This is a genomic window from Sulfolobus islandicus Y.N.15.51 (assembly GCF_000022485.1).
Classification (GTDB): Archaea; Thermoproteota; Thermoprotei_A; order Sulfolobales; family Sulfolobaceae; genus Saccharolobus; species Saccharolobus islandicus.
Window position 1 is genome coordinate 2256875 of record NC_012623.1, and the last position, 115343, is coordinate 2372217.

The window sequence follows — 115343 nt, forward strand, 5'->3', positions numbered from 1 at the left end:
TTTCAATATGAGGGAAGATTAATATTTTATTGTAATATAAAATAACTTATAGTTGAGAAAAAATGAATTTCAAACATACCCCATATTATTCTAGTTAACCCTAGCCTAGGGTTAACTAGAGAGTTTGACAAATTCCTCTTGCGGAACTTTTGCTAACACGGAAGTGTAAATCAAGGAATTGTAAATTATTCCAATAACGTAAACAAAAACCTCAACCATATCCTTGTTAATAGCGTAAGGTCTCCAATACCTCTTCAAGAAAATACCAAAGAATTCAACATAACGTCTAAAACTAGAAAAACCAATTATCCAAGTTGAGGGCATTCCCAAGAAACCCCTATCAACAACCTTATAACCACTCATACCAAAACCAACCTTATTATCGGGAAAGTTTGCAAACTCAACTTGAATTGCGTGAAGAATCATGGTTGGGGAAATAGCATATAAAACCTTGAAGCCGAAGAAACTCCTACCCCTCTTCTTCGCAAACTCACCCTTAAATCTACGATGAATCTTAGCCCTCATATAGTAGTAAATTAAGTTTGCTGCTTCCCTAAACTTTCCTTGTCTCAAGTTGAGTTCTAGCTTTTTCTTTAATGTCTCCTTGTTTCTCTTTCCGAAGGGTACTTCGATTATGTTGGAATCTATTGCCCAGAGTTTGTTAACTTTGCCGTATAAGGCACTACTTGGCAAGTAGTTTTCTAGTTTGCTTAGCTTTTCCTCAAGTTCTTTTGCGTATTCCTTGAATGCTTTCTTTATTTCTCCCCTAAGTTTCTTTGCCCTTCTGTGGTTTTCGGATTTTGACTTGCGTTCTCCTAGAAACCATCTTACTACAATGTCCGTGTAATAGTATGCTTCTACATCTCTGTAGGAGCATTGCCATATCATCATGACGATGAGTACTCTAAGTATGTATAGGTCTAGTGATGATAGTGCTTTTGAGGTGATTAGTATGTAGTGCATTTTCAAAAGAGTTTTATGCCTTGATGATAGTTTATCATAGGGGACCGGGAGATTGTAGTATTCTATCCAAGGTTTCATATCTCCCAATCCTTGTACTACGTCTTCCCGGTCCCCTTTAAGTATTACTCAAGATTTTACTCCAAGTGAAAATTCAAAATTTCTCAAGAGTTTATGCTTTCTTTTGAGTTATTATCTATAAACTTATACATAGATTTATTGAATTATTTACACTTGGGATGCTCTCTTGATTACCGCTAATTTTAACTTGCATGCTAATCATAGCACATATAATTTTCAGAGATTACATAAAAAGTTCTTGTCTCTTTAAGAAGCATAAGGTTATTTGTAGCTGCAGCTTATAGAATCGTGTAATTTATAAGCATCATGAAATATTATATCTAATTATAACTCATAAACTAAGGAGGCTAATAATTTTTCACTATTAGCAAGTAATATCTCTAAATTATAAATATTTCCCGGAACAAACGTTACTCCAGATAGAGCAAATTTTATATATATTCTATTTTCTCCCGCCATAACTGTTTTGGGATTGATTTGTAATGCTTGAAAATTGTAGCCCATAATTTGGGCTGAGATTATTTCAGAGGACTCTTTAGAATAAACGACTACGTTTGCATCTCCGTTGCTTTTTAAAATTCCGTAACCTATACTCTTGTCGCTAGGAACTATTAGTAGCTTTTCTTCCCTAGGGGCTTGAAGCATTTTTCTCATAACTTCATCAGAAGCAAAGTAGGAAATTATGTAACCTATGAAAGAGGTTATAGATATCATTATCAGAATTCCTGCAATTTTCTCTGTATTTACTTGAAATCTCTGTCCTATCTTATATATAGTATACCCTATCATTACGTCACCTATAAATACTAGGGAACCTCCTATATAAATTAAAATCGGTAAAATAGCACCGAATAGCAATGCTACTATGCCGATAATAAATATGTTAACTCCAGTTGTGCCTATGTATGTATTTATCGTTTTCGATAACTGGAAAAATCCAGTTCTCATTCTTGAAAATCCTATTAGCAATATGCCATATGCGACTAACTCAAATATTAAGACGAAAAAGCTATTAGCCAGTGAGTTTTCTCTCAATATAACTACTTCTGTTACCAAAGCTATAATTATTGCTAAAAAGTAATATAGTGAACCTGTTTTGATGTTTTTTAAAGCTTGAATACTTGATTCCATAGTTACAGTTTAATTTTAGGGTAAAAATAAGTGACTCATGAGGAAGTTGGTAGTATAGTCAATGAGATATAATATGTTTCTTGGACTAGGAAAAATACTTTAATCATTTTATGATTTAAGAATCGAAATATCCTACTAAATACTTTAATTTTCTCAGATGCTATGCTATTAAGTTTCTTAAATTCCAAACCGAATAACTAAGAATAAGTTTAACGTAGCTAAAAGATAAAATTTGATAGATATCTCATATTCTAACCATTAAGCTGTAAATTGTTTTCCTAATCTTCCAAACGTATATAAGAGTATCAATTTTAATAGCTTCACTTTATGAAGTCTAGTCAGCTTAATTAATTTGTAGCTCAGTGACTATACCATAATCTCGTGAGAGTGTCCGGAATGTAAAAAACTGAATTTTAATTTTTGAGAATAAATTGATTCTTAGCATTATCTTGGATTAAATTGTAGTAATACTTAAGTTATGGGAGGAGAGAGTAGTACCATGACACGTACACTAAGACGCATCCCAAACTTAGTGTACTATTCTCTCCCCCCAAGCGGTAGACCCAAAATCGTATTATGAAAAATAATTCTGACAGAATAATATCGATTCATGATAGATAACAGGATTTATATGAGTATTAAGAATTCAGTTGAAGAAAAGTTTAAGGTGAGGGAGATGTGGTATTACCACGTGAGTAAGTGAGATGGTAACACCCGGTCTCCCTCACCAAAATAACATTCAACAAATAGGATATAAATTACTTTCCATGCTGAACTTCAAGGGAAAGAAAGGGGAAGAGGTGGCGAGAACCCTCATCTCAGCGTGTTTATGGAACGATTCGGTGGAAAGCAAGTCGAGAGAGTGTCCCAAGTGCAAATAATTGAATAAATCTATGTAAAGGTTTATAGATAATAATTCAAAAGATATCGTGAATTATTGAGAAATTTTGAATTTTCGCTTGAAGCAAAAAGTCGCGTAATACTTAAAGGGAACCGGGACGATGTAGTATCGATTCACATGAAGCATTGGATAGAATACTACAACGGCCCGGTCCCCTATGAACATTTATCAGCAAGGCATAAAACACTTGTGAAAATGAACTACATGCTGATCACGTCTGAAGTGCTGTCGCGTCTCTCTGACCTCTTCATATTGAGAGCGTTAATAGTTATGATTGTGTGGACGTGCTCCTACAGGGACGTGCGGAGCTACTACGAGTCAGACGTGGTGGTAAGGTGGTTCCTAGGCGAGTACAAGTCTAAGTCGGAGATCCATAGGAGGGCAAAGAAATTTAGGGGAGAGGTAAAGACTCTGTTCAAGGAGTACGCCAAGGAGTTGGAGGGGAAGATGAGTAGACTTGCTGACTACTTACCTGGGGCTACTGGGTATAGTTGTGTGAGAAAATATGTAAGCAGAAGGTTAAAAGTCTTCATCAAGACTCACCTGGAACCTTGAAGCGTGGAGTTGTTTGAGATGATATGAGTAATGCCTTATCACCGACATGGGCCTGAACTTCCAACGCGAATTACTTTCATGGATCGAAACGTAGAGATAGACCTCCAAGGAGCGAAGAGAGGGAAAGTAACCTCCGAGCTCCTCCTCGAACCTAGCCAGGGTCGAGTTGAAACTCTCCGACGTGTTATTAGTGTAGAGGTAGTGTCTAATCTCCCTGGGGAAGTTGAGAAAGGAACAATACTTGTCAGCAGCGTCAAGAAGCCTCTTGGCTCGGGCTGGAGAAAAGGGTTGGACAAGTTGGCTGAGGGACAATATAGCCTTCCTTCCCTCCTCCACCTTCCTGGAGGACTTTAGATCCCTAACTCTAATCATTAGTTCCTCCTTGTCTGGGAGGACCCTCATGAGGTTCCTAACCATGTGTGTTATACAGAGCTGGTGTTGAGAGGAGGGAAAGAGCGTGGACACGACGCGATCGAGTCCAGAGAAGTCATCGCTCACGATTACGTCAACCCTGCTGACTCCCCTGCTTACGAGTCCGCTCAAGAAGGACTTCCAACCGTCCAAGTCCTCCCTATCCCTAACTTCGTAGTCCAAGACGAACTTATTCCCTTCTAAGTCAACTCCTATGGCAATGTAAATGGCTCTCTCCATGATCGACTCGCTGATTCTGACCTTTACGATTTTCACATCGATATAAAGGGCTAGGAGATCGTGAGGTAGTTCGCGGCTCTTGTATTCCTTGAGTTTGTTGGATATTCTCTCGGCAACCCGATTCATTACGATCTCACTATACGGTATTCCCTTGGCTGCTAACACGGCCTTGACTTGACTTGGAGTCATGCCTGATAGGCTGCTGGAGGAAGTCCTCGTAATCTGGGCTGGTCCTCTCGTACTTCTCCGGAAGGATCTTAGGTCTGAAGCCACCCTTTCTGGTTCTCGGTACTCTGAGTCTTAATACTCCGTCTCCGGTTCCCAGATATCTGAAGTAGGTCCCGTTCTTGTGGTCGTCCTCAACTTCTAGGTAGGCTTCCCTCTCTTCCATCATGGCCTCTTGCAAGATTATCTCCTCTATTTCCCTTAGGCTAACTCCTTCTTTGATTGCCTTTCTTATCTTTTCTCTTATTTCTTCCATTACCTTCATGGTATTACTCTCCCTTATGGTATTACCCCTTCCGGGGTTATTTTTACTTTTTGTCATTATTTTTCACCTTTTGCTACCACAACTATAACTGGTAGCCCCACTAATTCTTTTGTTTCCTGGTGATTTATTCAACCTAGAAAATTCTCTATTTAAACTACTAGAAGCACTTATTAATACAATAGATTTATTTTTAAGGAGGTGATTTTGGGTCTACCGAGAGAGGCGAGGCTTTTCGCCCCCTTAACCCCTTTTTTGTAACATTAAGGTAAGGGAGATGAGGGAGCTTCATTGGAGTTTGGAAAATTGAGATTTGCAAAAATCTTCGTGAATGAAATCTACTTTAATTATCTAATTAGAGCCAGAGTATTAAAATTAAATGATAAGCAACTATATAGTGATTAGATAGTTATGCCTCCTTAGCCAACGTTAAAATCAATTCCCTTAAATCGTCAAATCTCTTGTTAATTGCCTCAAACCTCTTATCTACATAATCCAATATTTCCTTCTTAGTCTTATCTACGTAATCTATTACCTCCTTTTTATTTTTCTCAGCATACTCCATAGCCTCCCTTTCTGCTTTTCTCAGCGTAATCTATAGCCTCTTTAGATTTCCTATCTATAATTTCCATAATACCTCTCCATTCGTTTCTAATATTTCTTAACTCTGTAAATACGTAATCCATATTCTTACTATTATAATAATTCATTAGAATTAAGTACTCCTGCTCACTCAACCTCTTTCCTTGACAACTCTTCTCTAGTAAAGTTTTAACGTAATTGCCTAATAATTCTCCCAAAGTCCTATACAATACGTCATCTGCCATATATAAAACCTCGAATTCCACAATCTAAACCTTCATCCAAAAAACCTCATAGTCTCCAGTGAATCTATCCAAATGAAGACCACCAATCTGAGTTTTATATTCATTTATAGCCCTAATCTTGACCTCTCTATACTTTCTAATATCAAACCTAACCTCTCTCCAATTAGCTTGCATAGAACCCCATATTAAGTAAAAGTAAGCCTTTGGATATAACTTCTCCATCACTTTACCTATTTTAGCGTGATCTGGATGACTATCGAAGGGTATCGGAGAAAGGACTACATCTTTATCATGTAAAAACTCTACTAACGCTTTTTCAACTTCCTTTTCAATAACCTTAGAGTCCTCGAAACTCAAGAATGTAATCTCATCTATACCTAAAATCTTACTAGCCCTTAATGCCTCTTGTCTCCTAATCTCAACCAACTCCATACTTCCTTTTAATTTCTCGTCTGGAGAACCGTATCTTCCGTCAGTTACTACAACGACACTTACCTTATAACCCCTTTCTTTAAAAATCTGAACAACCCCACCACAACACAAAGTCTCATCATCTGGATGGGGTGCAACGATCAAAACTTGCATGGGATTATCTCTTCGCAAAGGCTTTTATATCTTCCAATTCTGCTTCAGCAACCTTATCCCAAGAGGAATATTCCTCTGGAATTGGTACTACTTCTTCGCTCTTGAAATTTGATATTAAATCAGCCAAACCCTTCACGTCATCCTCCCTTGCCAAATGAACTCCTTTAACGTTTCCATATATTTCCTTCAGGGCTAAAGTATCATAGGCAAATACTGGAGTTCCAAGTGCTAAAGACTCGAGTGTAACAAGGGAGAAACTGTCGTAATGTGATGGGTAAACTGTAAACATAGCCTTTGCTACAGTATTGTAAAGTTCCTCTTTTTCCTTAAAGCCCACATATTCAACGTTTACGTCAAGTCTCTTAATTAAGGAAAGGAAATCATCCTTATCTCTCTCATCAACGAATTGACCAATAACATAGAGCTTAACGTCTCTCCTTAATTTTTTCCATATCAATGGAATTTCAAAAAGTCCCTTTTCCGGCATGAGTCTTGTAAAGTACACAGCGTAATCTTCCTTATCCCTTTCTCTCCTAAACTTCAGTAAATCCTCATCAAAGGCGTTGCCAGGATTCGTAACCCTATAGCTTAAGAGCTTATCTAAACTTGAATTTATTAAGGGAACCTTGCTCACAGAAATTGCGAAGTTCAAGTCACCTCTCTCTATCAATTCCTTCCACTTTACTTCTTCCCTCTTTGATTCTTCCATTGCTTCCTTAAACTTTTTAACCGCTCTACCAGTTATTCCCCTAAATTTTATTTTGAAAAGTGTTGTCATATCTCGATAAAATGGTTCCAATTGTAGTTGAACCCCTATAGGTGCTGAAGTTATTCTTCTAGCGAGCCTAACGTTTTCAGAGGAATTACTATAAACGACTGCAATATCATATCTTTTCGTTTTAAGTCCATTCAAGAATTCCTCAACGCCACTACTCTTTTCTAATAGTTCAAGAATGTAATCTGGAGTGGAATTTAAGCTCTCTAGTAGGGTGATTAAATCTTTCCTACATGAGTAAAGCCTAACGTTTCGTAAAGAGGGGATTATATCCACGTTAATATTCCTTGATAATCTCTTCATGATTTCAAGGTTCCTCTTATATCCACCTGTCTTCTCGTTAAGTCCAAAGTCAACAACCGCCAAAACGTTCATTATCTAATGATTACCGATATAGCCTTTTAAATTATTATAGATTATTGTCTTTAGCATTCAGATTGATAGGAAAATCTTTTAGTTTAATCTGAAGATAAAACGATAGAATACCCTAAACTTAAGATTATAAAATCCAAAAGAAGATAATGTAATTATGTACAAGAATCCATACGGCCTCGAGATTCATTTAATTAAAGGTGATATAACGGAAATGGAAGCTGATGCAATAGTCAATGCAGCTAATTCTTACCTTCAACATGGTGGAGGAGTAGCTTATGCAATAGTCAAAAAGGGAGGTTACGTAATTCAGAAAGAGAGTGACGAATACGTCGAAAAATATGGTCCGGTTCCAGTTGGAGAAGTTGCTGTAACTAGTGCGGGGAAGTTAAAATCTAAGTATGTTATTCATACAGTGGGCCCAAGATATGGAATTGAGGGAAAGGATAAGCTTGAATCCGCAATTTTCAAATCATTGTTAAAGGCTGATGAACTTTCGTTAACCTCAATAGCCTTACCTGCAATCTCAACTGGAATTTACGGCTATCCATATGAGATATGCGCTAGAGTTATGGCAAATATTCTAAAGAATTACAAAGCTAAGAGTTTAAGAAAAGTTATAGTCTGCCTTTACTCTCAAGATGCATATGACATTTTTAAGAAAGTTTTTGATTCAATTTTGAAAAGCTGACTCTTAATTTCCTAAATACTAATCCCATTTCCAGTTTCATATTGCTTCTTGGGCCAAGCTATAGATGCTATTAAGCCGTTAATATAGAGAATGTAGAAAAAATAGACAAACCTATTAAATCTAGTGGCAAGAAGCCATGTGAGGGCTGGAGTAAAACCAGAATAATATCCCTTAGTAGGGGAATATCATTAGATGCTATTAAAGAAATTCTAAATCCACCAGAAGAAGTACTAAAAGCTTGGGAAAAAGCATACAATTATTTGACTAAAATTCTAAGAGAAAAGGAACAGAAATAATATAATAAAATCGAAATATAATACTTTTAAGCTAATGCATTTTTTAACACGGGATCTGCTAAATCATATTCACTACTTTCCTTCTTTACAACATAACCCATCTTCTCAAGCTTATCCAAATACCTCTTCAACTCAGCGTCGTAAACTACCCTTTTCTTCTTATCCTCTAAATACCTCTTTAGCTCACTCCACCTACTATGACCCTTAGCAATTGCTTCTATAACAATAACGTAATCCTTCGAGAAGTGACTCAATTCCTCCATTGCAAGTTTACTCGCTATTTCCAATATCTCATCAACTATCTCCCTCTTTACTTCTCCAATCTTTACACACCTATAACCAAATTCCGTTAACCAACCAACAATACCGTCAAGTTTACTTACAGCATATTCCAAAACGCTTTCATTAGGTGAAATGTTAGCTTGTCTAAATCCCTCCCTCAAGAACTCCAACGATTTCTCGTTACTAAACCTCTTTAACCTAATCTCCTCAACATGCCTACCGTAAAGTGGCGATGAGGTGTCATCTATTTTCAAGAAGTCATATAATAATCCAATCTCACTTCCCGTGAGAATAAACGTAACGTTTTTACAGTAGTCATAACAATGGGCTAAAATTGAGAGGAATACGTTAGCTAACTTTCCCCTTAAATTCTGAGCCTCATCAAAGGCTATAATTACTTTTCCGCTTTCGTCAACTTTATCCATTATTTCTAAAAGGGATGGTCTATTCTTAGGATCCCATGACAACGATATATTTATACCAAAGAGGGAAATTCCCTTTACGTATTTTAAGACCTCAGCTACCCTTCTCTCCTTATTTAGCTGAGATAGTACATTTGAAAATATTGTGTAAAGTGATCTATAGGACGTTAAAGGATATCTAACATCGACTAATGCATAAGGTAACTTGCTCTCATTTAGAAACACTTTGAGAAGTGACGTTTTTCCAATTCTTCTTATTCCAGTGAGTAGGATTATTGACTCATCTTTGGACGATAATAGCTTTTTGAGTTCTTCTTCCCTATCGAATAAGTCCTCCTTAGTTTCTTTAGGTTTAAAGTCGAAGTAGATTACTAACACCCTATTAGTATACTAGCAGGGTGTTATTAAAATGTTTTCTAAATCTGGTAATGTTGAAACCTTTATCTCTCTATCTTAGATCAAGAAAATAAACGCTCCCTAGATAGAACTCTACTATGTTACTTCTATTATTTATTAAATTTATTTTGAAAATAGTTCTCTAAGACTCTTAATGAGATTATCAGCGGTAAGTTTAGGTATTAGAGTGTACTATGAGAATCATTTTAAAATGTGTAATATAAGTCTTTAAAATAAGATAATGTCTTATAAAATTAAGAAAATTCATTTTATATAATTATTTTTCACTATGATATATAGGTATTTGAAACATTTGAGCTAAATATATATAGTAACTAGAGTGTTAAGTATCATAATCTTATTTAATAGAAATATAAGTATTAACACTACTGCAATATATTAGTTATTACTATGATCGCTTGAACGAGTATGGTAATACGATTATTATTGTTATAAATAAATACCTGTCGATAGATTAGTGGAATAAGGCAATATGTTTATGAGATCTTAGTAGATTCATTAACTTCCGTGACTAAACTTTTGTAATCATTAATCTTAAAAACTTGACGTACTTGACCTTGTCATAATTTAAAGATGAAAATTATTCATCTAATTAAAAAAGTTTGATTAACTTAGATTATGTTATTCTTAGCTTCTTCTTCCCAGCAATACCCCTACAACTATGGCAGCAATTACTAATATTATTCCAACTCCTAATGAACCATAAACTACGGGACTAGTGCTTATAGTTATTACACTTACACTAGGTGGTGCGGGTGGTGCAGATACCGATGAGACTGGTGTTACAGTTGTTACAATCGACGTGGTCGTTGTTGTAGTTGAAGTTGTTGTGGTCGTTGTTGTAGTGGTAGATACAGTGGTAGTTGGTAGAACGTTGAATGTGTAGTAAGCTGTGTAGAAGTGAGGTACGTCAACATACTTGATTCCTCCACCCACACTGTTAGCACTGTAATTTAACATTAATGGTTCAATATATGTTGCATTAATGAATAGAACATAGGTTTGGCCTGGAGTCAGACTAACCGTATTTATGGTTACCTTATAGGTATTTCCACTTACATGAGAAATGGGTATACTCATAATTGGTCTTGGACTTTGCCCATAAATCCATATTTCAGCTACGCCAGTAGCGTTAGGTATCGATACTATTGGATTTGGAACTGTTGGCTTACCGTTAATATAGGTCGGTTCTGCAAGGACTTGAGTTATATTAAAGGTATAGGTATATGTAGTGCCAGCTGTTATATTTGCTATGAAGTTGGCTAGAGGATCCACTCTGAAGTATCCGTTGTATCTATAGAAGGTTGCTCCAGTACTCTTATTCCAATTGTACATATAATATGGCCCAGAACCTATTACTTGACCGTTGGATGATACTGAGTAAGTTCCTAAGCCTAACCATTGTGGAGGTATGTTTTCAAATATTGATGGTGGTACTATGTAGATGCCCGATAACTCATAAATTGACCATAAACTACTTGTATTGAAGTATATCTGTATTTCGTAGGGGTTGTCTGGAGGTCAAAGACAAAGAGTTGTTGTAGCTAGAGCATTATTATTAAAGCCTAAGTTTATCGTAGCAGATGAGCCAATTTCAATGCTTGATGCATCAACTAGAGGCCAAATTTTGGAGTTTATATTGAACGATAAGAATCAAAGGGTACAGCTTACTTATTTATAACCCATGATATCTCAATAGCCAGTTACGTTTCAGATAGAATCGGAGTAATGTATTTAGGAAAATTAGTTGAGATTGGATCCCCTGAAGAAGTGATAAGTGAACCACTACATCCCTATACGCAAGCACTATTACAAGCTGTTCCTGTCCCAGATCCAGATGTTGGTGTAAGGGAGCCTAATATCAAGGGTGAAATTCAAAGTCCTCTTGAATTACCAAAGGGATGCGTATTCTATAATAGATGCCCGTTCGCAAAAGATATTTGCAAGGAAAAACCCCCAGAGATAAAGAGGATAAAGGGAGATCATTATGTCGCATGCCATCTGTACTAACCTTACTTTTTCATTACTTTTCTCTCTTCTGTTTTTCTCCTTAACTTTTTCAGGTACTCAATTATTGGGATATCATGGAATTTTTAGCTCTCTATCAATAAATTTGAATGTGGAAGTTTCGGTTAAGAATTTATCTTATGGCGGGTATAACATTACTATTAAGGAGAGTGGAAGTTCCTATAATAATACCTTAGGAATTAAGGTTAATTACAATGGAGGATATTACTATATCGTAAATGCAACAAATAAGGAAATATCAATTACATATTATTTATCTAACTCATCAAACATAGGACTACTTGCCCCGTTCTACATACCGCATTTAAATAATGGAACTTTCACCTTTAATGAAAAAATAGTAAATTCAAGTAGCAAGGAAATTGAAAGTCAGTTATTAACCAATGTTAGCGTTAAGGAGAATCATAGCGTATTAATACTCAACTTTTCAGATTTGAACCTTACAGCTATCCCCACATACTATGTCAGCCAAAGGATAATTTACGTGAATAATTTCGTTAGCCAAATGCAGAGCAATTACACTAACTCGGGACAAATTTACCTTTATACTGACATATCTTTAGTCAAAAATGAAACGAATTCTGCCAGCTTAATTATACCAATTATAGTAGTAATTGTTATAGTAGCAACAAGCGGTGTTGGAATGTATAAGTTAAGGAAATCGTCAAGATAGTTAAAAAAGATAGTGCTTTGTTCAATATTTCAATTTTCTTAGATATTAAGGTCGTTAAGTTTTCTTAAATTCAAAATTAAGCGTTGATTTAAAAGTAGGTTCCACGTTAACTCAGATAAAAATTAAAGCAATCCACACAGGAAAAAGATAGAGAATTTGTAACTTCTTAAAATCTCTCTCCTAAAAACTCCATTAAACCTCTTATGCTTACCATTGTACCGGCTATAGCAAGTATCATGGATACTACCAAAACAGATAAGCTTTGAAATGAAGCTCCAATATAATCCAATCCGATTGCTCCGCTTAACATCGCAAGGCCAACCATTATCTTTAGTATTGACCTCATTCCATTTAACCTCCATCAATAAAGCCAACATGCCACGTTATGACCTGGAGAAATTTCCTTTAGCTCCGGTTCTTGTTCCTTGCACTTAGACATCGCAAATGGACATCTTGGGTAGAATACGCATCCCCTCTCCGGCCTAACTATGTCAACCTTAATTTTTATTTCCTTCATTTTGTCCCTTAGTGAAGGATCTATTCTAGGATATACCTCAATTAGCCCTTGTGTATACGGATGTAATGGGTTTTTAATAATCTCATTTGAACTTCCTAACTCTACTACCTTTCCTAAATATAACACTGCAATTCTATCAGATATTATTTTAGCTATTGGTAACTCGTGTGTTATAAACATAAATGAAAAACCTTTACTTTCTCTAGCATCTTTTATTATCTTCAAGATCTCTCCCTTTAATGAAGCATCTAACATTGTAGTAGGTTCGTCTGCAACAATGTATTTAGGGTTCACAACTATAGCTCTAGCTATACTTAGTCTCTGTCTTTGTCCACCAGATAACTGATATACCCTATTTTCCAATAGTTCTAGTGGAAGATCAACTAACCTCATTGCCTCCTCTATTTTTCTATCTATATCAATCTCTTTTTTGTACTTTAATGGCATCGCTAAAACATCATAAACTCTCATTATAGGATCTATAGATGAATAAGGATCTTGATATATCATTTGAACGTATTTGCTAATATCTTTCAACTTTGCCTTATTTACGTTAATTTCCCTTTTATCAACTCTAATATAAATATTGCCAGCCGTAGGTTTTTGGAGACCTATTGTCACTCTACCTAACGTAGTTTTACCAGAACCGCTTTCACCTACGACCCCCATAACTTCCTTTTCTTTTATACTTAACGTTACATTATCCAGCGCTTTAACTATATACTTCTTACTAAATATTCCACTCTTAGTGAAATACACTTTTAGGTTTTCTACTTTAACTATATAGTCACTAATAGAGCCAACATGCAACCTCATCACCATCTGAGAATGCTTTCATTTTAGGTTCTTCCTTAAAGCAAATATCCCTAGCGAACGGACATCGAGTATTGAATCTACAACCTACTGGTGGATTTGAGAGGTCTGGCATGGATCCCGGAATCCCCTTTATTATATCTTTATTTAATGTGGCAATTGATTCAACAAGTAGTGAAGTATAAGGATGTCTAGGTTTTTTGAATATAACTTCTGATGGCCCACTTTCCATAACTTTACCCGCGTATAGCATATAATCCCTATCCGAAATCTCTGAAAGTAAGGCGAGATCATGAGTTATGAAAATTATGGATAAGTTTAACTCTTTCCTTAATTTTTTCAATAGGTTGAGAATATGTTCTTGAACCATCACATCTAAAGCCGTTGTAGGTTCGTCCGCTATTAGAATCTCCGGATTTAAGGCTAGGGCCATTGCAATGAAAGCCCTTTGTTTTTGACCTCCAGAAAGTTCATGGGGGTACTTTTCGGCCAATTGTGGATCCATGTTAACCATTTTGAATAACTCCTCAACTCTCTTATCATAATCTCCAGTCCAACCATGAATACGTAAAACCTCAATTATTTGATCCCTTATCTTAAAAACAGGGGTGAACCCTGACATAGAGCCTTGGAATACCATTGCTATTTTCTTCCATCTATAATTTTTTCTAAATGTCTCTTCGTCCAGTTTTAGTATATTTTCACCTTTAAATAGTATCTCTCCACCCTCAATTTTTCCCGGAAAAGGTACAAGTCTCATTATGGCATAGCCTATCGTACTCTTTCCAGATCCGCTTTCTCCAGCGAGTCCAATAATTTCTCCCTTATCCAAATACAAGTTAACATCGTCAACAGTTTTTACAATACCCCTCTTCGTGTAAAAGTAAACCTTTAAATTTCTTACTTCTAATAACATCTTACCTCTCACCTAATGTAACTCTCTCTATTGCGAAACCTATTAGCACGAAAGGTATTGCGACGATAACAATCATCGCTCCAGGGAACACAACCCACCACCACCATCCGTTAACTTGTGCTTGATAAGTTTCTGCAGCATCTAAAATTCCTCCCCAAGTTACTATATTAGCTGGAGCTATTCCTAAAAAGGCTAACGTTTGGGCTAAAAGGATTCCTGCGGGGACACCTAAGGCCATATAAGCTACTGTTATTGGTATTAACCTAGGCATAAAGTGTGTAAAGAATACTCTATATGATGGTATTCCAAGTAATTTATCAGCCTCAACAAAACTATTTGACTTTATTGATAAAGCCATTGACCTAGCTATTATAGCGTAAAATGGCCAAGACAAGAATGCTATTAGGAGGGCTTCAATTTCCAGATTAGGTTCCGTTACAAATGAGACTGCAACTAAAAAGGGAAGAGCTGGCAATGCTAAGAATACTAAGGTAAGCCACTGTATTGCAGAATCCTTGTTCCCACCCAGATAACCAGAAATTCCTCCAACAAAAATTCCCACGAGTACAGCGACTAGTGAAGTTAATGCACCTATTTCTAACGCATTCGGCAATCCTAAAAGAACCCCTAAATCCAATGGTCTTCCGAAATAATCAGTTCCCATCAAACCATAGGAATTACCCAATAAGAGCAACCCTGACTTTGTAATGTTCATAGGCGAAGATGACACTATTTCTATCTTAATTACATACCTCCCTTGTTCAGTTGTTGTAAAATTGGATTTTGGAGAGTTAAATAGTGCTGATGATAATACAGTGCTATTAACTATATTTGGTGTCTTTCCAGTAATCGAAGATATATAATTCAAAATATCACCTCTAATACTTGTAAGGTCAAATGGCACATTAAATACTCCATTTGGAACGTTTACCTGTAAGGTATAACCGTCTGGTTTACTCCAATATATTACTTCCTCAATAGGGGTAATATTGGTTGAGACTATGAAATATACGTTATAGGCCGGTAAGACTTTAGACCAATTGAATTGATATGTTATTATTGCTACAAATATATTTTTTGCAGGTGAATATAGGGACATATTTATTGGTGATAACTCCTCCGTTGTGAAATACTTGTTTGGGTAAAAGATAGATAACCAAGCTGGAGGTACATGTTCCGGATACTGATTCCAAGATGCTGGATTATTCCAAGATGCGTAAACTTTTGCAGGAATAGATATGGCTATTCCAGTAAATATAAGTAAAATAATTAAAATTATAAGACCTACCAATCCGATTTTACTAGACAAAAAATCTCTAAGATAAGAGGAAAAACCTACATTTCTTTTACTCAATCTTATTCACCTACCTTTATTCTAGGATCCAATAATCCGTAAACTAATTCCCCTAAAAACAATCCAAGTAGCAACACAATTGTCAAAACGTAGGTTATCCCTAATATCACTGGTAAATCATTTAAGGTTATGGCAACATAAGTTAACAAACCTACCCCAGGCCATTCGAAAACAACCTCTGTGGTTAAACTACCTCCTAATGATCCAGCTAGTGCTAAAATAGCTTGTGTGGCAATTGATGGGGAGGCAGAGCGTAAGACATGTCTATACAATATTCTGGAATCTGGTAATCCTCTAGCCTTCGCTGTAATCACAAAATCTTCCTTCATAATTGATGTAACTAAACTTCTAACAATGTATGCGAATCCTCCGACGTTTACAATAAATATAGTAATCAATGGTAATGACATATGATATAAAACACTTATTCCATAATCAAATGGATTCTTTGGCGGTGGAACTGAGGTCATTCCTCCAGGTGGGAAAACTTTAACTGCATATGCTAAAGCAGCAATTAGGACAAAACCTAACCACCAAGTGGGAATACTAGAGTGTATTACAGCTATTATTGCGATTACCTTCTCCCAGAATTTAGATTTTGCAGAGAGTAAGCCAATTATAGTCCCAGCTACTATGAATACTATAGTAGCAGTAGTAAATAAGAGAATAGTATTGGGCAAATAATAAGCTATAATTGAACTAACCTCTCTAGAACCAGAAGGAGCTTGTAAAAAGTAAGCTGTACCGAAATCGAAACGCATCAAATTATACATTTGGATAAAATATTTATCGATAATTGGTTGGTTAAGCCCGTAAGCCGCAATTAAAGATTCCCTATACTTCTCTACTGCAATCTGAATTTGAGTAGAGTTTAGATTATGGGCATTTTTAAACAAAGTTTGAGAGAACTGTGCAACTTGAAAATTGATACTCTTAGCTATAACCTCCTGCAATATGGGAAAAGTAAAAATATAAAGAATGGTTAAAGTGGCTAGAAGAACTGAAAAATAAATAAGTACCTTTTTTATCATATATGTGGTAAAACCCATTATTACTCACTCTTTTATTATCTCCTTCTGAATAATAATACCGCTAAAGCTATTATTATAATTATTAGGACTACTATTACAGCAATATAGCCAATATTCGAGGCACTAGATACTACTGTACTGACTATAGTACTCACTACAGTGCTGATTACAGTACTAACTGATGTAGTCGTAGTTGTACTTGTTGTAGTTGTTGTACTTGTTGTAGTGCTCGTAGTAGTTGTTATGGATGGTAATACTACAAGAGTATATGTTACTGGATTTATTAATATTGAAGTATTACTGTACGCTGATACCGATAGTAGGTATGATCCAGGGGATAATGAAGATGGAACAGTAAAGGTAAATTGTCCACTAGAATTGGTCATTAATTGATATCCTGATATTATAGAGCCATTTGGATACAGTAATTCTATATTAACTACGGCATTTGGAGTAGGTATTGCTGTGGTACTTCCAGCAGGAGTTCCCATTACAGTACCAGTTAAGGTTTGACCAAGTGAAACTGTTGATGGGATGCTTAGTGAAACTGAATACATAGTCGGTAAGGCTAACGCATTAGATGGAGGAACCAAATGGAAGTAGGGATTCCTTATCAGTTTTGCGTAGGGTGGAGACGCACTCGGATTCCACGCTACCAAGATATATGGACCATCACCTATTAATCCATTTCCATAGGTCTTCATGAAGTTAATTGCCGCTTCATATCCAGCTTTTGCTTCTTGTGGAGTTACTAGAGTTATACCGCTTAAGTTCTCTACTATCTGTAAACTCTTAGGTATATATCCAGTAGCTGAGGCATTCTGTAACGCTGAAGTTATATATCCAATATCAGTTGGACTAACTAGATTCAGCCAATCAATTCCTTTGGACTGAGCTGCTGCCGTAGACCACGCAGCTTTACCTTGTGCAACAACATCTTTCATACCAACATACATTTGCCATGGGAAATAACCTCCGCCAGCTAACGCGTAACCTAGTGGATTGAAAGATCCAAATAAGCTAACTACAGCCTCAGTAGGATCGAAGAACCAATCATTGCCCCATATTTCTATAGCACTGGAGTTAATTATCTTAAATCCTTTAATAGTCTGTAGTGCTGGAGCATATACTGATGATGCAGTTGAGTCATAAATTGGATTACTAGAGTTTAAGGACATCTCGGATGCAACAATATATTCATATATTATGTCAGCAAGAGTTATATTTTGACCATCAGCCCATTTATCGTTATTGAACAGTGGGGCTAAGTTATATATTACAGCCATTTGCGCAGTAGTATTAGGAGATACCTTAGTTATTTGCTGCGTAGTTGGATTCCACCACAATGCATTTGAAGGTACTGATACTACAGCATGTGGAGTTATATTAACTATCTTGTAAGTATAAATGAAAGGTACTGGGTATCCCGAACCTGGTGCTGTTAAAGAGGACGGAGTGAATAAAGCGTTTCCTATTTCATCTGTATAGGAATCAGTGAAACCAGCACCGGGATTAGCCGAACCTTGACTTAAGTATCTAACACCTATTGTAACATTAGGATAGCTTCCATTCGTTATAGAATAATATGTCTGGAAGCTTAGTAGTGTACTTTGGGCAAAACTTGGATACACACCATTAATGTTAGATAGTGCGTATATTGGAGTTAGACTCATTCCTAGTCCTATTCTTACTGACATGTTAATACCTAACTCTACAATCTTATTATATATTTGGTAATATTCTTGGGCGCTAGTGAACTGACTTTGGGCTATTATCAATGATAGATTGTCAAGCTCATTAGCCTCTTTGAGTAATAATGAGGATTCATACCTAGTATCGTTATACGTACCCATACTTAAGCCGTAATATGAAGAAAATGGATCAGAAGCCCCTAAAGTACTGTAAAGTCCTAGTGCTAAACCAGAGTCATAATACCCATAAGTCCCACCCCAAGCTTCAATTAATATATTCCACGTAGTATTTGCAGGATCGCTACCGTATACTACAGAAATTTCCTTTTGTAAATTCCCTTGAATTTGTTGGACAGTAAAACCTAACTTCTGTAGTTGAGTTATAAAGTATTGGGCATATTCTCTCCTTACAGTGGCATCAGTTCTGACAAATACGTAAACTGTTATGGGTTTCCCATTATAATACCATTGTCCATTAATATATTTAGCACCATGAGCAGTTAGAACTTTATAAATGGTTTCATTTGCATAAGTGAAATTATAGTGAACATTAGCGTACTTAGATAGTGTTTGTTGGAGATGAATCACATCAGGTTCTCCAGCATATAGAGATATAGTTGGTATACCATAACCGTGTAGTATACTATCTACAAAATAGGTTCTATTTACTATATAGTTCAGTGCGAATCTAACTTCTTGGAATTGGAATGGGTTAAAACCAAAAGTAGTATTTAATGGATTTACCAGAATGTCATAATAAGTACTCGGTAGTAAGTAAGCTTTAGCCCCTGGAGGCAAACTTGTATATTCTGATGGAGGTACAGCGTAAGCATAAAAGGCTATTTGCCCATGCTCAAAAGCCAATATACCGTTGGCGTCATTACCGTTATATGAAATTATTGTTATTGCTGTAGAAGCAGGCGAGGAACTTGCAGATTGTGCTATGGCAAAAATGGGACTGATAGCAGTTGCAACTAGTATTAAGAGCGAAATTATTTTTTTGTCTTTTATACTTAACACACTATACACCGGATATATTTAGGAATGAGTAATATAAAAAATCTTTTGCATACAATGATTCAATCTTGATTATTTACTAATTAACATGATCTCACTCGACATTTTGACAATTTCCATATTAATATCATCTATTTCCCCTACTAACCTGTAGGGACCAATTCCCAAATCCCTAGTGAATATCCATACTTCTCTGCCCCTCACTGCCACCGCATTTTTAAATAATTTAGTATAACACGTTTCACCTTCATATATATTATCCCTAGTATAACATACTATGGCGAACTCCCTATAATTTTCCACTGCAAACTTTTTATCTAATCTTTTGCCTACGCTTTCATCATATACTTTAATTCTTATCTTCGTAATATCAGACTTGAAAACTTCCGATACTTGCCTTAAACTTTCATAATCTGGAATGGGGTCTCCTATTAAAACTCTGTCGACGAATTTGAACAAGTAATTGGCAGAATCGAATGGTTCTACATACCTTAAAACCTCTAATGTGGTTCTGAGATTAAACTTTGGATTAGAGATAAACGCACCGATCTCTATACCTCTTTCCTTAAATATCCTATTTTTCTCTATAAAGATCTCTTTAGATATCCCACTATACAAGACTGGGTAATAGTTGTGGCAAGCCTTAATCCTTTCAAGATTTGCATTTCTGGCAATAAAGTCTACCTCTTCCTCGCTTATCTCAAATGGGTTTAGCTCAACAGTCATTTGCTTACTCATTTCAACGATTTCCTCTTTACTAAATCCGTAGTCAGCCCTAACTCCCTTAAAGCCAATTTCCATAAACATTGATAAATTCCTAGGAGATGCGTTCAACTCTTTAAGAATTTGCGGGTTTATATCCACAAAGGCATAATAGTCCAATTTGTTAGCCTCTTTTAAGATCTCCTTGGCAACACTAAGCGCCTCATTTACCGGAGTCCTCCAATGGGTTCCGGGACCAATTCCCATGAATATTTCGGAAAATCCCAGATCTCTAACATTTTTCAATAAACTAATTTGCTCATCTTTTATCTCCTTCCAACCTGGGAAGATTGAGAAACCGATTCTTCTCTTAGTCATACTATATAAAAGGCTTTGAGGATAATATATTTGACATGGATCAAGTTGAGATTCGCACTCACACCGCCTTACATGTGGTCAAAGGAGCTGTGAGGAAAGTTTTGGGTGCCAAATGGACTGCAAGCACTTACGTTAATAGCAATCATGGGAGATTAACGGTAAAGTTTGAGAGGAAACCTAGCGATCAGGAAATGGATAAGGTCTTTGAATTGGCTAACGAGAAGGTTAGAAAAAACCTTCCAATAATAATTGAGGTTTTACCTAGGGAAGAAGCTGAAAGGAAATATGGAGATGAGATCTACGATCTCTTTCTTATTTCAGCTGAGGTTAGGGAGTTAAGCATTGTGGTAATACCAGATTGGAGTATTAATGCTTGCAATAAGCAACATACTAAGTTTACCTCTGAGATTGGAGAGATCATCAAGGACTATTGGAGATATAGGAATAGTAAACAGTTACTCGAGATTTCATTTGACATAAAGTGTTAAGAATGATAGGAAAAGTCCTTGAGCTTTTAAACTGTAAGGAGACTGAGAGGGAAATTAACAGAAGAAAATTTTCAATATGCGATGATGTTAACTTCATCTTGAATTTACCCATCGGTTATTTAAAAGATGTAATTTCACCACTTGAAAACTATTTATCAAAACATATGACTAATAACTTTTCAAGATTAACTCGCGTAGTTCCTAACGATTATGAGGATACACAACTACATTTCAGTAAATTCTTTTTAAACCTTTACAGTAGCGCAATTTCTGAAATCCCAAGATTTAACATCCTTACCTCACTAGTCATCTTAGATGAGTATCGAATGATGCCAGATAAGGCTTTAATTGCTGCAGCTGACGAATTGGCGAGGAATGGCATTAACGCAATTTTCTCTACTTCAACACCTTCGGTATTCTTTGAGGAGGAGATAGTAAGTAGATTTAGAAATAGAAGAGTGGTATCTATTTCAATAGTTAATGAATATGGGCAAGCGGTTGAGGGTAGGGATTGCGTGAAGAAAGGTGAGGGATATTATCAGTGTAGGGGTAGTTACGAAGTGATTGAATTAATTGAGGATTTTGACATTAGGGATTTAGATTATGAGATCATTAAAGGTGAAGAGGTATTTAAGGTAAAGGAACCATTTACGCTTTTCGTAAATTCTTGGGAAAAGGCGTTGAGATTATACAGAAAGTTAAGGGAGGAAAGAAATACTGAGGTATGTTTACTTAATAGTAGTGATGAATGCAAAGTGACTATTACACCTAAAATTATGCCTACTAGGTTTAACGTGGTGAGCGAAATTTCATCATTACCAACTATTGTAGCTAGAAGTGGAATTATTAACGATAAGGATAAGATCTACGTCTGGATTGATAGGGATAATTACGATACAGTGACTGAAAGTACTCTTAATCTACTTTCAAATATCAAAGTATGCTTAAAACATCCCTTTGGCTGTAATGGAAAGATGGGATATGCTAACAAGACGGTCTTAAAGCCTAACATTGATGAAAGGCTTATAAAAAGGCTAAGTGAAATAAGCCACTTAATGGATAGAAGGGAGTTCGAGAAGGTGACAGAACTCTTCAGTGATTTCGTAACAGTCGATCTATTTACTGATAAAGAGAAAATAACTACAGTACCTCCCGAGTTTGTATACGAGAACAAAAAGAAGATATTATACTACGGAAATAGCTGCGTTTACACGTACTTTACTGATGGAGAAAAATGCTCTAAGATAGTTTATAATTGGTTAGAAGGCGGAGGTGTTTCATGGCTTAAGAGGAATTTAGCAAGGGCTTATAAGAATTACGTTGAGGAAGAAGGAAAAAAGGAGGTATTTTTGGGATTAAAGGCTAAAGACGTGGGAGAATGGATTTAGAGAAGTTTAGGAGAGAGTATTATTACGTTGTCCCCATAATCGCCAATAGGATTAAGAAAGATGAGGAGAAAGTTAAAAAGTACATTGAGCTTGCTATAATCTTACAGAGCGCAATAGGAAATGAAGTATATACTGCATATTATCTTTACTACATATACGAGGAACTGGGTGATATTGATCTAGGAATTCCGATCGTTTTGGCAATTGTTAACCATAGAGATGTATGGAAGGCTAGAGCTCTCAGAAGTGTTACAGCGTATAATACGTTAAAGGTATTTGAGGTTAAAGATGATGTAAAGAGAATAATTGAAAATAAGTTAAGGGAAATTAACATTCCAATAAAAATCGTTATGAAAATATTAAATAATATTGAACCAATACAGATTAGAAAACTATTTAGCAATTTGTCTATAGTTCACCCAGAAGTGTATAGTCTGATTTTAGGTGTATTTACCTCGATTAAGCAGGGAAATGAGGGTTAGAATTCCTTTTTATAACCAAAACTAAAATTTAAGTATGGGAGGAATTTTCGCTTTCGTATGCAAGGATTCCATTGATGTTTCAATTATTAACAAGGGTTTAAAGAAGTTGATTTATAGGGGATATGATAGCGCTGGTATTGCTTACCTTGAAGACGATAGCTTAGTAATAAAGAAAATTTTAGGTAATATCTCAAAGAATGAGATAAGCGTTAGTGACAAGGCAAGAGTTGCAATAGGTCACACTAGATATGCGAGTAGGGGTTGGCCAACTTTGGAAAACGCTCACCCACTGACTGATTGTAATGGGAAGATAGCAGTTGTAATGGACGGTATTCTTGACGATTACGAAAAAATTAGGGAAGATCTGATTGCGAAGGGACATAAATTCGTCTCTACAACTGACGCTGAGGTGATTCCCCACTTACTTGAGAATTCAACAAACTATCTAAACTCATCATTAAACGTTATGAAAAGGGTAAAGGGCATTTACTCTCTGGTTTTTGTAACCATAGACATTGATAAAATATTCGCAATTAACTCTGGCCAACCCTTGATGATAGGTATCACACAAGAGTGTAAATACGTTTCTAGCGATTTACCCTCTTTGAGCGGTTTTGCTGAGAATGCGATAATAATGCCAGAAAATACTGTGGCAGTAATCTCTTGGAATGATGTGCAAGTGTATAATATTGAAGGTAATGAGGTAAAACCGGAAATTAAGAGAGTTAAATACAAGGAGGAGATAGCTGAAAAGGGTGGATTTCCACACTTCATGTTAAAGGAGATATACGATATCCCACAGGCCTTGATAAACTCATTTAACTCTTTAATGGAGAAGTACCTTTCCTTAGCCTCGATGATACTATATGGTGCTAAAAACGTTTATGTGATAGGTAATGGAACCAGTCTTCATGCTGGATTAATCTCCACTTACTATTTCTCAGAAATCGGTCTAAATGTTAACGTTGTAAGTGCAGCGGAATTTCCATATTATGCCTTGGAAAACGTAACTACTGGTTCAGTAATTATTGCCATAAGTCAAAGTGGAGAGACCAGTGATGTTATAAGGAGTGTTAAAATGGCCAAGCAGAGAGGAGCTGTGATATTAGGCATAACCAACTCCGTAGGTTCAAGATTGGCATTGGAGTCTAACGTATACCTACCAATAACCGCTGGACCAGAGATGGCTGTGCCTGCAACCAAAACTTTTACCTCGACTATTGTGGTACTTAAGGTACTTTCACTATATACTGGACTTCACTCCGGGAAAAATAGTAGGAGTGACATTAATTCATTAAAAACCGAGATCGAGGAATTGGCTAAACAGCTTGTTACGAGTTTACCGGAAATGGAGAAAGAGGCAGAGAAATTGTCTATTAAACTGGATAAGGAAAGCTTATACGTTTCAAGTAGTGGGATAAATTATCCCGTAGCATTGGAAGGAGCTTTGAAATTTAAGGAAGCTTCAATGACTCACGCAGAGGGTATGCAGTTGGGAGAGCTCTTGCATGGTCCAATCGTTCTCACTAATAAAGGTTATCCCGTGATTTTAATAAAACCTGCTGAGGCTGAGGATTTGTACAATAAGGTTGTTAAGTCAATAAGGGAAAGGAGGGATGTGATTATAACCATTTCTGAAGATGGTGATATGAAGAGTGTAAAGACAATTAGGGATTTGACTCCTATAAGCAATGTAATACCGTTACAGTTATTAGCTTATAAGCTGGGAGTTAAGAGGGGTTTCCCAATAGACACTCCTCCGGGACTAGTAAAGGCTGTCATAGTTTAAAAAGTAATAAATTATCCTTTTTCTATCTCTATTATATGACTATTGAAGTTGAGAACTTACAGAAGAAGTTTGACGATAAAGCAGTGCTTAAGGGTGTTAGTTTTACAGTTAGAAGAGGTTCGATTACAGGTTTTATTGGGCCAAATGGAGCTGGAAAGACAACTACAATAAAAATACTTGCTGGACTACTAAGAAAGGATGCAGGGAAAGTTAAAGTATTTGGAGAAGATCCTTGGGATAACCCAAAGGTTATAGAAATGATTTCAGTCATTTTCACCAACTTAATTCATCCTCAAGAGAACACGGTAGGAGAGTATTTGAGGGATCTAGGAAATATTTATGGAAAGAGGGAGATAATTAACTATCTAATTGACGAATTCAAGTTGACATCACACCTAAATAAGAAACTCTATCAATTGTCTTCAGGTTTGGCACAAAGAGTTCAATTGGTTGCCGCTTTGATAAAGGAGGCAGAGTTAATAATAGCTGATGAACCAACTGCAAATTTGGATCCCTCCTTTAGAATGGAATTCTATGAGATAGTAAAGAGGCTGAATAGGAAAAATGATGTGACGTTTTTCATTTCGTCCCATATTCTCTCCGAGCTTGAAAAAGTTATAACTGATGTAGTATTTATTAACGACGGAAGAATATCATACACTGGTAAGATGAACCAAGCCTTAAGTGGAGTTGGAGAGGAAGAGATTTACGTGATGGTAAATGATTCTGAAAGGGCCTTGAAGGTATTGGGAGGAATATTGGAGGGACCGTATATTAAGGTTAAAGGTAAACTAAGGGAAATAGTTGACAAGTTGGATGATAGTGGAATTGAGATTATAAGTATTAGGAGGTCTTCATTGGATGATGCGTTCAAGAAGTTTTCAAATATTTAGAGTTATATTCAAGGAGAGATATCGACAACCAACTCTTGAGTTAGTTATACCAACAATGTTAGTTTCAAACATCTTCATTACTGCATTTTACGCTAGGGGATTATTTAACACTTATGGTTTAGTACTAGCATTCATACCTTTAATAAGCGTTTCAGAAACCCTAGCCTTTGCCTTAGCTTTGAGGAATATCATTTTCGTTACTGGGGATCACATCTATAGGGGTTCCATCATATCCTTCATAATGATGCCTATAAAGAGAATTAGCTTGTTCTTCTTCACATATTTTTGCGATATCGTATTACCATATTTATTTTGGTTATTCACAACCGAACTTTACATTTTGCTTTCCGGAATTCCAGTTCCTCAATACTTAATTCTGGTCTACACTGTTGGTTACTTCTTTACTGAAAATATTATACTTTTAACGGCCCTCTCATTTAAGAGTGGAGGAATAGTGACCCTCCTATCCGGGACAATCTTGGGAATCTTATTCATCTTTGGAGGTATTGCGGGATATTATGGAATAATGACAAACTCACCACTGACACCAATAGCAACTATTTCGAATCCATACGTGTTTTTAATTTATGAAGCAATAACCCAAAAACAGGTAACTTACTTGAACGTTGGAATTTATAGTGAGGTTATAATATCATTGATACTTTTCTTCGTTTCATTACAAAAATTCAGGATAATGGAGGTGTAATGGGATGAAATTCGGACTTCTTACCACCATAGGTTTATCCCTATTAGTTCTATCCCTATTATCCATTAATTCACCAATTCACTCATACGTAAGCATTTCAAACCCATATTCCATTAAAATACCTAATATAGCATATGTTAATGCTAGGCTTCTCGAGAACAACAGTAATGTCACAGTTTACGCCAAGCTCGTTCACAATGGAAACGTAGAAAATATTGTTAAATTACCTTATTATTTAGAATTGACGCCAGGGATATGGGAGTTCTCCATATATAACGAGACGTTTCCAATAACTTTAACAAAAGTGATAAACGCCACTGTTGTTAATAAGTCAAACGGTATAGTATACGTTTATGAATATCAAAAAATAGAGAAATATCAAGAAATAGTGACAACTAAAAATGCCACCTATCCTATTGCTCTCGAAGTGACAATATACAAGGTTAACATACTTCAATACAAGACAATAGCGGAAATCCTTGGCGTACTCCTATTATTCATTGATATTATCTTATTGGCTTTTAGGTTTATTAGAGATAATCATAAATTATAGATGAAAGGATTTACTATTCATGATCATTTCCATAGCAGCCCATAGTGAAGAACCAAATTCCGAGCTAGCCGAAAAGGCTAGAAAGTTCGTAAGGTCAATTAAAGCATGTAATCCAATGTTGCTTTTAGGAGGATATTGGGGATTAATGAAAGTGGTAGTTGATGAGGCGTCAAAAGAGAACATGAAAACAGTCTTGATATTACCCATTGAGAGGGAAAATGTTATAATTCCTAGAGACGTAATTTCAATAAAATCTAGTTGTGAGTTTAGATGCAGATCCGTAATCCTTGTTAGGTCTGGTGATATACTAGTTTCATTGGGAGGAGGTGTTGGAACGGAAATAGAAATAATGATTGCTTACGCAATGGGAAAGCCAATATTTGCATTATCTAATACGGGGTTGAGCACTGACCAATTCGCTAAGGCATTTCCAGAATATATTGACGATAGAAAAGTCATTAAGATAAGGTATTTTGAGGATCCGGAGGAGATGGCTAAGGAGATTTGCAAGAGTGAGATGAAAAGTGTGAAGACTACTTTCGGCTAAGCTTTCGCAACTGATTCCATAACTCTTCATCGATAGGTATTCCATCAACGAGCCTTTTCGCTCTTACATTTAACCCGTGTTCACCAGGGAATTCAATTCCTAAAGTTTCCCTCAATTTCTCTATTTCCTCTCTATACCCTGCAAAGAACGAAGGATTAATACCTATTAATACTTCTCCCTTATTTGGAGGACTTTCAGTATTTAGCACACCTTTGACGTCAGATCCTAGGGCTGAGCCAGTCAGGAAACTCACTAGACTTTCTAAAACTAACATTAAGAAGAATCCTTTCATTCCACCAATTGGTAATAACCCTCCTCTTAACGCTCTTTCTGGATCTTCTGTAGGGTTACCATTCTCGTCAACTGCTAAACCCAAAGGGATTTTCTCCTTTCTTCTAAGGGCTTCTATTATTTTACCTCTTGAAGTTGCTGACAGTGCCATGTCTAGGACTATTGATGGTGGGATACTTATTGAAATTGGAGTAGTTGATAGCACTTTCCTTGAACTTCCTGGCATAACTACTGCAAGCTCTGCATTGCCAAACATTATTCCAACTAGTCCCCTCTTGCCTAATTTCTCAGTGTAATAACCTAAGAACCCAATGTGAGACGAATTCTTAACTGCTATTATCGAAATGGGATCACTCGTAAATTCCCTTTCAACTAACTTAGTCCACAACACAATACCTATACTTGCTTTAGCGTCTATCCACATACTATTTCCGCTTTGCCTTATGATTTCATATCTTAACCTTTTACTAATTGTTCCAAGTTCTATACCCTTAACTAGGGGAATTAATCTTTGAATACCGTGAGAAGAATGGCCTCTAAGTTCTGCCTCAACGAAGTGGTCAGCTATTACATCACTATCCTCTACCTCTCTTTCCTTAAGTATTTCAATAATTAACCCTCTTAACTCATCAGCTCTTACCTTTTTCATAAGCGAGATATTTTATGATAAGTCAAATTTAAGAGTAGTTGAGAAAGATTGTTCTGTATACGGTTAAGTATATATGCTTTCTTACATAATATTAAGACATGCCACATTTCCTGATTCATAACAAAAACGACAACGTTGGAGTTGCCATAACTGACATTAAAGCTGGGGAAGAGGTGGAAGGAGTATACATTGAGGACATGGCAAAAGGACCTAAGATTAATGCAATTAACAACATACCCTTAGGGCATAAGATAGCCTTAAGTAATCTCAAGCAAGGTGATACAGTGATAAAGTACGGTAGGCCAATAGGATCTGCTATAAAGGAGATTAAGATTGGAGAACACGTACACGTACATAATATAAAATCTAGCAGGTGGGGAAAATGGAGAAAAAGCCAGTAATAAAGGGTTACATTAGGGAAAACGGTAGCGTTGGAGTTAGAAATTACGTAACCGTAATACCGGTAGATGACCTATCTAATTCCGCTGCAATAGGAGTATCGAAACTAATTAGGGGTACTGTTGCAATTCCTCATCCATATGGTAGGTTACAATTTGGTAAAGACTTAGATTTACTCTTCCACGTTCTATCTGGGACTGGTGCAAACCCAAACGTAGCTGGAGCAATAGTTATTGGGATTGAGGAGAACTGGGCAAATAAGGTAGCTAATAAAATAGCTGAGACTGGAAAACCAGTCGAGGTTTTTCCTATTGAGGGAAATGGCGATTTGAGAGTAATTGAAAAGGCGAGTAGAAAGGCAAAGGAGATGGTTCAAGAGGCTAGTGAGAAACAGAGGACAGAAGTTGATCTATCCTCTTTAGTTATGAGTATTAAGTGTGGGGAGAGCGATACTACGTCTGGTTTGGCATCAAATCCAGCAACTGGGTATGCTGTTGATAAGCTGATTGATTACGGTGCAACAGTATTATTCGGAGAAACGTCAGAGTTAACTGGTGCTGAGGACATAGTTGCAAGTAGGATACCGGATCCAGTGTTAAGAGAGAAGTTCATGAAGATTTACAAAGAATACGTGGATTTCATTGAAAGTCAAGGAGTCGATTTATTGGGTTCTCAACCAACTGAGGGGAACATTAAGGGAGGATTGTCGACAATAGAGGAAAAAGCTTTAGGAAATATACAAAAGTTGGGTACTAAACCTATAACTTGCGTGCTAGATTATTTAGACCCATTAGAAAAGAATTCGTCTAGACTATGTTTCGTTAATACCTCATCTGCTGCAGCAGAGGCAGTTACATTGTTTGCAGCTAAGGGTTCTGTACTTCACTTGTTCACGACTGGTCAAGGGAATGTTGTTGGGCATCCAATAATTCCCGTTGTTAAGATTTCAGCAAATCCAAAGACTGTTGCGACAATGAGTGAGCATATTGACGTTGACGTTTCTGACTTACTTCAACTAAAGGTTAGTTTAAGGGAAGCTGGGGAGAGGATATTCAACTATACGATTAGGGTTGCAAATGGCAGGTTAACTTCAGCTGAGCTATTACAACACGATGAGTTCTCACCAATAAAGCTTTACATAAGTGCTTGAGGATGAAGGTAAAACCTTTTTCTTTATCTATACCCTTTAATACTAATCCTCCCTCTGATTGGAAGGATACGTGGGATGTGCAACTCTACGTTAAAGTTGAAGATGAAGAAGATTACGGTTGGGGAGAAACATTAGTAGCGGGGAGCGGAATTATAAACTCTTACCTTTCCATTATAAATGATATAGTAATACCAATTTTGTCTAAAGTAGAATTAACCGAACCAACAGACGTTAGGACTATTTTAGAGAAGATTCTTTTTAGTGCTGGAAATTGCGGAGTTGTTTCCGGGGCCATAAGCGCTGTGGAAATGGCATTATGGGGTTTAAAAGCTAGGAAAAGTAATGTGGAATTGACTAGACTAATTGGTGGTAAAGTTAGAGATTCAGTAAAAGTATACGCTAGTTTTCCCAGATTTGGTAAAATTGATTATATTATTATTGCAACTAGAAAATCTATAGAGAGAGGTTTTGATTTAGTTAAGCTTCATCAATCTCCTTCAAGTGTTATAGATGCGGTTAAAGCTATAAGAGGGAATTATAAGGAAGTTAAAATAGCGATTGACCTTAATTCTCCTTTTGATAATCTAGATAAGGCTAAGGAGTTCGTGGACAAGGTTCATAAGTATGAGATTGAATGGGTAGAGGAACCATTATGGCCTCCCAATGATTACGATTTACTTTCCAAGCTTACTGAATTTTCTCCCATACCTATTGCAGCCGGAGAGAATGAATACTCCTTATACGGTTTTAAGAAAATGATCGAAAGTGGTATAACGTATCTACAACCAGATATTGCTAAGATTGGAGGGGTAAGTAAATTTCTAGAAATATTAGATTTGGCATCAAAACATAAGGTGAGAGTATTGCCTCACGATAGGCCTGACGCTTCTCCACTGTCCTTGATATACACGTTAAATCTCGGACTAGTAAAGAGCCAAATAGAAATGGTGGAGTATACAATTGCGGACTTTCCCAACGACCTATTTTACTCCTTGCCAAAATTCAAAGATGGCTATATATATCCCTCAGAGAACCCTGAAGTTATAGAGGAAAACATAGAAAAATATGGTTATAAAAATAGGCTCAGAATATTACATTTCAGTGATCTAGAAAGTAAACTAACAAGGAAATAATCCGAAGAATTTACAAGAAAAGTGTGAAGAAAACCTATACAGTTTTATCTAATTTTGAAGAAATTTAGACATGACCGAGGAAAAGACAATTAAATGGTGATATATATTTGAGCTTAACACCAGTCGCTAATAGTTAGCGAGATTAAACCTCTTTAACCTTTTCCCACTTATATTCGTGTTTACTAGTGGCATAACTTATCCTCACTTTTAATTACTTTGGAAACCTGAATGGCCCAATTTACCCCATCATTGATGTATATAATTGGAATATTACGAACAAAAATCTATTAATTAATTTTTTAGTAAATATGCAAATATTTTTAAATGTTGGAAGAATATCTTTTTCGTTTACTGAGGTACTGATGAGTAATTCCTTCTTCCCTGAACAAATAATTCTTATAATTCCAACTTTGATAGTTGCCTCTTTAATATTCTATAGATATAAAAAGAAGATCTCCTATAAAAAGTTTTATGACAGTTATCATAAAATTAAGAAATATGAGCTTTTTATACTCAAGGGAATATTGCCATACCAATAATAAGTGCACCATGAGATAAGTACTTCATCTTTAATGCTCAAATTTTGAAATTTTGACTTTATAGATTATAAATGACACTAACCAAGCTGTTGCAAATGTACCAATTATTATCATCCCAATACTTGACCACCATCGATCACCATTTATTATTGTAATTAGTTCCCAAAAAGGTCCACTGAAGTTAAATTCTGCTTGAACTACTCCCAAAAATTCCAATGTCCCTATCAAATAAGCTACTAGTATTGATATAGTAGTCATTGTTAGGTTATACCATAATTTTCTAATTGGATTTCCACTAAAAGCCCAACCGTAAGCTCCGCTCATATAAAATCCATCTGTAGTGTCAATAAGACTCATCCCCGCTGTAAATAATAAAGGAAATACTAGAAGATTCCATAAGGGTAATTTTAAAAATATCCCTGCTGCAGCTGCAGAAATGGCTAAAAGTGCTGTTTCTGAAGCCGTATCGAATCCTAACCCAAACAGTACCCCTATTGGATACATGTAGTGCTGTTTATCTACTACTTTGAACAGCTTGCCGAAAAATCTACTCATAAATCCTCTCTTTAATAGGAGATCTTGTAGTTTCTTCTCATCCATATTCTTATTCATAGTATATTGATTATAGATTTGATAAATTTCTAATAAAATAACAAAGTTAAGAGATCCTATAATGTATAAAAATCCTCCACTTATAAGCGTACCGAGTACGCTACCCATGTTCTCAAGTATCGAAATATTGGAAACGATAAAACGGGTTGCAACTATTAAACTAACTGCTAATAATATAACTATTATTGAATGGCCTAACGAAAAGAACAACCCAGTAAATTGTGCTGGTTTCCCCTCTTGAATTAACTTTCTCGTTGAGTTGTCTATTGCTGCTAGATGATCTGGATCTATAGCATGTCTTAAACCGAAGAAATAAGCTAATACGCCAAGCGTAAAGAAGGTTCCCTTAATCTGTGATTCCGAAATATTAACGGGAGTATTCCCCACAACTCTTGCAGATACGAGTAACCAGTAAAAGAGAAATCCAGTTATAATTATTTCGCTTATATAAAATAGAACTACATTAACTAGAGATTCTTTACCGTTTGTCCCTACACTTTCATTTCAATCATTTTATGATCATTCATGATCGAGTGTAGGGACTTAGCCCTCAACCACCTTATAGGTGGGTCATGGGACTCCTTCGAGCCCAACGGCACGGGGCTCACATCTCCAGCTCTCCTCGCTAAGTTGTACAGTGCAACTACATCCCTATGCCACTTTTCCTTCCCCTTCTCACAAACACCAACCCTTGGGGCATCGCCCCCATCGGGTTGATAAACAATCTTCAACCCGTGAACTGGGCAAACAGTGGAAGTATAAGATGGGTTAACTAAGACCACGGGGACACCAAACTCCCTAGCCTTCTCTATGATGACGTTCTTCATTGAGGAAAATGCAGATCTATAAATCCTCAACCTAAGCTGTTTATCCTTAATATCCTTTATCATATGCTCCGGAGTTCTCCTTGGCAAGTCCTCTAAAACTATGACACTCCTACTTTCAAAAGCTTCAATAACGATCAGCTTAGCTAATTTCCTCCTAATGTCTACTTTCTTATCCCTCTCCCTCAGCCTCTTTAACTTCCTCCTCACTTCCCTATCCTTAGTTGACTTACCAGTGATTGTCAACTTCCTCCTATACTCATAGCCCAGAGTAATTTTCTTAGTGTTAGTCTCTAAAAGCATCGGTTTTCCATCAACTAATACAGAGACTGAATTCTCATTTAGATCAACTGGGATGAAACCCTTAGGTTCATAAGGTTTAACATCCTTCTTAAAAATGACGTAGAACTCTACAACATTTCCCTTCATCAGCCTAAACCTGGCCTCACTCGCAATCAACCAACCCTTATTATAATATCTCCAGAAGATCTTAGGGAAGGTTGGTGAAATGAGAATCCTACTCCTCTTTGTGGAAATCGAAATCGTGTCGAGGCTGAACTTCCACAGATGATCGTCGAGGTGAATAGTAACTCTCCTCACAGACGGTTTCTCAGTGTAACTTTTACCTCTCTTCTTCAACTTCTCAAAGCTATCCAACCTCTCGCTTGCATCCTCACAAGCTGTGTAGATGTAGTGTGAGGGTAAGTCCTTATGCTTCTCCCTCTCAGTCTTGTAAACTCCAGCTTTAATCCTGGTGAAGGAGGTAGTCTTATTTACGAGCCCATAATTTATTGCCTCCTCTAGAACCTCTCTGTACTCCTTCTCGACCTCCTTAAGTGCTGAGTATGTAGAATAGTCAACCTTAACCCTTAACTTCACTGTCCTCTCCACTTAACTCACCTATTAACTTTTTTACACCTTGAACTAGGAGTGTTTTCTTGTGACTCTTCATTCCGTAAATTTTCCCAGCGAATGAGGTAATGATGTAGATTAAGTCCTCAACTAGCTCTTGTGCGTCATCTTTGGGCTCCTCACCGAAAACTACTTCAATCTTAACTCCCATGGTTGAGAAGAACTCTTCAATGTACTCGAAACAGAACCTTGTTAACCTATCTTTGTGTGTTATTAATACGATGTCGACACTCCTTCCCTCAACAAGTTTGAATAACTTAAGTAATCCTTTTCTTTGTGTGTTTAACCCGCTTGCAATATCTTTCAGTACTTCAACTACCTTGTAACCTTTTGCCGTTGCGTAATTTGTTAGGTAGTTTATTTGTCTTTCCAAGTCTTCTCTCTGATCGGTAGAGGAGACCCTTGCATAAATTACAGCCCTCGTCTCTTCCCTCTTCTCTAAGTACTTCTTTATCTCGCTGTAAGGTATCCTGTACTTCCCTCCTTCAGTTGTTACTGCCCTTATTTTTCCTTCTCTAATCCACCGTAGGAGTGTTGAGTATGAGATGCTGAGCAGTTGGCAAGCCTCCTTAGGTCTCAGTAGTCTCTCCACAAAATTGGTTGATAATAAATAAATATAAAAAGATTTCTATTAACGTGAGAAAGGATTCAGCCCTAGACGGCATTCCTTTATTCCATTTGTCCATATAATCAGTCTTCCATTAAAATATTTAAACTTTACTACTAAATCCTTTAGTAATTCATACCAACGTAATTCATACTAATTCTTCAGTAAAAAATGTTTCTTTCATGTATACTTAAACTAACTCAAATGGAAACACTTATAAGTTTACTATAGAAACATTTCCATATGTCATTATCACAAATAGCTTACGAGAAAATTCTGGAATACATTATTACTGGCAAATATAAGCCCGGTAGCACTCTAAAAGAAGAGGAGCTTGCGTCATTACTTAAGATTAGTAGAACCCCAATTAGGGAAGCCTTAGTTAGGTTAGAAAAGGAGGGAGTAATAGTAAAAAATGGTAAATCATTCACCGTAATACCGTTAACTGAAAGTGATATTCTTCAACTCTACGAGGTTAGAATTAACCTGGAGTCTTTAGCAGCTAAACTAGCAGCAATAAGAGCTAGCCAAGATGAGATTAACAAGATCATAAACGTTTTAAACGAGATAAAGGTGTCAGTAAATGCTGATCCGTTAACCTTAGCCAACTTAAACGGTAACTTACATAGAACCATCGCCGAGGCGTCACACAACAAATACATTGTGGATATTTTGGATAGTATTAGATTAAAACTAAAAATTGTTAGGATAACCTTGTTTACCAGCTTCCAGAGAAGGGATGATGAGTTTAGGGAACATGAGAGTATAGTAATAGCAATAAAGAATCGCAGTCCAGATTTGGCTTATGATATGATGAGAATGCATGAGGAGAAAGTTTTAGAATACGTGAAGCAAAACATTCTACCAGTGTTGTTTAGATAAAATTTTATGCTCAATTCTCATTATTAACTTATGATAAGGAGATCCCAGTTATACGTTCCCGCAATTTCCGAAAAGATGATAAGAAAATCGATTGAACTAAAGGCTGATTCGATAATTTTCGATCTTGAAGATGCTGTACCTCCAGAGGATAAGGAAAGAGCAAGGGAATTGCTAATTAAACTTGTGAAGGAATTGGATTGGGGTAAGAGGGAGTTATGCGTTAGAGTTAACTCTTTACAGCTACTTGACTCCTATAAGGATATTACAAGAATTTCAAAGGACGATAAGATCACGTGTATTGTTATACCTAAGGCTGAAAACGATCTCTCATTTCTCCACAAGGCAACTGGGAAATACTTGATACCGTTAATAGAGACTGCAAAGGGTTTAGTTAAGATTGAGGATATAGTTAGGTCTGAAGGTGTTGTCGCTGTAAGTTATGGTGCTGCTGATCTTTCCTTATCCCTTGGTGGAGACTATAATTTCTATGAAAAGAACGAGTACGTGAAGACTTTAATTGTTAGTGTAGCTAGGGCTTACGATGTTGACGCCATAGATAAAGTTTACTTCGATTTGAAGAACCTAGATGGATTTAGAAGAGAATGTGAGGAAGCAAAGAAGTTGGGATACCTGGGAAAGCAAGTTATTCATCCTTCTCAGATTGACATTGCCAATGAGGTATTTTCCCCAAGCAAGGAGGAAATCGAGTGGGCTAAAAGGGTTATAGAAGCCTACGAGAAGGGAAAAAGAGAAGGTAAGGGTGCCATAAGGTTAGATGATAAATTAGTTGATTACGTGCATTATAAGATTGCTAAGAGGATAATTGAGTTCCAGAGCTAGCATCCCTATATACAACCCAAGTACCTAAGGCCTTTGCGCATAAATTACCGTTACCATCATATGCTGATATGTCAACTACTATTAGCCTTTTTCCCTCACTTATTATTCTAGCTTCTACTATAAATGGACCATCCTTCATTGGCTTCAAAAAGTTTATTTTGAGTTCCACTGTGACTCCATCCTTCACGTTTTCCAAAGTTCTCACGGCGTAGCTACCTGCATAGTCAACTGCTGAGAATATTATTCCACCGTGTAAAATCCCACCTATTCTAGTCAACTTTTCGTTGAAATTAAATTTTAGCCTTGCGTAACCTCTTTCAAGTTTCTCAAACTTGATTCCTATAAAATTGAAAATTTCCTCTTGTTTAAGCATTTCATTTACTTCGCTTGCCGATAACATGAGAATAAGTTTTCATTCATCATTAAAAAGTTTCTTACATCATGGCGTAAGGGTCATTGGACTATACTGTATAGTGGGTCAATTAGTGAATACTTTTCATTCTCCTTAAGTATTATTCTCTCATTGATCAACTGTTTCAATGCGTGATTAAACCCTAGACCCCAAATTCATCACCCCGAAAATAATTCAAGGGAGTTAAAAAGTGGATAAAATAATTTAACTAAATATTCTTGCAAAATAGTAATATTATCTTGCAAGAGCAAGATAGTTAGGAGTAAGCGGAAATCTTCCTTGCTCGTTGTCCCCTTGAGGAGCAAGTATAGTGTATAGATTAACATTGCTAGTACGAAGATGAACAGGCGGAATAGCCAATCCTTGATGAGGTAAAGATTAAGAAAGACTTAATCAACTTGTATGATGTTTCTATTGGCGTCCTAACCTTGTCATACCATTTCACAACAATACTCCTATTTACATCTAGGTTTGTCCCCTTTGCCAAGTACTCCTTTTCCCTACCATGATGCACTATTAGCCTAAATGTCGCTTTCTTACCATTTGACTTTACAGTATAATCTCCATCAAAATTCCTATGTATCCCAACCTTACCCACGGGTACTCCAATGATGAAGTTGACAAGTAGTTGATCACGTCTACTGAGTAGAAACCGGCATCTAGTGTTACTAATTCTATTTCTAGGCCCAATGCTAGTATTTGTTGTATTAGGCTTTCAACTATCTTTAGTCTAGTCATTCTACGCGCGTGAATGCTAGTGTTAGTGTTTTTCGCTTTACTCTTGTGGTTGTTGTTGCGTAATTCCACGCGTAGCCTTTTTCTGACCCTCCTAGTCCTTCTACGGGCGTTCAGTAATAAATCTTTCGCTCAAACTTCAAGCATAGTACTAGCTAACATTGCCACGTGGGTCCTTTCAACCCACGTGGCGATTCGGGGGAGGGCTTACTTATTTAGGCTCATAAGGCCTATTATTATACCAAACACTCCAAACAACCCTTGCCAACTTCCTAGCCAAAGCAACATACAACTTCCTACCTTTCAACCTATCCTTGTGTGTCTCATAAAACTTCAACAAAGTAGGGTTCCTAGAATAACTCCTCATTGCTAAAAAGTAGAACAAGCTACGCAAGTACTTATTACCCCTCTTGGAAATCCCCCTACTTACCACAGCCTTCCCGCTCCTCTCCACTACGGGATCTAAACCGCAATAAGCAACAAAGGACTCTGGTTTAGGAAAACGCTTAACATCACCAACAATACCAATAATAATACCAGCTGCAAGCTTCCCAACACCTGGTATCGTTAATAGGACGTGGTCTTGAGGGACTTGCCCTTCAATCATCCTCCTAACCTCCTTCAACCTCTCTTGAATCTCAAGGAGGTTTTTAGCCAAGATTTTGATCTCCTCAAGCACTATTGGCGTATATTCAAGTTGGTAGAGCTCTTCTCGTGTAAAATCTCCTTTCGCAAGTTTTTCCAACCTGTCCTTGCTTACCTTATCGTTATCGCTTACTAGGAATAATGCCCTCTTTAGCCTGTTCTTGTATTTCGTCTCTATGTCCTTTAGGAAGAGTGTTGTCATTTCCTTTAAGGGGTTGTAATCGTACTCCTTAGCCTTGTTAACCATGTTTTCTAATTTTTCTGCGTCGTAAAAATCTGTTTTCTTTCCCCTAAACTCCTTTTCCCTTGATAACACGTTTGGGCTGACTTGTAGTACTTTTATCCCTTTCTCCTTGAAGTATTGTGAAGGCCTTATTGCGTATACTCCGGTAGGCTCTAGGACTATTACGCAAGGTTTCATCTTGAGGATTTCCTCATAACCCTTCTTACTGTTCTCGTATCTTCTCACCCTCCCCCTGCTAGTTATTAAATGTTCTTTTGATATATCTATTCCTATTACCCCTACCTCTTTGTCACACCTATATTCGTGAATTTTATCATAATGTTCAGTCCGACGGTAGGGGTTAGTCACGCCCGTAGCCGAAGACTTTGCTTCAGAACTCACGTCGACCATGTTTCCCCAGTCGAGGAGAGTATTACTCTCCCCGACTAATAAACCTATATAGGTTTTCCCTTGTATTCTATTGATGTCCAGTCTATTGATATTTTTACACGTTTTCTTCCACCTAGTTCCTTAACGGAAATCGTTTTGATCACGTTTAGCATTTGGTCTATTACTTGTGGTTGTTCTTCCACGTAGTTTCTAACTGTTTGTGGTGATATGCCAAACTCTTTTGCCTTGTTTTCTACTGAATCTTTTGTTAGTGCTGCTGTTACAAGGCACTACATGCTGACGCCTCTAACAAACCTATGGGGATAACGAGTCTAGCGCGTCTCCCACGTCGAAGTCCTTGACATTAACTTCCTTACCCCTAGGAATCCTAAAACTCTTCTTGACAACTCCCTTGTAAACACCGTCCTTTATAACATGATAACAAATGCTTGCAAGCTTTCCGGCAAGAGCACAAGTAGCTTGAGTAACACTCTTCCCCCTAGCAATAAGCCTCTCATAATACCCTTTAAAAGGCTCAAGACCCCTAGCAACCTTGGCAACCAAGTAGAGAGCTCTACGCAAATACTTATTACCCCTAATCATACCGGAGTGAGACTCGCTATCACCACTCTGCTTAGTTTTGGGTGCAAAGCTTGCATAAGCCCTAGCAGCCTTAGAACTGGAAAAACGGGAAACATCACCGAACTCAGCGTAAATAGTTGCAGCACTAATCAAACCAATCCCGGGGATCTTACTCAACTCAATTACTGGTTTTGGAATCTTGGAAATTATCATATCCTCAACCTCCTTAATCATTTTCTCCAAGTTTTTTAACAGTTCAACTAATTGTTTTAACGCTAGTTTTTCCGCGTCGTTTAAGTTTCTCCCTAGTTTTTCTTTTAGTTCCTCCTTCTCTTCCTTGCTTAGTCCCTCCCCCTTTACTAGCTTTTCAAGTAGTTTTCTTCCCTTCTTGTCGAATGGTTGTATTTTATATCCCGCGAATTCTAATATTTTCCTTATCTCGTTCTTTACTTGTGTTGTCTTCTCTACTAAGCTTTCCCTATATCTCGTTAGTTCTCTTAGCTCCATTATTTCTCCTGTTGGTATGTATGATCCCTTGATTACTCCGGTCATGTGTGCTACTAGTAACCTTTGTGCGTCGAGTTTGTCTGTCTTTTTCCCTAGTATTTCTGTTAGGTGTAGTGGGTTTATTACTGTTACCTTGTATCCTTTTTCCGTTAGTTTTTCGTGTAGGTAGAAGTAATATATTCCAGTTGCCTCTATTATTCCTTCCTTATATTCTCCTAGGAATTTAATTAGTTCCTCTATTCCCTCGTTGTCGTGGTTGAATTCCTTTACCTCCTTGACGTATACTGCTGATTTTTCTTGTTCTACTACTAGTTCTCCCTTTGCTGCTGTTAGTTTGCTTTGTGAAATATCAATTGCGAAGGCCTTGTTTGTAACTTTTAATTCCATGCTTGTGTATTACGCGTTTCTCGAGATATTTTTTGTTCTCATAATACCTTGTTTTCTTTGCATAGTGTTAAGTGTTTCAGCCCCTAGAGTATTTTGTTACAACCTCCTACTCGGGGGTTTTTATCCCCTCTTGTTAGATCGTTCTAGGGGCTTCACAGCTAGCCTTGTAGATGGGGTTTTATCCCCATGTTTTCTATGAGCTTATGTTGTTTTTCTCCTTACTTGTTTATTTCCTTTTCTCTTGTAATACTTGGTTTTATTCGTTCTCTTGTTTTGCGTGGATTGCCCCGTAGGAGGAGGAGTGTTTTCTTGACTTCTTCTGCCCTTCTTCCCTTGAAGTTTATGATGGAAAATAATTTTTCCTCGATTTGCACACGTATTTTAGGGGAGATGTAGTCTGGTGTTGTCAAGTGTTTCTCCCCTAAAGTAATACCAGACTACATCTCCCTTAACTTTTTCTCTAATTACAAAATTTTCTGGGTTAGAAAAAATTATACAATGCAATTATTTTTGTAAAATGAATTTGGGGTCTAAGGTTACATTCTGTAGGGATTGAATAAAAAATATCGTCAGTAAGAACTGTAATATATTTTTTACTTTCTAATTTTATTTTCTTATCTAAATTTAACAAATCATAATTATTATAATCTAACAAAGAAACATCTTTAGAATTAACCGTAGAGTATATGTAATTTGCTAGGGAAGATTTTGCGGAGCGTAATGGACCTACTATACAGAGATTATTACCTTCAAGAATAATTGACTTCCCCCATTCAGCTAAATCTACGAAAAAGGGTTCTATATCAGCTATATTCACTTTATCTCCTAACGGTTTAATATCCTTTTGACTAATGATTTTCTCTGCACTAGCGGGCAGAAGTCTTAATGCGGAGTCAAGCCTGTAATATATTAATTCTTTCCACGTTTCACTTAACTCGCCCCATGCCTTTTTAAAATCTATATCCCTAGGTAAGACTAGTCCTAAAGCATAAGTTATGCTATCCTCTTTACTTATATCTATTTTAGGAAATGAGGAGTACAATCTCTTTACTCCTAACACAACCTCTAAGATCTTATCTAACTTACCTTGCTTATATAACTCGATTCCTTCATTTACTAATTTAGGTATGATTGTAAAATAATTTGGCATGGCAACAGTTGAGTACATTAAAATTTTAGATATTACCTTATCATCCTTTATACCATATTTATATATCCTCTTAATAGCATCTATATTCTTCATACTTACTGCATTTCCTCTAAAATCTAGACAAGGAGATTGAAGAGATAGTGTATTAACTATTGATACTTTACCTAATAAGAGGTCTATTATGTAAGTTCTTCCTTCTATTATACCCCTTCTAATTTCCTTATATTTTATTTTTCCACTCATTTAACTCATCAACACTGTTGAATTTTTTAGGCAATTCAATAAATTGTATTCCCTCATTTTTATACTTATTATAAAATTTATTTATCAGAGTAGTTTTGCCACTAAAAGGTAGACCTCCTATAAATACCTTATCTTTATCGCTAAGCATCTCTTCAATGTGCTTTGCTTTGAAAATTCTCCTCATTTAAAATTCATGTTTAAATATAGAATTAAAGCATTATGGTTAGGTAGTTTAAAGAGTTTTGCAACAAAAGACGATATAAAAAGATTATAAACTATTATTACAGGTTTAGGTGCAAGGTGGGGACTATTAAATGAAGAAGCTTTTAGGCAAGGCGTATATGAGATTATAAAGTCTGAGGGAATGGTTGTCAGTAAGGAGCTACTATACGATAAAAATGGGGAAGTTTATGGAGAGCCATCTGATGTCGAATATGATTTAATAGTAAAGGACGGGAACATAATAATGATAGAAATAACTTCAGCTATAAAAAGAGGAGATCTGCCTGTAATTAAGAAAAAGAAAGAATTTTACGAGAAAAACAGAAACGTTAAAATATCTAGAGTAATAGTTGTAACACCTTTTATACATGACAAATATCCAGGTAAACTAAAGGCAATGGGAAAAGATATGGAATAGATATAATTAATCCGTAGATTGTCACGCCCTTATGGAGATGATATCGTGACGAGAATTCAACATCTCTTCAACAAGTAAAGCTATGGGAAGCTCTGTTACTTTCAAAGGGTAAATATTAATGTTAACGAAATCATATCCTCTTTCATGTAGGTCATCTTCCACAGTAGAAAAAGCCTCGATAGTCTCGTAATCTTCAGCAATTCTCATGAATATAAATGATCGAATCCAGCTATTTATATCATTTTATAATTGTCGGAACTCGTTCTTAAAAACATAAGTTATTACCAAAGTGTAGGAAATTAAGAGAATTGACGCAGTTACAACTACTTCCTTCTGACCAACGATTAAACTTAAGTACGAAAGCGTTAAGTTTCCCAAAGTATTGAACGCGCTTCCTAAAGTTGCAATAAAACCGTTATATGATGCAATAGATTCCTTAGGTATTCTCATTTGGATTATCGGTGATATAAAGGAACCGTAAAGAGTAAGTAAAAGCCAGAATAACGCTATGTGAATTATTGAAAAATTGACCGGAGTAAACAATAGGGAAAAACAATACAACGGCAGTTACTAAACCCCTAAACAATAACACAACGGTGAGAATATTGCCTTCTTTATACTTCTCTGTGACGAAAAGAGAGATTCCGCTATACAATAGAGAAAGTGAGTAATAGATAGTGTAGTTGAGGAGGAATGAAGAGGTTTAGTAAAAGAAGATTAGGAAAACCGGCAAAATTCCGTTTATAAAATTACCTAATATTGTATCAATAAAGGAGAATAACACAATCCCTCTCCTTCTGGATAACGGAGAAGGTTAGAGAGAAAACTAACTTAGCATTTCCAGTCCCTTTAGGGTATTTTATGAAAAAGATTATATTGGTTAACATCCAAACTTTTACAAAAACTAGAAAAAATCTGGACAGAAACTAGCTCAATAAGTATGAGAGGAAAGTCTTTGCTATGAGAAAATTTTATTTTCTCATTTTGCCACTTATCTATAATGAAGATTAGGGTTAGTATTATAAGTTTAAAAGGAGGTGTAGGGAAGACAACAATAGCATTGAATACTGCATTATATCTTTCCAAGAGATATAATGTGTTATATATTGATAAGGATCTACTTTCCATGGGGTCTTTAATTTTAGGATTTAATGGTCTTGGTTTCCATAAAGCAATAGTAGAAGGTTTAGGCAACCAGCAATATGAGTATAAGGTTAATAACAACTTAACGTTATTTAAGTTATATAGTGAACCTGTAAATGAGAAAGAGTTACATGATAAGATGAAAGACATTGGTGAAAAAGCTAAAAAAGCTTACGTTGATGTTATATCGAAGGGCTATGATGTAATCATAGTAGATTACGGTAGAATTTTCAGAACTAATGATCCATTAGTGTATGACGAATACGAAATGTTTAAGAAAAATTTCCCTGACTATCTCATAGCTACAGTAGGAATTACTGACGCCATTAGGAATGATATTACAAATGTCGTAAAATATTTTTTAGATACAATAAATGGAACTAAAGCAAAACCCCTCGCTTTCGTAATTAACATGGTACCTCCGATAAGTGATATTCAGAAAGAAATTGGCCAAATGGCTAGAGAAATTAGTGAGATTGTAAAATGTGATACACTTATCATTCCCTTTAACGAGAAGTTGGTACAATATAGCAATATAGGAGAAGTGGAAGAAATGCAGAAGTTGGGAAAATTAATAGAGGGAATTTTATATTAGAGATAGCATTCATACTCATTAATAAAAATGTTGTCGACACTCGATAACCAATTAAAAGGGCTATATTACGTTAAAGGTAAGGACTTCGAAATAGATTTTTATGACGAAATTAACTCACGTCTGCTGCAAGTGACTTACGCTTCAGATAAGATCGAAGAGAGGGAGATAAGATCTCTTCTAAAGGCTGAGGAAATGTTAAGAACTAAGGAGTTAATAGTGATCACTTACGATATTGAGAGCGAAGAGGAAAGGGAGGGTAAGAAGATAAAACTCATCCCCTTATATAAGTTTTTATTGACCTGATTTAGGTAGTCTTCTTTATTTATTATTATGTTATTACTCTTCATCGACTCTATAGCTTTAAATTACCATGTATTAAAAAACACTGAAGTATTAATTAAGACAAATCATCATATACTTTTATGAGTGTATGTGTTCCCTTTTCTCCTAATCCTTTAGCTACTAGGGCATTATAAAGTTGTAGTGTTAGTGCTGTACCAGGTAAAGGTACATTTAACTTATTTGCCGTTTCCAATACGTACTTTAGGTCTTTCTTTAAGTGTGCAGCTCTAAATCCTGGTTCGTAATCTCCTTTCATCATTTTCGGCATATAGTATTGCACAGTAAAGGAGTTGGCAGCACCCGTGGATAGTACTGTGAATAGCTTTTCCATGTCTATTCCCGCCTTTTTAGCTAATGCCATTGCCTCTGCTACCGCTAACATGTTTATTCCAACAACTGTCTGATTTAATAGCTTGAGCATTTGCCCATTGCCTACTCCTCCTGCATGAACTATTGTCTTTCCCATGGCCTCAAATATGGGTTTAACCCTTTGAAAAATCTCATACTTTCCCCCAACCATTATCGTTAAGGTGCCTTCTCTTGCGCCTTTATCACCTCCAGTAACTGGGGCATCTAAGAACTCAATACCGTACTTGGCTAATCTCTCCGCGAAGTTTCTTGCGTATTCTGGTGAATTTGTACTCATATCAATAACGATTAAGCCTTGATGTACTCCTTGAATCACACCATTAGGTCCAAAGAGTACTTCCTCAACGTCTGGTGCATCGGTAACCATATCTATTACTACATCTGATTTCTCAGCTACTTCCTTTGGCGTATTTGCGATTGGTATGTCAAGTTTTGCGAAGAGTTCTGTCTTACTTTTCGTTCTGTTATAGACTATTAATGGGAATCCAGCTTTGTGTATCCTCATTGCCATGGACCCTCCCATTATGCCTAGTCCTATAAAACCAACTCTCATACTTGACTCCACCGCTTAATAATATTGGTAATAGTCTCTAAAGCTTTGTGGTTGAGAAAAGGTCTCTATTTATGTATTGTATTTAATAGATGTTGTTGTATTGCTTTGTTTAATGCTTCAACTTCCTTAGACGTTAGACTCATCGATTTTCCTTAAATTCGAAGAGAAGCGTTAAATTAAAAGTAAGTTTCACGTTAGTTTCGGTAAAATTGAAATAATTTATAAGGTAGAACCTAAATAGATAAGCCCTCCCCTCAATCACCACGTGGGTTGAAAGTGCCTACGTGGAAATGTTAGCTGAGACTGTGTTTCAAGTTCGATCGAAAGATTTATTACTTAGCTCCACACTCTGCTTTTAATTAAATATAAATATTGTTATATAAATGTCAAAGCAATCCTACCCAAAATAGTTTTCCTACACGTTTTAGGCCTAGTCTTTGTACACTCCAAAAATCCCTCCTCTTCCATTTCACTAACTTGTTTTGAAATAGTTGATAAAGTTTTTTGAAGCCTATCAGCCATTATGCTAATCTCAATGGAGTTCTCGAACTTAAACAGTTTCAAGATCTCAGCCTCACTATCAGTTAGCCTTCTAGGAATTTCCACTGGCAATTCGTACTTTTTGGACATATCCTCTGTATAATTGAAAACCCTAACGTTTAGCCCAAACCTTTTAGCTAGCATTGCGTAATAGTACAAGACGAAGTTAATTATCCTCATCCCACCAATCAAGTAAAACTCCAAGTTATTTTTACCAGATAATTCATTGGCAACTTCATAGAGGATTTCTGCGAAGTCCTTGTTAACGTCAACGTACTTCCACTTATACTTCACGTTTATAATATCTAGAAACTTCTTCACGTCATTTAATGCATTATCTGCTTGCTTCCTCCTAAAGTCGTCAATGTTAAACACTCCAATGAGAACTACCTCATCAATGTTATCCCTTCCCCTTTCCGTTATACTTCTAACTATGTACTCTGAGGTAAAGCCTAATCCAAATACTAGTGTATTCCCTTCCACAGATATATTATTTTATAATAAGTTATAAGTTTGACGAAATGTGAAAAATTAAGGCGTAGTATTTGCGCCATAACTTCTCTCTTTTGATTGTATAAAGTTGTTACTGTTGTTATAGTCTGTAACACTTTTACGTGACTACTCGTTATTTTTAATCATTTCTAATCCCCTTAATGCTATTAAGTAAGCCGATGCCATATGCCTATTAAAACCCTTATCCTCTCATTAATTCTCGCATCCTTCTCTTCCTCATAAGCTTGAACCAAATCTTGCATTGTTCAATTTGGAAATACCAGTCTATAAACTTTTCGGAATACTAACGGTGCCCAGAAGTATCGGATGGGGATTATTGGTTACACTTCCTATGATTATGATAATCTACTGTTTTTATCCAGATCATTACTTGTTATATGATATCATTCTAGACGGAATTTTAGTAGGCCCTTCTCACATGCTATTAGACGTATTCACAGAAAGGGAATTTATGTTAAGAGGAATGAGAAGTGGAAAAGATTTGCTCTAGCACACTTCTCCTATGATAATCCTGCATTAAAAGAGGTTAGAGATCATGATCAAGATAATAAGTGAGACCACAAGAGAATATGATGCTAGAAGAGTTGCATTTAGCACAGAAATCCCTAGGATATAAAAAAAACGTAACCGCAGGACTTGCACTTAATGTAAGGAAGTTTTTCCTTCTTCATAAGACTATAACGCTTCTACGTAACTACTAGTTATTTTATTACAGTATTATTTATTATTTTAATAATTATTGAATTTTATCTTAACTTTAAAGTAAATATTTAACGGGAAATTCCACAGCTGTTAATTTAAACCATAACTATCTATTAAGTTCATAAGAACCATATTACAACGCTATTAAGCTTTTTAACTGTAGTATCACCAGTTACTGTAGTGACTACAGTTGTTATTCGATCTTCACCCTAAGCAGAATAGAGAAGAATTATTCGGAAGGGACTATGAAATAGAATATGTTATAAACCAGATACTCTCGGGAAACTGGGTTATAATAGGCGGTCAAAGAGAAATAGGTAAAACTAGCCTAATGAAAGTTGTTATTAACGAGCTTAGAAAAAAGTATGGTTTTAAAGGGATTTATGTAAGTTTAAGGGGAGTTAGAAGCTTAAATTCTTTATTGAATTTAATAATTTTAGAATTAAACAAGAGTAAAACTCAGATAAATTTAAGAGTTAGTATTAATTTTGTAGTAGGTTCTGCGGGAATTGAGTTAAAGAGAAACGCTAAGGCAGCCAATAGTCTAATAGAATTATTTAATTCTATTCAAGAAGAATTTGTTATAGGAATTGATGAGGTTCAGGAAATATCTAAGGCTAGTAGGCAATTTTTGGATGTTTTAGGTAACGTTTTTTCAACAAACCCTAAAGTCAAGTTCATCTTTACTGGCTCTTATGTGGGTGTTACAAAGACTCTAATTAACCCATCTGCTTCATCTCCCCTTCATGGTAGGCCACCAGCTCTACTTAACCTTAAACCTTTTAATGAGGAGTTATCTAAGGGCTTTTTAAGGAAGGGAATGGAGGAACTTAACGTTAGATTTGATAAAGAAAATGAGGTTGTGAAAAAGTTAGATGGAATAGTAGGCTGGTTAACACTATTCGGCAATTTTTATGCTATAAGAAGGATGGACTTTAAAGAAGCCTTAAACTTAACGCTAGAAGAGGGAAAAAAGATAATGATAGAAGAATTTAATCATTTCTTAGAGAGCAAAACAAATAAGCAACTTTATCTTATAGTCATGGAAACTCTCAAGTTCGTAAATAGATGGAAAGACATAAAGAGAGGCGTTGAAATAAAGATGGGAAAAGTAGATGATAAGGAATTAAGCTTAGCTTTAGATGCTTTAATTAATGGTAATTTCGTAACTAGAGGAGAAAGGAGAGAGTATACAATCACAGATCCCATATTAAAGGATATCGATTTCGAAAAGCTTTCATCTCGAAATGCGTTTATTTAAGTTAAGATGCGCTTAAACTCTATTTAGCTTATTTTTCTAAACTAGGGACTACTTCAAAATAATGAAAGCCTAATCAATTCTAAGATTAACTCAGTTTTGTATAATAATAATGATAAAATCTCTTTTTATTTGTAATCTTAATAAAGTGTTTAGAAAAATAATTATAACTTTAATGAAACTTAACACTTCTGATCAAAGAATAATCACGTTTTTGTCTTTCTCTAAATAGTAGTAAATCTGATAGTTTTCTAGCTTTTTAATGGTAGCGATTTTAAACGGAAAAAAGGCTAATGATTTTTCGAAAACACTAACGTTAAGTTACTGTAAAGTACCCTAAGACAGTTTGGTTGAGATAGTCAACAGCTTCTACAGTATAAACCCCCGGTTGAAAGAATGTAAACTTTCCCCCAGATAATGAACTAATAGAGTTTGTTATCCAACACCCGTTAAGAGAAGCTGAAATTTCAGCATTTAACGTTGCTTGTACTCTTCCGTTGTATATTAATTGTACTTGGTCGCTCAACGGTAATAACTTATACTGTGTAACTGCATAAATAAGCGGGCAGAAATAGGTTCCCGGTTCATAAAGTGATAAGGGTTTAGCTAAAGATATATTAGAGGTGGTATAATATCCTTTGAACACTTTTAACCCTACAAGGACTTGAGAGCCACATGGATATGGAGACGGAAGAAGAACACTGCCATTACTCACATTTACGTAAATCGGTTTTGTTCCATTGTAAAATAGTTCTACTATAATTCCAACCCCTTCCCCTGGGCTTATTTTTGTTGTATTTAGCTTAAGATAAAGATGAAGGTCTCCAGATGAATATTGGGCTATACGTTCCTCATTAGAATGTGTTTTTATAAATAAATTAGAATATATAGTGTGGGCAAAAAACAAAAAAGTAAACATAGATGCTAAAACAATTGTAATTGCTAAAAATGGATATATCAACCTCATTAAGATCTCATCTACTGATGTCCATTTAAATCTATTCCAACTACTGATTAATAGTTACTTGAGATATTTTATAGAAAATATAAGAATGGTTTTGTTGATATGTAGTTTGAAATTTTTTACTTCATACTGCTAGAAATTACATAATAAAATTTAGAATATTTTTCTTCTCTTAAACGTCTTCTTAATATTATCCAGTTCTTAATAAGTACTATTCACTAGACCTGAAATCCTCTTTACATTTAAGATTAATGAAATTTTGAAAATCAGTAAAACTAATAAATTCTCCATATTAGATCTTAAGTTTGCCTCATTCAATTTACTAGTTCTACAAGGGCTTAACGATACTCATGATTAATTAATTTTTAATATTTTAATTTCTTATTTTCAAGGTAGTCTTAAACTTTGGGCGTTTTCCCATAAATGTTATCAGAGCTGCTTTTTGACTTATAAAGATTTGTGGAATATTGCTACACATGATTAAGGAACAAAACTTGTGGTGGATTTCTCCAGAGTTAATTAAAGAGAACAAATATTATAGAAAGTATCAAGAATCAAAAGTGAAGCTGGAGGTTACGCTTCCAGCGTCTCTTGAACCTTTATCTTTGAATTTCTTATTTGGCTCAAGGCAGGTAGGAAAGTGAGTCAATACTTTTGATAAAAACTGTTAGAGATAAGTTACAAACCTAAGTCTATACACTTTTTGTAACTAGCCTAGTTTTGATTACTTTTAATACCATTAATACAAGCTGAGGTTAATGGCTAAAATTAAGCCCTAACTCTATATTCCTAATTCTCTCTTAAGTTTATACGTATAATCTTCTAATAGTACCATATTTCATTTTTAGTGAATTTTTTAACTATTTCTTTTAGAGCTTTATTTAAGCCAAGTTATTATTTAGTTCGTAAATGGGAATAGCTATGAAACTCTCTTCTCTATTTCTGGATATGTTAAGATTAGATAATTTTTATTTATTACTAAATTTCCATAAAATAGTAAGTCCAGATCTATTGTCTTAGTAGCTTGTTTTGGGGCCTTATTGTTTCAACGCCGGTAATAATAGTATTAAGTATGGGTTACGGTGCGGATGGTCAAATCTTGACAGCGTCAATTTGGGAAATTTTAGTCGGTCCATTATACATTTTATTAGACGTATTCACAGAAAGGGAATTTATGTTAAGAGAAACGAGAAGTGGAGGAGATTCGCAAGGGATTAATAATCATCACGTCGTACTCACCCATCAAGCACTTGGCAAGATTAACGTGATAAACTCTAGTACTCTCAATACCTACTTTACAACCCTTAGACAAGGTCTGCCTTATCTTCTCAAATCCTTGCCTATTATTCGGTAACTCGTAAAATCCACCTTGAAAATACACTACTAGTTTGTCTTTTGTATATTATTTGGTGCTACTGGGGCCTCCAAATTTTATGTTTTATTCGGGCTTTAAGCCCAAGGAAGTCAACGGCCTACACCCCAGTCAGATCTGTGTAATATAGATCTACTAATATATTTTATATAAGAGGCATGGCATGTAATGCCTATATAGAACGCCACACTCGTTGGGGGGGGGGGGAAGAAGGGTTATGGCGTTAGGTGGAGGATTGAGTCCTTGTTCTCTGCTGTGAAGCGTACTTTTGGGGAATCCGTTATAGCGACAAGTTTTTTAGGGCAAGTGGTTGAGGCCAAGTTCTGGGCTTACGTGTGGATGGTTTATTTAACGAATTCTGTAGCCGGTAGGGCTCACGGTATTAGGGTATAAGCTTGAGAAGAATATTGAAATAAATATTAATTACTAAAAAATTCTCAGTGCAACATATCATGCTTATGAAATAAACTGAAGAGGTAAACAAAGCAATTTTCAAGTAAAAGTTTTTACTCCTGAAGCTTCTTAACCCTATATAAATTTATTACTGAACGTCCAATTTTTTGTAAGGGCTGGGTAGTTCACTAATACAAGTAATACTTAATATCTGCTAAAAATGATTTTTAAAGCTGGAACTGAATATTATAAATATGCCAATTATAGTCAGGAAGGTTCATAAAAAGGCTGATGGTAGCACTATTTGGATAAGAGTAGGAGAATCACCCCCAGTAATAAAAGATGGAAATGTAATTGATGGTGGGTTTTTTATAAGAATCGGTGACGATAAAAGTGATAAAATAATTAGATTATCTGACCAAGAAGCTTTAGATATAGCATATAGGATAATAGAGGCTTATAGGAGGCATGTTAGGATTTTCACCAAACTGGACGAGCTTTCATATGAACAGTATAAGAAAAGTAAGGAAGTTGTAAAAGATGAAGAAGAGGATGAAGAAGAAATTGAAAAGATAGAAGAGAAAAGGAATTTAACTCCGGACAAAATTGAGGCTGAATTGATAGATTATTTAACAGCTGCAGGAGGAGAAACAACCTTAGATAAGGTTAGAGAAGATTTAGGAGAAGAATATGCTGCATACTTAAGAACGATGAAAAATAAGGGAATAATAATTGAGGGAACTAGAGTTAAATTAGGTAAAAACTTTAAAAATACTTAGACGATGAGGGTTTCTTCTCATAAAGTTATCTTATTTTTGAATAATTATCTGTAAACTTATACATAGATTTATTCAATTATTTGCACTTGGGATGCTCTCTCAACTGTTTTTCGATAAATTCTCTAACTCCTTAAGTCATCCTCAGTGTAAATATCTTCAATATCAAATGGATGTTCACTAATTTCTACTTTAGGAAATTTGTCTTGAATACAACATACAAACATAAGTCTTAGCATTTTCCATGCCTTCTTTGCTTCTGCATTAGATGTAGTTACTAGTCTCACTTCATCAATGTTTTCTCCCTTTCTTACTTCTTGAACCCCATCGCGACGACTTGCTCCACGAGGGCCTTCACGATCTCTTCCTTAGTCATCCCCTTGACTTGAGTGACGAAGGCCAGTAGGAGCACTTTCCCATTAAACTTTGTCGTCGCAGTTGCGTAGTTCCAGGGGCTACCAGTTATAGTTGTGGTAGCAAAAGGTGAAAAATAATGACAAAAAGTAAAAATAACCCCGGAAGGGGTAATACCATAAGGGAGAGTAATACCATGAAGGTAATGGAAGAAATAAGAGAAAAGATAAGAAAGGCAATCAAAGAAGGAGTTAGCCTAAGGGAAATAGAGGAGATAATCTTGCAAGAGGCCATGATGGAAGAGAGGGAAGCCTACCTAGAAGTTGAGGACGACCACAAGAACGGGACCTACTTCAGATATCTGGGAACCGGAGACGGAGTATTAAGAGAGCATCCCAAGTGTAAATAATTCAATAAATCTATGTATAAGTTTATAGATAATAACTCAAAAGAAAGCATAAACTCTTGAGAAATTTTGAATTTTCACTTGGAGTAAAATCTTGAGTAATACTTAAAGGGGACCGGGAAGACGTAGTACAAGGATTGGGAGATATGAAACCTTGGATAGAATACTACAATCTCCCGGTCCCCTATGATAAACTATCATCAAGGCATAAAACTCTTTTGAAAATGCACTACATACTAATCACCTCAAAAGCACTATCATCACTAGACCTATACATACTTAGAGTACTCATCGTCATGATAATATGGCAATGCTCCTACAGAGATGTAGAAGCATACTATTACACGGACATTGTAGTAAGATGGTTTCTAGGAGAACGCAAGTCAAAATCCGAAAACCACAGAAGGGCAAAGAAACTTAGGGGAGAAATAAAGAAAGCATTCAAGGAATACGCAAAAGAACTTGAGGAAAAGCTAAGCAAACTAGAAAACTACTTGCCAAGTAGTGCCTTATACGGCAAAGTTAACAAACTCTGGGCAATAGATTCCAACATAATCGAAGTACCCTTCGGAAAGAGAAACAAGGAGACATTAAAGAAAAAGCTAGAACTCAACTTGAGACAAGGAAAGTTTAGGGAAGCAGCAAACTTAATTTACTACTATATGAGGGCTAAGATTCATCGTAGATTTAAGGGTGAGTTTGCGAAGAAGAGGGGTAGGAGTTTCTTCGGCTTCAAGGTTTTATATGCTATTTCCCCAACCATGATTCTTCACGCAATTCAAGTTGAGTTTGCAAACTTTCCCGATAATAAGGTTGGTTTTGGTATGAGTGGTTATAAGGTTGTTGATAGGGGTTTCTTGGGAATGCCCTCAACTTGGATAATTGGTTTTTCTAGTTTTAGACGTTATGTTGAATTCTTTGGTATTTTCTTGAAGAGGTATTGGAGACCTTACGCTATTAACAAGGATATGGTTGAGGTTTTTGTTTACGTTATTGGAATAATTTACAATTCCTTGATTTACACTTCCGTGTTAGCAAAAGTTCCGCAAGAGGAATTTGTCAAACTCTCTAGTTAACCCTAGGCTAGGGTTAACTAGAATAATATGGGGTATGTTTGAAATTCATTTTTTCTCAACTATAAGTTATTTTATATTACAATAAAATATTAATCTTCCCTCATATTGAAAGATATAATTGACTTCTATTCTCAACTAGTTATAATATTGTTTTTCTATCACATTATATTTATTGAATTATTTGCATTCTGGACACTCTCTTAAGACTGAGAGTACCGAGAACCAGAAAGGGTGGCTTCAGACCCAAGATCCTTCCGGAGAAGTACGAGAGGACCAGCCCAGATTACGAGGACTTCCTCCAGCAGCTCGTTCTATCAGGCATGACTCCAAGTCAAGTCAAGGCCGTGTTAGCAGCCAAGGGAATACCGTATAGTGAGATCGTAATGAATCGGGTTGCCGAGAGAATATCCAACAAACTCAAGGAATACAAGAGCCGCGAACTACCTCACGATCTCCTAGCCCTTTACATCGATGTGAAGATCGTAAAGGTCAGAATCAGCGAGTCGATCATGGAGAGAGCCATTTACATTGCCATAGGAGTTGACTTAGAAGGGAATAAGTTCGTCTTGGACTACGAAGTTAGGGATAGGGAGGACTTGGACGGTTGGAAGTCCTTCTTGAGCGGACTCGTAAGCAGGGGAGTCAGCAGGGTTGACGTAATCGTGAGCGATGACTTCTCTGGACTCGATCGCGTCGTGTCCACGCTCTTTCCCTCCTCTCAACACCAGCTCTGTATAACACACATGGTTAGGAACCTCATGAGGGTCCTCCCAGACAAGGAGGAACTAATGATTAGAGTTAGGGATCTAAAGTCCTCCAGGAAGGTGGAGGAGGGAAGGAAGGCTATATTGTCCCTCAGCCAACTTGTCCAACCCTTTTCTCCAGCCCGAGCCAAGAGGCTTCTTGACGCTGCTGACAAGTATTGTTCCTTTCTCAACTTCCCCAGGGAGATTAGACACTACCTCTACACTAATAACACGTCGGAGAGTTTCAACTCGACCCTGGCTAGGTTCGAGGAGGAGCTCGGAGGTTACTTTCCCTCTCTTCGCTCCTTGGAGGTCTATCTCTACGTTTCGATCCATGAAAGTAATTCGCGTTGGAAGTTCAGGCCCATGTCGGTGATAAGGCATTACTCATATCATCTCAAACAACTCCACGCTTCAAGGTTCCAGGTGAGTCTTGATGAAGACTTTTAACCTTCTGCTTACATATTTTCTCACACAACTATACCCAGTAGCCCCGTTCCAAGAGTTTCCCTCCTCCGAACTCCCGAGCCCTCCCACCGGTCTCCCGTACCAGGTCTTGGTTGTCCAGTCTATTGAGACGTCTATCTCCTTTACCCCCTTTAATATCTCCAAGGATATCTTCCTGGCGCTTTCCAAGAGTTTCTCAATAACTTCCATCCCTTGCTCCTCCACGTAATTCCTCACGGTCTGTGGAGACACGCCATACGCCCTCGACTTGCTTTCCACCGAATCGTTCCATAAACACGCTGCGATGAGGGTTCTCGCCACCTCTTCCCCTTTCTTTCCCTTGAAGTTCAGCATGGAAAGTAATTTATATCCTATTTGTTGTAAGTTGTTTTGGTGAGGGAGTACCGGTGTTACCATCTCACTTACTCACGTGGTAATACCACATCTCCCTCACCTTAAACCTTTCTTCAATTGAATTCTTTATACTCTTATAAATTTCTTTATCTTTTATAAATTCGATATTATCCTACCAGAAATATTTTTTCTAACATGATTTTGGGTCTACCGTACTAGGTAAAGAAAAGACTCTATTGCTCTCCATGGTGATGTACCTAAAGTAGCTACTAGTTTAACCATGTTATGAATTAAAAGTTAATTAAATATTTAATTTTACTGTTTTTTACCTCTACCTCTGAGGAATAGTACTAAACCAACTAGCAACACGATTACACCGATAATAGCTAGAAAGAAACCAAGGCCAGTATATAATGCAACGTTTACCAATGAAGACGCTAATTCTTGACTTAAAACGTATTTCACTGAAATCGGAGTAGTGAGGTTATTTACCATTATAGTATCGTATTTAGGACTTAATAACGCTATTACATATCCCTTTTCTGCAATTTGTGGTACTGATTGGTTCGTCCCATTTATTTCTTGTAATATCTTTAACACTTGTCCAGAGCTCGTATTGTAAAGCAATATAGACAACTTAGTGGGGACACCTAAATCTTGTGATGTCCCCGGTTGTAAAGTAGTTGGAGTTGCTTTACTTATTGAGTTAATCACTTTAATGAGTCCAGATGATGCTAAATATCCTCCAATAAAGAACAGTGCAATGCCTACTATTAGTATTATTACCCCTACTATCAGAACTGTTTTACCTATAGCCATAATTTAAAAAGTTAAAGGAAACTATTAAGTCTTTTCAAAAGTTATACCACGTCTAAAGGATTAGTGGACACGAACTCGATATTCTTTATAACGTATTTGCTAGCACTTACACTACCGAAACTCTTCAGCTCTTTATGAACCTCGAATATAACTATCGAAGGATCACCCAATTGATATAAGCTACCAGGATTTATTGCAATAGTATCGCCTATTTTATCCATTGAGGTACTTTCATGAACGTGACCGTGGAGTGAAATAAGCGGTTGGAATTCGGTAATTAAATCAAGTACTGCTTTTGAACCAACATGAGATTTCCTTAAACCAACCTTTGCGTTATCCAATTTAGTGTTTAAAGGAGGCATGTGAAAGTTCATAATTAATCTTTCCTTATCAGCATCCTTAAGTAGAGATTTACCCTTTATGTATAATTCAGAGTCTGGGATTTCCCTATATGAATTTCCTATTGGAGAACCATAACCTAATGAGACTATCTGAATTTCCTCCAGATTTATTACATTTTCATTGATCGGTTTACCCCCATAATTCTTAAGAATAGACTCAAGTTGTAGAATATCACCATGTGCTGAAGACCAAAATACCCTTTCTAAACGAAACACTTCATCTGCTATTTTAACCCATCTTGACATTTGCTCAGTTACTTTTTCACTAATTACTTTCTCCAGTTTACTCTTATCGCTCTTTATATCCTCAATTACCTCCTTCTTATCTATTACTATATATTTCCCAGACCTTAACGCATCTTCATTAAGGTTATTCAAATTAACCTTCTTCCCGTTTAGAAAATACTTTCCTCCAACGTCCTCTACAAACATTATCTCTTTAGCCATCAATCCCCCACTTACGATGAGAAAGTCGACTTTCCTAGCTTTTGCAATATTTAGTGACCTCTTAAATGAGTACTCTGACCCATGAACATCGGTAAAGAATCCTATCTTAAATTTAAAGACCATCTTATCTTAAATTTGTAATTACAAATTAAAAAATTAATAGTCCTTTTTCTCCTTCTTTTCCATTACTTCCAGCAAGTAAACCCACGCTAAAAAACAAGGATCCACTTGCTGTTTTTTCTTTCCCTCACTCACTTTGAAACCCTCCTTAGGAAGTTTTTAACTCTTTCCCATGCGTCTTCAGAGGCCTCTTTATTGTATGAACGTCCCCTATCGTTAAAGAACGCGTGATAAGCTCCGGGATAAATTTTGAGCTCTAAATCCTTCTTATACTTTATTACAGCGGAAATTAGATCTGGTAACCCAGCATCTATGGGTGGATCCTCTCCAGCATATAGACCTAATATTGGCCCCTTTATTTTCTGAATTGTCTCCAATGGCTGGGGATTCCTGCCATAGAAAACTATTGTCCCATCTAATGGTACTTCAGTTGCTAACTGAAATGCTAAACCCCCGCCCATACAGAAGCCCATACTAACTATCTTTTTAACACCTTGTGAGCTTACATACTCATAAGCCTTAATCGCGTCCTTTATCATCTGTTCCTCTGTCTTTTGTCTATTTAAAACCAATAACTCAGCTACTCTTTTGCCTTTTTCATCTAACGCTGACATTATTTGCTGATAAGAGTTTGGATCATTCCTCTTTTCTGGTGGTATATTCCATACTTTCATCATTACGTTCTGGATGTTCTCTTGATTCAGAACGTCCTCATTTCTAGTGTATAATTGTGGAGCAAGTGCCATGTAACCCTCGTTTGCCAACCTTCTTGAAATGTCTTTTATATTGTCGTTAAGACCCCATATTTCATGTATTACTATCACTGCCAATTTAGGATTTTCTGGAGAAGCTAGGAAAGCCCTTATTTTAGCACCCTCTGAATCGTAAGATATTTCCTTTTCCATATTTACCTTTACCGGCAAATGGTTTAAAAGTTAACTATCTATTTTTGTTAGATAAAAAAAAATAAGTAACTTTAAATTAAGCCGGAATATAGCAACAAATCATAAACCATTGCATATGCATTATACGTTCCAGGACCAGTGACGTAGTTCCATCCATAATGGGCTGGGAATGGATTATTTCCACTAGTTATTGGTATCCAAGCTACCTTACCTACAAAATTACCTAGTGGAGATTCTATTATACCTTGATATGAAATGTGATACAATGCAAAGTTGAGTGCACCTAATCTGGTACCCGCTAAGGAAACCATTGCAGCAGTCATAGGTGCTGCTCCACTAGTTCCATACCATACGAACAATTGACCGTTGAATACTAAAGGTAAACCGAAACCGAATTCTGGAATATTATAACCACCAGCAGATACGAATGCGATATCTGGATAAGTCCTAACTACAGTAGGAGTAAATGGAATCAGTGAAGTTATCTCGTAACTTTGTGCTGGATAAACTACGCTATTACCTCCAGTACTATAATCCCAGCCACTTATTTCCACAATACTGCCATTAGATGATGCATTAAGGAATACTCCACCAACTGACGTTACATAGGGATCTGACTCAGGGTACCATATAGTATTATATGTTCCTATATGGAAATTAGGAGGAGGATGATCACTTTCAAATCCCCAATCGCCAGAGGCCGCCAATACGGAAATTCCTTCTGCAGCTGCTTGCATCATTATATTATGAATCATATATAGCATTGCAGGGTAATAAGCTGCTAGGAAACTTTCTGGAACCGTTACAGAGATTGAAATAACATTAGGATTTATGTAGTTAACCATGTAATAGTACTCATAATAATAGTTTAGTAAATTGCCCACTAATTGAGGACCACCCACATAGCCGTTGCTGAAGACTATCGTAATGTCAGCTGCTGGTGCAAAGGCACCAGACCATTCTGCATCTAACTCGTTTTCGCCAGACTGACCTCCAGTAGTGACATTACCAAAATATATAACGTTTAAATGACCAGTTCTAGGTATACCATAAAGTTGCCAGAACAGATAGATATCTGATACATTTATAAAGGACTCAGGAACTCCCTCAATCGCGATGTTACTACCGTTGCCGTTGTAATCGTGTTCATAGGCCATGGTAAAGTTGAAATACTTCCCTATTGTCATTGGTGAAATTATGGCCTTTGAAACTAATCCACTTTGAGCTTTAACCATATCTAAATGCCACGCTTGTTTTATCACGTTAACTACCTTGGGATCTAGACTATCTATCCCAACTACTCCTAATACGTATTTTCCAACGTTGTATGGTAATGAGGGAGTTACATTATTAGAGTAGTAGTAAAATGGTCCAATATCCTTAATTCCTAGCAGACCAAACCAGTAGAGGTTCTTAAATGGATAGTAGTAAACGTTAATGTAAGTGTGAAATGCATTCTCTACGCTTCCCACGGTTCCATTAAATACTAGTATTAGACCATAATTGCCTAAAAATTCTAAGTTATAGGATTTTAGATAGCTTATTAGAGAATTCACATAGGATTTTGAAGGATAGTAGTACTCCCTAAACTGAGATGGAGTAAGCCATTTATGAAAGTGTGACGCTTGGAGGTAAGTTTCGTTAAGATATGATTGTAGAGAAGGTAAATTAGTGAAATTTAAGAGAACTGCTATGTATAGTGGTTGGATGGTGTTGAGAGGTTCTACAAATTCTGATCCTGGAACTATTGAGTATTGTGGAGAAGATGTTTGTATATAGTAATATTGTTCTTGACTTTGCGCTATAGTTGCTAGGAAAGTCGTAGTACTTAGAACTAATATCAGAAGTAACATTAACAACCTTTTTAACATTACATTTTCACTTTCCATAATATGCTTTATCAATCATTTAATATAAACTTTATTCATATTTCAATTATTGTTGATGAACAACATATATTGAATCCCAGAAGGACTTCTCGTAGTACTGAATAGTGTAAGCAATCCTTCTAAGTCTATCAACTTGGTAATCCTCAACTAATTTAACGATCCTATCCTCCAACTCCTTATAAGAACCTCTGAATGCATCAAAGAATCCCGTCTCCCTAATCCCAAATCTCTCCTTTATCATATCCCCAAATCTAGTTACAACATTAGCCCATACTGGTAAATTCACAATTCCAGCAAATAGGAACTCTGAGGGTTTCGCGTAATTAGCTAACCAGGATAAATAGTGAGTGTAGCTTATAGCTTGAGGTGATACATTATATAGTAATGGGTCCTTTACCTCAATTCCCAACTCATTCATCAGTTTTACTAACTCCTTCAAAGCAGCATAATCTCCATCCACTAATATCTTAAATATATCAAGCTCCTCCATATTGGTACTCTTGGATAGACCTATTGCTAATGACCTTAAATCGTGGTTTACAATGTACCATTGGTTTATAACGAAACTATTAACTACCTCCTTTCTCAACACCTTCTCCTTTAATAAGGGGTGATTGATTATTTGCCCATTTAATCCTTCTAACTCTTTTCTTATCTGTTCTAGTATATTCATAACTATAAATTACAAAGCTAGATTATAAATCATTTTATAAGTTGCTTATATCTAGCCATAATAAATTGCTCCTTCACAGCAGCTAGATAAATTTTTATGTTAGTTAGTTAACAAACAAGCAATGAGAAGAATAGACGTATATGATCTATTAATAGGAAAGGGTAATTATGTAGATGATATATCATATAAGGGAAGATATGCAGTATTTATCAGAAGTCCATACCCCCATGCGAGAATAGTTAATATCAATAAAGAAGATGCAGAAAGAAGAGGTGCACTAGTTCTAACTGGTAAAGATTTAGTATCTAGAAGGGTTGAATCTGGCGAAAGAGAAGGAGCTAGTTTAACAATTCCATTGATGGCGATAAATAAGGCATTATACGTTGGTCAACCAGTAGCTTTAGTTATTGCAAACGATCCTTATGAAGCTACGGATTTAGCAGAATTAGTTCAAGTTCATTATGAACCGTTAGAAGGTATAGGAAGCATCGAAAAAGCACTACAGAACAAAGTAGTAGTATTTGAGGATTTGAAGACAAACGTAGTAAGAGAACAAACCTTTGAGTTTGGAAAGATTAATACGCAAGGTAGGCACTTAGAATTAGATTTATACTGGTCTAGAAGTTCTGGAAATCCAATAGAACCTTATGGGGCAATTATAATTCCAACAGATGATGGATTGACCATAATTTCGAATCAGCAAGCAGGGAACGTAGTATCCAATGAAATCCAGAAGGCATTAGGAGTTAAAGTAATCCATAAGAACGCTAGGCAAGGAGGAAGTTTTGGTGAGAAGTTCTCTCTAGTCAGATATTTGACAGTATTAGGCTTTGCAGCGTTAAAGTTTAATGTACCAATAAAGTGGATTGAAACTAGAACTGAGCATTTGATGGCATCAAACGGAAGTGGACCAGAAAGGAAATTCAAAATTCACGCCTATTATTCCTCTGATGGAAGAGTAAATAGTTTAGATATCCACATATGGGAAGATGTTGGTGCCTCTAGAGACGCTGGCCAACCCTTTAAACCTTTAGGGTTCTTAACGGGACCATATAAGATTGGAGGTATAAGATATACTGGAACCTTAGTTGCCACAAATAAGAACCCAGCTGGAGCATTTAGAGGTGCTGGTACGCCACCTCATACATGGGCACTGGAAAGAACAATGGATGCTATAGCTGATGATTTAGGTATTAGTAAGGCTGAAGTGAGAAAAATTAATGCAATAGATATCTTTCCCTATGATACTGGATTTGCGTACTACGATTCTGGAAATCCGAAAGGCTTACTAGATTTAGCATTATCAAGAAATGACATCTTTGCATTGAGGAATAAGAACACTGGAGTAGGCTTAGCATTATCAACTGATCCCAGTACGCCTTCTGGTAGTGAGAGAGTGAAAATTAAGGTTAAGAATAACAAAGTTGTAATCGGTTTGGGATTCGGTCCAGAGGGTCAAGGCAACGAGCATTCAGCAGTAGTAATGGCTTCAAGACTATTAGGAATAAGCCCAGATGACGTTACATATGAGATTCTAGATAACACTGAATTACTAACATCCTTTGGACCTGGAGGAAGTAGAATGGCGATTTACACTTTTGGAGCAGTTTCTGGAGCGGTAGAAGAGTTAAAGGCTAGATTGAGGAGGAAGGCTGAAGTTATCCTAAACGATAAGGTCGTTGACTATAGGGATGGGTACTTTATAGGAGAAAATGGAGGAAAAGTTAGAATTACGTCACTTGAGGGAGAAGAGGTTGACTTCACTTACACATTGCAAGGTAAGTATAGATTCAATGCCTATCCATTCGCCTGTGATTTGGCAGTAGTTAGAATTGAGGACGGTAAGATAAAGCCAATAAAACACGTGGTTTACATTGACCCTGGAACTCCAATAGATGAGGATTTAGTAAAGGAACAAGTAATAGGAGGTACTGCAATTGGAATTTCTCTCGCGCTATACGAACGTTACGCATACGATGATAACGCTAACTTATTAACAACCAACTTAGCGGACTACGGAATGCCAACAGCTGCTGATTTACCAGAGATAGAGGTTAACATAGTTCCAACTCCTTCTCCCTCAACTCCTTATGGAGCTAAGGGAATAGGGGAAATTCCGGTTGGAATAGCTGCAGCTGCAGTCACTAGCGCTATTGAAGACGTTATAAAGAGAAGGATAAATAGAGTTCCAGTAAGCCTAGAAGGCCTTTTTGAATAAGCGCTTTAATTCATTTAAATTTATTTTTGAAACACGAAGAGGTAAACCTATGAATGTAATTTTCGATGTATTAAACGAGATCCATGGGTTTTTTGGTGCACTGTGGGCAGGAGCAGCACTACTTAACTTCTTAATTAGACCTCAGGAAAAGAGGCAATTTGAGAGGATAGGGAAATTCTTTCTGATAACGTCAATTATTACAATAATAACTGGGATAGTAATTTTTGCCTATATTTACCTAGCCCCTTATCAAGGGAATCTATTCCTAGTCGCTGCAATTCTACGTTCAAGTTTAGATATTAGGATAAGGGTCTTCCTAAACTTAGTAGGAGGAGCTTTTGGGTTATTGGCGTTTGGGGCAGGGATTGTTATAAGCAATAGGATAAGACTTATGATACGTTTTAAGGAGGGAGATACCAGGGTATTGGAATTAAGAAAGAGCGTAAGCAACTTATCTAAAATAAGCTTGATCTTCTTACTCCTCTCATTGGCAATGATGATACTAGCTGGTTCAATAGCACAAGTTATAACTTAGAAAGGAAGAAATTCATATTATGGCATTTGGTTATAGATTAGATAGGAACGCAGCAACCTTTAATTTATGGGCTCCCTATCAAAGAAACGTTAAGTTAAAGATACTAAATAAGGGAATTTATGAGATGGAAAGAGATGAGAAGGGATACTTCACCATTACGTTAAATAACGTGAAAGTTGGTGATAGATATAAGTATATTTTAGATGACGGTAGTGAAGTGCCAGATCCGGCTTCAAGGTATCAGCCAGAGGGAGTTCATGGCCATTCTGAAATTATTTCACTAGATTTTAAAGGGGATGATGAGAACGGTGTAAAGGTAAAAAGGGAAGATCTTATAATTTATGAACTTCATACAAGTACATTTACATCAGAAGGTACTTTTGAAGGAGTGATAAAGAAGCTGGACTACTTAAAAGAACTTGGAGTAACTGCAATAGAAATAATGCCTATTGCACAGTTTCCAGGGAAAAAGGATTGGGGTTATGATGGAGTTTACTTGTACGCTGTACAGAACTCTTATGGAGGACCAATTGGGTTTAGAAATCTAGTAAATGAGGCTCATAAACTCGGATTAGCGATAATATTAGACGTAGTTTATAACCACGTTGGGCCCGAAGGGAATTACATGGCCAAGTTAGGGCCCTATTTCTCAGAGAAATATAAAACACCTTGGGGTTTAGCATTTAATTTTGACGATGCTGGAAGTGATGAAGTTAGAAAGTTCATACTAGAAAATGTTGAATATTGGATAAATGAGTCTCACGTTGATGGATTCAGACTTGATGCTGTTCACGCTATTATTGACAATTCTCCAAAACACATCTTAGAGGATATTGCTGATGTAGTCCACAAATATGGTAAGATTGTAATAACTGAGAGTGATTTAAATGATCCTAGAGTTGTTAATCCTAAGGAGAAATGTGGATATAATACTGATGCCCAGTGGGTAGATGATTTCCATCATGCAATCCATGCATTCTTAACTGGTGAGAGGCAAGGTTATTACAGTGATTTCGGTAGTCTAGATGACATAGTTAAATCATATAAAGAAGTCTTCGTATATGATGGAAAGTACTCTAATTTTAGAAGAAAAACTCACGGAAAACCGATTGGTGATCTAGATGGTTGTAAGTTCGTAGTTTACATTCAAAATCACGATCAAGTTGGCAATAGGGGTGGAGGAGAGAGATTAATTAAACTAGTTGATAAGGAGAGTTATAAGATTGCTGCAGCACTCTACATGCTTTCACCATATATTCCGATGATCTTTATGGGAGAGGAATACGGTGAGGAAAATCCGTTTTACTACTTTTCCGACTTTTCTGATCCTAAATTAATACAAGGGGTCAGGGAGGGTAGAAAAAGAGATAATGGTCAAGAGACTGATCCACAGTCAGACTCCACATTTAACGCCTCTAAATTAAGCTGGAAGGTAAATGATGACATTTTTTCATTTTACAAGACTTTAATAAAAATAAGGAAAGAATACGGTCTAGCCTGTAATAGGAAATTGACCGTTGAAAATGGCAATCATTGGTTAACTGTGAAAGGAAATGGATATTTAGTAGTTTACGTGTTTTCCCAATCGATAATTGAAATGAAATATAGGGGGACTCTAGTTTTATCCTCCAATAACTCTTTCCCATCACAAATTGCAGAGAATAAGTATAAATTAGAAAAGGGATTTGCTTTATATAAACTTTAGGGCAAGAGAGTTTAAAAATTCCTATAAACGACTATACTTTAGATGATAAGTAAAAACAAAATTGATGAGGAAGAGAGAAGGAGAAGAGAAGAAGTTAAAAGGTTAGTAATACTCTTATCAATGTTAAGATAAAGGTTTTTTTAAACTCAAATAATAATAAATATCACTATGTCAGTATTCTTCAGAACTAGGGATAGACCTCTACGCCCTGGAGATCCATATCCATTAGGTTCAAATTGGATAGAAGATGAGGATGGAGTAAATTTTTCCTTATTCTCAGAGAATGCAGAAAAAGTTGAATTACTCCTTTATTCACAAACAAATCAAAAGTATCCAAAGGAGATAATAGAGGTTAAAAACAGAACGGGAGATCTTTGGCATATATTAGTCCCAGGGCTGAGACCCGGGCAACTTTACGCATACAAGGTTTATGGTCCGTATAAACCGGCGTTAGGATTGAGATTTAATCCTAATAAGGTTTTAATAGACCCTTACGCTAAAGCCATAAATGGTAATGTGATTTGGAACGATGCAGTATTTGGTTATAAGATAGGAGACCAAAATCAAGATTTAAGCTATGACGAGAGGGATTCCAGCGAATATGTACCTAAAAGTGTTGTGATTAACCCATACTTTGAATGGGACGATGAGGATTTCATTAAGAGGAATAAGGTTCCATTAAAGGATACAGTAATTTATGAAGTTCACGTAAAAGGATTTACAAAACTTAGATTGGATTTGCCGGAAAACATAAGGGGATCTTATGAAGGTTTAGCCTCAGAACAAATGATTAGCTATCTCAAAGATTTAGGGATTACTACTGTAGAATTAATGCCGGTTTTTCACTTCATTGATCAAAGATTTCTGATAGATAAGGGGCTAACAAATTACTGGGGATATGACCCAATAAACTTCTTCTCCCCGGAATGTAGATATTCCAGTAGCGGCTGTTTAGGAGAACAAGTATTCAGTTTCAAGAAAATGGTAAACGAATTACATAACGCAGGAATCGAGGTTATAATTGATGTAGTTTATAATCATACTGCTGAGGGAAATCATTTAGGACCAACGTTAAGTTTCAGAGGTATTGATAATATAGCATATTATATGCTCCAACCAGACAATAAAAGATATTATTTAGACTTTACCGGAACTGGCAACACGTTAAATCTTAGCCATCCAAGAGTTATCCAGATGGTCCTAGATAGCTTAAGATATTGGGTTACGGATATGCATGTAGATGGCTTTAGATTTGACTTAGCAGCCGCTTTAGCTAGGGAATTGTACAGCGTTAATATGTTAAATACGTTCTTCATTGCATTACAGCAAGATCCAATATTGTCACGAGTAAAACTAATAGCTGAGCCGTGGGATGTAGGACAAGGAGGATATCAAGTTGGGAATTTCCCACATCAATGGGCAGAATGGAATGGAAAATATAGGGATTCTATAAGGAGATTTTGGAGAGGAGAAGCGTTACCCTATAGCGAGATTGCTAACAGGCTATTAGGTTCACCAGACATCTACTTAGGTAATAATAAAACACCATTTGCCAGTATAAACTACGTAACTTCGCACGATGGTTTCACATTAGAAGATTTAGTTAGTTATAATCAAAAACACAATGAGGCGAATGGATTTAACAATCAAGATGGAATGAACGAGAACTACAGTTGGAATTGTGGTGCAGAAGGAACTATAAATGACCAAAACGTAATTATGTGCAGAGAGAAACAGAAAAGGAACTTCATGATAACGTTACTTATTAGCCAAGGAACTCCCATGATATTAGGAGGAGATGAGTTAAGTAGGACACAAAGAGGAAATAATAACGCGTTTTGCCAAGACAATGAGATAACTTGGTTTGATTGGAATTTAGATGAGAGAAAATCAAAATTTTTAGGGTTTGTTAAAAAAATGATCCAATTTTATAAAGCGCATCCGGTATTCAGAAGGGAAAGATATTTTCAAGGAAAGAAGTTATTCGGCATGCCATTAAAAGATGTAACATTTTACACTCCAGACGGTAAGGAGGTTGATGAGAAAACGTGGAATTCCCCAACGCAAACTGTTATCTTCGTGTTAGAGGGGAGCGTAATGGATGAGATTAACATCTACGGAGAGAGAATTGCAGATGATTCATTCTTAATAATACTTAACGCAAATCCCAATAACGTAAAAGTGAAGTTTCAAAAAGGTAAATGGGAACTAGTTGTTTGTTCTTATTTAAGAGAGATAAAACCAGAAGAAAGAATTGTAGAAGGCGAGAAGGAATTAGAAATTGAGGGAAGAACTGCATTAGTTTATAGGAGGATAGAACTATGATAACAGGCACATATAGGCTGCAACTAAATAATGGATTCACTTTTTATGATGTAATAGAAAATTTGGATTACTTTAAGGAATTAGGAGTATCACACCTATACCTATCTCCAATACTTAAGGCTAGACCAAGGAGTACTCACGGTTACGATGTAGTAGATCATAGCGAAATTAATGAGGAATTAGGAGGAGAAGAGGGATATTTTAGACTAGTTAAGGAGGCTAAGAGTAGAGGTTTAGGAATCATACAAGATATAGTACCAAATCACATGGCAGTACATCATACTAATTGGAGGCTTATGGATCTGTTAAAGAATTGGAAGAATAGTAAATATTATAACTATTTTGATCACTATGATGAAGATAAAATTGTCCTTTCAATTCTTGAGGACGAGTTAAATATCGTTATAGATAAGGGATTGATAAAAGTACAGAAGGATAAAATAGAGTATAGAGGACTTATATTACCGATAAACGATGAAGGAGTTGAGTTCTTGAAAAGAATTAATTGCTTTGACAATTCATGTTTAAAGAAAGAGGACATAAAGAGATTACTATTAATGCAATATTATCAGCTAACTTACTGGAAGAAAGGTTATCCAAATTATAGGAGATTTTTCGCAGTAAATGATTTGATAGCTGTTAGGGTAGAATTGGATGAAGTATTTAGAGAGTCCCATGAGATAATTGGCAAGCTACTTGTTGACGGTTTAAGAATTGACCACATAGATGGACTATATGACCCTAAAGAGTATTTGGATAAGCTAAGACAGTTAGTAGGAAATAACAAGATAATATACGTAGAGAAGATATTGTCAATCAACGAGAAATTAAGAGATGATTGGAAAGTAGATGGTACTACTGGATATGATTTCTTGAACTACGTTAATATGCTATTAGTAGATGGAAATAGTGAAGAGGAGTTAACTGAGTTTTATGAGAGTTTCATTGGAATAGAAATCAATATAGATGAGTTGATAACGCAAAGTAAAAGATTAGTCGCAAATCAGTTGTTTAAAGGCGATATTGAAAGGTTAAGCAAGTTACTAAACGTCGATTATGAATATCTGGTAGATTTTCTAGTATGTATAAAAAAGTATAGGACATATTTACCATTTGAGGATATTAGCACGATAAAGCAATGCGATAAGGAGGGAAGGTTAAGGAATGAAAAGGGAATCATGAGACTCCAACAATACATGCCAGCAATCTTCGCTAAGGGCTATGAGGATACTACCCTCTTCATCTACAATAGGTTAATCTCACTAAACGAGGTGGGGAGTGACCTAAGAAGATTCAGTATAAGCATCGAAGACTTTCATAACTTTAACCTAAGCAGAGTAAATAGTATATCAATGAACACTCTTTCCACTCATGATAGTAAATTCAGTGAAGACGTTAGAGCTAGAATATCAGTACTATCTGAGATACCAAAGGAGTGGAAGGAGAGGGTAGCATATTGGCATGATTTGTTAAAACCAAATATTGATAAAAACGATGAGTATAGATTTTATCAAACACTTGTGGGAAGTTATGAGGGATTTGATAATAGGGAGAGAATTAAGAACCACATGATTAAGGTCATAAGAGAAGCTAAGGTACATACAACATGGGAAAATCCAAATTCAGAGTATGAAAATAAAGTTTTGGACTTCATAGATGGCGCATTTGAGAGCAGTAGTTTTAGAAATGATTTTGAAAATTTTGAAAAGAGAATAGTTTATTTCGGTTATATGAAATCATTAGTTGCAACGACACTTAAGTTCCTTTCGCCAGGCGTACCAGATATTTATCAAGGAACTGAAGTTTGGAGATTCTTACTTACAGACCCAGATAACAGAATGCCGGTGAATTTCAAGAAACTAAGGGAATTATTAAATAATTTGACTGAAAAGAACTTAGAACTTTCAGATCCAAGAGTCAAAATGTTGTATGTTAAGAAACTGCTACAGCTTAGAAGAGAGTACTTACTAAACGATTATAAACCATTACCCTTTGGCTTCCAAAGGGGAAAAGTAACTGTTCTTTTCTCACCAATAGTAACTAGGGAGATTAAAGAGAAGATTAATATAAGGCAAAAAAGCGTGAATTGGATCAGAAATGAGGAAATTAGTAGTGGAGAGTACAATTTGAGTGAGTTAATTGGGGAGCATAAAGTTGTTATATTAACTGAAAAAAGTGGTTAAAGTTGTTTTAATGCTAACTCTATTGCCGTATCTAATTGTGTATCACTATTACTTGCATAATCCTCTGGCTTAATCTCAACAACTATGTCTGGATCTACTCCGTAATTCTCTATACCGAAACCTACATCCTCGAAGTTAACAGCAAACTCTGGTTGACTGATATAAGTATTATCAACTAATCTATATCTGGGTCTTATACCAACAACACCTCCCCAAGTTCTTCTACCAATAAGTACTCCTAGCTTGTACTTCTTGAACAAGAATGAAAAGATATCACCATCAGACCCAGCATGTTCATTAGTTATTCCCACTAAAACCTTAGGAGATGAGAAATACGGCATAGGTATTGGTTTTCCATTCCTAGGATGAACATAGCCAACCCTCTTTAAGAGTAGCTTCTCTAAGAGTAACCCTGAGATGAAACCACCCCTATTGAACCTAACGTCAACCACTAATCCTTCTCTGTGAAATTCGGACATGAACAATCTGTAAAACTCAGCGAACCCTTGATACATCATATCTGGTATGTGAATATACCCTAACCTACCCTTACTCTTCTCGTGAACGTATTCCCTATTCTTCTCAACCCAGTATCTATATATTAGAAACCTTTCATCTTTTAACACTTTAACCGTAACGCGTTTATTCTTACCGTCATTAGTTATTACGTCAAGAATTACTTGATCCTTATTTACTAGATGAGAGTAAATGTTGCCGTTAGCCTCTTCCCCATCAATAGCTTTTATACAATCTCCGACGTTCAATTGAACACCAGGATCCCTTAATGGGCTCCTCTCATTCTCATTAGTGGAATCCCCAACGTAAATTTTTGTAATCTTGTAACATTTATTGTTCTCGTTATATTCAAACTCTCCACCTAAACCACCAACTGATAACGGTTCTGGAGTATCGTAGTCGTAAGCTGTCTCATAGGAATGGGAAGTCCTAGTCTCACCTTGCATCTCTTGAATTATATCAGATAACTCGAACCTAGTACTTACCCTATCTAAAAGTCTCTCGTATTTGGGTAAGACTGAATCCCAATTCTTTAATCTCTCCTCATTCCAATAATTCTGCTTCATCAACTTCCACGTTTCCTTAAGCATTTGTCTCCATTCCTTTTCTGGCTCTACATAAACCTTGACTCTAGATAAATCTATTACCCCACCTTTCCTTCCAGCTGAGTTAAAATCTGGTTTAGCATTAACGTCAAATAATCTTAGATTATCCTTGAGCATTAAAAGTATTTTACTTTTATCGCTTGACAAGGAGAAGCTTGACACATTGTCTGCGTATAATTCCTTTGCCTTATTCTCTAGGTCATAAACTTCTAACCTACCAAATACATCTCCAGTCTGTGTCCTCAGCCCCCTTATTGGATAAGAGAATAGGAAGATCTTGTTGTTCTTAGCTCCAGCTATTTGAACGTAATTTTCCTCTTCAATCGGGAACGGAATTACTCTATCTTCAATTCCCTCGATTACGACGTTTTTATCGTTACTACTAGACTCATCTAATGGCTGGTTAAATGGGGAATAATAATTTCCTAGAACTACTAGGTATGGCTTAACAACCCTCTGGAAACTTAAATTAAATATTACCTTATCGTTAGTTGGGTCTAAATGCCTTGCAGCCAAAAAATATAAATATCTACCATCTGGGTCAAATGACGGTGAAAAGTCATACCCATAGGGAGTTGTTATCCTAACAATCTTCCCGTCAATGCGGGCAAGCTTTATTGATTGAGTGTAATAGCCTTCTGGAAAAGCGTAAGCAAACCACTCACCATTTGGATGCCAATCAAATTCTAAAATTAAGTCATATTCGCTCTTATCTATTAATCTGGCGTTATCACTATCAATCTCGTAAACCCATAACTCAAGCTTATTGTTAGATAATAATATCTTCTTACCATCTGGAGAAACCTTGACTCTCTCTATCCTAGCAAAATCCCTATTTATTACCTTCTCATTTCCATCCTTACCTAAAATCACCAATTTATCATCATCGTTTACTCCTATCACATCACCATTAGGCAAAGCTTGAATCTGCCTATATTTTACACCTTGTTTCTTGCCCAACTGAACTGCGGGGCCATCCCACGGCCTCATTAAAAATGCCTTACCCCTACTTGTTAATGCTATATAATTACCATTTACAACAGCCTCATTCATGTATTCTATCACACTAACGAATTTCGGTTGCCTCTTCTTCCTATCAGTAGGTAAGTCAATATCCAGTTTAGATAAGCTGTCCTTTTCTGGATCGTACAAATATATATCACCAGCGTTTTGAAAAACAATCCTCTTACCATCGCTATTTGCATTCCTACAATAGAAATCGGTGAAGTTGGTATGCCTCCTTAAATCCTTACCGTTCAAATCAACTGAATAAAGATTACCAACCCCTTCATGATTGGATAGAAAGTAAACCCTTTCTTTAACTATCATGGGCCAACTAACGTTACCATCTAAACTAACAAACTTCTCGAAGGTTTTACCACCATCACGGGAAATCCATAATTCACCCTTAGTTCCACCCTTATACCCTTTCCAATTTGGTAAATCTTGATAACCCCTTACAATTACTATTACATTATCCCTTTTTACAATATTGGATAACATGCCGAAAGGCAATTTCTCTGTCTCTCCGTTATTCACATCTGCCTTATACGCCTCATTCCATTGACCAAAAGGAGTGTGAAAGTCAGTTATTACAATAATCTCGTCCTCTGAAAGCCAATTAGCAACCCTACTATTCCTACTACCAAAATAAGTAACCCTCCTAGCTTGCCCATCTTCAACAACGTAAATATCTCCACCTTGCTTACCACTCTTAAGCCAAACAACAGTAAACGCAACTTTTCTACCACTTGGACTTATTTTAGGCCTTATGGAAACTCCTAAACCACTTGTTATCCTAAGCGGCTTCATGTCTTTTAAAGAAAGAAGCCAAACGTCATCGTCTGAAGTAAATGATATTAGATCCCCTCTAATGTCGGGATACATATAGTACGCTTTCATATGATAATGTATAACTTTAAGTATATAGTGTTTTCCACTGTTTAGTTAAATCTTTCAATTTCTTTAGATATTGAACTCATTAAATTTTTCTGGGATTCAGAATCTATCGTTGCATTAAAGGTAAGTTTAACATATCTAGATAAAAATTGAATCTATCCATAAAGCAGTTTTCCACAAAACTCTTTTACTCCAATTAGATCCTTTAGATTATGAGACCTTATGTAATAATATTTAGCACGTTATCAATAGATGGTAGACTCGCAACGAAAACTGGTTATAGCGAATTAAGTTGCCCTTATGATAAGCAAAGACAACATGAGATAAGAAGTGAGGTTGATGCAGTAATGGTAGGAGCTAATACGGTAAGAGTAGACAACCCATCATTAACTGTAAAGTATAGTAAAAATAGGAGAAACCCCATTAGAGTAGTGGTGACTAGAAGTTTCAATCTAGACCCTTCATATAAGATATTCACCACACCACCCTCAACAATAGTCTATACTTCTAATTACGAAAGTGAAAAAGTTGAGGAATTTAATAGGAAAGGAGTAATTGTTAGGAAATTTCTTCATTTAGATGACCTTTTAGAGGACTTATACAACAGCTTCAACGTTAAAAGACTAATGGTTGAAGGAGGTGGACATTTAATATGGTGGTTTATAAGAGACAATCTTTATGACGAAATTAGAATAACAATTTCTCCTAGAATTTTTGGAAATGGAGTCAGTTTTGCACAAGGAGATGGGTTTATTGGTGAGGATTCGCCTAGGCTCACGTTAATTGATGCCAAAATTTGCGAATGTAGGAACGAAGTCCATCTTACGTACCAGAAATACATGGCATAAAAAATATTTAGATCATATTATTAGCGATTATTCGAAAGTTTTCTCCTAATCTATTGTATGTTGAATACTCAATAGAACATAAATATTTTGGTGAAAAATATTGCAAAATCCTTTGATTAGAATTAATATCTGTCTTTCTACAAGCAATATAGGAGGTTCTTATTCAATATCAGTGCTAAGCTTAGGCAAAGGATTCACCAATGGAGTGTTGTTAAATTCGTGGAAATGTTAAAGGCTCAAGCAATAGACCTTGTTGAGTTTTCTGAGGCTTACACTTCCTCCATTAATCCCCTTGATGATAAGAAGTTGAAGAAGGATAAGCAGTTCAAGGAGATGATAGTCAAGGTTTTTAACCCCTACGTGATGACGGGCACTGCTCACGAGAGTGGGGGTATTAAAATATTCGAGGTGACTGCTAGATATTTGGAGAGTGATGAAGTTTTGTTAGAAAGGGATTCAATTGCTCCCCTTAATCTTGTAAAGAAGGTGGATGGGAGGGTAGTGGTGTTTTCCTCGACTAGCCCCAAGGAATTAAGGGTGAAGGTTTATGATCCCTTAAGGGGGCGTTCTATATAGGTGCTCGTGGTGGAATTAGAAGTAATTAAAAGTAAAGAGAAGTTACGCCACGGGTGAATACCTATTCATAGTTTAGTTTATATACTATTATTTCATAGTATATCTTAATGAAGTTACAAGTTAATGGTAATTACATTTACATAACACTTTGGGATAAACAAGCAAAGAAGCCTAGGAGATTTTATCTTGGGAGAAAAGAGGATTTTAAAAAATTGGAAGAATTGTTTCGAGTAGCTAGAGAATATAGAATAACTAAGCAAGAAATTACTGATTATTTAGAATATTATTTTGACAAGAGGATAAATTTAACTAAAATAGAATATGTCATTCTCTCCTTGAGTCTGGGTGTAGAGCTTTGGAAATTGAATGGAAATATAAGAATGCGTTTAGAATAGCAATTAAAGAGATAAGAAGGTTTTATCCAGAATTTGCTATAATAGGAAGATTTGCAAGAAACTTTTACGCTAATCCTGAAACTACCCTCGATATAGATTTTATAGCGAATTTAGATGATGTCGAAAGATTGGCAGAATTCATAGAACATATATCATCTCATTATGAAATATTTCCTAATGACGTAGGACATTGGCAATATAAGATAATTATTAAAGGTGTAAGGGTTGACCTTGTAAAACCACCTCAATATAAGTTCGATGACGAGGTAATATCGAGGAGAAGAATAGTAAGAATTGAAGGAGTGGGCGAGGTTCCAATATTATCTCCGGAAGATTTAGTAACTCTTTATGTAGTAGCGTCTATAAATAGGGGAGTTAAAGATCTGATTAAGGCTAAAGATATAATTATCTATTCTTTAGCAAAACACGACTTTAATGAAGATTATTTCCTGAGGAAATGTGAAGAAAATAGCGTAAAGGCGTTATGTTTGACTCTCCTCTCTAACTAATTACGGACTTACATTACATTTAACCCTAGACCCCAAATTCATCACCCCGAAAATAATTCAAGGGAGTTAAAAAGTGGATAAAATAATTTAACTAAATATTCTTGCAAAGTAGTAATATTATCTTGCAAGAGCAAGATAGTTAGGAGTAAGCGGAAGTCTTCCTTGCTCGTTGTCCCCTTGAGGAGCAAGTATAGTGTATAGATTAACATTGCTAGTACGAAGATGAACAAGCGGAATAGCCAACTCCTTGATGAGGTAAAGATTAAGAAAGACTTGATTAACTTGTATGATGTTTCTATTGGCGTCATAACCTTGTCATACCATTTCACAACAATACTCCTATTTACATCTAGATTTGTCCCCTTTGCCAAGTACTCCTTTTCCCTTATATAAAACATATTAGTCAGATCTTTGTAATATAGATCTAACTGGGGTGTAGGCCGTACTAACCCCTGGGAGTGAAGCTCGGTTGTTAGCTTGGCTACCTCCCAATTCGAACTGGAAGTTGGGCTTAAAGCCCGAATAAAACATAAGATTTGGAGGCCCCAGTTGCAGGAATAGATGTATCAAAAGACAAACTAGTCGTGTATTTCCAAGGTAAATTCTACGAGTTTACTAATGATAGGCAAGGTTTTGAGAGAGTAAAGCAAGTCTTGCAAAAGGGTTGTAAAGTCGGTATTGAGAGTAATGGAGTTTATCACATTAACTTGGCTAAATACTTGGGTAAGGAGTATGATGTTAGGGTTATTAATCTCTTAGTACTCAAGAAGTTTAAGGACTTTAGAGGTAAGAAGAGTGACAAGAATGATGCTAAAAAGCTTGCAGAACTAGTTGCTAATATGGGTAGTGAGTTAACAAAATGACGTAGTTTCACCACATGACGCAATAGTAATTTACAAGGAATTAGTTGAAAAGGAAAAGTTGCTCCCAAAAGAGAATTTATTAGGTCTAGTAACTGGTGGTTGCCCTCACACAGCAATTAGAGAAGACCCGTCACTCAATTTAAGAGTATTAGAAGTACTTCAGAATAAGGAGATTGACATGGTATTTATCGAAAGTGGTGGAGATAACGTAATGTCAACTTTCAGCCCGCTCTTAGCTGATTATACTATATTCATATTAGATACCTCTGCTGGCGATAAATATCCTGGAAAAGGTGGACTTGGAATTAGTGAAAGCGATTTGTTAGTAATAAATAAGATCGACCTAGCCCCTTATGTAAATGCAAACCTAGAAAATATGAGGGAAGATGCCGTTAAGGTCAGAAAGCACAAGCCAACAGTATTCGTGAGTCTAAAGACAATGGAAGGGATTGACGAGCTTATAAAAACCTTAGATAAGGAGTTAGGAATTTGAAAAGTCACTTAGTGATTAGAAATAATGTCGTACAGAGCAGTGGTGTTCTAGGCGCTATACAAATAGGAGATAAGATGATAGTACTAACTAACCCCTCAGAAGTATTGGCTAATAACGACGAGTTAACATTTGACATTAATGTAAGGGGAAAGATACTCACTGATCAAGCGTATACTAAGGTTTTGAGTAGCTCCAATGTGAAAATAAGTGTCAACATGGAGATGGAGGATTCCTCTTACTTCCCTCATCCCGTTCTATTCTACAATAATGCCAATTTTGAAATGGTCACTGAAATAAGGAGTAAAGGTAAGAATAGTGTTGTTGAAGCCTTCATTCTGGGTAGAAGAGGAAGTGGAGAGAAGTTCGTTAAGGGTAAGATTAACGCCATTACTAAGATATATTCTGAACACGGTTTGATAGCATATGATGTGTTTAGGGTAAACGATGAGGATTACCTCGACCTTATAGGTAATGATGCCTTGCTTACAGTTTATTATATTGAGGATGGCGAATTGGCATCGTTTACTAGGGAGATTTTGAGTTATAAAGATGTCTTTAAGGAGTGGAGTAAAATAACGGGAATATGGTTTTAACTTGAGTCTAAATCTTTTTGTCCCTCCGTTTAAATTACTAATAATAATGAGCATTGACATAAAGATTATAGAAGAGACGTTGAAAAGGGCAAATGAGATTATGGATTGGCATGTAGATCCATTAAGTAAGGAACCAGCTTATAAGATGTTAAAGGCTTCGATTAGAAAATTTCCTTATTGAGTGTATGATTCCATTAGAGCTTTTTAACCATGATAGTTTATTTTCTCTTAATGTTATTATGCCTTTAGTGATACATTAAGAGCTTTTTAATATATCTACTTTAACTACCAGTAAAATAAGGGAACTGTAAATGACAAATAAAAGATGATAAGAAATAATGAAAGGAACCCTTTTTAATTGATTAATAGATAGAAAGAATTGGGGAAGAAATATAATAGAAGAAATAAGAAATAAACTCTTACAAAAAGTGACATAAATATTGTTAAACAAACCATATCTACACTAGATAGATATGGGGAAGAAATAACTAAAAGAATGTACAATATACTCTTTACAAAATATCCAGAATTAAAAGAATTATTTAGAAATACATCGCCAGATCAACATAAGAAATTAGCCTAAAGTCCATACTATCCCGTTAAAGGAAGTGTATTAGTAAATATTAAATGAACTTGTCAATTGATGATAGTGCTTTTGACGTGGTTAGCATGTAGTAGTTCATTTTCAAAAGTGTTTTATGCCTCGATGATAAATTCGTTGTAGGTGACCGGACTGTTGTAGTACTCGATCTACGGTTCCATAAGCATGGGTACTACATGGTCCAGGCTCCCTTTGAGTATTACTCCACCTTTAAGTTGAAGAGAAAATTCAAAATTTGTCAGTAATTTATTTTTCTTTTGAATAATTATCCACAAACTTATACATAGATTTATTCAATTATTTCCGCTTGGGACATTCTCCTACGGTTGCAAACTCAAGTCTATTAAAGGCGAAGCACGTAGTGCCTCTCAACTAAGATTAAAACTTTACCACGCCTCAAAGAGGCGAAACTTGTTCTTCATTTTGTAACACCTCTCCTCTTTTAATCTGCGATACAGTCTTCAATCTATATCGACAGATTTATATTTGCCATAAACGTAAAATATATTATGAAAATGGTATACAGTTTAAGGATAGATAAAGAATTACGTGAGGAGATGGAAAAGTACGACATAAAGTGGAATGAAGAGATAGAGGGTTTCATAAGGAAAAGGCTTGAGGAATTGAAAAAAGAGGAGATTCTAAAGAGGATTAATGAGATCCTTTCAACCATGCCGGAAACTAATTCAAGTAGTGCGGAAATGGTGAGGGAAGATAGGGATAATAATTGATGCTTCAGTTATAGCAAAATACGTGACTAAGGAGAAGGGATGGAATAGAATTACGGAGTTACTAAAGGATAGTGAAACTCTAGATCTGGCGCTAGTAGAAGTTTCCAATGTTATTTGGAAGAAAGTGGTGTTAACAAACGAGATTACTCTACAGGATGCCAATAAGGCGATTATGATTATTAAGGAATATCTACCTCAATTGCTGACTGTAAATAAAAGCGTTAAACTCTTGGAAAGAGCTATAGATATCTCTATAAGGGAAAAACTGACTATATACGACTCGCTATATATTGCCTTAGCGGAAAGCAAGAGAAGTAAATTATTAACCAGCGATAAAAAGCAATATGAGGTTGCAAGAAAATACGTGGACTCGGAATTATTTTAGACTAAGACCTAAATTGTGCAGGAAAGAAAATTTTAACTGATAATATATGATAGTGTTACTTGATCTTACAAAGGTTTTGAAGACTATAGCTTTCACTAACGTTTATCACAAGATAAATAGGGTAATATATTCACCAGAAATATGTGTTTTGTTATTAATAAATAATAACAGTAAGAAGGGGAAGAAGTTTTCCCTGAAATATGGGAAAAGTGTATATATTTAGCTGACTTTCTCACCGCCCTGAAAGGGCGATGATCCCCCTTCCAGAGGGATCATCGTTCCCACCATCAATTCGGGTTTACATCTCTCATCTGGTGGGCAGACGAGAGGGCCAGAGACCCCCTCCCGTTTAAATTCATAACTGCAATAACATCACGATCATTCTCATAACCACATGAACACCTAAACCAACGATATCCTTTTTCTTCCATCCTTTTACCACACTTAGGACACGAAACAGAAGAATAGCTAGGGTTAACATACTGAACTAGAATACCGTGCTTTCTAGCTTGCCAAACAATCCAATATTGAATCCTACGATACTGCATCAGATACAACTTATCCCTAAACTCCTTAGGTAATCTATCTACGTTCTTGACAAGATTCTTGAGACTCTCTAGCTTGATGACGTTGGCACCAAAATCTTCAGCAATTTCAACAAACCCACTTCCCCACTTTTCTAGCGAAATCCTCCTAGCCTTTTGATTGAAAGAACGAATCCTATGAAGGATCCTCTTATTCTCCCTCCACCTCTTTGGGTACTTTCCTTGTAGGCTTTCAGCCAATGACTTCCAGTGATGAACCTCGTGCAAACGAGTTGAAATCCTAATATAATGTGTATTGTCCTTCCCTACAACTATCTCGCTCATGTTAATATCAACAGCAACACTTTCCTTTGGCTCAACATTCTCCAACGGTTTCTCAAAAACCACTTTTAGGAAAGCCTTCCCATCCTTAACCACTAGCCTCCTTCATCCTCTAGTTTACATACTCCCTCAAGTTCCTAGGATAACCTAGAATTGGTAGCCCTCCGACACCAGCAATCCTAACAGTCATTTTTTCGAAGTCCACATTATAACTTGCTTTAGGAGTTAGCCAAACTGTTGGCTTATATACTCTCGGAAACCTACCCTTTTTAGGATTATTGTACCAACCCTTGTACACTGAGAGGGCATCCCTATAACAATCCTCGGCAACCTTTGATGGTAGATTATATTCCTCTCTTAACCTCGTGTACAACTCCTCATGGACTTTTCCTAACACTTTCTTTTCATTAGGATTTGGAACATTTTCTTTCAACCAGAATAGGGTGAAGCGTATTGCCTTTACATAGTTATTAACAAGGGCTAGGAGGGAATGAGATAGGGCGATCTTCATAGAAACAGTAGCTCTGATCGCCTTAATCCTCCTATCCATTAAGGAAATTTAGAAAAAGAAGTATTTAAATATAAGGGGGCTATCCATCCCCGCTAGGGAGGCTTTCCTCCCCCTTAACCTCCAATTTTAGTAACAAACAGTGAAGCTAAAGTCTCAATTAATAACGGTTAGAGAAGCTTAGGTCTGGCGTGAACGAGAAAATTAAGTGAAAATAGGAAGTAGGCAAGGGAAAAAGATATTGTTTTTCCGCTCTTCTCTTTCTTTGTTAATCGTTACAGCTAGTCCAATTATTACAAGTGAGACTGTAACGCTTCTACGTAACTACTAGTTAGTTTTAATCAATTCTAAATATCGTTTTGATGTGAGTTTATGTTTATATATTATTACTAATGTGTTTTTTATTAATGATCTCCCAACTGATGACGGGCACTGCTCACGAGGTTCTTGGGGGTGATAAAAGTGTGGATGGGAGGGTAGTGGCGTTCAGTAATAAATCTTTCGCTCAAACTTCAAGCATAGTACTAGCTAACATTGCCACGTGGGTCCTTTCAACCCACGTGACGATTCGGGAGAGGGCTTACTTATTTAGGCTCATAAGGCCTATTATTATACCATACACTCCAAACAACCCTTGCCAACTTCCTAGCCAAAGCAACATACAACTTCCTACCTTTCAACCTATCCTTGTGTGTCTCATAAAACTTCAATAAGGTTGGATTCCTAGAATAATTCCTCACTGCCAAAAAGTAGAACAAGCTACGCAAGTACTTATTACCCCTCTTGGAAATCCCCCTACTTATTACAGCTCTTCCACTCCTCTCAACTACGGGATCTAAACCGCAATAAGCCACAAAGGACTCTGGTTTAGGAAAACGCTTAACATCACCAACAATACCAATAATAATACCAGCTGCAAGCTTCCCAACATCTGATATAGTCAATAGGACATGATCTTGAGGAACTTGCCCTTCAATCATCCTCCTAACCTCCTTCAACCTCTCTTGAATCTCAAGGAGGTTTTTAGCCAAGATTTTGATCTCCTCAAGCACTATTGGCGTGTATTCAAGTTGGTAGAGCTCTTCTCGTGTAAAATCTCCTTTCGCAAGTCTTTCCAACCTATCCTTGTTTACCTTATCGTTATCACCTACTAAGAATTATGCCCTCTTTAACCTATTCTTGTATTTCGTCTCTATGTCCTTTAGGAAGAGTGTTGTCATTTCCTTTAAGGGGTTGTAATCTTACTCCTTAGCCTTGTTAACCATGTTTTCTAATTTTTCTGCATCGTAAAAATCTGTTTTCTTTCCCCTAAGCTCTTTTTCTCCTGATAACACGTTTGGGCTGACTTGTAGTACTTTTATCCCTTTCTCCTTGAAGTATTGTGAAGGCCTTATTGCGTATACTCCGGTAGGCTCTAGGACTATTACGCAAGGTTTCATCTTGAGGATTTCCTCATAACCCTTCTTACTGTTCTCGTATCTTCTCACCCTCCCCCTGCTAGTTATTAAATGTTCTTTTGATATATCTATTCCTATTACCCCTACCTCTTTGTCACACCTATATTCGTGAATTTTATCACAATGTTCAGTCCGACGGTAGGGGTTAGTCACGCCCGTAGCCGAAGACTTTGCTTCAGAACTCACGTCGACCATGTTTCCCCAGTCGAGGAGAGTATTACTCTCCCCGACTAATAAACCTATATAGGCGTTTCCCTCGACCAGCCCCAATGATTTAAGGGTGACAGTGTATGATCCCTTAGGAGGGGTGCCCGTGGCGGAATTAGAAGTAATTAAAAGTTAAGGATAAGTTACGCCACAAGTAAACACTACATACTATCCCAAGAAGTTCATTATAGGATCAATGAGTCGCTCTGGAAAATACTGAAAGCATCTTATTCACTAATTGATATGAAAGTTTACTAATAAAAAGGTTTACCTTAATCGTATACTGTCCTAGCTTGTTCTCTTATGAACGAGAGGAGATAATATGGACCTCCAGCATTCCTTCCAGTCCAACCCGAATCCTTCCAACCTCCAAATGGCTGTACTCCCGGCATAGCTCCAGTGGTAGATCCAGCAGTTCTATTAGCATAGACAACTCCAGCTTCAATATGGTCAAACAAATATTGTATCTCCTTGGGATCATCAGAGAAGATACCTGCAGTCAAACCATAATCAACATCGTTGGCGAGTTTCACAGCTTGTTCAAGGCTTTTGACCTCCTTTACTAGTAAGATTGGTACGAATAGTTCAGTCTTCCACAATGGACTTGAGTATGGTAATTCCACAATTATCGTCGGCTCCACTAGATAGATCTTTTCATCATCAATTACCCTTCCTCCCACCAGTATTTTACCACCCTCTTCAACCGCTTGTTTAACATATCTTCTAAACTTCTCAATAGCCCCCTTATTTATTATTGGACCTAAAAAGGTCTCCCTCTTCCTCGGATCGCCTATTACAGTCTTCTCAACCTTTTCCTTTAGTCTCTTCAAGAACTCGTCATATATTGGACTCTCAACAAATACCCTAGAAGTCGCACTGCATTTTTGCCCTCCATACCCGAAAGCACCTTTAAAAGTACCTTCAATCGCCTTATTTAAATCGGCCTTTGCGGTAATTATTGTAGCATTCTTTCCGCCCAATTCGAGAACAGCTGGTCTTGGCTTCCTATTTATAAATGTCTTTAGCAATTTGTGTCCAACATCCCTAGAACCCGTAAATGCGAAACCGTCAACCTCATCCAAGGCTGGTGTTATAAGCTCTCCGGGTATTGTGACGTAATTTACTGCTTCAAGTGGGAATCCCGCTCTTCTCATAATGGTTACAAGCATATAGGCTGAAACGGGAGTATCTGATGACGGCTTCACTACTACTGTATTTCCAGTCAGTAGTGCTCCTAAAGTCATTGTTGCAGTGATGGCTAATGGAAAGTTGAATGGGGAAATTATTAACCAAGTACCATAAGGTCTCATTACCGAAAATGCTTTTTCATTCTTGTATATCCTACCTTCCATCTGTCTTATGTATCCCCTATTATCCTCCAAAAGCTTAGCGTAATAGAGAAAGTAATCAATGGTTTCGTCTACTTCTGCTATTGCTTCATATCTGTTTTTACCGTTTTCGTAAGTTACTATTGCGGCAAACTCAAACTTTCTTCTCCTTAACTCCTCAGCTGCTTTATATGCAAACTCTACCCTATCTTTCCAATCTGAGTATTGCCAGTAATCAAAGGATTCCCTAGCAATCTTTATTGCGTTACGTAAATTATTACCATCATCCTTTTGAGTAATTGCGAAAGTTAAACTTGTGTCAACTGGAGTTTTAACTATATACTTGGATGAAAGTTTGATTTCGTCCTTACCAATCAAGATAGGATACTCCTTTCCAAGTTCAATATGATCTAACGCTCTTTCATATTCCTTATGAAATTCCTCCTCCCTTCTCTCCTCTACATATCTTTGATAAGTTTTTTCATTTACAAATACCATGTGTAATATTTGATAGCTAGGGATATAAGACTATTCCACTCACATACTGACTAGGAAAAATATTTAATCTAATTTTTCTCGTTAAATATTAATGAAAAAAGCTGAGTTATTATTTAACGCATACAAGAGTAGGAAGGAGATAGAACCCTTTCCCCTAACTGAAGATGAGGCTAAGAAGGTTAAGGAGGAATTTATAGAGATTCTTATAAATAGCGAGGGTTTAGGCGGGTACAAATTATCTGGTTTCGGGGAAGGAGTATTGACAAAGCCAATGATAACCAGAGAAAATACGGTAGAATTGTGGTTTAGAAATCACAAGTTAGAAGTTGAGATAGTTACCCTAGTTGAAAACGGCGAAGTTAAAAGGACATTCCTAGGATTGGAAATTCCAGCTCCAAGGTTCACTACATGGGATCTCCCTTCACATTACATTGTTGCAGATAATATCTTTGCAGCTAGGTTGTATGTAGGACCAGAAATTGATCCTCCTTTCGGTTCATTTAAGCTTTATATAAACGATAAGTTCGTAGGAGAAGGTGAGCCAAAATATAAGCCAGAGGAAAAGGTTAAGGAGTACATGAAGGGTTACGTTTCCTTGGGAGTATTTATTGGCCCGACTAGCGTTAAAAAAGGAGATAAGATAAGGGTGGAGGGTAAGAAAAGTATAAGCGTAAGTCTAATATGATTTGGAAATAGTTTTTTAATCTATCATTGAGGAAGCAAAGAGATATGATTGTAAGCGTTACAGCTGAGCTTGGCTTGGACATTGGTCAAAATTTCGCTGGAGGCCTAGGTATTCTCGAAGGGGATAAATTTTACGCTGCATCTAGATTAAGTATTAACTATACAGTAATTACGCTATTTTACAGAAGAGGCTACGTTAACGGAGAGGAAAAACAAAAAGAACTATTATCTAATTTAAATAAGGAATGGGAAAGTGAAATTACCCTTGGAGGTCAAAGAATAAAGGTTGAATATTTGGCTTACACTTTAAATACTGCAAAAGCTATCTTTGCTAATCCATTACCCTAGACCCCAAATTCATCACCCCGAAAATAATTCAAGGGAGTTAAAAAGTGGATAAAATAATTTAACTAAATATTCTTGCAAAATAGTAATATTATCTTGCAAGAGCAAGATAGTTAGGAGTAAGCGGAAGTCTTCCTTGCTCGTTGTCCCCTTGAGGAGCAAGTATAGTGTATAGATTAACATTGCTAGTACGAAGATGAACAAGCGGAATAACCAACTCCTTGATGAGGTAAAGATTAAGAAAGACTTAATCAACTTGTATGATGTTTCTATTGGCGTCCTAACCTTGTCATACCATTTCACAACAATACTCCTATTTACGTCTAGGTTTGTCCCCTTTGCCAAGTACTCCTTTCCCCTACCATGATGTACTATTAGCCTAAATGTCGCTTTCTTACCATTTGACTTTACAGTATAATCTCCATCAAAATTCCTATGTATCCCTACCTTACCCACGGGTACTCCAATGATGAAGTTAAACCTTGACAAGTAGTTGATCACATCCACTGAATAGAAACCAGCATCTAGTGTTACTAATTCTATTTCTAGGCCCAATGCTAGTATTTGTTGTATTAGGCTTTCAACTATCTTTAGTCTAGTCATTCCTTTTTCTACGCGCGTGAATGCTAGTATTAGTGTTTTTCCCTTTACTCTTGTGGTTGCTGTTGCGTAATTCCACGCGTAGCCTTTTTCTGACCCGCCTAGTCCTTCTACGGGTTTTCCCTTGTATTCTATTGATGTCCAGTCTATTGATATTTTTACACGTTTTCTTCCACCTAGTTCCTTAGCGGAAATCGTTTTGATCACGTTTAGCATTTGGTCTATTACTTGTGGTTGTTCTTCCACGTAGTTTCTAACTGTTTGTGGTGATATGCCAAACTCTTTTGCCTTGTTTTCTACTGAATCTTTTGTTAGTGCTGCTGTTACAAGTGTTTTCTTGACTTCTTCTGCCTTTCTTCCCTTGAAGTTTATGATGGAAAATAATTTTTCCTCTATTTGTACTCGTATTTTAGGGGAGATGTAGTCTGGTGTTGTCAAGCGTTTCTCCCCTAAAGTAATACCAGACTACATCTCCCTTAACTTTTTCTCTAATTATAAAATTTTCTTGGTTAGAAAAAATTATACAATGCAATTATTTTTGTAAAATGAATTTGGGGTCTAAGGATTAAACACTAAGTTTAATGATCAACTTTACGTGGAGAATAGCGACGAGGAGAGGTTTTATAAATGTCTTCTATTAGCTAGGGTTGCGGAAAATTACATTAACGAAAGAATAGGATGGGATAAGGTAAAATACGTTGATATGCAAGAGGCTTGTCCAGCCTTCCTTCCACTCATAAGGTATTTCCCCAGTTATAGAATTATAATTCATACACCTGCACCTTGGGGCCATCCCACCTTTCCTTCATATTTGTTTAAAAAGGAGTTCGGTTATGAGTTTCCTCTAGATCACGTGGTGATGACAGATATTGGACTTTCATCGTCAATAGAAGGTATTGTAGTATCGAAAAAGATGTTAAAACATGTTGGTAGAACTTTTCCTCAACACATGTATAAAATAAGGGCAGTGACTAATGGAGTTGAAATTCCAAGATGGAGACATCCATTACTTAATGACGTTAAAGATCTGGACGACTTCATCAAAAAGAGGAAGGAAGTTAAAAGAGATATTATTAAGAAATTGGGAAAAGATACTGATAAACCTACCATAGCTTGGTTAAGGAGGATTACAGCGTATAAGAGACCAGATTTCATTTTAAGACTAATTGATGATTTAAAGGACGACGTTTTCTTTATAATAGGCGGATTAGCTCATCCTAAGGATTATTCTGCTGTGGAAATGGAGAGAAGATTAAAGGAAATTTCTGAAATGAAAAACAATGTTATCTTTGTAAGGGGTGCTGATGCAAATTTAATGAAACTCGCCATATGGGCCAGTGATATATGGACATTTACACCATTCTCCGGTTGGGAGGCCAGTGGTACTAGTTTCATGAAGGCAGGAATTAATGGAGTCCCATCTATAGCGTCTAGAGATGGTGCTGTCCCAGAGATAATAAGTGACGGCTATAATGGATGGCTTTTTGGTGAAGATAGGGAAACTCTCCTTCCATTGAACGTTTACGATGATAAAAAGGAGTATGAAGAGTTTCTCAAAAAGATCAAGTTAGCGTTAAGTCAATTTTACGAGGTGGGATATAACGCTTATAAGACGTTTCCGACCTATTGCGCCATGGATAGGCTCATGAAAGAGTACGGATATCCTTAAATCTTAAGTGCCATCTAAAGAAGCTCAACACTTGTGTATAAATATAAATGGTTGAATTATTAGCCAATAATGAGTTCTCTAATTGACAGCATTTGATGATGGGCTATTAAATGATTGATTATAACTTGTTAAAAGGAAAACATTTATACTCTTAAATACTATAAATATAACATGAAGGTTAGTTTAGATTTTTTAAACGATTTAGTTCATGGAGATTCAGTAAAAAAATTAGAATCTCTAAATAATTATCGATTAATTGAATTTTTAAGTAACGTAATTAAATTATGCGAACCGGATAGCGTATATCTTATAACAGGAAGAAATGAGGAGAAAGAGTATATAAGGAAAAAAGCTCTGGAAAGAGGGGAAGAGATTAAACTAAAGACTAGTGGGCATACCATACATTTTGATCACCCTTTAGATCAGGCTAGGGCCAGAGAAGATACGTTCATACTCACAGATTCAAAGATCCCCTATGTTAATACTATACCTAGGAATGAGGGCCTAAATGAGATTCTAGGTTTACTTAAGGGGTCAATGAGGGGTAGAGAAATGTATGTGGGATTTTATTCTCTAGGTCCTAGAAATTCTCCCTTCCAAATTTTAGCAGTCCAAGTGACTGATTCTCCATACGTTATTCATAGTGAAAATATATTATATAGAAATGCATTTGGAGATTTTAATAATAATAAGCAGTTTTTGAGATTTGTCCACTCAAAAGGAGAACTAGATATAAGAAAAAGGAGAATAATGATTGACCTAGCAGATAATACTGTTTATAGCATTAACACTACTTACGCCGGTAACAGTGTGGGCTTAAAGAAGTTAGCTTTAAGGTTAACTATAACTAAGGCAGCAGAAGAAGGCTGGCTCTCCGAACATATGGCTATAATAGGGTTCAATGGAGATAAGGGTATACATTACTTCACAGCATCATTTCCTTCTGGAAGTGGAAAGACTTCTACTTCCATGATTGGGAGTCTGATAAGCGATGACCTAGCGTTTATAAGGGAATTTGACGGTTTTCCTAAAGCAGTAAATCCAGAAATTGGAGTTTTCGGCATTATACAGGGTATAAATGCTAGGGACGATCCAATAATATGGGAAGTTCTCCACAAGTCTGGAGAAGTGATATTCTCTAATGTATTAATGACTGAAGATGGCGATGTATACTGGGAGGGGAGTGAATTGCCAAAACCCGAAAGGGGATATAACTATGAGGGGAAATGGATTAGGGAAAGCGGTAAGCCAGCCTCCCATCCGAACGCTAGATTCACAGTTCCTTTAACTTCATTCAAGAATTTAGATGGGAATTGGGATAATCCAAATGGTGTCGTTATAGATGGCATAATATTTGGCGTAAGAGACTACAGTACTCTTATTCCAGTTGTTGAAGCCTTTTCATGGTCTCATGGAGTTGCGACTATTGGAGCTTCAATGGAGTCTGCTAGAACCTCAGCTGTAATCGGGAAATCCGATGAGTTAGAGTTTAATCCAATGGCGATTTTAGACTTTATGCCTATCTCGCTCAGTAGGTATTTAAGAAACTATTTGAATTTCGGTAAAAGATTAAGGAGGAGTCCTAAAATATTTGGGTTTAACTATTTTCTAAAAGATGAAAATAATAAATTCTTGAATTCAAAAGAGGACAAGAGAATATGGGTTAGCTGGGCTGTAAAGAGAGTGGAGGAAACTACTGATGCGATCTATACGCCTATTGGCTTCATACCATTTTATGAAGATCTAAAAGCTCTATACAAAAGAGTTTTAGGAAGGGAGTACAGTAAGGAAGAATATGAAAAACAATTTAAAATAAAATTGAAAAGATACTTAGAGAAAACAGACCGTATAATTGGGATTTACCTTAAATTTGATGATATTCCCTCTGAGATTATTAGTGAGTTAGAAATGCAAAGAAAGAGAATTATTGATTATATTAGCAAATATGGTGATTCAGTATCCCCATTTAGATTAGAAAAAACTTGAATAGCTTTAAACTTGAGAGCTGTTTTATAAGATAAGTTAAGATTTTTATGGTATAAGTACTTGTCTTCCGACAGCTTTAAAATTCTCTAGATTATCAATCGCCTCATTTGCTTCTTCTAGTTTCATGGTCTTAGTTATCATTGGTTTAACTTTACCAGCCTCTGCTAATCTCATTATCCCCAAAAAGTCTGATTGGTTTCCAACTAAACTGCCTACGAATTGTATTTCTGACAAAGTTATTAATGGTGCGTGAAAATGCAAATCCGCTCCGAATAATCCCACCATTATGTACTTACCTTGTTTTGCCAAAGCTTTTGGATAAACTGAAAGCGTTTTCTCAGAGTTATTTAGGTCTATTACAGCGTCGATTCCCTTACCTTCGGTTATTCTCCTTATTTCCGCTAAGGGATCTTGAACTGACGCATTTATTACGTAATCGGCTCCAGCTCTCTTAGCAGTCTCTACTGCCTCCTCTCTCACATCTACACCTATTATCGTTGCACCACCGACAGCTTTAGCTATCTGTACCGCCATTGTTCCTAGACCGCCACCAGCCCCTACTACTACTAATGTCTTAGTTGGGTCTAATGATGCTTTTCTAACTGCCCTATATGTAGTTATTCCAGAACAAGTTAAAGGTGATGCTTCTACGGCATTAAGTCTTCTCAGCTTGTACATATATTTATAATGAGGTATTAACACATATTCTGCGTAAGCTCCATCAAAGTTAATTCCTAACCATCTAGGAGAATCGCACAAATGCTCTTCCCCTATTCTACAATAATAGCAATTTCCTTCTCCCTGCCAAGGGTTAACTGCAACTAGATCACCCTTAGAGTATCCAACAACTTCATCTCCCATTTCCTCTATTTTTCCTGCGATCTCGTGACCTAAAGTTACCGGCAATTTCACACCCAAATCTTCTACTATTCTTAAATTCCCAAATCTCCCTTGTCTCATGTGAACATCAGAATGACAAACTCCCGCAGCCTCTACCTTTATCAAAACTTGTGCTCCCTTAGGTTTAGGTATATCTATATCTTTTAAAACGAGAGGTTTTCCTATTTCTACTAATCTAACTGCTCTCATGCTATCACATAAAATATAAATATGTTTAACACATTATTAAGCATTATAATGTTATTTAACATAATAGCTTTAGTGATAATCATCTAACGTATTATGATATTAAGATTTATATAGATGAATCTAGTCAAAACTTCATCGTGTTCGTTTTCTATTTATGAATTCATTCATTCTCTTTTTTGCGGAATCCCCCAATGACATCAACGCCAACTCCATGACTGCATTTCTTATCTTCTCCTTATCGTTTTTCAACCAATACTTCATAGTCATAATAGAATTCGTATCAATACTTTTGATTTTCTCTAACTGTTTCTCAACTTCTGTATAAAGGTCTTCCCTTTTGACCACTATATCAACCAGCCCTATAGTTTTAGCCTCTTCAGCAGTTATTGAATCTCCAGTTAATGCTAGCCTAGTAATTGATCTACCCAATATTGAATAACCTACTGATATTGCCATTGGCGGAATTAATCCCAACTTTCCTTCTGGAATTGAAAAAGTAGCGTCGTTAACTGAAATTATCACATCACAGAAAAGGAGTATCTCGCAACCACCGCCATAAGCAAGCCCATTAACTGCACATAATAATGGCTTCTTTAAATCCACTAGACTTTCAATCGCGCTATATAAAGCGTTGAAGAAGTTTAGGGCATCTCTTTGATCCTTTAACTCTAACATGGCATTGATATCATCTCCTGCGGAGAAAGCTCTTCCATTGCCAGTTAAGACTATTGCTGAAATTGACTGATCGTCATTACAATCCCTCAAGTGTTTTGCTAAGAGACTCCAGCTTTCCTTATCTAGGGCATTTAACTTTTCTGGTCTATTTAATGTGATCCAACAAACGTCTTTTCTTCTTTCAGAGAGGATTTTTACCATAATATGATATTTAGCAAAGGATATCTTAAATGTTGAGCTTTCAAATTATACTGTGAAGATTTTAAAATTTGAGATTAAAATAAAATTGAATAGTGCGCTGCTATGATATTGAATCTTGGCTTACGATCTCCAAGCTAACCATACCTTTTTAAGGATAACACTTATATATAGAAAATCAAAAGTAAAAGGAACAAACAGACCAGCTAGAATGTTTACTAATGATACGCTATACTTGCGTTCAAAGTTATCGTTCAATAACGTACCAATTACAACACCCAGTGGATCACCATATAGAATATAAGTGAAGTACAACATAGAATATAAGTGAAGTACAACGCAGGATTAGTAAAACCGTGAGAGCTAATAAAGGTAAAGATGGGATCAGAAAATAACGCATAACCCGTAAAATAGCTTAAGAACCAAACGATAGTCATCATGAGGATTCCGAAATCCCAGCTTAACTTCATCTCCTTTTTGGCAATCCACATTGGAGATTCAGGCAGCCAAACCCTAGTAATTAACGCAATCAGAGAAACTAGAAGTCCGGCCAAGAAAAGTAATCTCCATTCGCCTCCTAAGACTACTGCAATAGGTCCCACAATCAACGTTGTTAAAAAGCCAGAGGCTGTAACTAACCCAACTGCCCTACCTCTCCTTTCAGCAGATACGGTTTCTGATATATAAGTTGGCACTACACTGATTTCTCCTTCTATTCCTAATCCTATAATGAATTCTGCTATGATTATCCATGAAAACGTTTGCGATAAAAAGCCGATTAGGGATCCTAATGATACAAGTCCCATGGAAGTCAATAGCCCAATTTTTCTTCCCTTGAATGATGATAGCAATCCGTTTATTACTCCACCAATTGCATATCCAATCATTTCAGCAGATAATGGTAAGTTAGCGATAACTGTAGAGACTTCAAACTGCTTTCTAGCGTAATTTATAATGTAAGGAACGTTGAATATATCCCAAAAGGTTAACGACATCCCGATTACCAAGACTACTAATTTCCAGTTCATACTTTTTTCTGAAAGTTTAAAGTTTATAAAACTTACAAACTATACTTGATACAATACCGTCGTTTGCAGTATTGGATTAAATGGCAAGCTAAAAAGCACGGCATGATTGTTGAGTTTGTTAATCCTAAGTACTCTTCTGTTTCATGTCCTAAGTGTGGTAAGAAGATGAAGGAAGTTGGTTATAGGTATTTCCTCTGTACAAAATGTGGTTATAAGAATGACAAGGATGTTATTGCAATGGTTAATTTAAATAGGAGGGGGTCTCTGACCCTCTCGTCTGCCCACCAGATGAGAGATGTAAACGCTAATCGATGGTGGGAACGATGATCCCTCTGTAACGGTAGACCCAAAATCGTATTATGAAAAATAATTCTGACAGAATAATATCGATTCATGATAGATAACAGGATTTATATGAGTATTAAGAATTCAATTGAAGAAAGGGTTTAAGGTGAGGGAGATGTGGTATTACCACGTGAGTAAGTGAGATGGTAACATCCGGTCTCCCTCACCAAAATAACATTCAACAAATAGGATATAAATTACTTTCCATGCTGAACTTCAAGGGAAAGAAAGGGGAAGAGGTGGCGAGAACCCTCATCTCAGCGTGTCTATGGAACGATTCGGTGGAAAGCAAGTCGAGGGCGTATGGCGTGTCCCCACAGACCGTGAGGAATTACGTGGAGGAGCAAGGGGTGGAAGTTATTGAGAAACTCTTGGAAAGCGCCAGGAAGATATCCTTGAAGGTACTGAAGGGAGTAAGGGAGATAGACGTCTCAATAGACTGGACAACCAAGACCTGGTACGGGAGACCGGTGGGAGGGCTCGGGAGTTCGGAGGAGGGAAACTCTTGGAACTACGCAACTGCGACGACAAAGTTTAATGGGAAAGTGCTCCTACTGGCCTTCGTCACTCAAGTCAAGGGGATGACTAAGGAAGAGATCGTGAAGGCCCTCGTGGAGCAAGTCGTCGCGATGGGGTTCAAGATAAGGTTGATAACTCTTGACGCTGGTTTCTATACTGTTGATGTGCTCAATTTCATTTCACAGTTTAAGTATATAGTTGCTGTGCCTGTTGGGGACGTTAAGGTTTATGAGGAGTTTGACGGGGATTACACAACTAATAGTAAGAGGCATAGGAGGGATGAGCAGGTCAAGTTCAGGCTTCTCGTGTACAGCAAGGAAAAAGTGAGGAGAAAGAAGAAGAGTCTTGTTTATTTTGCTAGGGCTACTAACCTAGACCTATCCAAGAGGGAAGTGTTGGATTTGTATAATAAGGTAAGGGGTCCCATAGAGACCTCTTATAGGAACATTAAGGCTTTTCTTCCATTCACCAGTTCCACCAAGTTTGTTTTCCGCACGTTGATCTTCGTGCTGGCCCTTGTACTCTACTCCTTATATACCATATTCAAGGGGGAGGTGGGGAGAGAGGAGTTTAGATTATTATTAATTCTTTTATTTCCTGATTTATTCAATCCAGAGAATTTTACATTTAATGTAATTGAAACACTTATTTACACTATAGATTTATTTTCAAGGAGGTGATTTTGGGTCTACCGGAATTGGAGGAGGCCAAGCTCACCGACGGGCTTTAAGCCCAAGAGGCGAAACGGCCTACACCCCAGTCAGATCTGTGTAATACAGATCTGACTAATATGTTTTATATAAGAAAGTCAGATAATTGCCAAAACCGAATAAAAGTCAGCAATACTACAGTTTCTAGAGATCTTAAGAAATTGATAACAATGGAATCATAGAGAAAAGAAATAATGAGTATAGAATTTCCGATCCAATCATTAGGTATGCCTTGCTGGAAGAGGGTATCTGATCATTTTTCTCTTAATAAAATAATCATAACTAAGGTGAATTAGGTTTTTATTAGTTAGTTCAAAAATTAATTTATGATTAGGGGAATAGATGGTGTAATTAAAGGAAGAAATACCATGGATGGCGCTGGGGTTAAACTTTACAGAGTGTTTGGCGGACCAGATACTGTGGATTTAACAGATCCTTTCCTATTACTGGACTTCTTCGGCTCAAATAAGGTTGAGGAGTACATTAATGGATTTCCTTGGCACCCGCATAGGGGAATTGAGACTGTAACGCTATTATTTGAGGGAAAAGTGGAACACCAAGATAGTTTAGGTAATAAGGGAACAATATATCCTGGCCAGGTCCAATGGATGACTGCTGGAAGTGGAATATTTCACCAAGAAATGCCAAAACCATTAGAGGGTACAGAGATTCCCAAGTATAATCAAGATCCATTCCTAGTAAGAGGATTACAGTTATGGATAAACCTACCATCTTACAAAAAGATGACACAGCCAGTATATAGGGATGTAAAAAGTGTTCCTAAAGAGAAGTTCGACTTCGGAGAAGTATCAGTCCTCGCGGGAGAGTTCGCTGGAATTGAGGGACCAGTTAAGGTGAAGAGTGATGTTGATCCGTCATACATTCACGTAAAATTGAACGGGGACATGAAGTTAAAGGTAAAAGAAGGATATACTGTATTAGCCTATGTGGTTGATGGTAGTGCCAGATTTGCACCCAATTCTCCAGGTATAGGAAAGGGAAATTTAGTAATCTTCACTAGGGAGGGGGATGAGATTAAAATTAGTGGAAATGCGAGCTTTATAGTATTATCCGGAAGACCTCTAAATGAGCCAGTAGCTTGGTATGGACCAATAGTTATGAATACTGAAGATCAAATAATTGAAGCGTTTGACGATTTGAGAAAAGGTACATTCATAAGACATAAAGAGATACTATATGAATAATATCATGCGTAATGCTTTGTTGATCTCTTCAATTTATTTCATAAGCATGATATGATGCACTGAGAATTTTTCAGTAATTAATATTTATTTCAACGTTATTCGCAAGCTCACACCCTAATACCCGGAGCTCTACCAACTAAAGAATTAGCCAAGTGGACCATCCATGCATAAGCCCAGAACTTGAGCTTAGCCTCAACCACTTGTCCTAAAAAACTTGTAGCCCTAACAGATTCCCCAAAAGTACGCTTCACAGCAGAGAATAAGGACTCAATCCTCCACCTAACACCGTAACCCCTCTCCTCCCTCCAACGATTATAACCCAACCTCTTGAACTCCCTTACAGCCTTTCTCCTAGCAGGATGACCGCGTCTAGTGGAGGCGTTCTCCCTAGGTGGAACAACAACCTCAACCCCAGTCTTGTAAACCTCATTAGCATCATAAGCTTTATCTCCATAAAACTTCTTGACCTTCTTTCCCTTATCTTGTAAATCCTTAACCGTCTTAACTGCAGTCTGAACCTCGTTGCTGGTTACTTCAGCGTTTATTACGTTGAATTGGTCCTTATCCATTACTATTTCGATCTTGAGGAATTTTGAGTCCTTGGTTTTTCCCCATTTTGCTATAATGTATTGTCCTCCCTTGTTTGTGCTTATTCCCGTTGCGTCTGCTATTACTTCAAGTTGGTCATTTGCCTCTGGGAATTTTATGTTCATGTTTCTTACTCTTTCCCATATTGTTGAGTAGTCTAGGCTTGTTGGGATGATTTTCAGTCTTTCTAATGCTCTCAATACTCCTTCTATGGCCCTATAAGGTAGGAACAAGTGCAGGAACGCTAGGAAGTCGTTGAACTCCTTTGGCGCCTTGTAGGTTTTCTTGGCATTCCTATTCTCTTCTGCTAGTAATTCCCACCAGTGTTGGAAGACGTAGAAGGGGAACATTAGCTCGTATCTAGTTATAACGTTCTCGTCGTACTTGCTCCAATCCCTCTTGTACTTACTCTTTCCCATGAGTAATACTCGGTATAATTATTTATAAATTTTTGTATAATTCTGAAGTAACCCACAAAGCACATGCGTAATACTTAATATTACTTTTTATGATTTTTTTAGAATCAATTACAGGATATTCTCTCAAAATTTAGGGGATATAATTGATATTATAAGATTAAAAAAGTTGATTTGATATTCGTAATGATGGGATTAAAGTTTTAGTGATCTTGAAATACAAGGTCTCTTAAAAAAAGTATAATGTAAAAGTTAAAGAATATGCAGAAAGTTATAGGAGTTGAACTAAATCTTGAAGTTCATAAAGGAAGAGTAGACAATATAGGAATTTCACATATAATAACGTGTACTATTCAATCTTAATAATGATGGAAATAAGTTAGTTTATAGTTCCAAATCTCACTATACATGATTTACTTTTTGAGGACTTTTGTTTAAGCTAGAAACATTTTAGGAGCATATATCAAGTATGCTATATTGAGTCCGTCCTTGAGATTAGGTTATATACCATGAGTATAAATTATATCCTAGATTAGCGACACCATTAGCATCATTAAAACTCTATTCTAACTTGTATCGCATCTAAATAGTATGTAATTATATATCAAAACTCCAGCCTTTTCTAGGTAAGATCTCATATTCTTTAAAATATATCTTCTTTATGTTAGACATGTTCACATGGACGTTGAGATAGGGATTAAAATTCATTATTACTTGGTCTTGAGCAGATTCAATATTCCATAAAAATGGCGAAGCATATAATGTCGTCACAGTATTATACAGCAATGCCATGCCATTAGTGTTTGTTTTATTTAGTTTAAAGAAATCTCTTACTCCAAGGCATAACTGGAGGGACGAACTTATCCTCTGGCTCAACAATAACCTCAACTAAAGAAGGAGTATTCTTTATAGCCCTCTTTAACGTATCAGATATCTCTTCATCATTGGTTATCCCATACGCGGATAGTCCATACCCTTCAGCGATCTTAACGTAATCTGGACTTGAAAAATCAGTTCCAACAATGTCCTTACCCCTAGCTTTCATTTCAGCCCTTATCCAACCGTAACTTCCATTATTAAAGATTATAATAACCACATTAGCATTGACTCTCCTTATGGTCTCTAGTTCACCAACTGAGAAACCGAAACTCCCATCTCCAGAAAGAGAGAAAATCAAAGAGTTAGGCCTTGCAAAATAAGCACCTACAGATGCTGGAATTGAATAGCCAAGACCACCTAGACCATAGTTAAAAATGAAATACCTACCAACTTTTTTGGCCTTGTAGAAAGCAGCAGTGTAGATTGCGCTAACTCCGGGATCAGCTATTAATACAGCCTCTTCAGGTGATAGACTCCAAAGTTCCTTTATGAAACGTAACGGGTTTACTGCTTCTCTCCTCTCCTTACTAAGCCTATCTTCGAATGCACTTCTATCTAAAATAATGTTCTTTTTACCAATTTTTCCACTACCTTTAATTTCCTTAATCAACTCCCTCAATGTTACTTTAGCATCCCCTATGAGGTTTATACTATCGTAATTATTCCCAGTCTCAGTCTCGCTAATGTCAATATGAATTACGGTTTTGCCTCTGGATGGTATAGTCCAGTTATAAGTATTTGCTGAATCCGTATTACTTCCTATGAGAATTACAAGGTCTGATTTATCTACGATACTGTTCGAAAAATTTGCACCGCCCCTACCGCCAACCACACCTATTGACAAGGGATGGGTTTCTGGAATACAACCCTTACCAGTTATTGTAGTCCCCACGAGAATTCCTAATAACTCAGCTAATTCAGTTACCTCATCCCACGCCATTGAGTAAAGTGCTCCTTGACCGCAAATTATTACTGGAAATTCACTCTTCAAAATTAAATCTACGGCTTTCCTTATCATTTCACGATCCGCTAAAGGTCTTTGAGATGGATATTTCGAGAACTCCTTTTGGGCTTTAAGTTCAACGTTGCCTTCTAATTCATCTTCTAAAACATCTAGGGGTATTCTAATGTGAACTGGTCCAGGTTTTCCACTAGTACTTAATCTGAATGCTCTCCTTATAGCATGAGGTAATTCCTCAACATTATACACTGTTATAGTTTCCTTAGTTATCGGTCTAAATAGGGAAGCTTGATCTAATGCGGTCAAATAATTCTCCTTCTCTCCGTATAACGGTGTATCAGTAGTTATTACTATTAACGGTGTAGATGACTTATACGCTTCAGCAACTCCAGGGAGCATATATATTGAACCAACACTTGGGCCTTCAACAACTCCAGGTTTATAAGTTAGCTTTGCGTATGTGTCAGCCATGTAAACTGCGTTTCTCTCATCTCTAGTGATTATGTGTAGTACTTCGCCTTCTTTAAGTTGATCATATAATGATATTGAGGATTCGCCCGGTAAACCAAATATGTGTTTAACGTCATAATCCTTTAACAGAGTCAAGAGAAGTTTTGAACCATTCATGAATATTAATGATTTCACACGCATAAAAAGTGTTTTGACACTTGAAGACCATGATTTATAAATATTTTAGATGAAAAGGGACGTTATTATCAATGAGAAATCAATATATCGTGTTTATCGTACCATTCCTTAAATCTCTTATATCTCTCCTCCACTGCTTTTTTCATGTATTCCCGTGGATCGAAATCCTCTAACCTGACCTTATTTATCGATACTATTTCCTCTATTTTAGTCTTATTAGCTAACGCATCCACTGCTTCTTTTCCATATATTTCCTCTAACATCAGCCTACCCGTTTCTGTTGCATAGCCTATATTCCATTCTTCGTTAAAATCACTCTTGACTTCCACGTTATAGTCTGGAAATGCCTTCATTAGTTTATACTTAACTTGAACTGCCATAAGATCTGCTAAGGTACACCCCTTATTAGCAGTGAAAATTAATCTAACAAAAACCCTATTGCCTTCAACTTTTATCTCTCTTACTAGTCCTAAGTCATATATATTTATTGGAATCTCTGGATCGTAAATTTGCCTTAAAATTTCCACAATCTTATCTTTCATAATCCTATTCCTCCAAGATATTCACTATGAGCCTTCTTGATCTGCTTTATAGTATTATCATATTCTCCTTTGAGCACATCCCTAAACCCTTCTGTAGCATTAAATGCCATCTCTTGCCAATCCTTTAGCCAAGGTTTGATAACGTCTTTTAAGCTTGGTTCCTTACTAAAAGCGTATTTGAACAGTTCTTGAGAGAGCATCCCAAGTGTAAATAATTCAATAAATCTATGTATAAGTTTATAGATAATAACTCAAAAGAAAGCATAAACTCTTGAGAAATTTTGAATTTTCACTTGGAGTAAAATCTTGAGTAATACTTAAAGGGGACCGGGAAGACGTAGTACAAGGATTGGGAGATATGAAACCTTGGATAGAATACTACAATCTCCCGGTCCCCTATGATAAACTATCATCAAGGCATAAAACTCTTTTGAAAATGCACTACATACTAATCACCTCAAAAGCACTATCATCACTAGACCTATACATACTTAGAGTACTCATCGTCATGATGATATGGCAATGCTCCTACAGAGATGTAGAAGCATACTATTACACGGACATTGTAGTAAGATGGTTTCTAGGAGAACGCAAGTCAAAATCCGAAAACCACAGAAGGGCAAAGAAACTTAGGGGAGAAATAAAGAAAGCATTCAAGGAATACGCAAAAGAACTTGAGGAAAAGCTAAGCAAACTAGAAAACTACTTGCCAAGTAGTGCCTTATACGGCAAAGTTAACAAACTCTGGGCAATAGATTCCAACATAATCGAAGTACCCTTCGGAAAGAGAAACAAGGAGACATTAAAGAAAAAGCTAGAACTCAACTTGAGACAAGGAAAGTTTAGGGAAGCAGCAAACTTAATTTACTACTATATGAGGGCTAAGATTCATCGTAGATTTAAGGGTGAGTTTGCGAAGAAGAGGGGTAGGAGTTTCTTCGGCTTCAAGGTTTTATATGCTATTTCCCCAACCATGATTCTTCACGCAATTCAAGTTGAGTTTGCAAACTTTCCCGATAATAAGGTTGGTTTTGGTATGAGTGGTTATAAGGTTGTTGATAGGGGTTTCTTGGGAATGCCCTCAACTTGGATAATTGGTTTTTCTAGTTTTAGACGTTATGTTGAATTCTTTGGTATTTTCTTGAAGAGGTATTGGAGACCTTACGCTATTAACAAGGATATGGTTGAGGTTTTTGTTTACGTTATTGGAATAATTTACAATTCCTTGATTTACACTTCCGTGTTAGCAAAAGTTCCGCAAGAGGAATTTGTCAAACTCTCTAGTTAACCCTAGGCTAGGGTTAACTAGAATAATATGGGGTATGTTTGAAATTCATTTTTTCTCAACTATAAGTTATTTTATATTACAATAAAATATTAATCTTCCCTCATATTGAAAGATATAATTGACTTCTATTCTCAACTAGTTATAATATTGTTTTTCTATCACATTATATTTATTGAATTATTTGCATTCTGGACACTCTCTTGAGCTTGGTGTCTATGCCTTAATGTATCGTTATAGAACGACATGTGAATGTGCCTAATCATCTCATCCCCCATTTTACTGAATTGTTGCGTTAGATGTTGGAGTGTTAGCTCATCTAATACGAATTTGACCGCTAAGTTAAACGCTACTAAGCTTTCTCCTACATCATATGTAGCTAACATTTTCTCCAATACTTCTCTTGTTAGTTGAAATAGTGGACTCTCCTCAAATATCTTTCTCGCTTCCTTTCCAAATCCTAAGCTTGGATATATAATATCTAGCATCTTTACTCTTTGTGCAATTCTTTGGACTCTTCTCATGTGGTCCATTCCCATAAATATGAATACGTTAGTTATAGAACTTGTAGGAGCCATACTAGCTAGATACATTGACTCCATTTGCATGATGTGGAATACATACCTTAATGGATCGTAAACGTTCTTGTATAACTCCAGTACTTCCTCACTTAGGTTCCAATCGTATTTAGTATTTACAATTTCCTCATATATCTTATCTAAAAAGGTTTCATTATCATCTGCCATGGAGTTGTAGGTCCAATATGTAAGTTTGTATGGATCTTCATAGTCATGCCATTCTCCTCTTTCGAATAATGGCTTAATGAATGGTGAGTTGTCTCTAAAGTGTTTATACCATTTTTGAGTTATATGCTCTGTCCCTAGTTCAAATGGTCCCTTATCATAGATGTAAGTAGGGGATCTTGGATCCGCCCAGTATGACAATGCATAGGTGACTATTTGATATTCCGATGGCTTTTTCCTTCCTAGTTTCTTCTCTAGCATCGGCCAAGTTGACCAGACTCTTTTGTACCCCCTATATTCATAATCTCTGAAAAACCGATCACCTTCTACTCCACTTTTGAACGCTCCGAACATTTGTTTATACCTTCTATACCATTCCAAATCCTCTAATCTAGTCATAACCTTTTTCACCTCATAACTCCAAATACCATTTTAGATAATCCCCTCTTACAATGATCTTTCCTGCAAATGCACTCATCCTTACCTCAACCTCTCCTGGAAATCTAACTTCTCTACCCAACACTTCCTCTAGCGTACTTTTGTTTAAAACAAGTTCCCTTTCACCCACTATTCTTATGTATGAGCCTCTGTCGATAACTCCTTTGAAAGTATTTGGATTATCATCCGCTATAGCTTCAACTACACCGTAGCTGAACTCATCTTTCGTAAGTACTGGACCTACAATATTTTGTGATAATTTACTTAAATCTGTTATTTGATATTTATCTAAAATTGATTCAAGAGTTAACTCCAAACTCATTTATCACACCTCTTTGCCTATACATACCAAACCATTTAACCTTGAACTCGGAAACGGGAACAGACGGAACTTTAACAAAAATGTCATTACCTTCAACCTTCACATCCAAAGGAAAGAGGGAACTTCCCTCAGGATTTATGCTCTCTCCTGTCCTTGCATTATACTCCCATAAATGTACTGGGCATATGATTTTCTCCTCACCGTCAAAAGAATTTGGCTCTATTAAACCTAACGCGTGGGCACACCTTGCATAATACGCCTTTATTTCTCCATTTATATTGACTACTAGAATTTCGTATCTATTGACCTCTACTAACTTAGCCTCACCTTCATAAATATCGTCTAGTGTTAGCACTTTATGGAATTCTCCAGGGTAACTCATAGTCTCACGCCCTTAATTTACCCTCCCTTTCCAATCTTCTAACGATACTATATTTTTCAATCTCATCTGTAAATAGTACTGAAGGAGATCTTGGGGCTAACTTTATAGCCTCTTCAGTCTCCTTTATAATCTTGAATATATCATCGTTCTGATTCTCTGGCTTCCAGAACTCTTCCTTAGGAGGCCACCAGACTAACCAGAAAACGTCATATGGCTTTATTACGTCTCTAACTTTGGCATTAAGATCTAAGACTTGACCAGTAAAGTAGTTAACTAACCTTAAGTCCTTATCCTTCTTTTCCCATACTAACACGTTTACTGTTAGACTCTTCAACATTTCAATAGCCTCTTCTACCGTAATGTTTGTTGGAAGTACAGCGGGTAACCACACTGTGCCTTCTTCTGGGACAAATACTATGGGTACTGCTTCCATACTCATTTTCTTTACCCCTCCGTATATTTCTTTATCCTATTGAGGAAATCTTGATCTTTCTCTTTATATAATAATGCATATGCACCGTCAGTAGGGTCTAGACCAGCCTCCCCTTCTTCCGTTTGTCCCATATTCCATATTACCTCTTCAAGTAGTCTCTTAGGATCCTTGTATACCTCTTCAGTAAACTGTATCATCCCCTCAAGTACTCTTTGTGTGTAAGTCCTTCTTCCAGCATATCTATCTGGTTCTTGATCAAAAATCCATAAGCATGCTGGACTATCAAACGTATATATCTTTCCCTTGTACTCTTTTAAGTAGATTCTTAAGTACTTTCCGTTTACAGGTGCTTGTATTGGTACCTGACAAACTGTACATAAATGTACTGCAGTTAATGGTAATGGTATTTGTCCATCAATTATCTTCTTTATGTATAAGTCCCAAACTCTTCCGAAAAACTTCTCCCAGTGTGGGTATTTCTCGTTTAACCATTTTCTCTCATCAGGCGTTGGACCTCTAAATGCGACATTTAGAGTCCTTCTCCACGTATATAATCCTATAATAAAGTTATGATGCCAATGATCTAACTCTAATTCAAACCACTGCCAGTACCAAGGTAATCTTATCCCATAATCTTCTAGTAATCTCTTAAATTGGGCACCTACCCATTCTGTTATAAACTCCTTGTACGACATTATTCTAGCGTCTAGTGGAGTGAGGTAATCCATAGAAACTCCAGTTAATGCTCCTATTAGCCTAAGGGATAGCCAGAATCCTTTCGCTATTAAATATTCTCCTGCCTCTTTATATGCTGGACCTTTTTCTCTCATTCTAACAGCAAATTCAACAGTGTTTCTATAATTTTTCATTAGTCCTTCTGAGACATTAGATAAGGCTTGCTTGACCTCTCCCCTAGTTTGACCTAAACCTCCCTCTCTACTCATCATCATTTAGTCTTTTTTATACTTTTTAAGAATTGTTCTAACAAGTTTGATAAACATGTTTACAGTTTATAGTTTTTAAATCCTACTCATATGAGGTGTCTTTAAAAAGAGTAAGGTACAAAGGAAAAAAATTAAAAAAATAAATTAAATTTTCTTTTTCATCTCTTCATTCAACTTTGTCACGTCAACAAAGGTCTTTAGAACTGGGTGCCCTATTTGTGCGTGCCTAGATTCATCAGTCTGTATACTCTGAGTTGTTGAGGAAAACACGAAATCATTAGTCTTATTTGCCATTGCGGCATATGCTACAAATTGTAAATTGGTAAATCCAGTCTCAAATGCAAAGGTAGTCATTAAGGCGAATTCTATTGCATTAGTCCCAGTAATAGTATCATCAAAGAACGATCTAGCTGCTATTGGTAACCAGCCGTCAACCCAGAACATCTTATGTGCATAGGCGAACTTAGGACTAGCTTGTATACTATCATGAGATAATAAGATTTGCACTTGTGCGTGTCTTACCTCATCCATAGAACCGAATGTGGATAAGTTTCTCCATTCACCGGCTTTCCCAAACCTCGCCATCCTTGCTTCTGCTATAGACGCAGTATATTCTGGTATAGGAACCGCAGTTATATGGAAACAGAAGGAGCCTTGATGATATGTCTTATCCAATTTCTTTACTAACTCTGCTCTTACTCCAGCCTCTCTTACCGAGAAAAGTCTTTGATCTTTCTCCTTTTGATTCTTTACATACTCCCTATATGTCACCTTATAGGGGGCATCATATAACTCGGCCCATACGTCTATCGGTAAATTCGGTATTCCACTCATATCTACTGGAAATAGTTCTTCTTCTTTTACGTATTTCGGTGCCCACTCTAGCTTGTTCGCTAAATCATAATACTCATCTCTTGATGGTAGTTTAGGTTCTGCAGGAACTGGTTTCATAAGTAGGTGTGTATCATTCGTATATAAAAATAATTCTTAAACATGTTCGAAAAAAGAAGTAACTTTATCCCCACACTTATGTTAATAGTTTCTGAAGATCAAAACTTTCCTCTACCAACTTATCTTTTTTGCTTGAGACTTCCACTTGTTTTTGTATTAATTTATTAAGAGCTACTATCTCTTTAACGTTCCTATTTATTGCTAAGTAACCCTTAATAGTACCTCCTTTTAAGTATATTACACTGAATCTTGGTCTTTGTGATTCAAACTTTCCTCTTATTACGTATTCGTCATAATTCCTCGTCTCACCAGCCGATTCTATGTGAATATCGAATATATCCGACCATATGGATGATATGAAATTGTAGGCTTCTCTATTACCAGCCATGTTCCTAGCTGCCAATTTTCCAGTGTACTCAGCGTTGTTCCAGTGCTCAATCCTCTTCCTCCTACCCTCCCTAGGATCAAATATATTTGCAATATCCCCAGCCGCATAAATGTCCTTAGCACTTGTCTCCAAGTATTCATTCACAATTATACCGTTATCAACTTGTATACCGCTTTCTTTGGCAAGTTCTACGTTTGGTGTTATTCCCACGGCTATTAGTAGCATGTCCGTCTCTAATCTCCTACTATTTGACGTTATAGCGTTCTTCCCTTGTATCTCCTTTAATGAATCGTTAAGTATGAAGGATATGCCTTTACTCTCTAGATATTGTTGTATTACTCTTGATACTTTTTCATCAACGAATGTGTTCCATATATATGGCATTACTTCCACGACAGTAGTCTTCACGCCAAGTGTTGTTAGGCTAGACGCTACTTCAACACCTATGAAACCAGCCCCAATTATTAATGCATTCTTACTCTTACTGGCAGCCTCCCTTATCTTGTCGGAGTCATCAAGTGTTCTCAAGTATAAGGCATTCTCACTTCCCGGAATGTTTAATTTTCTAGGCCTACCACCAGTGGTTATTAACGCTTTATTAAAGGATATTGTATTACCATCGCTTAATATTGCCTCCTTTGAACCTGTATCGATCCTTTCAACGCTCTTGTTCAATATTACCTCCAAATTATCCCTCTTATAAAAATCATCAGACTCAAAGAATAACATGTCTTTTTCCAATTTTCCCCTAAGATAATCCTTTGATAGTGGTGGTCTATCATATGGGTAATATTTGTCTGATGAGACCATGATTATTTTTGAGTTTGGCTTTAATTGGAGTAGTTCCTTTAATGCATTATATCCCGCAATACCACTCCCAATTATCAAGTAGTCATATTTCATCTTGATCTAGATTCAAAAACGGTAAAAAGTAATATTAAGCTTAATCTAACAAGTTTGATGTATAGAGATTTTGAACTTAAAAAATCCTTGTGTTATTTAAAAAATAGAAGATGAAGTTTAAACCATCCTTGTACATTTTATATCTACATCAAATAGTTTATCTAATATTTTACAAAATTATGATTCCAATTTTTTAAGAGCATTCTTGGCAATTTCCATATCTTGTTCCGCAGATCCGCCAGATATTCCTATTCCTCCTATTACTTGCCCTTTATAGACTATAGGAAATCCTCCACCGAAGATTATCAACCTAGGTATTTTAGGAAATCCCATTGCCAGTGGGGGGTTGTCTCTAAGCATGTTGTACCACTCGTGTGTTGGTATACCAAAACTTACCGCAGTCCACGCTTTATCTATGGCTATCTCTATGGTTAAGATTGGTGCACCGTCCATTCTCTTAAAAGCCTTCAACTCTCCTCCTTCATCTACTATTGCTATAGAAACCTTCACTCCTAGCTCTTTAGCCTTCTTTACTGCCTCACTTATTAACATATCTGCTAATTCGTCTGATATACCTAACTTATTTAGCACATTCATGAATACTATCTAAATATAAGGTTGAATTAAGCTATACATAAAACTTGTTTGAGTAGATTTTTTAATATGACAGAAAAAGAAGGAAAATAAGGTGAGTGTTAAAAATGGTAAATAAGTTACTTTCCCAACTAGCTAGCGTAGAAATTCTAACGCCTAAAATCGACGATACATTATGGTTTTTCAAGGACATTTTGGGATTATATGAAGTTGGAAAGAAGGGTAAGTCAGTGTACCTAAGGGGTTGGGAAGATTGGTACACGTATAGTTTAAAGGTTACTGAATCTGATACCGCTGGGGTAAAGGAGATTGTATGGAGAACCTGTAGTGAAAAAGATCTAATTGATGCTATAAATATAGTAAACTCTAATGGATTAGGATTGGGATGGGATGAAGGAGAGCCAGATATGGGAATAGGAAGAGGTTACAAATTTATCTTGCCCAGTGGTCAAATTGGTAAACTTGTATGGGAAATGAAAACGTGGCGAGCTTCAGGTGAACTTAGATCGGGATATAAAGCTAGGCCTATGAAAAAGCCTACTAAAGGAGTTCAAGCAAAGGATCTGTCTCATATATTTATTTTCGCCTATAACGATGGAGCTCTTGCTAAGACCGTAGAGTTGTTGAAGAAGCTCACATTTAAAGTAAATGAAATATTGAAGGAAGGTGATAAGAAAATTGCGTATTGGATGGCAGTCAACGGTACAGCACACGATTTAGCAATTGGTCTAGATCCTTCTGGAGTTCCGGCTAGACTAAACCATGTTACGTTTAATGTGGATTATTCAGATGACATACTTAGGGCTGCGGACTTTTACACTGATTACGGATTGGAAATTGTAGGAGGTCCTTTAAGACACGGCATAACAGATAGCAATTCACTTTATGTAAAAGAGCCTGGTGGTAACTTAATTGAAGTGTTGCATGGCGGTTACCTTAATGTTGTACCAGATTGGGAGCCAGTAGTATGGGATACTAACGAGGATGGAGACAGATGGTTATATTATTGGGGACATGTAAAAGAAGCGTTCTGGCATGGTAGTCCCATTCCAGCTACTAGGATTAGTGACGAGTTAAAGGAGATAGTCAGACAGAAATTAGGAGCAAAAATCTAATAATAGTTCAAATTATTATTTTTTTAACATAAATATGTTATCTTAAAAAATATCATATCTTTATATTTATTTTAGATTTAGAGAGATTGCTTCTTCAATTTTCTTACTTATTAGTTGAGTAGTAGTTACTTTGAAATATAGTGTATAATGGTAACCGCCAATGGTTCTCTCAATTTCGAGCAAGTTAACTTCATCATTAACGTATCCGCCTAACTCCACATTAGCTTTTCCCTTCCATATTTCTCCATATTTGGTCTCATCCCTAACTCTACTTACTATTTCGTATAGGTCAACTTCACCCTCACCCCTGCTTGGGAATCTCCTTATATTTAAGAATGGCCCGAAGTTTTTAAGAGGCAGCGACTCAGTCCTCTCCTCTAATTCGACTTGCATTCTAAACATTACACCTCCTCCCCTTACAGCATATCCTCCCATCTTTAGTCCTCTCTCTGGTTTATTGTACTTTGGAAGCAGATGGTGTAATTTAGTCATGGCAATTTTAGCTATTTTCTTCGGATATCCATCTAACCAACCTCTTACCAATGCCCAATCCTTATCTACCCACATGAATGGGAAATACAAGTAATTCTTTCCCTCAAAGTTGACCTTTAACCCAATAGCTCCCTCCATGTATTGTACTAAATCTGGATCTTGATACATGTAGTCCCAATTGTCCTCTGAGGTGGAAATAAATTCGGCAATGTAAACCCAACCTTCACCGTCAGTTGATAGGAATCTTGGAATTACCTTTTCTGCAGATTCCTTAGTGAACTTTATATGAGCTCCAATATAGGTAACTCCATAATACCATGGCGGTTGAAATACAATTTGTGATTTGCCATTATTCGTGGGGGGTAAGGTGAAATTGGAGTTGTTATTTTTTGTCATGGTTACTTCTACTTCTAGCCTAGTAAATAAGCATTCCATTAAACTTGTTTCATGTTTTCCTATTTCACTTAAAAACATATCTCACTAATTATTTCGAAATCCTAGATAGGATCTTTGTTCCTAATTGCTTAAATGACCAATTGAAGTAATACCCACCCTCAATCTTGTTTATCTTCAAAACTTCAAGCTCCTCATTTATTGAACCGTTTAATATCACCTCTCCTTCACCTCTCCACACCTCGCTAACTCTAAAGTCTGAGGAGATTACTTGTCCTAGCTCGTAAACATCTGTACCATCTTGGACAGCTGGGAATCTCCTAAATTGCACTATGGGATCAAAGGGTATTGGGGATTGCGAGACTTTTTCTCTTAGCGTTATTTTGATTCTTATTATCTCCTTACCGTTCCTTAACGCATATCCTCCCATCTTTACGCCACTAGAAGGACCACTGTAACCGTCTAGAAGTTTATGAAATTCTGACATTGATATATAAGCTAATTTTTTAGGATAACCTAACAGCCACCCACGAATTAGCGGTAGATCTTTATTAACCCACATGAATGGGAAATAGGTGTAAATGTTACCATTATACTTGACCTTTAGGGCCACCGCAGCCTCCATGTACTTAGTCTCTTCAGGGTCTTCATACAACATCTCCCATCTATTTCCACTTACTGTGAAAATCTTAGCAACATATACAAATCCTTAGCCATCTACTATTTCCAATGGAGGAGATATTAAATCTAGAACTTTACCGAGATCAAAATGGACTTTTACCCCTATCATTTCTATTGCGTATATCCATGGTGGAGGTGGAACTATTTGAGACTTGCCCGATTTAGTTGTTGGTAAACTAAATGTGCTATAATAAGGACGTGTTTCTTCCATATTGTTTTTTCTTTCCCTAGGTTAATAACCCTTTATAAAACATGTTTCACATTAGAAAAGGGAAAAATTTAGCTAAACTTATTAATAATAATTCTTCCTGCATTTTTGTACTCGCTCATTTCCTTGTAGGCATCATTGACATCATAGATGCTTATAGTCTTGTACGTAACTGGATCTAGATTAATCTTTCCTTCTTTCATTAATTTAAATATTGTATCGAATTTTTGAGCTGGTAACATTAATACTCCTTGTATTCTGATTTCCCTTGCTACCACTAAATCTGCTGGCAATGGAAAAGTCTCTTTCCCCTTCATCATAAGCCCCGCTAATAGTAATGTCCCATGCACTCTAAGGAGAGGTAAAAACGGTATGACAGCCTCTGGAATTCCTGTAGTATCATACACTACGTCCACTGAACCATACTTCTTCATAATATCCTCTACTATTTCATTCAATTCTTCAGACTTACCAGAATATTTATAAGTCTCAATGCTACCTAATATTTTAGCTTTCTCTAAAGATCGTTCGTTAACGTCTACAGCTATTACTTTAGCACCAAGAGCGTTAGCTATTACTATACCACTCAAACCCATCCCTCCTGCTCCGATTGTGACCACCATGTCACCGGGCTTTAAATTAGTCTTCATTGTAAACGCGTTCCATGAAGTTCCAAAACCACAAGAACTTAGAGCAGCCCACTCTGGCTTTATTCCATCTGGTACTTTAACTAGATCAATTGCTGACCTCTCTGGGACTAACATGTACTCAGCAAAGCACCCATTAATTCCATAACCAGCTATTACCAAGTGATCACAAACATTTGAATCTCCTTCCATACAGTATTTGCATGTCCTATTATCTCCGGTAGAAGAAGCAGGCATGACTACCTTATCTCCATTTTTCAATTTAGCTACACTCTCTCCGACCTCTACGACTTCTCCATAAACCTCATGACCTTGAGTTATTGGTAACTTACCACCACTCCACTGCATATATGCTACCAAAGCAGGATCTCCACGCCATAGATGCCAATCTGATCTACATATTCCACAGCTTATCACTTTTAGAAGCACATCTCCTTTTCCAACTTTAGGAACTTCGAGATCCTCTATCTTCAGAGGCTTTTGAAATTCCACTAATCTAGCTGCCTTCATCAATAGAGATTTTATCTTACTACTAATATGGATTTCTCTAACATGTTTGATATGATAAATAAAGTAAATTAGATTAATGAATTGATTTAAATCTCAATGAGTACCCCATTAATGTTTTTAAATAGAAACTTAATTTACTATGAAGAATTTGCTGGATTCCGTAATTTAAGATAGGGTGGCTTGTAATAAGTGGCTTGTAATAAAGTTTAAAAATTATTATCAGAAATTAGTATTATAGGTAAAATGTATGAATGACAGACTATTGGAAATTACGTTTTCAGTTGAACATGAGAACTGTTGGACTAATCTAGTTGGTAAATACATTGTGAAAACTTTGAGATTTTCTGTAGATACTGAGAGGAACTCTATTAGGTCCCTAATCGTTGTGGATAAAAAATACAAGGATTTAATGAATAAGATAAAGAGAAATAATAGTTTCATTGGATACTCATCAATTTCTCTCACAAATGACAATAAAAAAATACTTTTTGATTTCAGAAAGAGGTACAAAAATAGTGTAATGGACATTATAAACTCCGTAGATGGGATAATCTTAGATGGATTTAAGTATGATGGAAAGGAATATTGGCGAATTTTATTGTATGAAAGTTACATTAATGAATTAAGGGAGAAGCTTAGGTCTAAAGGGAATGTGGAGTTTATTGGCTTTCACGAATTAAATGTAACTGAGGACGAACTGACTCCATATGAACTTAAAACTTTAATTTTGGCTTATAAAAATGGCTATTTTGATTTTCCCAGGAGAATTAAGTCTGATAAAGTATCTAAATTGATAAATATAAGTAAATCCACTTTCACGTACCATTTAAGATCAGCTGAGTCGAGAATAATTAAACGATATATTGACGACCTAAAATTCTACAATGTAATTAACAACATATCGCAGCAAGAAGAGGAAAGAAAGGATAGCTAAAAAAGAAGAAGGGTAAAAATTAATTTTACCATCTTGTTATTACTACCTTTTTATCTGTGAAGAAATCTACGCTATCTATTTGCCCATGCAGTACGCCAAAGAAGGATTCCTTTCTGCCTCCAAATGGAAAGAACGCCATTGGCGCAGCTACACCTATATTAATGCCTATATTTCCGGCGTTGACCTCACGCCTGAACTTTCTAGCATAATAACCACTTGTGGTAAATATTGATGACGCATTACCATAATTGCTCTTGTTTATAATATCTATTGCCTCATCTAAACTTCTTAGATGAATTATTGACGCTACTGGTCCAAATATCTCCTCCCTTGCTATCGTCATTTCCGGTGTCACTTCATCAAATATAGTTGGACCCAGAAAATATCCATTGGGATAGTCAAGTACTTTTGCTTCCCTACCATCTAACAATAGTTTTGCTCCTTCTTCTATACCCTTATCTATATATCCTATTATCCTCTTTTTAGCTTCTTTTGTAACAACTGGGCCCATGTCTACACTTTCATCCAAACCGTAACCTATCTTTAATTGTTTTGAAGCCTCTATGAACTTCCTCTTAACATCGTCATAAATATTACCTACTGCTACTAAATTAGCAGCTGCTAAACATCTTTGCCCTGCATTGCCAAAGAACGCTGAGATAACAGAGGGTATTGTCTTATTTAAATCAGCATCTGGCATTACTACGACAAAGTTCTTAGCTCCTGCTTGAACAATGGCCTTCTTACCGCTCTTCCCTGCATTTTCATAAATGTACTTTCCTACTCTCGTCGAACCTACGAATGTTACACCTTGGATTAATTTATTCGTAAGGAACTCGTCAACTACATCCTTAGCACCGTGAACGACATTTACAACACCTCTAGGTAACTTGACCTCGTCAAAAATTTTAATAATAAAATCCATTGGTACTGGAGTTATTTCAGAAGGCTTAATAACCACCGTATTTCCTAAAACTATTGCAAATGGTAAGTACCAGAAGGGAACCATTGTTGGGAAATTGAATGGAGTTATAATTCCAAAAACTCCTAAAGGTTCCCTAACAACGGTTTCATCAATATCTTGAGATACTTGATCTAGATGTTCACCCTTATATAAAGTGTAAGCAACACTTATTGCAGCCTCAACGTTTTCTATAGTTCTCCTCATATCCCCTCTGGCCTCTTGGATGGTCTTTCCGTGGTTTTGAACTATTATCCTAGCTATTGTTTCTGAATACTCCTCTAACTTATTCTTAAGCGCGAAGAGGTATTGTATTCTAGTAGTTATTGGGACTTCTCTCCACTTCTCAAATGCCTCTTGAGCTGATTGTATAGCCTCTCTAACTTCATCTTTAGCTGAGAATGGGACTTCAGCAATAACTTCATCTTTAGCTGGATTATATGCCTTACCTATTGTATCAGTTTTAGAATCTACAAGCTCACCGTTTATATATAGCTTCAGCCTTCCATAATTCTCCTTTACCTCTTCCAATACCCTACCCATAGGTAATTCAAAATGATGAGTCGTTAATATATCTCTTTCAAACATGTTTCAAACAGATAATGAAAAGATTATGTATAGTGACTTCTCTTTAAGCAAAAAATAAAAGATAATTCTAAATCCTTGACCTTGTTATGTATTTCTTTTCAAACTCTCCAATCTATAGTAAATACCATTGTGATTAAATAAAGAATTCAATAAAGTGTTTGTAATGAGAACTATAAAAGATAATTAACAGTAGCCATTGGAATAAATTTGAATTTTTACCATAAATCACTAGTTTATCATATTACAAGATTACCAGAAGGATAAAGATATTTTAAGCCTTTTAGATAGTGATTGCCCTGTCATATTCAAGATGAAATCTAATACATAGTGGTAGAATGGGGCATTGTTCATAAGCTCTAGAATTCTATCGTCCTTAATATTGGCGTAAGCTATTCCCAAGGTCTCGGCGATTTTATCTGAATAAAATATGAGTCCACCTTCCGAGAGAATTTCATTTATTATATTAAATAGAATATCTGGTTTATCTAATAAACTCATGAAATAGGTTCCAATTTTAACCTTTACGTCACCTTCAGACTTATAAAAACTCTCCAAAGCAACGTTTAAGTATCTTTCCTTTTTAGTGTAGAGTGTGGAGGTAGTGTCGTCGTTAAGTTATTTATATTTGTATAACGAGTATTACTTATGGGTAGGAAGCCTGTATTTAGGCAAGACGTTTCTTGTCCCTCTTGTGGTAGTCATCATGTTGTTAAGTGTGGTAGGCCTTTGGGTAGGCAGAAGTTTTTGTGTAGGGATTGTGGTAAGTACTTCTTGGGTGATGCTAGTTATCATCATCATTCTAGGAAGTTGAGGGAGGAGGCTTTGAGAATGTATGCTAATGGTATGAGTATGAGGGCTATTTCTAGGGTGCTTAACGTACCTCTTGGTACTGTTTTCACTTGGATTAAGCGTTATGGTAGGAAAAAGCATGAGAAGTTGGTTGAGTTGTGGGGTAGGGCTAAGGAGCTGGTCAAGGGTAAGGTTGTTGCTAAGGTTGTTGATGAGATGTGGACTTACTTGTACAAGAATGCTAGGGCTTTTTACAAGTGGGTTTTCACTTGTTACGTGTACACGAAGCTGGGAGTTTACCTCATTTACTCTGTGGGGGATAGGGATGAGAGTACTTTCCTTGAGGTCAAAAAGTATTTGCCTGACGAGGGTAGATGGGTGAGCGATGATTATAACTTGTACTTCTGGTTGAAAGACCACACGGTTGTCTCGCCAGTTAACCCGAACGAGTCCTTTCATTCCTCATTAAGGGATAGGCTAATTAGATTCAAGAGAGCAACGAAGGCAGTAAATAGGAGCATTCGCACCATGATGTACTCCATAGCCCTAGTCTTATGGGAGAGAAGGTTAATCCCAGAATTTGTAGCTTAACGACGACACTATCAGTGTGGACAACAATTTCATTCATTTGAAATATTTACATTTATTATCACCTTCTTATCTAACAAGTACGTTGGGGTGTAAAGGATGTTATATATTAGGAAGAATGTTGATAACCACCTAGTTATTATAAACTTGTTAGAATTCCAAGGAAAGTGGAAGTCCATTGATGCAAGCCTATGTTTTAAGCTTCTGAACCCTTGTTCTGCATAATCCCTCTCGTTGAACGTTACCTTCTCGTGTTCCACGTTTAACCATGAGAAGGCGTTGTATGCAGTTGCCCCATCGTGCAAGTAAATTACCTTATCCACCCTCACTTTAAATATTCTCCTTGCTACTTCCTCAGCCCTCTTCATATTTGCCAGAACTACTAAGACATGTACCCCGCTCCTAACGCTAGTAACCATGAAGAAAGGTATTCCCTTGGTTTTGACGTCCCTAACAATCCACACGTAATAGTACTGGCCATTAGTTAGCCTTAGTCTCGTCAATCACGTAAACCCCGCTCAATGGCACAGCGTACCTCACGTAACTCAACCTCCTATGATAGTAAAGCAGAGTAGAGTGGGGTAACACGGCCCTCCAGGAGGATAATCCAGAAACGTAGTTAGCCAAGGCAGAGGCTACGGTCTCCCTAGAGTAAAACCTCGGGCTAAGGTTAATATACTCCATTAATATTAGTATCACTTGGGTGAGCACGGGAACCTTCCACCTAGTTCCCATAATCTCACCCTAAGTAATACCTCCCGTGCTCACCCTAAAAAGGTATTATCATCAACGTTCTATTAATAAAGCGCAAACAATTCAAATAATTCATTTTAGATTAACAAAATTGTTGTCCACACTCCCATTAATGAGAGTTTCATTAATAAGCTGCAAATCCTACTTTGATATGATTTTATTCAAAATTTATAGTAAATAAAGATGTCCCATGATACAATGACTTTCTCTCAATATAGTACATAGCGTATATCTATATTCTCTCCAAATTTTCGGAGATTTAAAAGTCATTTATAATGCGGAAAAATAAAAATAAATATAGTGTTTATTAATTTAACTTATATAAGTATTTATTTATTATAATAATATATAATTTACGTATAAGATGGCTTAGATATTTATCATATTAATATATATTATATCATTCTTCATAATTGAATATAGTTCACAATGAAAAAATAAAATATTATAATTATAATAATTTTTCAGTTTTGCTCAAGTAGAACAACATCTCTTGTGGAAGGCTACAAACAGTCTGTAGAAGTCTCAGTACACTTTACGCTGTAATAAAGTATAAAATATTACAAAATTGAATGTATAATATGGCAGTAGCTATTTTTAACATGATTGTTGACGGAGAAATAAACGTTAAGAACGTTCAAAAATTTTTCGATAATCTAATGATAGCAGCAGAAACGCTTTCTAAGACACATACTATCGAACCCTTAAAATCTCTATATGAGAAATACCGAGATGAAGTAAAGGAACTAGAGGAGTTAAAAGGTAAAGACGATATTTTCTATTTTTCCTACCTAGTACACAAGGTATTTGATGACTATTTTAATAACGGCAAACTAAAGGGTTTACTCGACGAGATCAGTAAGATCAAAATCGATAAAAAAGAGCTGTTAAAAAAGTTTGAAGAAAACGTCGGAGAGATTAAAGAAGATGAGAATTTAAAATTCCCAGTACTTTGGACCTTTAAGACATACGATTTACTTAGTCTAATGAAGAAGTTCAATTCAATTCAAGATAAAGAATTTGAGGCTGAATATATGGGACTAAAGGTTTATGTAACTATTA

110 protein-coding genes and 22 pseudogenes (2 of these 132 running past the window's edge) are annotated in these 115343 nt (G+C 36.4%); 59 read left to right on the forward strand and 73 right to left on the reverse strand.

All coding sequences use genetic code 11. The features are described 5' to 3' along the window. From YN1551_RS12210 to YN1551_RS12220, 3 genes are all read right to left on the reverse strand, one after another. Positions 1 to 6 carry the start of a hypothetical protein gene (locus tag YN1551_RS12210; RefSeq protein ID WP_238527840.1) on the reverse strand. It extends 504 nt beyond the left edge of the window, so only the first 6 of its 510 coding nucleotides appear in the window; the start codon lies at positions 4 to 6; its stop codon lies beyond the left edge, outside the window. 105 nt (positions 7 to 111) lie between these two features. Continuing rightward, on the reverse strand, positions 112 to 1041 hold the full coding sequence (locus YN1551_RS12215) for a transposase (RefSeq protein WP_012715708.1): 930 nt from the start codon (positions 1039 to 1041) through the stop codon (positions 112 to 114). A 324-nt stretch (positions 1042 to 1365) separates the two neighbouring features. Continuing rightward, a complete protein-coding gene (locus YN1551_RS12220) occupies positions 1366 to 2172 on the reverse strand; it encodes a DUF973 family protein (RefSeq protein ID WP_012715627.1) in 807 nt (268 codons plus the stop codon). A gap of 704 nt (positions 2173 to 2876) precedes the next feature. Here YN1551_RS12220 and YN1551_RS16210 point away from each other — a divergent pair. Further along, a pseudogene (locus tag YN1551_RS16210) lies at positions 2877 to 3032 on the forward strand (DUF4322 domain-containing protein); the annotation flags it as partial. A 158-nt stretch (positions 3033 to 3190) separates the two neighbouring features. Continuing rightward, positions 3191 to 3577, forward strand: a pseudogene (locus YN1551_RS12225) (IS5/IS1182 family transposase); the annotation flags it as partial. 15 nt (positions 3578 to 3592) lie between these two features. Here the strand turns inward: YN1551_RS12225 and YN1551_RS12230 are convergent. From YN1551_RS12230 to YN1551_RS12245, 4 genes and pseudogenes are all read right to left on the reverse strand, one after another. Continuing rightward, positions 3593 to 4826, reverse strand: a pseudogene (locus tag YN1551_RS12230) (IS256-like element ISC1332 family transposase). Between the two features lie 349 nt (positions 4827 to 5175). Next, positions 5176 to 5614: pseudogene (locus YN1551_RS12235) on the reverse strand (hypothetical protein). A gap of 3 nt (positions 5615 to 5617) precedes the next feature. Continuing rightward, positions 5618 to 6178 (reverse strand): PIG-L deacetylase family protein, encoded by a 561-nt coding sequence (locus tag YN1551_RS12240; protein ID WP_012713052.1) that lies wholly within the window; start codon positions 6176 to 6178, stop codon positions 5618 to 5620. A gap of 4 nt (positions 6179 to 6182) precedes the next feature. Next, on the reverse strand, positions 6183 to 7328 hold the full coding sequence (locus YN1551_RS12245; protein ID WP_012717979.1) for a glycosyltransferase family 4 protein: 1146 nt from the start codon (positions 7326 to 7328) through the stop codon (positions 6183 to 6185). 154 nt (positions 7329 to 7482) lie between these two features. Between YN1551_RS12245 and YN1551_RS12250 the strand changes: the two genes are divergently transcribed. Further along, positions 7483 to 8016 (forward strand): ADP-ribose-binding protein, encoded by a 534-nt coding sequence (locus YN1551_RS12250; RefSeq protein WP_012713047.1) that lies wholly within the window; start codon positions 7483 to 7485, stop codon positions 8014 to 8016. A gap of 123 nt (positions 8017 to 8139) precedes the next feature. After that, positions 8140 to 8312: pseudogene (locus YN1551_RS18005) on the forward strand (globin domain-containing protein). Between the two features lie 26 nt (positions 8313 to 8338). Here the strand turns inward: YN1551_RS18005 and YN1551_RS12255 are convergent. Then, positions 8339 to 9394, reverse strand: coding sequence for an AAA family ATPase (locus YN1551_RS12255; protein ID WP_012717980.1), 1056 nt, complete (start codon positions 9392 to 9394; stop codon positions 8339 to 8341). Positions 9395 to 10060: 666 nt separating this feature from the next. Next, positions 10061 to 10768, reverse strand: coding sequence for a hypothetical protein (locus YN1551_RS12260; RefSeq protein WP_238527841.1), 708 nt, complete (start codon positions 10766 to 10768; stop codon positions 10061 to 10063). A 175-nt stretch (positions 10769 to 10943) separates the two neighbouring features. Here YN1551_RS12260 and YN1551_RS17715 point away from each other — a divergent pair, with 175 nt between their 5' ends. The 3 genes from YN1551_RS17715 (at position 10944) to YN1551_RS17180 (ending at position 12134) form a co-directional block, all read left to right on the forward strand. Continuing rightward, positions 10944 to 11114 (forward strand): ATP-binding cassette domain-containing protein, encoded by a 171-nt coding sequence (locus tag YN1551_RS17715; RefSeq protein WP_238527842.1) that lies wholly within the window; start codon positions 10944 to 10946, stop codon positions 11112 to 11114. 47 nt (positions 11115 to 11161) lie between these two features. After that, the gene (locus YN1551_RS17720; RefSeq protein WP_238527843.1) at positions 11162 to 11443 is read left to right on the forward strand and encodes an oligopeptide/dipeptide ABC transporter ATP-binding protein; all 282 of its coding nucleotides are present in this window, start codon (positions 11162 to 11164) and stop codon (positions 11441 to 11443) included. Positions 11444 to 11552: 109 nt separating this feature from the next. Beyond that, positions 11553 to 12134 (forward strand): hypothetical protein, encoded by a 582-nt coding sequence (locus YN1551_RS17180; protein WP_238527844.1) that lies wholly within the window; start codon positions 11553 to 11555, stop codon positions 12132 to 12134. A gap of 166 nt (positions 12135 to 12300) precedes the next feature. Here YN1551_RS17180 and YN1551_RS12275 read toward each other — a convergent pair whose 3' ends face one another. From YN1551_RS12275 to YN1551_RS12305, 7 genes are read right to left on the reverse strand one after another with little or no spacing between them, the layout of a single operon-like run. Beyond that, a complete protein-coding gene (locus YN1551_RS12275) occupies positions 12301 to 12480 on the reverse strand; it encodes a hypothetical protein (RefSeq protein WP_012717982.1) in 180 nt (59 codons plus the stop codon). A gap of 15 nt (positions 12481 to 12495) precedes the next feature. Continuing rightward, on the reverse strand, positions 12496 to 13473 hold the full coding sequence (locus tag YN1551_RS12280) for an ABC transporter ATP-binding protein (protein ID WP_012717983.1): 978 nt from the start codon (positions 13471 to 13473) through the stop codon (positions 12496 to 12498). After that, positions 13442 to 14380 (reverse strand): ABC transporter ATP-binding protein, encoded by a 939-nt coding sequence (locus tag YN1551_RS12285; RefSeq protein ID WP_012717984.1) that lies wholly within the window; start codon positions 14378 to 14380, stop codon positions 13442 to 13444. The genes YN1551_RS12280 and YN1551_RS12285 overlap by 32 nt, the downstream gene beginning before the upstream one ends. A 1-nt stretch (position 14381) precedes the next feature. Further along, positions 14382 to 15734, reverse strand: a complete 1353-nt coding sequence (locus YN1551_RS12290; RefSeq protein WP_012713041.1) for an ABC transporter permease — start codon at positions 15732 to 15734, stop codon at positions 14382 to 14384. A gap of 2 nt (positions 15735 to 15736) precedes the next feature. Then, the gene (locus YN1551_RS12295) at positions 15737 to 16783 is read right to left on the reverse strand and encodes an ABC transporter permease (protein WP_012710566.1); all 1047 of its coding nucleotides are present in this window, start codon (positions 16781 to 16783) and stop codon (positions 15737 to 15739) included. Positions 16784 to 16800: 17 nt separating this feature from the next. Further along, the gene (locus tag YN1551_RS12300) at positions 16801 to 19485 is read right to left on the reverse strand and encodes an ABC transporter substrate-binding protein (protein ID WP_012717985.1); all 2685 of its coding nucleotides are present in this window, start codon (positions 19483 to 19485) and stop codon (positions 16801 to 16803) included. Positions 19486 to 19545: 60 nt separating this feature from the next. After that, the gene (locus YN1551_RS12305) at positions 19546 to 20553 is read right to left on the reverse strand and encodes a MupG family TIM beta-alpha barrel fold protein (protein WP_012717986.1); all 1008 of its coding nucleotides are present in this window, start codon (positions 20551 to 20553) and stop codon (positions 19546 to 19548) included. A gap of 35 nt (positions 20554 to 20588) precedes the next feature. Between YN1551_RS12305 and YN1551_RS12310 the strand changes: the two genes are divergently transcribed. The 8 genes from YN1551_RS12310 to YN1551_RS12345 are packed head-to-tail and all read left to right on the forward strand — an operon-like array spanning position 20589 to position 27399. Next, positions 20589 to 21041, forward strand: coding sequence for an alanyl-tRNA editing protein (locus tag YN1551_RS12310; RefSeq protein WP_009990028.1), 453 nt, complete (start codon positions 20589 to 20591; stop codon positions 21039 to 21041). Positions 21042 to 21043: 2 nt separating this feature from the next. After that, positions 21044 to 22429, forward strand: coding sequence for a hypothetical protein (locus tag YN1551_RS12315; protein WP_012715606.1), 1386 nt, complete (start codon positions 21044 to 21046; stop codon positions 22427 to 22429). Next, on the forward strand, positions 22420 to 22911 hold the full coding sequence (locus YN1551_RS12320) for a CRISPR-associated endonuclease Cas3'' (RefSeq protein WP_009990026.1): 492 nt from the start codon (positions 22420 to 22422) through the stop codon (positions 22909 to 22911). Before YN1551_RS12315 ends, YN1551_RS12320 begins: the two co-directional genes overlap by 10 nt. Before the next feature lie 34 nt (positions 22912 to 22945). Further along, positions 22946 to 24700, forward strand: a complete 1755-nt coding sequence (gene glmS / locus YN1551_RS12325; protein WP_012715604.1) for a glutamine--fructose-6-phosphate transaminase (isomerizing) — start codon at positions 22946 to 22948, stop codon at positions 24698 to 24700. Between the two features lie 35 nt (positions 24701 to 24735). Then, positions 24736 to 25593, forward strand: coding sequence for an ABC transporter ATP-binding protein (locus YN1551_RS12330; protein ID WP_012713034.1), 858 nt, complete (start codon positions 24736 to 24738; stop codon positions 25591 to 25593). Beyond that, entirely contained in the window at positions 25562 to 26299 is a 738-nt protein-coding gene (locus YN1551_RS12335) for a hypothetical protein (protein WP_012717987.1), read from the forward strand. The genes YN1551_RS12330 and YN1551_RS12335 overlap by 32 nt, the downstream gene beginning before the upstream one ends. Before the next feature lie 4 nt (positions 26300 to 26303). Beyond that, positions 26304 to 26852 (forward strand): hypothetical protein, encoded by a 549-nt coding sequence (locus tag YN1551_RS12340; RefSeq protein ID WP_012713032.1) that lies wholly within the window; start codon positions 26304 to 26306, stop codon positions 26850 to 26852. A gap of 19 nt (positions 26853 to 26871) precedes the next feature. After that, positions 26872 to 27399, forward strand: coding sequence for an LOG family protein (locus YN1551_RS12345; protein WP_012713031.1), 528 nt, complete (start codon positions 26872 to 26874; stop codon positions 27397 to 27399). On the opposite strand, the gene YN1551_RS12350 is transcribed toward YN1551_RS12345, so the two are convergent. After that, positions 27386 to 28339: an Ldh family oxidoreductase gene (locus YN1551_RS12350; RefSeq protein WP_012713030.1), complete on the reverse strand. Its 954-nt coding sequence runs from the start codon at positions 28337 to 28339 to the stop codon at positions 27386 to 27388. The genes YN1551_RS12345 and YN1551_RS12350 overlap by 14 nt on opposite strands. Positions 28340 to 28437: 98 nt before the next feature. On the opposite strand from YN1551_RS12350, the gene YN1551_RS12355 reads away from it, so the two are divergent. From YN1551_RS12355 to YN1551_RS12365, 3 genes are read left to right on the forward strand one after another with little or no spacing between them, the layout of a single operon-like run. After that, positions 28438 to 28740, forward strand: coding sequence for a UxaA family hydrolase (locus tag YN1551_RS12355; RefSeq protein WP_012717988.1), 303 nt, complete (start codon positions 28438 to 28440; stop codon positions 28738 to 28740). Beyond that, the gene (locus YN1551_RS12360) at positions 28722 to 29888 is read left to right on the forward strand and encodes a UxaA family hydrolase (protein ID WP_012710579.1); all 1167 of its coding nucleotides are present in this window, start codon (positions 28722 to 28724) and stop codon (positions 29886 to 29888) included. The genes YN1551_RS12355 and YN1551_RS12360 overlap by 19 nt, the downstream gene beginning before the upstream one ends. A gap of 2 nt (positions 29889 to 29890) precedes the next feature. After that, the gene (locus tag YN1551_RS12365) at positions 29891 to 31021 is read left to right on the forward strand and encodes a mandelate racemase/muconate lactonizing enzyme family protein (RefSeq protein WP_012717989.1); all 1131 of its coding nucleotides are present in this window, start codon (positions 29891 to 29893) and stop codon (positions 31019 to 31021) included. Positions 31022 to 31590: 569 nt separating this feature from the next. Here the strand turns inward: YN1551_RS12365 and YN1551_RS12375 are convergent. From YN1551_RS12375 to YN1551_RS12385, 3 genes are read right to left on the reverse strand one after another with little or no spacing between them, the layout of a single operon-like run. Then, positions 31591 to 32619, reverse strand: coding sequence for a HoxN/HupN/NixA family nickel/cobalt transporter (locus YN1551_RS12375; protein WP_048052372.1), 1029 nt, complete (start codon positions 32617 to 32619; stop codon positions 31591 to 31593). Positions 32620 to 32663: 44 nt separating this feature from the next. Next, positions 32664 to 33875, reverse strand: coding sequence for an RNA-guided endonuclease InsQ/TnpB family protein (locus YN1551_RS12380; RefSeq protein ID WP_012717992.1), 1212 nt, complete (start codon positions 33873 to 33875; stop codon positions 32664 to 32666). Continuing rightward, positions 33859 to 34500 (reverse strand): IS607 family transposase, encoded by a 642-nt coding sequence (locus tag YN1551_RS12385; protein ID WP_012717993.1) that lies wholly within the window; start codon positions 34498 to 34500, stop codon positions 33859 to 33861. Before YN1551_RS12385 ends, YN1551_RS12380 begins: the two co-directional genes overlap by 17 nt. A gap of 258 nt (positions 34501 to 34758) precedes the next feature. Here YN1551_RS12385 and YN1551_RS12390 point away from each other — a divergent pair, with 258 nt between their 5' ends. Continuing rightward, positions 34759 to 35397 carry a GntR family transcriptional regulator gene (locus YN1551_RS12390; RefSeq protein WP_012713026.1) on the forward strand — a complete coding sequence of 213 codons (639 nt, stop codon included), beginning with the start codon at positions 34759 to 34761 and terminating at the stop codon, positions 35395 to 35397. Between the two features lie 30 nt (positions 35398 to 35427). Then, positions 35428 to 36237, forward strand: a complete 810-nt coding sequence (locus YN1551_RS12395; protein WP_012713025.1) for an HpcH/HpaI aldolase/citrate lyase family protein — start codon at positions 35428 to 35430, stop codon at positions 36235 to 36237. On the opposite strand, the gene YN1551_RS12400 is transcribed toward YN1551_RS12395, so the two are convergent. The 10 genes and pseudogenes from YN1551_RS12400 to YN1551_RS17745 form a co-directional block, all read right to left on the reverse strand. Further along, positions 36209 to 36637, reverse strand: coding sequence for a PaaI family thioesterase (locus tag YN1551_RS12400; protein WP_012713024.1), 429 nt, complete (start codon positions 36635 to 36637; stop codon positions 36209 to 36211). The two genes, YN1551_RS12395 and YN1551_RS12400, sit on opposite strands and share 29 nt — an antisense overlap. Positions 36638 to 36977: 340 nt before the next feature. After that, the gene (locus YN1551_RS17725) at positions 36978 to 37247 is read right to left on the reverse strand and encodes a hypothetical protein (RefSeq protein ID WP_238527845.1); all 270 of its coding nucleotides are present in this window, start codon (positions 37245 to 37247) and stop codon (positions 36978 to 36980) included. Beyond that, on the reverse strand, positions 37199 to 37387 hold the full coding sequence (locus YN1551_RS17730; RefSeq protein ID WP_238527846.1) for a hypothetical protein: 189 nt from the start codon (positions 37385 to 37387) through the stop codon (positions 37199 to 37201). Before YN1551_RS17730 ends, YN1551_RS17725 begins: the two co-directional genes overlap by 49 nt. 208 nt (positions 37388 to 37595) lie before the next feature. Beyond that, positions 37596 to 38663 (reverse strand): IS110 family RNA-guided transposase, encoded by a 1068-nt coding sequence (locus tag YN1551_RS12410; RefSeq protein WP_012717995.1) that lies wholly within the window; start codon positions 38661 to 38663, stop codon positions 37596 to 37598. Between the two features lie 44 nt (positions 38664 to 38707). After that, on the reverse strand, positions 38708 to 38845 hold the full coding sequence (locus YN1551_RS17735) for a hypothetical protein (RefSeq protein ID WP_080513590.1): 138 nt from the start codon (positions 38843 to 38845) through the stop codon (positions 38708 to 38710). 3 nt (positions 38846 to 38848) lie between these two features. Then, a pseudogene (locus YN1551_RS17910) lies at positions 38849 to 38917 on the reverse strand (DUF4322 domain-containing protein); the annotation flags it as partial. A 40-nt stretch (positions 38918 to 38957) separates the two neighbouring features. Then, entirely contained in the window at positions 38958 to 40118 is a 1161-nt protein-coding gene (locus tag YN1551_RS12415) for an IS110 family RNA-guided transposase (protein ID WP_012715521.1), read from the reverse strand. 218 nt (positions 40119 to 40336) lie between these two features. Beyond that, complete coding sequence (locus tag YN1551_RS17740) at positions 40337 to 40528, reverse strand: hypothetical protein (RefSeq protein WP_238527847.1); 192 nt, start codon at positions 40526 to 40528, stop codon at positions 40337 to 40339. A gap of 71 nt (positions 40529 to 40599) precedes the next feature. Beyond that, the gene (locus tag YN1551_RS12420) at positions 40600 to 41511 is read right to left on the reverse strand and encodes a hypothetical protein (protein WP_048052373.1); all 912 of its coding nucleotides are present in this window, start codon (positions 41509 to 41511) and stop codon (positions 40600 to 40602) included. Next, positions 41489 to 41695, reverse strand: coding sequence for an nSTAND3 domain-containing NTPase (locus YN1551_RS17745; RefSeq protein ID WP_048052059.1), 207 nt, complete (start codon positions 41693 to 41695; stop codon positions 41489 to 41491). The genes YN1551_RS12420 and YN1551_RS17745 overlap by 23 nt, the downstream gene beginning before the upstream one ends. Positions 41696 to 41791: 96 nt before the next feature. On the opposite strand from YN1551_RS17745, the pseudogene YN1551_RS17750 reads away from it, so the two are divergent. Both YN1551_RS17750 and YN1551_RS17755 read left to right on the forward strand, forming a co-directional pair. Continuing rightward, positions 41792 to 41872, forward strand: a pseudogene (locus tag YN1551_RS17750) (DUF3782 domain-containing protein); the annotation flags it as partial. A gap of 3 nt (positions 41873 to 41875) precedes the next feature. Next, positions 41876 to 42151 carry a hypothetical protein gene (locus tag YN1551_RS17755; protein ID WP_012952332.1) on the forward strand — a complete coding sequence of 92 codons (276 nt, stop codon included), beginning with the start codon at positions 41876 to 41878 and terminating at the stop codon, positions 42149 to 42151. A gap of 21 nt (positions 42152 to 42172) precedes the next feature. Here the strand turns inward: YN1551_RS17755 and YN1551_RS12435 are convergent, their stop codons facing one another. Together YN1551_RS12435 and YN1551_RS12440 are read right to left on the reverse strand one after the other, a co-directional pair. After that, entirely contained in the window at positions 42173 to 42358 is a 186-nt protein-coding gene (locus tag YN1551_RS12435) for a hypothetical protein (protein WP_012715589.1), read from the reverse strand. Positions 42359 to 42394: 36 nt separating this feature from the next. Beyond that, positions 42395 to 42712: a hypothetical protein gene (locus tag YN1551_RS12440; RefSeq protein ID WP_048052374.1), complete on the reverse strand. Its 318-nt coding sequence runs from the start codon at positions 42710 to 42712 to the stop codon at positions 42395 to 42397. A 439-nt stretch (positions 42713 to 43151) separates the two neighbouring features. On the opposite strand from YN1551_RS12440, the gene YN1551_RS12445 reads away from it, so the two are divergent. After that, positions 43152 to 43889 (forward strand): ParA family protein, encoded by a 738-nt coding sequence (locus YN1551_RS12445; protein WP_012717996.1) that lies wholly within the window; start codon positions 43152 to 43154, stop codon positions 43887 to 43889. A 27-nt stretch (positions 43890 to 43916) separates the two neighbouring features. After that, complete coding sequence (locus tag YN1551_RS12450) at positions 43917 to 44192, forward strand: ATP-binding protein (RefSeq protein ID WP_048052375.1); 276 nt, start codon at positions 43917 to 43919, stop codon at positions 44190 to 44192. Between the two features lie 94 nt (positions 44193 to 44286). Here YN1551_RS12450 and YN1551_RS12455 read toward each other — a convergent pair whose 3' ends face one another. Together YN1551_RS12455 and csa3 are read right to left on the reverse strand one after the other, a co-directional pair. Continuing rightward, on the reverse strand, positions 44287 to 45153 hold the full coding sequence (locus YN1551_RS12455; RefSeq protein ID WP_012713009.1) for an NAD(P)-dependent oxidoreductase: 867 nt from the start codon (positions 45151 to 45153) through the stop codon (positions 44287 to 44289). Between the two features lie 375 nt (positions 45154 to 45528). Continuing rightward, the gene (gene csa3, locus YN1551_RS12460; RefSeq protein ID WP_012715585.1) at positions 45529 to 46176 is read right to left on the reverse strand and encodes a CRISPR-associated CARF protein Csa3; all 648 of its coding nucleotides are present in this window, start codon (positions 46174 to 46176) and stop codon (positions 45529 to 45531) included. A 316-nt stretch (positions 46177 to 46492) separates the two neighbouring features. Between csa3 and YN1551_RS16805 the strand changes: the two are divergent. Together YN1551_RS16805 and YN1551_RS12465 are read left to right on the forward strand one after the other, a co-directional pair. Continuing rightward, positions 46493 to 46761 (forward strand): annotated as a pseudogene (locus tag YN1551_RS16805) (DUF1286 domain-containing protein); the annotation flags it as partial. Between the two features lie 337 nt (positions 46762 to 47098). Then, the gene (locus YN1551_RS12465; protein ID WP_012717998.1) at positions 47099 to 48169 is read left to right on the forward strand and encodes an AAA family ATPase; all 1071 of its coding nucleotides are present in this window, start codon (positions 47099 to 47101) and stop codon (positions 48167 to 48169) included. Between the two features lie 313 nt (positions 48170 to 48482). On the opposite strand, the gene YN1551_RS12470 is transcribed toward YN1551_RS12465, so the two are convergent. After that, positions 48483 to 49133, reverse strand: coding sequence for a hypothetical protein (locus YN1551_RS12470; RefSeq protein ID WP_012717999.1), 651 nt, complete (start codon positions 49131 to 49133; stop codon positions 48483 to 48485). A 473-nt stretch (positions 49134 to 49606) separates the two neighbouring features. On the opposite strand from YN1551_RS12470, the gene YN1551_RS16815 reads away from it, so the two are divergent. Then, complete coding sequence (locus YN1551_RS16815; RefSeq protein ID WP_012718000.1) at positions 49607 to 49774, forward strand: hypothetical protein; 168 nt, start codon at positions 49607 to 49609, stop codon at positions 49772 to 49774. A gap of 563 nt (positions 49775 to 50337) precedes the next feature. Here the strand turns inward: YN1551_RS16815 and YN1551_RS16820 are convergent. Then, positions 50338 to 50558: pseudogene (locus YN1551_RS16820) on the reverse strand (IS110 family transposase); the annotation flags it as partial. A gap of 151 nt (positions 50559 to 50709) precedes the next feature. Between YN1551_RS16820 and YN1551_RS16825 the strand changes: the two are divergent. Together YN1551_RS16825 and YN1551_RS12480 are read left to right on the forward strand one after the other, a co-directional pair. Continuing rightward, a pseudogene (locus tag YN1551_RS16825) lies at positions 50710 to 50895 on the forward strand (IS5/IS1182 family transposase); the annotation flags it as partial. 254 nt (positions 50896 to 51149) lie between these two features. Continuing rightward, positions 51150 to 51674: a hypothetical protein gene (locus YN1551_RS12480; RefSeq protein ID WP_012713004.1), complete on the forward strand. Its 525-nt coding sequence runs from the start codon at positions 51150 to 51152 to the stop codon at positions 51672 to 51674. Between the two features lie 122 nt (positions 51675 to 51796). Here the strand turns inward: YN1551_RS12480 and YN1551_RS17185 are convergent, their stop codons facing one another. Together YN1551_RS17185 and YN1551_RS16830 are read right to left on the reverse strand one after the other, a co-directional pair. Continuing rightward, the gene (locus tag YN1551_RS17185) at positions 51797 to 51958 is read right to left on the reverse strand and encodes a hypothetical protein (protein WP_187146879.1); all 162 of its coding nucleotides are present in this window, start codon (positions 51956 to 51958) and stop codon (positions 51797 to 51799) included. Between the two features lie 29 nt (positions 51959 to 51987). Beyond that, positions 51988 to 52131, reverse strand: a pseudogene (locus tag YN1551_RS16830) (ISH3 family transposase); the annotation flags it as partial. Between the two features lie 33 nt (positions 52132 to 52164). Here YN1551_RS16830 and YN1551_RS12490 point away from each other — a divergent pair. The 3 genes and pseudogenes from YN1551_RS12490 to YN1551_RS12500 form a co-directional block, all read left to right on the forward strand. Continuing rightward, positions 52165 to 52413: pseudogene (locus YN1551_RS12490) on the forward strand (IS256 family transposase); the annotation flags it as partial. Positions 52414 to 52577: 164 nt separating this feature from the next. Then, on the forward strand, positions 52578 to 53507 hold the full coding sequence (locus YN1551_RS12495) for an IS5/IS1182 family transposase (protein ID WP_012718001.1): 930 nt from the start codon (positions 52578 to 52580) through the stop codon (positions 53505 to 53507). Positions 53508 to 53698: 191 nt separating this feature from the next. Next, positions 53699 to 54703 (forward strand): annotated as a pseudogene (locus YN1551_RS12500) (IS256-like element ISC1332 family transposase); the annotation flags it as partial. A 36-nt stretch (positions 54704 to 54739) separates the two neighbouring features. Here the strand turns inward: YN1551_RS12500 and YN1551_RS12505 are convergent. The 6 genes and pseudogenes from YN1551_RS12505 to YN1551_RS12530 all read right to left on the reverse strand — a co-directional run. Next, positions 54740 to 55117, reverse strand: a pseudogene (locus tag YN1551_RS12505) (DUF4322 domain-containing protein); the annotation flags it as partial. A 252-nt stretch (positions 55118 to 55369) separates the two neighbouring features. Further along, complete coding sequence (locus YN1551_RS12510; protein WP_012713002.1) at positions 55370 to 55873, reverse strand: hypothetical protein; 504 nt, start codon at positions 55871 to 55873, stop codon at positions 55370 to 55372. A 41-nt stretch (positions 55874 to 55914) separates the two neighbouring features. Then, on the reverse strand, positions 55915 to 56844 hold the full coding sequence (locus YN1551_RS12515) for a metallophosphoesterase family protein (protein WP_012713001.1): 930 nt from the start codon (positions 56842 to 56844) through the stop codon (positions 55915 to 55917). A gap of 128 nt (positions 56845 to 56972) precedes the next feature. Continuing rightward, positions 56973 to 57746: a dienelactone hydrolase family protein gene (locus YN1551_RS12520; RefSeq protein WP_012713000.1), complete on the reverse strand. Its 774-nt coding sequence runs from the start codon at positions 57744 to 57746 to the stop codon at positions 56973 to 56975. Positions 57747 to 57817: 71 nt separating this feature from the next. After that, the gene (locus YN1551_RS12525; protein ID WP_012718004.1) at positions 57818 to 59635 is read right to left on the reverse strand and encodes a S53 family peptidase; all 1818 of its coding nucleotides are present in this window, start codon (positions 59633 to 59635) and stop codon (positions 57818 to 57820) included. Positions 59636 to 59681: 46 nt separating this feature from the next. Continuing rightward, positions 59682 to 60308, reverse strand: a complete 627-nt coding sequence (locus YN1551_RS12530) for a thiaminase II/PqqC family protein (RefSeq protein WP_012712998.1) — start codon at positions 60306 to 60308, stop codon at positions 59682 to 59684. 121 nt (positions 60309 to 60429) lie between these two features. On the opposite strand from YN1551_RS12530, the gene YN1551_RS12535 reads away from it, so the two are divergent. The 5 genes from YN1551_RS12535 (at position 60430) to YN1551_RS12555 (ending at position 69274) form a co-directional block, all read left to right on the forward strand. Beyond that, entirely contained in the window at positions 60430 to 62526 is a 2097-nt protein-coding gene (locus tag YN1551_RS12535; RefSeq protein ID WP_012718005.1) for a xanthine dehydrogenase family protein molybdopterin-binding subunit, read from the forward strand. A gap of 49 nt (positions 62527 to 62575) precedes the next feature. After that, on the forward strand, positions 62576 to 63061 hold the full coding sequence (locus YN1551_RS12540; protein WP_012712996.1) for a hypothetical protein: 486 nt from the start codon (positions 62576 to 62578) through the stop codon (positions 63059 to 63061). A gap of 19 nt (positions 63062 to 63080) precedes the next feature. After that, positions 63081 to 64766, forward strand: a complete 1686-nt coding sequence (gene treZ / locus YN1551_RS12545; protein WP_012718006.1) for a malto-oligosyltrehalose trehalohydrolase — start codon at positions 63081 to 63083, stop codon at positions 64764 to 64766. A gap of 168 nt (positions 64767 to 64934) precedes the next feature. Beyond that, positions 64935 to 67091, forward strand: coding sequence for a glycogen debranching protein GlgX (gene glgX / locus YN1551_RS12550; protein ID WP_012715572.1), 2157 nt, complete (start codon positions 64935 to 64937; stop codon positions 67089 to 67091). Further along, the gene (locus YN1551_RS12555) at positions 67088 to 69274 is read left to right on the forward strand and encodes a malto-oligosyltrehalose synthase (protein WP_012715571.1); all 2187 of its coding nucleotides are present in this window, start codon (positions 67088 to 67090) and stop codon (positions 69272 to 69274) included. Before glgX ends, YN1551_RS12555 begins: the two co-directional genes overlap by 4 nt. On the opposite strand, the gene YN1551_RS12560 is transcribed toward YN1551_RS12555, so the two are convergent. Next, entirely contained in the window at positions 69271 to 72297 is a 3027-nt protein-coding gene (locus tag YN1551_RS12560) for a S41 family peptidase (RefSeq protein WP_012718007.1), read from the reverse strand. The two genes, YN1551_RS12555 and YN1551_RS12560, sit on opposite strands and share 4 nt — an antisense overlap. Positions 72298 to 72506: 209 nt before the next feature. Here YN1551_RS12560 and YN1551_RS12565 point away from each other — a divergent pair, with 209 nt between their 5' ends. From YN1551_RS12565 to YN1551_RS12580, 4 genes are all read left to right on the forward strand, one after another. Further along, positions 72507 to 73142: a 2,5-diamino-6-(ribosylamino)-4(3H)-pyrimidinone 5'-phosphate reductase gene (locus YN1551_RS12565; RefSeq protein ID WP_012710613.1), complete on the forward strand. Its 636-nt coding sequence runs from the start codon at positions 72507 to 72509 to the stop codon at positions 73140 to 73142. Positions 73143 to 73367: 225 nt separating this feature from the next. Beyond that, a complete protein-coding gene (locus YN1551_RS12570; RefSeq protein WP_187146895.1) occupies positions 73368 to 73718 on the forward strand; it encodes a hypothetical protein in 351 nt (116 codons plus the stop codon). A gap of 107 nt (positions 73719 to 73825) precedes the next feature. Continuing rightward, complete coding sequence (locus tag YN1551_RS12575) at positions 73826 to 74113, forward strand: hypothetical protein (protein WP_012718008.1); 288 nt, start codon at positions 73826 to 73828, stop codon at positions 74111 to 74113. Beyond that, positions 74074 to 74622: a nucleotidyltransferase family protein gene (locus YN1551_RS12580; protein ID WP_012718009.1), complete on the forward strand. Its 549-nt coding sequence runs from the start codon at positions 74074 to 74076 to the stop codon at positions 74620 to 74622. Before YN1551_RS12575 ends, YN1551_RS12580 begins: the two co-directional genes overlap by 40 nt. 41 nt (positions 74623 to 74663) lie before the next feature. On the opposite strand, the gene YN1551_RS12585 is transcribed toward YN1551_RS12580, so the two are convergent. Further along, on the reverse strand, positions 74664 to 75020 hold the full coding sequence (locus YN1551_RS12585) for a hypothetical protein (RefSeq protein ID WP_238527849.1): 357 nt from the start codon (positions 75018 to 75020) through the stop codon (positions 74664 to 74666). 138 nt (positions 75021 to 75158) lie between these two features. Between YN1551_RS12585 and YN1551_RS16245 the strand changes: the two are divergent. The 6 genes and pseudogenes from YN1551_RS16245 to YN1551_RS12615 form a co-directional block, all read left to right on the forward strand. Next, positions 75159 to 75479: pseudogene (locus YN1551_RS16245) on the forward strand (IS110 family transposase); the annotation flags it as partial. A 34-nt stretch (positions 75480 to 75513) separates the two neighbouring features. Beyond that, entirely contained in the window at positions 75514 to 75978 is a 465-nt protein-coding gene (locus YN1551_RS12595; RefSeq protein WP_274379013.1) for a GTP-binding protein, read from the forward strand. Beyond that, on the forward strand, positions 75975 to 76571 hold the full coding sequence (locus YN1551_RS12600; protein WP_012718011.1) for an urease accessory protein UreD: 597 nt from the start codon (positions 75975 to 75977) through the stop codon (positions 76569 to 76571). Before YN1551_RS12595 ends, YN1551_RS12600 begins: the two co-directional genes overlap by 4 nt. Positions 76572 to 76617: 46 nt before the next feature. Beyond that, the gene (locus tag YN1551_RS17915; protein ID WP_012718012.1) at positions 76618 to 76752 is read left to right on the forward strand and encodes a hypothetical protein; all 135 of its coding nucleotides are present in this window, start codon (positions 76618 to 76620) and stop codon (positions 76750 to 76752) included. 929 nt (positions 76753 to 77681) lie between these two features. Continuing rightward, positions 77682 to 77903, forward strand: coding sequence for a type II toxin-antitoxin system VapB family antitoxin (vapB, locus tag YN1551_RS12610; protein WP_012718013.1), 222 nt, complete (start codon positions 77682 to 77684; stop codon positions 77901 to 77903). Between the two features lie 22 nt (positions 77904 to 77925). Beyond that, positions 77926 to 78288: a type II toxin-antitoxin system VapC family toxin gene (locus tag YN1551_RS12615; protein ID WP_012718014.1), complete on the forward strand. Its 363-nt coding sequence runs from the start codon at positions 77926 to 77928 to the stop codon at positions 78286 to 78288. Positions 78289 to 78575: 287 nt separating this feature from the next. On the opposite strand, the pseudogene YN1551_RS12620 reads toward YN1551_RS12615, so the two are convergent. From YN1551_RS12620 to YN1551_RS12630, 3 genes and pseudogenes are all read right to left on the reverse strand, one after another. Next, positions 78576 to 79704 (reverse strand): annotated as a pseudogene (locus YN1551_RS12620) (RNA-guided endonuclease TnpB family protein). Between the two features lie 542 nt (positions 79705 to 80246). Further along, a pseudogene (locus YN1551_RS12625) lies at positions 80247 to 81314 on the reverse strand (IS110 family RNA-guided transposase). 284 nt (positions 81315 to 81598) lie between these two features. Continuing rightward, positions 81599 to 83152 (reverse strand): aldehyde dehydrogenase family protein, encoded by a 1554-nt coding sequence (locus tag YN1551_RS12630; RefSeq protein ID WP_012718016.1) that lies wholly within the window; start codon positions 83150 to 83152, stop codon positions 81599 to 81601. Between the two features lie 91 nt (positions 83153 to 83243). Here YN1551_RS12630 and YN1551_RS12635 point away from each other — a divergent pair, with 91 nt between their 5' ends. Together YN1551_RS12635 and YN1551_RS12640 are read left to right on the forward strand one after the other, a co-directional pair. Then, a complete protein-coding gene (locus YN1551_RS12635; protein WP_012718017.1) occupies positions 83244 to 83837 on the forward strand; it encodes a hypothetical protein in 594 nt (197 codons plus the stop codon). Between the two features lie 44 nt (positions 83838 to 83881). Continuing rightward, positions 83882 to 84178 (forward strand): annotated as a pseudogene (locus tag YN1551_RS12640) (glycosyl transferase family 1); the annotation flags it as partial. 18 nt (positions 84179 to 84196) lie between these two features. Here the strand turns inward: YN1551_RS12640 and YN1551_RS12645 are convergent. Then, entirely contained in the window at positions 84197 to 85219 is a 1023-nt protein-coding gene (locus YN1551_RS12645) for a DUF4322 domain-containing protein (protein WP_012718018.1), read from the reverse strand. Between the two features lie 127 nt (positions 85220 to 85346). Here YN1551_RS12645 and YN1551_RS12650 point away from each other — a divergent pair. Next, a pseudogene (locus tag YN1551_RS12650) lies at positions 85347 to 86450 on the forward strand (glycosyltransferase); the annotation flags it as partial. 171 nt (positions 86451 to 86621) lie between these two features. Further along, the gene (locus tag YN1551_RS12655) at positions 86622 to 88436 is read left to right on the forward strand and encodes a phosphoenolpyruvate carboxykinase (GTP) (protein WP_012718019.1); all 1815 of its coding nucleotides are present in this window, start codon (positions 86622 to 86624) and stop codon (positions 88434 to 88436) included. Positions 88437 to 88481: 45 nt separating this feature from the next. On the opposite strand, the gene YN1551_RS12660 is transcribed toward YN1551_RS12655, so the two are convergent. From YN1551_RS12660 to YN1551_RS12670, 3 genes and pseudogenes are all read right to left on the reverse strand, one after another. After that, positions 88482 to 89525, reverse strand: a complete 1044-nt coding sequence (locus tag YN1551_RS12660) for an NAD(P)-dependent alcohol dehydrogenase (RefSeq protein ID WP_012715563.1) — start codon at positions 89523 to 89525, stop codon at positions 88482 to 88484. Between the two features lie 132 nt (positions 89526 to 89657). Continuing rightward, positions 89658 to 90401 carry an enoyl-CoA hydratase/isomerase family protein gene (locus tag YN1551_RS12665; RefSeq protein ID WP_012718020.1) on the reverse strand — a complete coding sequence of 248 codons (744 nt, stop codon included), beginning with the start codon at positions 90399 to 90401 and terminating at the stop codon, positions 89658 to 89660. A 189-nt stretch (positions 90402 to 90590) separates the two neighbouring features. Continuing rightward, a pseudogene (locus tag YN1551_RS12670) lies at positions 90591 to 91426 on the reverse strand (MFS transporter); the annotation flags it as partial. A gap of 36 nt (positions 91427 to 91462) precedes the next feature. Here YN1551_RS12670 and YN1551_RS12675 point away from each other — a divergent pair. The 3 genes and pseudogenes from YN1551_RS12675 to YN1551_RS12685 form a co-directional block, all read left to right on the forward strand. Further along, positions 91463 to 91753: pseudogene (locus YN1551_RS12675) on the forward strand (zinc ribbon domain-containing protein); the annotation flags it as partial. A 161-nt stretch (positions 91754 to 91914) separates the two neighbouring features. Then, the gene (locus YN1551_RS12680) at positions 91915 to 92970 is read left to right on the forward strand and encodes an ISH3 family transposase (RefSeq protein WP_012717625.1); all 1056 of its coding nucleotides are present in this window, start codon (positions 91915 to 91917) and stop codon (positions 92968 to 92970) included. 356 nt (positions 92971 to 93326) lie between these two features. Next, positions 93327 to 94205 (forward strand): pirin family protein, encoded by an 879-nt coding sequence (locus YN1551_RS12685; protein WP_012715559.1) that lies wholly within the window; start codon positions 93327 to 93329, stop codon positions 94203 to 94205. Positions 94206 to 94312: 107 nt separating this feature from the next. Here YN1551_RS12685 and YN1551_RS12690 read toward each other — a convergent pair whose 3' ends face one another. From YN1551_RS12690 to YN1551_RS12710, 5 genes are all read right to left on the reverse strand, one after another. Continuing rightward, a complete protein-coding gene (locus YN1551_RS12690; RefSeq protein ID WP_012717109.1) occupies positions 94313 to 95212 on the reverse strand; it encodes an IS5 family transposase in 900 nt (299 codons plus the stop codon). Positions 95213 to 95806: 594 nt separating this feature from the next. Further along, positions 95807 to 96001 carry a hypothetical protein gene (locus YN1551_RS12695; RefSeq protein ID WP_012715558.1) on the reverse strand — a complete coding sequence of 65 codons (195 nt, stop codon included), beginning with the start codon at positions 95999 to 96001 and terminating at the stop codon, positions 95807 to 95809. A gap of 25 nt (positions 96002 to 96026) precedes the next feature. Continuing rightward, positions 96027 to 97700: a thiamine pyrophosphate-binding protein gene (locus tag YN1551_RS12700; protein ID WP_012718022.1), complete on the reverse strand. Its 1674-nt coding sequence runs from the start codon at positions 97698 to 97700 to the stop codon at positions 96027 to 96029. 65 nt (positions 97701 to 97765) lie between these two features. Further along, entirely contained in the window at positions 97766 to 98239 is a 474-nt protein-coding gene (locus YN1551_RS12705; RefSeq protein ID WP_012718023.1) for a metal-sulfur cluster assembly factor, read from the reverse strand. Continuing rightward, positions 98236 to 98439 (reverse strand): toluene-4-monooxygenase system protein E (TmoE), encoded by a 204-nt coding sequence (locus YN1551_RS12710; RefSeq protein WP_012718024.1) that lies wholly within the window; start codon positions 98437 to 98439, stop codon positions 98236 to 98238. The genes YN1551_RS12705 and YN1551_RS12710 overlap by 4 nt, the downstream gene beginning before the upstream one ends. A gap of 158 nt (positions 98440 to 98597) precedes the next feature. Between YN1551_RS12710 and YN1551_RS12715 the strand changes: the two genes are divergently transcribed. Continuing rightward, complete coding sequence (locus YN1551_RS12715; RefSeq protein ID WP_012715708.1) at positions 98598 to 99527, forward strand: transposase; 930 nt, start codon at positions 98598 to 98600, stop codon at positions 99525 to 99527. 158 nt (positions 99528 to 99685) lie between these two features. Here YN1551_RS12715 and YN1551_RS12720 read toward each other — a convergent pair whose 3' ends face one another. From YN1551_RS12720 to YN1551_RS12755, 8 genes are all read right to left on the reverse strand, one after another. Beyond that, positions 99686 to 100666 (reverse strand): ferritin family protein, encoded by a 981-nt coding sequence (locus YN1551_RS12720; protein ID WP_238527851.1) that lies wholly within the window; start codon positions 100664 to 100666, stop codon positions 99686 to 99688. Positions 100667 to 100679: 13 nt separating this feature from the next. Then, entirely contained in the window at positions 100680 to 101027 is a 348-nt protein-coding gene (locus tag YN1551_RS12725; protein ID WP_012712980.1) for an MmoB/DmpM family protein, read from the reverse strand. Beyond that, on the reverse strand, positions 101005 to 101409 hold the full coding sequence (locus YN1551_RS12730; RefSeq protein WP_012712979.1) for a Rieske 2Fe-2S domain-containing protein: 405 nt from the start codon (positions 101407 to 101409) through the stop codon (positions 101005 to 101007). Before YN1551_RS12730 ends, YN1551_RS12725 begins: the two co-directional genes overlap by 23 nt. 4 nt (positions 101410 to 101413) lie before the next feature. Beyond that, entirely contained in the window at positions 101414 to 101848 is a 435-nt protein-coding gene (locus YN1551_RS12735) for a hypothetical protein (RefSeq protein WP_012712978.1), read from the reverse strand. A 5-nt stretch (positions 101849 to 101853) separates the two neighbouring features. Continuing rightward, positions 101854 to 102792, reverse strand: coding sequence for a YHS domain-containing protein (locus YN1551_RS12740; RefSeq protein WP_012718026.1), 939 nt, complete (start codon positions 102790 to 102792; stop codon positions 101854 to 101856). A 138-nt stretch (positions 102793 to 102930) separates the two neighbouring features. Next, positions 102931 to 103737, reverse strand: a complete 807-nt coding sequence (locus YN1551_RS12745; protein ID WP_012718027.1) for a ferritin family protein — start codon at positions 103735 to 103737, stop codon at positions 102931 to 102933. Between the two features lie 76 nt (positions 103738 to 103813). Then, on the reverse strand, positions 103814 to 105028 hold the full coding sequence (locus YN1551_RS12750; protein WP_012718028.1) for an NAD(P)/FAD-dependent oxidoreductase: 1215 nt from the start codon (positions 105026 to 105028) through the stop codon (positions 103814 to 103816). Between the two features lie 177 nt (positions 105029 to 105205). Further along, positions 105206 to 105625 (reverse strand): GlcG/HbpS family heme-binding protein, encoded by a 420-nt coding sequence (locus tag YN1551_RS12755; protein WP_012718029.1) that lies wholly within the window; start codon positions 105623 to 105625, stop codon positions 105206 to 105208. 104 nt (positions 105626 to 105729) lie between these two features. Here YN1551_RS12755 and YN1551_RS12760 point away from each other — a divergent pair, with 104 nt between their 5' ends. Beyond that, entirely contained in the window at positions 105730 to 106737 is a 1008-nt protein-coding gene (locus YN1551_RS12760; RefSeq protein WP_012718030.1) for a VOC family protein, read from the forward strand. A 66-nt stretch (positions 106738 to 106803) separates the two neighbouring features. Here the strand turns inward: YN1551_RS12760 and YN1551_RS12765 are convergent, their stop codons facing one another. From YN1551_RS12765 to YN1551_RS12775, 4 genes are all read right to left on the reverse strand, one after another. Continuing rightward, the gene (locus tag YN1551_RS12765) at positions 106804 to 107625 is read right to left on the reverse strand and encodes an acetoacetate decarboxylase family protein (RefSeq protein ID WP_048052509.1); all 822 of its coding nucleotides are present in this window, start codon (positions 107623 to 107625) and stop codon (positions 106804 to 106806) included. A gap of 88 nt (positions 107626 to 107713) precedes the next feature. After that, on the reverse strand, positions 107714 to 108280 hold the full coding sequence (locus YN1551_RS12770; RefSeq protein WP_012718032.1) for an acetoacetate decarboxylase family protein: 567 nt from the start codon (positions 108278 to 108280) through the stop codon (positions 107714 to 107716). 51 nt (positions 108281 to 108331) lie between these two features. After that, a complete protein-coding gene (locus YN1551_RS17760; protein WP_012718033.1) occupies positions 108332 to 108514 on the reverse strand; it encodes a hypothetical protein in 183 nt (60 codons plus the stop codon). Positions 108515 to 108582: 68 nt separating this feature from the next. Further along, positions 108583 to 109668, reverse strand: a complete 1086-nt coding sequence (locus YN1551_RS12775) for a zinc-dependent alcohol dehydrogenase family protein (RefSeq protein WP_012718034.1) — start codon at positions 109666 to 109668, stop codon at positions 108583 to 108585. A gap of 247 nt (positions 109669 to 109915) precedes the next feature. Here YN1551_RS12775 and YN1551_RS12780 point away from each other — a divergent pair, with 247 nt between their 5' ends. Continuing rightward, a complete protein-coding gene (locus tag YN1551_RS12780) occupies positions 109916 to 110602 on the forward strand; it encodes a helix-turn-helix domain-containing protein (protein ID WP_012712972.1) in 687 nt (228 codons plus the stop codon). 25 nt (positions 110603 to 110627) lie between these two features. Here YN1551_RS12780 and YN1551_RS12785 read toward each other — a convergent pair whose 3' ends face one another. Further along, positions 110628 to 112151: a CoA-acylating methylmalonate-semialdehyde dehydrogenase gene (locus tag YN1551_RS12785; RefSeq protein WP_012718035.1), complete on the reverse strand. Its 1524-nt coding sequence runs from the start codon at positions 112149 to 112151 to the stop codon at positions 110628 to 110630. 249 nt (positions 112152 to 112400) lie between these two features. Beyond that, positions 112401 to 112706 carry a hypothetical protein gene (locus YN1551_RS12790; RefSeq protein WP_012718036.1) on the reverse strand — a complete coding sequence of 102 codons (306 nt, stop codon included), beginning with the start codon at positions 112704 to 112706 and terminating at the stop codon, positions 112401 to 112403. Between the two features lie 90 nt (positions 112707 to 112796). On the opposite strand from YN1551_RS12790, the gene YN1551_RS12795 reads away from it, so the two are divergent. Continuing rightward, entirely contained in the window at positions 112797 to 113531 is a 735-nt protein-coding gene (locus tag YN1551_RS12795) for an IS1-like element ISC796 family transposase (protein ID WP_012715555.1), read from the forward strand. A 29-nt stretch (positions 113532 to 113560) separates the two neighbouring features. On the opposite strand, the pseudogene YN1551_RS12800 reads toward YN1551_RS12795, so the two are convergent. Continuing rightward, positions 113561 to 114263, reverse strand: a pseudogene (locus tag YN1551_RS12800) (IS6 family transposase). 590 nt (positions 114264 to 114853) lie between these two features. On the opposite strand from YN1551_RS12800, the gene YN1551_RS12805 reads away from it, so the two are divergent. Next, on the forward strand, positions 114854 to 115343 hold the beginning of the coding sequence (locus tag YN1551_RS12805) for a hypothetical protein (protein WP_012718037.1). It continues 638 nt past the right edge of the window; the window shows 490 of its 1128 coding nt (coding positions 1–490); the start codon lies at positions 114854 to 114856; its stop codon lies beyond the right edge, outside the window.

Bases quoted from the DNA above. Each gene is read 5' to 3' on its own strand.
- YN1551_RS12710 (WP_012718024.1), bottom strand. From the start codon at position 98,439: ATGCTCTCTCAAGAACTGTTCAAATACGCTTTTAGTAAGGAACCAAGC.
- YN1551_RS12660 (WP_012715563.1), bottom strand. From the start codon at position 89,525: ATGAGAGCAGTTAGATTAGTAGAAATAGGAAAACCTCTCGTTTTAAAA.
- YN1551_RS12315 (WP_012715606.1), top strand. From the start codon at position 21,044: ATGATAGGAAAAGTCCTTGAGCTTTTAAACTGTAAGGAGACTGAGAGG.
- YN1551_RS12560 (WP_012718007.1), bottom strand. From the start codon at position 72,297: ATGAAAGCGTACTATATGTATCCCGACATTAGAGGGGATCTAATATCA.
- YN1551_RS12680 (WP_012717625.1), top strand. From the start codon at position 91,915: ATGGTAACATCCGGTCTCCCTCACCAAAATAACATTCAACAAATAGGA.
- YN1551_RS12770 (WP_012718032.1), bottom strand. From the start codon at position 108,280: ATGTTGTATGAAGACCCTGAAGAGACTAAGTACATGGAGGCTGCGGTG.
- YN1551_RS17760 (WP_012718033.1), bottom strand. From the start codon at position 108,514: ATGGAAGAAACACGTCCTTATTATAGCACATTTAGTTTACCAACAACT.
- YN1551_RS12365 (WP_012717989.1), top strand. From the start codon at position 29,891: ATGAAGGTAAAACCTTTTTCTTTATCTATACCCTTTAATACTAATCCT.
- YN1551_RS12740 (WP_012718026.1), bottom strand. From the start codon at position 102,792: ATGATGATGAGTAGAGAGGGAGGTTTAGGTCAAACTAGGGGAGAGGTC.
- YN1551_RS12730 (WP_012712979.1), bottom strand. From the start codon at position 101,409: ATGAGTTACCCTGGAGAATTCCATAAAGTGCTAACACTAGACGATATT.
- YN1551_RS16815 (WP_012718000.1), top strand. From the start codon at position 49,607: ATGATTAAGGAACAAAACTTGTGGTGGATTTCTCCAGAGTTAATTAAA.
- YN1551_RS12525 (WP_012718004.1), bottom strand. From the start codon at position 59,635: ATGGAAAGTGAAAATGTAATGTTAAAAAGGTTGTTAATGTTACTTCTG.
- YN1551_RS12455 (WP_012713009.1), bottom strand. From the start codon at position 45,153: ATGAGAGTTGGTTTTATAGGACTAGGCATAATGGGAGGGTCCATGGCA.
- glgX (WP_012715572.1), top strand. From the start codon at position 64,935: ATGTCAGTATTCTTCAGAACTAGGGATAGACCTCTACGCCCTGGAGAT.
- YN1551_RS12400 (WP_012713024.1), bottom strand. From the start codon at position 36,637: ATGTTATCGGCAAGCGAAGTAAATGAAATGCTTAAACAAGAGGAAATT.
- YN1551_RS12480 (WP_012713004.1), top strand. From the start codon at position 51,150: ATGCCAATTATAGTCAGGAAGGTTCATAAAAAGGCTGATGGTAGCACT.
- YN1551_RS12775 (WP_012718034.1), bottom strand. From the start codon at position 109,668: ATGAAGGCAGCTAGATTAGTGGAATTTCAAAAGCCTCTGAAGATAGAG.
- YN1551_RS12655 (WP_012718019.1), top strand. From the start codon at position 86,622: ATGAAGGTTAGTTTAGATTTTTTAAACGATTTAGTTCATGGAGATTCA.
- YN1551_RS12340 (WP_012713032.1), top strand. From the start codon at position 26,304: ATGAAATTCGGACTTCTTACCACCATAGGTTTATCCCTATTAGTTCTA.
- YN1551_RS12635 (WP_012718017.1), top strand. From the start codon at position 83,244: ATGAAAAAAGCTGAGTTATTATTTAACGCATACAAGAGTAGGAAGGAG.
- YN1551_RS12690 (WP_012717109.1), bottom strand. From the start codon at position 95,212: ATGGGAAAGAGTAAGTACAAGAGGGATTGGAGCAAGTACGACGAGAAC.
- YN1551_RS12700 (WP_012718022.1), bottom strand. From the start codon at position 97,700: ATGCGTGTGAAATCATTAATATTCATGAATGGTTCAAAACTTCTCTTG.
- YN1551_RS12320 (WP_009990026.1), top strand. From the start codon at position 22,420: ATGGATTTAGAGAAGTTTAGGAGAGAGTATTATTACGTTGTCCCCATA.
- YN1551_RS12470 (WP_012717999.1), bottom strand. From the start codon at position 49,133: ATGAGGTTGATATATCCATTTTTAGCAATTACAATTGTTTTAGCATCT.
- YN1551_RS12725 (WP_012712980.1), bottom strand. From the start codon at position 101,027: ATGAGTTTGGAGTTAACTCTTGAATCAATTTTAGATAAATATCAAATA.
- YN1551_RS12760 (WP_012718030.1), top strand. From the start codon at position 105,730: ATGGTAAATAAGTTACTTTCCCAACTAGCTAGCGTAGAAATTCTAACG.
- glmS (WP_012715604.1), top strand. From the start codon at position 22,946: ATGGGAGGAATTTTCGCTTTCGTATGCAAGGATTCCATTGATGTTTCA.
- YN1551_RS12515 (WP_012713001.1), bottom strand. From the start codon at position 56,844: ATGGTCTTTAAATTTAAGATAGGATTCTTTACCGATGTTCATGGGTCA.
- YN1551_RS12335 (WP_012717987.1), top strand. From the start codon at position 25,562: ATGATGCGTTCAAGAAGTTTTCAAATATTTAGAGTTATATTCAAGGAG.
- YN1551_RS12245 (WP_012717979.1), bottom strand. From the start codon at position 7,328: ATGAACGTTTTGGCGGTTGTTGACTTTGGACTTAACGAGAAGACAGGT.
- YN1551_RS12305 (WP_012717986.1), bottom strand. From the start codon at position 20,553: ATGACTAAGAGAAGAATCGGTTTCTCAATCTTCCCAGGTTGGAAGGAG.
- YN1551_RS12785 (WP_012718035.1), bottom strand. From the start codon at position 112,151: ATGTTTGAAAGAGATATATTAACGACTCATCATTTTGAATTACCTATG.
- YN1551_RS12755 (WP_012718029.1), bottom strand. From the start codon at position 105,625: ATGAATGTGCTAAATAAGTTAGGTATATCAGACGAATTAGCAGATATG.
- YN1551_RS12530 (WP_012712998.1), bottom strand. From the start codon at position 60,308: ATGAATATACTAGAACAGATAAGAAAAGAGTTAGAAGGATTAAATGGG.
- YN1551_RS12575 (WP_012718008.1), top strand. From the start codon at position 73,826: ATGAAGTTACAAGTTAATGGTAATTACATTTACATAACACTTTGGGAT.
- YN1551_RS12450 (WP_048052375.1), top strand. From the start codon at position 43,917: ATGTTGTCGACACTCGATAACCAATTAAAAGGGCTATATTACGTTAAA.
- YN1551_RS12250 (WP_012713047.1), top strand. From the start codon at position 7,483: ATGTACAAGAATCCATACGGCCTCGAGATTCATTTAATTAAAGGTGAT.
- YN1551_RS12695 (WP_012715558.1), bottom strand. From the start codon at position 96,001: ATGGCATTGCTGTATAATACTGTGACGACATTATATGCTTCGCCATTT.
- YN1551_RS12420 (WP_048052373.1), bottom strand. From the start codon at position 41,511: ATGAGTGGAAAAATAAAATATAAGGAAATTAGAAGGGGTATAATAGAA.
- YN1551_RS12685 (WP_012715559.1), top strand. From the start codon at position 93,327: ATGATTAGGGGAATAGATGGTGTAATTAAAGGAAGAAATACCATGGAT.
- YN1551_RS12280 (WP_012717983.1), bottom strand. From the start codon at position 13,473: ATGGTGATGAGGTTGCATGTTGGCTCTATTAGTGACTATATAGTTAAA.
- YN1551_RS12295 (WP_012710566.1), bottom strand. From the start codon at position 16,783: ATGGGTTTTACCACATATATGATAAAAAAGGTACTTATTTATTTTTCA.
- YN1551_RS12535 (WP_012718005.1), top strand. From the start codon at position 60,430: ATGAGAAGAATAGACGTATATGATCTATTAATAGGAAAGGGTAATTAT.
- YN1551_RS12555 (WP_012715571.1), top strand. From the start codon at position 67,088: ATGATAACAGGCACATATAGGCTGCAACTAAATAATGGATTCACTTTT.
- YN1551_RS12215 (WP_012715708.1), bottom strand. From the start codon at position 1,041: ATGAAACCTTGGATAGAATACTACAATCTCCCGGTCCCCTATGATAAA.
- YN1551_RS12750 (WP_012718028.1), bottom strand. From the start codon at position 105,028: ATGAAATATGACTACTTGATAATTGGGAGTGGTATTGCGGGATATAAT.
- YN1551_RS12495 (WP_012718001.1), top strand. From the start codon at position 52,578: ATGAAACCTTGGATAGAATACTACAATCTCCCGGTCCCCTATGATAAA.
- YN1551_RS12510 (WP_012713002.1), bottom strand. From the start codon at position 55,873: ATGGCTATAGGTAAAACAGTTCTGATAGTAGGGGTAATAATACTAATA.
- YN1551_RS17730 (WP_238527846.1), bottom strand. From the start codon at position 37,387: ATGACTAGACTAAAGATAGTTGAAAGCCTAATACAACAAATACTAGCA.
- YN1551_RS12395 (WP_012713025.1), top strand. From the start codon at position 35,428: ATGATAAGGAGATCCCAGTTATACGTTCCCGCAATTTCCGAAAAGATG.
- YN1551_RS12275 (WP_012717982.1), bottom strand. From the start codon at position 12,480: ATGAGGTCAATACTAAAGATAATGGTTGGCCTTGCGATGTTAAGCGGA.
- YN1551_RS12705 (WP_012718023.1), bottom strand. From the start codon at position 98,239: ATGAAAGATAAGATTGTGGAAATTTTAAGGCAAATTTACGATCCAGAG.
- vapB (WP_012718013.1), top strand. From the start codon at position 77,682: ATGAAAATGGTATACAGTTTAAGGATAGATAAAGAATTACGTGAGGAG.
- YN1551_RS12220 (WP_012715627.1), bottom strand. From the start codon at position 2,172: ATGGAATCAAGTATTCAAGCTTTAAAAAACATCAAAACAGGTTCACTA.
- YN1551_RS17745 (WP_048052059.1), bottom strand. From the start codon at position 41,695: ATGAGGAGAATTTTCAAAGCAAAGCACATTGAAGAGATGCTTAGCGAT.
- YN1551_RS12720 (WP_238527851.1), bottom strand. From the start codon at position 100,666: ATGACTAGATTAGAGGATTTGGAATGGTATAGAAGGTATAAACAAATG.
- YN1551_RS12285 (WP_012717984.1), bottom strand. From the start codon at position 14,380: ATGTTATTAGAAGTAAGAAATTTAAAGGTTTACTTTTACACGAAGAGG.
- YN1551_RS12665 (WP_012718020.1), bottom strand. From the start codon at position 90,401: ATGGTAAAAATCCTCTCTGAAAGAAGAAAAGACGTTTGTTGGATCACA.
- treZ (WP_012718006.1), top strand. From the start codon at position 63,081: ATGGCATTTGGTTATAGATTAGATAGGAACGCAGCAACCTTTAATTTA.
- YN1551_RS12260 (WP_238527841.1), bottom strand. From the start codon at position 10,768: ATGTACAATTGGAATAAGAGTACTGGAGCAACCTTCTATAGATACAAC.
- YN1551_RS12570 (WP_187146895.1), top strand. From the start codon at position 73,368: ATGTTAAAGGCTCAAGCAATAGACCTTGTTGAGTTTTCTGAGGCTTAC.
- YN1551_RS12765 (WP_048052509.1), bottom strand. From the start codon at position 107,625: ATGACAAAAAATAACAACTCCAATTTCACCTTACCCCCCACGAATAAT.
- YN1551_RS12540 (WP_012712996.1), top strand. From the start codon at position 62,576: ATGAATGTAATTTTCGATGTATTAAACGAGATCCATGGGTTTTTTGGT.
- YN1551_RS12410 (WP_012717995.1), bottom strand. From the start codon at position 38,663: ATGGTCGACGTGAGTTCTGAAGCAAAGTCTTCGGCTACGGGCGTGACT.
- YN1551_RS12735 (WP_012712978.1), bottom strand. From the start codon at position 101,848: ATGAGTATGGAAGCAGTACCCATAGTATTTGTCCCAGAAGAAGGCACA.
- YN1551_RS12355 (WP_012717988.1), top strand. From the start codon at position 28,438: ATGCCACATTTCCTGATTCATAACAAAAACGACAACGTTGGAGTTGCC.
- YN1551_RS12565 (WP_012710613.1), top strand. From the start codon at position 72,507: ATGAGACCTTATGTAATAATATTTAGCACGTTATCAATAGATGGTAGA.
- YN1551_RS12415 (WP_012715521.1), bottom strand. From the start codon at position 40,118: ATGGAATTAAAAGTTACAAACAAGGCCTTCGCAATTGATATTTCACAA.
- YN1551_RS12780 (WP_012712972.1), top strand. From the start codon at position 109,916: ATGAATGACAGACTATTGGAAATTACGTTTTCAGTTGAACATGAGAAC.
- YN1551_RS12745 (WP_012718027.1), bottom strand. From the start codon at position 103,737: ATGAAACCAGTTCCTGCAGAACCTAAACTACCATCAAGAGATGAGTAT.
- YN1551_RS12435 (WP_012715589.1), bottom strand. From the start codon at position 42,358: ATGAGAATTGCTGAAGATTACGAGACTATCGAGGCTTTTTCTACTGTG.
- YN1551_RS17755 (WP_012952332.1), top strand. From the start codon at position 41,876: ATGGTTGTCAGTAAGGAGCTACTATACGATAAAAATGGGGAAGTTTAT.
- YN1551_RS12345 (WP_012713031.1), top strand. From the start codon at position 26,872: ATGATCATTTCCATAGCAGCCCATAGTGAAGAACCAAATTCCGAGCTA.
- YN1551_RS12310 (WP_009990028.1), top strand. From the start codon at position 20,589: ATGGATCAAGTTGAGATTCGCACTCACACCGCCTTACATGTGGTCAAA.
- YN1551_RS12630 (WP_012718016.1), bottom strand. From the start codon at position 83,152: ATGGTATTTGTAAATGAAAAAACTTATCAAAGATATGTAGAGGAGAGA.
- YN1551_RS12585 (WP_238527849.1), bottom strand. From the start codon at position 75,020: ATGTTTTATATAAGGGAAAAGGAGTACTTGGCAAAGGGGACAAATCTA.
- YN1551_RS12715 (WP_012715708.1), top strand. From the start codon at position 98,598: ATGAAACCTTGGATAGAATACTACAATCTCCCGGTCCCCTATGATAAA.
- YN1551_RS17720 (WP_238527843.1), top strand. From the start codon at position 11,162: ATGTATTTAGGAAAATTAGTTGAGATTGGATCCCCTGAAGAAGTGATA.
- YN1551_RS12330 (WP_012713034.1), top strand. From the start codon at position 24,736: ATGACTATTGAAGTTGAGAACTTACAGAAGAAGTTTGACGATAAAGCA.
- YN1551_RS12520 (WP_012713000.1), bottom strand. From the start codon at position 57,746: ATGGAAAAGGAAATATCTTACGATTCAGAGGGTGCTAAAATAAGGGCT.
- YN1551_RS12795 (WP_012715555.1), top strand. From the start codon at position 112,797: ATGGGTAGGAAGCCTGTATTTAGGCAAGACGTTTCTTGTCCCTCTTGT.
- YN1551_RS12390 (WP_012713026.1), top strand. From the start codon at position 34,759: ATGTCATTATCACAAATAGCTTACGAGAAAATTCTGGAATACATTATT.
- YN1551_RS12350 (WP_012713030.1), bottom strand. From the start codon at position 28,339: ATGAAAAAGGTAAGAGCTGATGAGTTAAGAGGGTTAATTATTGAAATA.
- YN1551_RS12360 (WP_012710579.1), top strand. From the start codon at position 28,722: ATGGAGAAAAAGCCAGTAATAAAGGGTTACATTAGGGAAAACGGTAGC.
- YN1551_RS12445 (WP_012717996.1), top strand. From the start codon at position 43,152: ATGAAGATTAGGGTTAGTATTATAAGTTTAAAAGGAGGTGTAGGGAAG.
- YN1551_RS12240 (WP_012713052.1), bottom strand. From the start codon at position 6,178: ATGCAAGTTTTGATCGTTGCACCCCATCCAGATGATGAGACTTTGTGT.
- YN1551_RS17915 (WP_012718012.1), top strand. From the start codon at position 76,618: ATGAGCATTGACATAAAGATTATAGAAGAGACGTTGAAAAGGGCAAAT.